The sequence below is a fragment of the Streptomyces sp. NPDC002092 genome (assembly GCF_053593775.1).
In genome coordinates, this window is record NZ_JBSFDG010000006.1 from 170,145 (window position 1) to 282,423 (window position 112,279).

Here is a 112,279-nt window from a genome sequence, read left to right on the forward strand (position 1 = left end):
ACCGGGAACGCAGGCTTCACCGGCTGGGACGGATAGGCAGGCTTCACGGGTTGCTGCGGATACGCGGGCTTCGCCGGATACGCAGGTTTCACCGGACGTTGCGGATAAGCGGGCTTCACAGGCTGCTGAGGGTAAGCAGGCTTGACCGGCTGCTGCGGGTACGCAGGCTTCACCGGGAACGCAGGCTTCACCGGCTGGGACGGATAGGCAGGCTTCACGGGTTGCTGCGGATACGCGGGCTTCGCCGGATACGCAGGTTTCACCGGCTGAGCCGGATAAGCGGGCTTCACAGGCTGCTGAGGGTAAGCAGGCTTGACCGGCTGCTGAGGGTACGCGGGCTTCGCTGGATACTCAGGCTTCACCGGGTGCTGCGGATACTCAGGCTTCACCGGCTGCTGAGGGTAAGCAGGCTTTACCGGATGATCCGGATACGAGGGCTTCACCGGATGCTGCGGATAAGCAGGCTTCTCCGGATGCTCCGGCTTCACGGGCTGAGCCGGATACGCAGGCTTCCCCGGATGTGCCGGATGGGCGGGCGGTGCCGGGGACGGCGGGTGCGGGGTGGTGAGGTCCTGGGCGTAGGCGGTTCCCGCGTTCGACAGCGCGGCAGCGCCAAGGGCGGCAGCCATGACAGCTGGCGTCAGAACGGATCGCCATCGCGGCGATTTCGTCATCTTCTCCACTCTCCTCGACTCGGTTCGGGGCTTCATGACGGCCGGTCAGTACCAAGAGCCGGATAGTGGAATGATCAGAAAATCGGAGACATGAATAACGCTCTGACGGTCATAAGCCACCGGATGGTGTAGCGCGGGAGGCCAGTTGGCCCGGCCGACGGCAAGGATTCGGCCCGGGACGGCTTCATGAGTCGGCCGGAGCGGAAGCCGATGACCGTCGCTCCACCGGGGTGCGCGCCCTGGCGGTGTACATCACCCCGCAACGGCTCCACCCCGAGGGAGCCAATCACCAAAATTGTCAGCTTTTATGCATATAGTTCCTCGAAGATGCGGGTTACGACCGCTACCTGATCCACGGTCATCACCCCTCCGCTGCGCCGCCCCCGGCCCCCCGACCGCCCACGAGCAAGGAGCACCGAAGAGTGAAGCCTCAGCGGAAAAGCAGGCCGCGCGCCCTGGCGGCAGGCTCAGCGGTTGTCTCCGGCGCCTTGCTCCTGACGGCCTGCGGCTCGAGCGGCAGCTCCGCGTCGCCCGGCGGATCGTCCACGGCTGCCGCGCCGACCACGACGGCCGCCAGCGGCGTCAAGTGCGGCAAGGCGGCCCAGGTGGCGGCCTCCGGCTCGACGGCGCAGGAGTTCGCGATGAAGTTCTGGATCAAGAACTACATGCGAGCCTGCCCCGGCACCCGGATCAGCTACGAGGGCAACGGCTCCGGCGCCGGCCAGACCGATTTCCTGGAGGGCAAAACCGCCTTCGCGGGTTCCGACTCCGCCCTGAGCGCCGCCCAGATCACGCAGTCCAAGCGCGTCTGCTCCAACGGCGGCCGGGCCGTCCACCTGCCGACGGTCGGCGGCCCGATCGCCATGGGCTACAACCTGCCAGGCGTCAGGAAGTTGGTTCTGGACGCCCCCACGCTCGCCAAGGTCTTCGACTCCCGGATCACGAAGTGGAACGATCCGGCGATCGCGAAACTCAACCCCGGCGCCAAGCTGCCGTCGACGGCGATCCGGGCGTCCCACCGCTCCGATTCCTCCGGCACGACGGACAACTTCACCTCCTATCTGAGCGCCGCCGCACCGAGCGCCTGGCCGCACGGACACGGCAAGGAGTGGAAGGCCAAGGGCGGCGATTCGGCCAAGAAGTCCTCAGGCCTCGTCGACCACGTGAAGAAAACGGTGGGTGCGATCGGCTACGTCGAGCTGTCCTACGCGATCGCCCGAGACATCCCCACGGTCTCGATCGACACCGGAGCCGGCACTCCCGTCGACGCCAGTGTCTTCACGGCGTCCAAGGCGATCTCCACTGCCAAAATCGCCGGCAGCGGTGACGACCTCGTGCTCAAGCTCGACTACGCGACCAAGACCCCGGGTGCGTATCCGATCGACATGGTCACGTACGAGATCGTCTGCGACAAGGGCAACAAGCCGGCCACGTGGCCCGCCACCAAGGCGTTCCTGACGTACATCGCCGGCGTGCAGGGCCAGCAGGACCTGAGCTTCGAGGGCTATGCGACGCTCCCGGCCGCCATCGTGAACCAGGTCCGCAGCAAGATCAACAGCCTGTCCTGACCCGCCGGGCCCGCGAGGCTTCAGCCGCCTGCGGTCACGACCTTGAGCTCGTCCAGCGATTCCCGCATGAACTGGGCCATGGTGCACTCCTCGGCCGCCTGGACCCAGCGCTCGAAGCCGATCTTGAAGACGGCGACCCCCGCCTCGGCGGTCAGGCTTGCGGCCGGCTCCGGCACGCCGCGCCTGCGCAGGGCGTCGGCGAGCGCGGCCGACAGTGAGGCGAGCTTGATCAGCTCCCGCTCCTGGAGTACCGCGTTCGCCACGATGACGGCGTGTCGCCGCCGGGCGTGTCCGTGGCGGCCGACGAACACGGTGGAGACCGCCTCAAGGCCGGCCGCGACCGCGTCGATCGCGGCCGCGGACCGGGGGGCCTCGGCGACCGCGTTCACAAACAGCTCCTGCAACGTGCTGGAGCCGTCGAACAGCACCTCGCGCTTGTCGGCGTAGTGGCGGAAGAAGGTTCGCTCGGTGAGGCCGGCCCGTTTGGCGATCTCCGCCACCGTGGTCTGTTCGTAGCCGCGCTCGCCGTAGAGCTCCAACGCCGCTTTCGCCAGGCGTTCGCGCGCGTTCGGCTCCCATCTGCTCATGAACAGATCCTACGTGATGACAGTCCCTGACATCACATGTTAGCGTCGATGACAGTCACTGACATCGACAGTTTGGGGCACTCCCATGCGCATCTTCGTGACCGGCGCGTCCGGCTGGATCGGCTCCGCGCTCGTTCCCGAACTCCTGGACGCCGGGCATCGGGTCGTCGGGCTCGCCCGCTCCGACGCCTCTGCCGCCGCCCTCACCACCGCCGGTGCGGACGTGGTCCGCGGCACCGTCGACGACCTCGACGTCCTGGCCGGCACAGCCGCCGCATCGGACGGGGTGGTCCACCTCGCCTTCAAGCACGACCTCGCCTTCACCGGCGATTTCCAGGGCGCCGCCGAGGCCGACCGACGCGCCGTCGACACCCTCGGCGAGGCGCTGGCCGGCACCGGCCGCCCCTTTGTCCTCGCCTCCGGGCTGGTCGGCCTCAAGCCGGGACAGGTGTCGAGCGAGCGGGACATGCCCGCGGTCGACGGCTCGCCGGTGTCCATACGCTCCGCGACCGCCACGGCACTGCTCGCGCTTGCCTCGCGCGGGGTGCGCTCATCCGTGGTGCGGCTGTCTCCGACCTGCCACGGGGAAGGAGACAACGGGTTCATGGCCGCTCTGGTCGCCATCGCCCGGGACAAGGGTGCCTCCGGCTACATCGGCGACGGCACCAACCGCTGGCCGGCCGTCCACCGCCTCGATGCCGCACGGCTGTTCCGCCTGGCGGTGGAGAAGGCTCCTGCGGGCGCGGTGCTGCACGGCGTCGCGGAGGAGGGCGTCCCGATCCGCGACATCGCCGAGGTGATCGGCCGTCACCTCGATGTGCCGGTGGCCTCGGTGGCCCCCGAGGCCGCGGTGGAACACTTCGCCTGGCTGGGCCGCTTCCTGGCACTCGACGGCCCGGCGTCCAGCACCCTGACCCGCGAACTCCTGGACTGGCAGCCCACCGGCCCCGGCCTCCTCGACGACCTGGACAAGGGCCACTATTTCCGTCCCCCTGCCACCACCTCCTGACCACGCGGCCGTACTGCGGCCGGCGGAGGACCGGCCTGCGCGCGCGGCGACCGGACTGACCGCCGCCGGCCGGTGGGCCGCCGGGGATACGCTCCGATGCATGCCGGATCCTGATGTGTCGTACTTCTCGGGCCGTGACGGTGTGCGCCTGGCCTACCGGGAAGTGGGCCGGGGCAGACCGCTGGTGCTGCTGCACGGCATCACCGGGGACTCGACGATGTGGCTGCGCTACGGCCATGCCGAGACGTTCGCGGCCCACGGACGCCGCGTGATCATGCCGGACTTCCGTGGGCACGGACGGAGCGCCAAGCCTCATGACGCTGCCTGCTATCCGCCCGACGTACTGGCCGAGGACGCCCTCGCGCTCCTCGACCACCTCGCACTGGACGACTACGACCTCGGAGGATATTCACTCGGGGCACGCATGGTGGTGAGGACGCTGGTGCGCGGCGCGACACCGGGTCGGGCGGTGGTCGCCGGCCAGGGGCTGCATCAGGTGCTCGGTCTCGGCGGCGGGGCGGGATCGCTTCTGCGGCGGGTCTTCGCCGGGTCGGGTTCGTTCGAGCCGGGCTCGCCTGAGGAACAGACCGACCGGTGGCTCCGGTCCGGTGGCGCGGATCCGGTGGCTCTGCTGCACGTACTGGATTCGGTCGTCCCCACGCCGATGGAGAGCTCGGCCGCATCCAGGTGCCGACGCTCGTGGTGATCGGTGCCGGTGACGAACGGGCCGCTACGGCCGACCAGTTGGCCGCGGCACTGCCGCAGGGCACCGGCGCGGTGGTGCCCGGAGACCACGGGACGGCGGCCGGTACGCCGGAACTCACCGCGGCGATCCTGGATTTCCTCGCCGATCGTTGAGCGGCGGCCCGAGGGGCACGCCGGGCAGAACGGGCCAGGAACCCATGGGCGTTCAGTTCCGGATCAGTTCCAGCGCCTGCTTGAGGTTGTGCTCGGCGATGCCCGCCATGGACGACCGGTCGGGGAAGTCGCCGTCGAGGAGCCGCAGCGGCCCCGCCGTCAGCGAGAGCCGCTGGGCCAGCAGGTAGAGCGCGAGCCGGTCCTCGTCCAGTCCGTCCGCCGCCAACGGCCCGTAGGCGTCGTGCAGGCGGATCCGTAGGAAGACGTGTTCCCACTCGACGTCGAAGTACATCGTGCCCTCGATGTCGATCATCACCGGGTTCCCGTCCGGGTCCACCAGCACATGGTCGGGGCCCAGTTCGCCGTGTACGACCGCGTACTGCGAGCGCGGCCGGACAGCCGCGGCCAGGTTCAGCAGTCGCTCCTCCAGTCGCTCGCGGGCCGCTGCGATCCGCGGGTCCCGCGACGCCGCCTCGGCGAGGTCTCGCAGGGCCCGCTCCAGTACGACACCCTCGCACGACGTCCCGTGTGACGTTCCGCCTGCTTCGACCACCGCCACCCTGCCGTAGCCGGGCGCCCGGTGATGCCGCATCGCCTCCAACGCCTCCCCGAACCGGGCCATGACCGCGGCGGCCGCGCGGGGATCGCGTGCCAGCAGTTGCTCAAGGTTCCCGCCCGGGAGGTCCTCGACGATCGCGAGGTCGGCCGGGCAGTGGGCGCCGTCGCGGTCGACCAGCCGGATCGCCGGTACGCGGACGCCGAGCGCGGCAAGCCGCGCGTGCGCGGCCTCGAACAGGTCGAGTCCGAGACCGGGCGAGAACGGGTCGGTGGGGTCGTCGTCGCCCTCGGCCGTCGGCCAGTAGTTCTCGGTGTCGTCCCACAGGTAGGCGATCGCGGTCGTCGCATCGTCCATCACCAGGCGGTACACGCCTTTTTTGCTGCCGCCCGCGATCCGCCGGGCCGCTTCCAGCCGCCGCCCGGCACCGAGCGCCTCCCGCGCCGCAGTCGCCAACTGCTCCCGCGTCGCTGCCCTGAGCTCCACGTCCCGAACCGCCCCTTCGTCGCGACAACCCGCGCACCTTACGGGAGCAGCGACGCGCAGGCGATGGGTTTGTTTCGCCGGCGGTGGCCACGGAGCTGCCCGTCACTGTCCCGGCAGACGTGCGGTCTCTCAACACCAGCCTGTGGGTTCGGTGTTCGACGAGTTCGGACCGCCCCGCGCCGCTCCCCTCCAGGCCCGCGGGGCTCCGCAACCGAGGCCCCAAGCGGTGGCATCCGGCCGCCCGGCCGAGCAAGCCGTTCGGCCTCGACAGCCCGGCGGCCGAGGACCAGACGATCGGCTCCCCGGTCCTGCAGCAGCTCTACGCCAAGGGCGACACCGAACCCGGCGTCACCTACACCAACATCGTCACCAGGACCGACGTCGTCGTCACCCCCTACACCAACCAGTTCCTCACCGCCGGGCCCGGTGCGACCGTGCACAACATCCTGCTGCAGAACGTCCGCCCGCTGGACCTGACCGGCCACCTGGGCAGCCCGTACGACCCGAATGTGTGCGAGCTGGTGCTCAACGCACTCGACCCGGTGCACGCCAGGCCGGTGCGCTGCGCCCTCATGCCGCTTCCGGTGTGATCCCGACCGGAATGGGAAAGGCCTGGGCGTCCGCTGCGAGGAAGTACTTCGCAGGTACGGGCCCAGGCCGTCGCCCACGCGCCAAGGTGGTGTCAGGCGGGTTGCGGGGCGGTCGTTGCCGGAGCGGCCGCCACCTTGCGGGTTTCGCGCATGATCAGCAGTCCGTTGACCACCATCAGTGTCGCTGTCAGGGCGTGGACGCCGAACGCGGTGGCCACGGAGCCGTGGTGGGCCAGCACGGTGGCCATGTCGCCGTATGCGGCGAGGGCTTCCACCATCAGTACCCAGCCCAGCGCCCGACGCTGACCCGTGACGAGGAGGATGCCCAGGACCAGGGCCATGACGACGTCGCGGATTCCCTTGATGACCAGGAAGCCGCCGCCGTCGCCGGACGGCCAGCTCGGCAGGCCGAAGGTCGGCGCCGTCGTCTCCGGGCTCAGGATGAACTCCCCTCCGAACCAGAGGATGAAGAGGATGAAGGCGGCGGCCAGGACGGTGTTGATCTTCTTCAGCGACATTGTTCTCCCCCTTGAGAGTCTTCGTCAGATTGGTGCGGTTCATGGAGCCTGCGGCGGGTGAGCCCGCGGGCTCAGGCGAGGGCGGCGACGAGCAGGGTGAAGGCGGCGATGAGGACGGCGACGCGGACGTAGTGGTAGCGGCTCCAGCGGTTCAGCTGCTGCTTCCAGTCGGCGGGCCGGTTGTCAGGGGTCCAGTTCTTGTTCCGGTTGTTGATCGGGACGAGCAGCAGAATCGACATGACCACGCTGAGGATCAGTAGCGCGCCGGCCGTGACGACGAGGCCCGTGCCGTGGTGGTGCCACCCGGCGACAGCCCAGATGCCGGCGAGGACGAGTGAGCCGATGTACCAGAACGGCATGACGGCGCCGAGCATCCTGCCCCCATGGGCATGGCCGAGTTGGCGGCTGTCCTCAGGGAGGGCGTCGAGGATCCGGTTGATGACGAAGGCGACGGAGAACTCCACCCCCACCAGTACGCCGACGACCACGGTGGTGAAGACCTCGAGTGCGGCGAGCATGATGACCCCTCCTAGAATCTAGCATTGCTAGCGGATGAGGCAACGCTAGTACTACTGCCGCTCGATTGTCTAGCGGTGCTAGGATTCGAATCATGTCGGTACAGGAACGCAAGCAGCGCGAACGGGCGGAGCGCGAGCGCCTCATCGTGGCGACGGCCCGCGAACTCGCAGAGCAGCAGGGCTGGGACGCCGTCACCACCCGCCGGCTCGCCGAGCGCATCGAATACAGCCAGCCCGTCCTCTACAGCCACTTCCGCGGCAAGCGCGAGATCATCGGCGCCGTCGCCCTCGAGGGCGCCGCCGAGTTGGCCGCGGCGGTGCGGGCCGCGACCTCCGCCGCGAACGGCCCGCGCGAGCGGGTCGCTGCCCTGGCCCACGCCTACCTGGACTTCGCCGAGCGCAACCCGGCGGTCTACGACGCCTTGTTCCAGCTCGACGGCGGCCTCGCGTACGCGCAGGAGGACACGCCGGAGCCGCTGAAAGACGCCTTCGCCGCCCTGCTGGAGACCCTGGGCGGGGTCGCCGGGGACGGCGTCCACCCGGGGCTGTACACCGAGACGTTCTGGGCGGCCCTGCACGGCCTTGCCACCCTGACCCGGGAGGGACGCCTGCCGCCGGGGGACACCGAGCAGCGGGTGGAACTGCTGGTGGACCGGCTCGCCATCATCTGACCCATCGTCCGGCGGGGGCCCCGCCGCTGCCTCCCTCGCGCCCTCGTCAAGGCGCGCGGTCGCCGGGTCGCGCAGTGGGCGCAGGCCCAGATCGGGCTTGGGGAGCAACTCCACGTTCGGCTTCGACCTGCACCGCCCGGCTGGGAGGCCCGCGTCAGCGGTGCCCCGGCCCGGGCCCACCCCGACCACGGCATCCGCCGACGAGAACCGTCATCGGCGTATACGAGGGATCAGCGCCGGGACTCGAGCGCGGTAGGCGTCGTAGGACGTTCCGAACTGGCCGGCCATGAGGGCGTCTTCGATCCGGACCCGGCGCAGCAGCCACGGTATGGAGACCACCATCAAGGCGATCCAGACGCCGAAGCCGCAGGCGAGCATGGAGCCGGCGATCAGGCCGAGCAGGCCGGTGTAGATGGGGTGGCGGACCAACCGGTAGGGGCCGTCGGTGCGCAACTCGTGGTGGTCCCGGACCATCGGGACGCCGGCCCACATCGTGCCCAGAACCCAGCGGGCCCACAGCAGCAGCGCGGTGGAGGCGACGGCGAGCAGAGCGCCCAGGAGGGCGAGTTCGGGCTGCCAGAACTGCAGATGGCGCCAGAAGCCACGCGAGTGACGGACCAGCGTGGTGAGGGCGAGGACGCCCGCTGTCAGCAGCAGTCGGCGAGGCAACGTGTGTCGAAGCCCGTGCGCCCAGCCGCGCAGGCCGGCCCGGCGCTTCACGCCGAAGTAGACGGCGCCCGCGATCCAGGCCACCACAAAGACCAGGATGCAGACACCGGTGAGAGCGACGAGCGCCGAGTGAAGAGAACCCATGCGTCAAGCGTGCTCCGCGCACCCAGTGGATCACCACCACCCACGGGTCGATGGAGAGCCCTCCACCCACGGGCGGAGGCGGCTGAGCCCGCATGGTCACCCCAGGGGGTCGGCCGTGTCGCGCAGGGCGGCGAGGGCGGGTGCGTAGTCGACCTCGGGCAGACACCAGAAGCCGCGGTCGGCGCGTGGCGGTCGAGTAGGGGGCCGCGCTGGCGGCCCTCAGGGTGGCGTGCTCTCCTGGGAGTGTCTGCAGGAGAGCACGCCGATGCGTCACATCCGGACTTCCGCACCCGCGTCCGCCCGGTCGCCCTCGCCGACCGGAACGGGTGGGGGCCTGCTGCCCGCGCGGGAGCTGGCGGTCGCCTGGCTTCTGGTCGTCCTGATCGCGGTGCCGGCCTGGGCGCTGACCATCGGGCAGGCCCGGGACATGGGGGTCGAGCCCGGGACGATGGGGATGGCACTGCCGCTGTTCCTGCTGCTGTGGGTGACGATGATGGCGGCCATGATGCTGCCGTCCATGGCACCGGTGGCCATCACCTGGGTGCGGGGCATCGGCCGGCAGTCCTCCGGCTGGACGCGGACCGTGCGCACCGTCGAGTTCGTCGGCGGTTATCTGCTGGTGTGGACCGTGTTCGGGCTGCTCGCCTACGGGGCCCTGGCCCTCACCGGCGCTCTGGTGGACGACCGTCCGACCGCCGGACGCTGGATCGGCGCGACGGCCTTCCTGCTGGCGGGCCTGTATCAGCTCGGGCCCCTCAAGCACGTCTGTCTGCGACACTGTCGCGATCCCCTGAGCCACCTGGTGCACTACGCCGGGTTCCGCCGGCCGGCCCGAGATCTTCGGGTGGGCGTCCATCACGGCACCTACTGCGTCGGCTGCTGCGCGGGACTGATGGTCGTCCTGATCCCGCTCGGGGTGATGAACGTGGCGGCGATGGCCGCGCTGGCCGTGGTGATCTTCGTCGAGAAACTGTGGTCCCGCGGTCCACTGCTCGCGCGGGCCATGGGTGTCGCATTCCTCGTACTGGCCGTGCTCGCGCCGTTCCAGGACTGGCTGCTTCCGGGGCTGCAGGGGTCGATGCCGTCGATGGACGGTATGTGACCGACCTGCTTCGCTGGACACTCAGAACGGCACATCAGCACATCGCAGCGAACCCATCCGCACCCGCCGGAAGCAAAGGCAGTTGCCCTGTGGAAGCGATCGGCCACGCCCTGTACATCGCCGGATCCATGACCTGGGAGGTCACCTGGGCGCTGATCCTGGGTTTCGCCTTGTCCGCCGTGGTGCAGGCGGTGGTGCGCCGGTCGACGGTCGTCCGGCTGCTGGGGGACGACCGCCCGCGCACGCTCACCCTGGCTGCCGGGCTGGGGGCGGCCTCGTCGTCCTGCTCGTACGCGGCCGTGGCCGTGGCCCGTTCGCTGTTCCGCAAGGGCGCGAACTTCACGGCGGCGATGGCGTTCGAGATCGCCTCCACCAATCTGGTGGTGGAGCTCGGCGTCATCCTCGCGCTGCTGATGGGCTGGCAGTTCACGGCCGCCGAGTTCGTCGGCGGGCCGATCATGATCGTCGTACTCGCCGTGCTGTTCCGCCTGTTCCTGCGCGAGCGGCTGCTGAACCGGGCGCGGGAGCAGGCCGAGCGCGGGATCGCGGGTTCGATGGAGGGCCATGCGGCCATGGACATGTCGGTCAGGGCGGAGGGCGGCTTCGCGCGGCGCCTGTTCTCCCGGTCCGGCTTCACGTCCGTGTCGCACATCTTCGTCATGGAGTGGGCGGCGATCCTGCGGGACCTGGTGGCGGGGCTGCTGATCGCGGGGGCGATCGCGGCCTGGGTGCCGGACGACTTCTGGCGCACGTTCTTCCTGGCGGACCATCCGCTCGCCGCCAAACTGATCGGCCCACTGGTCGGACCGCTGGTGGCCGTGGCCACGTTCGTCTGCTCGATCGGCAACGTGCCACTGGCCGTGGTGCTGTGGAAGGGCGGCATCAGCTTCGGCGGGGTGATCGCCTTCATCTACGCCGACCTGCTGATCCTCCCCATCCTGAACATCTACCGGAAGTACTACGGCGCCCGGACGGCCGTCTTCCTCCTGGGCACCTTCTTCGCGGCGATGGCCGTCGCCGGCTACGTCGTCGAGTTCGCGTTCGGCGGGCTCGGCCTGATCCCCGACCAGGCCGATGCCACGATCCCCGAGGAAGGGATCACCTGGAACTACACGACCTGGCTCAACCTCGCCTTCCTGCTGCTGGCCGCGGCCCTGCTCGTACGGTTCTGGCGCACCGGCGGCCCGGCCATGCTGCGGATGATGGGCGGCTCACCGGACACCGGAGAACACGAGCACGGGCACGAGCACGAGCACGGGCACACTCCGGGTGAGGCGTGAGAAGGGTCTGTGGGATAACCCCCATGCGCATCGACCGGCCTGCCGGATGGTCGGCGGCCGGGTCGCTCCACAAGTCTGTACGTGGTCGTTTCACCCGTACAGACAAGGGAGTTCACACATGCCGACCCGTCGCGCCGCCATGCTGTCGGCCATTGCAGCACTCGCCGTGTCCGCCGTCCCGGGCCGAGCGGCGGCCGCCGAGCCGCGCACCGCCGGGCCGGTGCAGCTGGCCTTGCCCGCACCCAGCGGGCCGTACGCCGTGGGCACGGCCTCGCTGCGCCTCGTCGACGCCTCGCGTGCCGATCCCTGGGTCGCGTCGCAGCCGTACCGGGAGCTCATGGTCGGCATCCGCTATCCGGCCCGGACCGTCGGCGGGTATCCGGCCGCCCCCCAGATGCTTCCCGGCGAGGCCGCCGGGTTCGCGGCCCTGAACAGCTTCACCGATGTGCCGGGCAGCCGGGTCGACTGGGCGGCCACCCGCACGCACGCTCACGAAGGCGCCCCGGCCGCTCGGGAGGGTGGCCCGTTCCCGGTCGTCTGCTACTCCCCCGGTGCCGGGGACCCGCGCTCCCTGGGCACCACACTCTGCGACGACCTCGCCTCCCGGGGCTACGCCGTGGTGACCCTCGATCACACCTATGACGCCGGCGCCGTCGAGTTCCCCGGCGGCCGCGTCGAACGCTCCGTCCTGCCCGCGGAGTTCGCCAAGGCGTACCCGGACCAGCAGCGCATCACCGCCCTGTTGCGGAAGACCATGGACGTACGGGTGGCCGACGCCCGCTTCCTCCTCGACGCACTGCCGAGCGCGCTGCCACAAGTCCTGTACGGCAGGCTGGACTTCGGCCGCATCGGCATGTTCGGCCAGTCGGCAGGCGGCTTCACCGCCCTGCAGACCATGCACGACGACCCGCGCATCGCAGCAGCGGCCGACCTGGACGGTGTGCTCGCGTACGTCCAGGAAGACAGCACCCCGGGCAACCTGTCCACCGTCGCCGCGGACGGCCTGGACCGCCCCTTCCTGCTCATCGGCAAGGACGGCAACGATCCCGGCACGGTGCCGTCCTGGCGGGCCCTGTGGCGCAACAGTCGCGGCTGGCACCGGGGCTTGAGCCTGCGGGGCGCGCAGCACGCCACGTACACCGACGCCGAAGTCATGATCCCGCAGATCGCCCGGGAGCTCGGCCTGCCCCGCAGGACCGTCGTCGAGAACATCGGCACCATCGCCCCGCAGCACGCGATCACCGCCCAACGGGCCTACGTCGCCGCCTTCTTCGACCGCTGGCTGCGCGGGCCGGACGACGGCGGCCTGTTCGACGGGGTGTCCGGCTGCCCTGCGGAAGCACGGTTCTTCTGAGAGCTGTGCGGCGGCTGTCAAGATCCGGGAATCGGTGGCCTGAACCTGCACAGCCCGCTACGTTGTCGCTTGCCCACAGGCGCGAAGGGACGGCGGTCGAGGGGGCCGCCGGTCCAGGACGAGGAGCGTGTCATGACCGAGCAACCGGCCGCCGACCGCGAGGCCGTGCTGGCGCGGCTGGACCTGACCACCCCGCACTCGGCACGGGTGTGGAACTACTGGCTGGGCGGCAAGGACAACTACGCCCCCGACCGCGCCATGGGCGACCAAGTCCTGGAGTACTTCCCGGAGATCGTCGACTCGGCCCGGGCCGACCGGGCGTTCCTCGGCCGTGCGGTGCGCCATCTGGTCGGCGAGGCGGGCATCCGCCAGTTCCTCGACCTGGGCACCGGCCTGCCCACCGCGGACAACACGCACGAGGTCGCCCAGCGGCTGGCCCCCGAGACGCGGATCGTCTACGTCGACAACGACCCGCTGGTCCTGGTGCATGCCCAGGCCCTGCTCACCAGCAGCTCCGAGGGCGTCACGGACTATCTGGACGGCGACGTCCACGAACCCGGCCCGATCCTCGAAGGCGCCGCCCGCACGCTGGACTTCAAGCAGCCGCTGGCGCTCATGCTGCTCGGCATCATGCAGTTCGTGAGCGACGACGAGCAGGCGTACGAGATCGTCGACCGGCTCGTCGCCGCCCTGCCCACCGGCAGCTATCTGGCGCTCGCCCATCCCACCGCCGAGGTCCACACCGAGGCCATGACGGCGGCGGTGGCCAGCTGGAACGAGCAGGGCTCGGCGCCGATGAAGCTCCGCAGCCGCGAGCAGTTGCTGCGGTTCTTCGAGGGTCTGGAACTGCTGGAGCCGGGCGTGGTGTCGTGCTCGCGCTGGCGCGCGGAGCAGCCCGAAGTCGGCGAGATCGTCGACGTGACGCAGTTCTGCGGGGTGGCGCGGAAGCCCTGAGGCAGCCCTTGAGGCCGGTTCGTCACGACCGGCCTCAAGGATGTCGTACGCCTTGCGGACGGCGTCGCGGTTCCAACGGCGCTGCTTCGCCCGGTTCTTGGCGATGCGCTGGCTCTGGGTGCGCAGATCGACGGCGTGGACAGTGCGGCCGTAGGCGGGCCGCTGCTTGCAGCGGGCGTCAGCGGTTGCCGTCTGCTTCTCCAGGGCCGCGGGTGCGTCGGGGGCCTTGGGGCCGCGCGGAAAGCCGTGCCTCCAGTTCCCCGCGCTGCCGCTCCTCGCCGATCCGGGCGTCCGTGGGCGTGGCGTGGTGGTGGCCCGCGGTACGCATGCACTCCGACCACGCTGTGTCCGCCTGCTTCCGGACGGGGTCCTTCATGCCCTGCTGGAGGCTCTCGGACTCCTGGCAGCGGGTCGATGTCGAGGTCCCGGACGCGGCCGCGCCGCCCTCACCCCGGCCGAGGTGAGGGCGGCGCGGCGTCGGTCAGCCGGCCGCGAGGAGCTCCAGCGTGTCGATCACCCGGTTGGAGAAGCCCCACTCGTTGTCGTACCAAGCGACCACCTTGATGTGACGGCCGTCGACGCGGGTGAGGGCCGAGTCGAAGATCGAGGAGGCCGGGTTGCCGGTGATGTCGGACGACACCAGCGGGTCGTCGGAGTACTCGAGGACGCCGGCCAACGGCCCCTCGGCAGCGGCACGGTAGGCGGCCAGCACGTCGTCCCTGGTGACGTCGCGGGCGACCGTGGTGTTGAGCTCGACGATCGAGCCCACCGGGACCGGGACGCGGATCGAGTCGCCCGACAGCTTGCCGTCGAGGCCGGGCAGCACGAGGCCGATGGCCTTGGCGGCGCCCGTCGTGGTGGGCACGATGTTGATGCCGGCGGCGCGGGCACGGCGGGCGTCGCGGTGCGGGCCGTCCTGGAGGTTCTGCTCCTGCGTGTAGGCGTGCACCGTGGTCATGAAGCCGTGCTCGATGCCGGCGAGTTCGTCGAGGACCGCGGCGAGCGGGGCGAGCGCGTTGGTCGTGCAGGAGGCGTTCGAGACGATGGTGTGCAGCTCGGGGTCGTACGCGTCGGTGTTGACGCCGTAGGCGAGGGTGACGTCCGCGCCGTCCGAGGGTGCGCTGACCAGGACCTTCCTCGCGCCCGCGTCGAGGTGGGCGCGGGCGGCCTTGGCCGAGGTGAAGCGGCCGGTGGACTCCAGGGCGACGTCGACGCCGAGTTCGGCCCAGGGCAGCTGTGCCGGGTCGCGTTCGGCGAGGACCTTGATTCGCCGGCCGTCGACGACGAGGGTGTCGCCGTCGACGGTCACCGGGCGGCCGAGCCGACCGGCGGTGGAGTCGTAGGCGAGGAGCCGGGCGAGGGTGGCGGGCTCGGTGAGGTCGTTGACGGCGACGATCTCGATGGTGCTGTCGCGTTCCAGCAGGGCACGCAGCACATTGCGTCCGATGCGGCCGAATCCGTTGATGGCGACGCGAGTCATGAATACCCCTTGGTGTCTCTGCGGCTCGTCTGCGTTCACCACCAGCCTCGCGTGCGGTGTCACGTGGGCGGCCGTGGCGTGAGCGCCATGGTTCGAAAGGATCGCGCCAGGAGCCGGGGCTCGGCTATTCGCCGCGGGTGAAGGTGCGCCGGTACTCGCTCGGCGTGGTCCCGAGGATGCGCTGGAAGTGCATGCGCAGATTGGCGCCGGTGCCCAGGCCCACGTCGTTCGCGATCTGCTCGACGCTGCGCTCGGAGCGTTCGAGCAGCTCACGGGCCAGGTCGATGCGAGCGCGCATGACCCACTGCATCGGCGTGTATCCGGTGTCCTCGGCGAAGCGCCGCGAGAAGGTGCGTGGTGAGACCGCGGCGTGCTGGGCGAGGGTGTCGAGGCTGAGGGGTTCGTCGAGCCGGTGCAGGGCCCACTCGCGAGTGGCGGCGAAGCGCTCGCCGAGCGGTTCGGGCACGCTGCGCGGCACGTACTGCGCCTGGCCGCCGCTGCGGTAGGGGGCCGCCACCAGGCGCCGGGCGGCGTGGTTGGAGGCGGCCACGCCGAGGTCGCCGCGCAGGATGTGCAGGCACAGGTCGATGCCGGAGGCGGCGCCGGCCGAGGTGAGGACGCTGCCCTCGTCGACGAACAGGACGTTCTCGTCGACCTGGACCAGCGGGTGCTTCTCCGCGAGGGCCCGCGTGTAGTGCCAGTGGGTGGTGGCGCGTTTGCCGTCGAGCAGACCGGTGGCGGCGAGCGCGAAGGCGCCGGTGGAGATGGCGGCGAGGCGCGCGCCCCGCTCATGGGCGGCGATCAGCGCGTCGACGACGGCCCGCGGCGGGTCCTCGCGGTCCGGGAACCGGTAGCCCGGCACGAACACGATGTCGGCCCACGCAAGCGCGTCGAGCCCGTCCGCGACGTGGTACGCCAGCCCGTCGCCGCCGGTCACCAGCCCGGGTGCCGCCCCGCACACCCGCACCTCGTACGGCATGCTCGCCCGGGTCGTGAACACCTGCGCGGGAATGCCGACATCGAGGGGCTTCGCACCTTCGAGGACCAGGACGGCGACGCGGTGGAGGCGAGGGGTGGGCACGGGATCAGGGTACGAGGGGTGTGCCGCCGTCGGCGCCCGGCGCATGGCCGGACGCCGTCACCCCTTCGAGCAGGTCACGTCAGGCCGGTGACGTGACCACCCGGCGCAGATGGCGGGCGAAGAAACGGACCCCGCTGTCGGCCTCGAACCGGGGCAGTTGCTTGTGCCTGCCCGCGTTGACGTGCAGGGTCTTCTCCGCCGAGGCGAAGGCATCGAACAGCGCCAGACCGGCCTCGCGCGGGATGTGCTCGTCGTCCCACTGCATGTCGAACTCGATCGGGACGGTGATCTGCTTCGCCTTCTCGGCCAGGACGTCGGGCCAGTGGAGGCCGAAGACCGCGGCGGTGATCCTGGGTTCGGCCGCCGCCAGCGGCACGCCGATCGCGGTGCCCATGTTCAGCCCCCAGTAGCCGACCGGACCGCCGGTGCCGATCTCCGGCAGCTCCTGGAGGGCGTCCAGGGTGGCCTGCCACTCCGGTACGGCCTGTTCGGCCAGGTGGGCGTTGTAGCGGACGACGACCGGGCCGACCGGCTCGCCCGCCGCCATCGCCCGCTGCATGACGGCGATCTCCTGCTCGTCGTACGCCGTGCGCGGCCGGTCGCCGTGACCGGGCGCGTCGATGACCGCGACATGGAAGCCAGAGCCGGCCACCAGGAGCCGCGCACGGCCAGCCATCGCCTGGTGCTTCTTGTGGTTGCCGCCGCCGTGCCCCATCAGGACCAGGGGCGCACGCTCGGTGCCGGAGACCGGCGACCAGAGGACGCCGGGGACCTCGCCCAGGGTGAAGTCGCGCTCGACCATGCCGTTCGACGACGACTGGGCGGTGAACTGCAAAGAGTGCATAGGTGTTGCCTTTCGGGAGTGCCTTGTTGTCGAGGCGCTCCCGGCGACACCTACATCGATCGCCCACCCGTGACGAAGAGGGGGAGCACCCACACAGCTACCACGTTCATGGGTCTCACCTCCTCGGCTTCTCGCGTTCTCGCGCGGTGTCACGGTGTCACGGTGTCACGACAGTACCCGCCGAAGATCACCGCGCTCAACGCATTTCCCAGCCACCGGCTGCAGGGCCCGACCGGCTCACAAACACTGTCGAATGCGCCGCTCCCCGATCGACGTGAGGGTGACGGCAACACGCCCCAGACCTCAGGAGCATCCCGCATGACCGTAACCGCGGACCTCGCCATCTCTCTCGACGGCTACATCGCCGGCACCGACGTCGCCGTGGACAACCCTGGAGGCGACGGCGCCGAGCCGCTCTTCGAGTGGATCCACAACCTGGCGAGCTGGCGGCAGCGCCAGGGCATGACCGGCGGGGAGGAGAACCGCGACTCGGAGCTGATGCGCGAGTGGTTCGATGCCACGGGAGCGGTGGTCATGGGCCGGATGATGTACGACACGGGCGAAGGGTTCTGGGGTGACAACCCGCCGTTTCGCACCCCGGTCTTCGTGCTCACCCACCGCCCCCGGCCGACCCTGGTCAAGGAGGGCGGCACCACCTTCACCTTCGTCACCGACGGCATCCATGGGGCCCTCGACCGGGCGAAGGCCGCCGCCGGCGACAGGAACGTCGACATCGCGGGCGGCGCGAGCACGGTGCAGCAGTACCTCGGAGCGGGACTCATCGAGGAACTGCAGTTGCACGTGGTGCCCGCCCTCCTCGGAGACGGGCTACGGCTCTTCGATGGGCTGGGCGCCGTGCGGCGCAACCTCGAGCAGGTCCGTGTGGTCGACACGCCCCTGGCGACCCACCTGAAGTACCGCTTCGTGCGCTGACTCACTCGCCCGGGTAGCGCACTCCGATGCTCGCGCGTACGGCGTCCAGAGTCGCCATGACCGCGAGTGTGCCGTCCAGCGGGACGTACGACGACTCGGTGAGGCCGGCGCGCAGGCAGCGGGCCACCTCCAGTGCCTCGTGGGTGTAGCCGTTGCCCAAAGAGGCCGGCAGGCGGATCTCCTCGGGCTCGTGGCCCTGGCGGTGCAGGGTGAAGCCGCCCGCGTGGAAGAAGTCGCGGGCGAACTCGATACGGCCCAGGGTGCCGTTGACCGAGGCGTGCTGTGCGGTCTCGGTGCCCAGGGAGCAGGAGAGCACCGCGACGGCTCCGCTGTCGTAGCCGAGCAGGATGCCGGTGTTGTCGTCGACTCCCCCCTGGTTCAGGTGCGCCCAGGCCGAGACGGCGTCGGGGGCGCCAAGCAGCAGATGCGCGAAGGAGACGGGGTAGACGCCGAGGTCGAGCACGGCGCCGCCGCCCTGGGCCGGGTCGTGCAGGCGGTGGGTTGCGTCGTAGGGCACGGCGATGCTGAAGTCGGCGTGCACGGAGCGGACTTCACCGATGGCACCGTCGGCGATCAACTCCCGCATCCGCAGCACGGCGGGGTTGACATAGGTCCACATCGCCTCCATCAGGAAGACGTTCCGCTTGCGGGCGATCGTCACCAGGTCCCGCGCCTGGGCCAGGTTGAGGGTGAGCGGCTTCTCGCACAGCACCGCCTTCCCGGCCTCCAGGCAGAGCGCCGCCGCCGCGCGGTGGGCCGAGTGCGGGGTGGCCACGTACACGACGTCCACCTCGGGATCCAGGGCCAGGTCCTGCCAACTGCCGTGGGCCCGGGCTATGCCGTGCCGGTCGGCGAATCTATGAGCGGCGTCGGTGCTGCGCGAGCCCACGGCGACCAGTTCGGCATCATCGGGGATCAGGCGCAGATCCTCGGCGAAGGCATGGGCGATGCCACCGGTGGCGAGGACACCCCAGCGGACGGGGCGTGTTCCGGTCATGGGCTCGGGGCCTTCCGTAGTGCGTGAGTACGTGGTTGCCGTTGTACCTCAGGAACACATGCCAAAGGCTGGGTGGGGTTCATGATCGACGTGATCATTGCCGGGGGCGGGCCGACCGGGTGGCGGCCGAGTTGCGGCTGCACGGGGTGCACGTGGTCGTGCTGGAGAGGGAGGCGGCGCCGACCGCGTATCGCCGCCCGAGTCCGCGGGCAGCTGGACACCCTGGTCGCGGCCGTGCAGCAGGGCGGTGCCGCTCCGCCTGAAGCGCGTGACGCGAAGCCGTGAGCCGGGCATCTCCTGGGCCTGGCCCGGGCGTTGAGCGGGCGAGCGGGCAACGGGGCCGAAAAGCACGGGTAATTGGCCGACCCGCGACCGCCGTCCTCTGAGGGGCCGATGTGGTCCGATCACTACCATATAAGCCCAAGACAACTATTCGACCGGCGCGTTGGATGCGGGCCGGTCGGGGTCGCCGATGCCAGGGACCGCTCCCCGGGCTGCGGTGATCTTCCTATCCAGGAGGACCTTCCGCATGTTCCGACGTATTGGCACCACGGTCGTCCGACATCCCGTCTGGACGATCGTGGCATGGCTGATCGCGGCGGTGGCGATCGTCGCCACCGCGCCGAGCCTGCCCTCGAACAGTGACGAGAGCAGCTTTCTGCCGAAGAGTTACGAGTCGATCAAAGCGGCGGATCTCCAGCAGAGGGCGTTCCCCAGCGCCTTCACCCCGTCCGCGATAGCGCTGTACCAGCGCACCGACGGCGGCACACTGACCGCCCAGGACAAGCAGGATGTCGCCCGGATCACCACCGAACTGGGCAAGAAGCACATCGACCAGGTACAGAAGGTCGTCCCCGGCCAGCCGTCCAAGGACGGCAGGTATGACCTGACCCTGGTCCAGATGGACAGCAAGAACGCCGGCCAGCCCAAACAGGCCGACGCGGCCAAGGTTTTGCGCGAGGACGTCAAGGCGCTCGCCAAGGGCACGCACCTTGACGTCAAGCTGGGCGGCTCCGCCGCGCAGGCCCTCGACCAGCAGGATTCGTCCAAGCGCGGTCAGGCCCTGATCGGCATCGGCACCTTCGTGATCATTCTGGTGACGCTGCTGATCATCTTCCGGGCGCCGATCCTGGCCGTACTCCCCCTGGTCCTGATCGGCCTGGTGTCGGCGATCGCCAACGGGCTGATCGCGTACGCCACCAAGCTGTTCGACCTGCAGGCCAACAGTTCGATCTCGTCGATCCTGATCGTCGTGCTGTTCGGCGTGGGCACGGACTACTTCCTGTTCTTGATGTTCCGCTACCGGGAACGTCTGCGCGCCGGCGACGAACCCAAGCAGGCCATGGTCAACGCGGTCGCGCGGGTCGGCGAGGCCATCGCCTCGGCGGCCGGGGCGGTCGTCATCGCCTTCCTCGCGCTGGCACTGTCAACTCTGGGCTTCCTCAAGCAGATGGGCCCGGCGCTCGCCATCGCGGTCGCCGCCACCCTGGTCGCGGGCCTGACCCTGATCCCGGCCGTGGTGTCGCTCATCGGGCCGAAGGTCTTCTGGCCCTCGAAGTCCTGGCAGCGCGAGCCGGACAACGCCCGGTTCGCCGCCCTCGGCCGGGGTGTGCAGCGCCGCCCGGCACTCACCGCGGTGGCATCCGGCCTGGTCCTGATCGCGCTGTCGCTGGGGACGCTCGGCTACAAGGCCACGTTCGACCTGGCGTCGGGCTCGATGCCCAAGACCAAGGAGTCCATGGTCGTCCAGGACGAGATGCAGAAGGCGTACTCGGCGGGCGCCGCCGCCCCCACCGACGTCTATCTGTCCAGCACCGACGGCAAGCCGCTCGACAGGGCCGGCTTCACCGCGTACGCCTCGAAGCTCGGGGCTGTGGACGGCGTGGCGAGCGCCCGGATGTCCCAGGTGAGCAAGGACGGCACGACCGCCGACTTCACCGTCACGCTCAAGTACGAGGCCTCGACGGACAAGGCGATCGACGCCGTGGGCAGGGTGCGCGACGTCGCGCACGCCGACGCTCCCGACGGCACCGAAGCACTCGTCGGCGGCATGTCCTCGATCTTCAAGGACATCAACACCGCGGTCAACCACGACTACCGGACGGTCTTCCCCGTCGCCGCCGCCCTGATCATGGTCATCCTGGGGCTGCTGCTGCGCAGCGTGGTCGCACCCTGGTATCTGATCGCCTCCGTGGGGCTGGGCTTCGGCGCCACCCTCGGCGCCACGGTGTGGATCTTCCAGGAGGGGCAAGGGCACTCCGGACTGATGTTCATGCTCCCGGTGATCATGTATCTCTTCGTGGTCGCCATCGGCACCGACTACAACATCCTGATGATCGCCCGGCTGCGCGAGGAGGCCCGGGAGGGCCGCGACCCGCGTGAGGCGGCCGGCATGGCGCTCCGGCACGCCGGGCCGACGGTGGCCGCCGCGGGCTTCATCCTGGCGGCGACCTTCGCCACGATGATGCTGGCGGGCAATGCACTGCTCACGGAGATGGGCTTCGCGGTCTCCTTCGGCATCGCGGTCGCGGCCTTCGTGATGGCGATGTTCTTCACCCCGAGCCTTACGGCGCTCATCGGCCATGCGGCGTGGTGGCCGGGCCACGGGGACAGGGCGGAGGCAGCGGCGGACGCGGACACCGGATCCAAGGGTTCCGACCCGGCCGCCGGACAGGGCCGGAACTCGGTCGCGCATGATCCTGCGGGCCGGCGCAGGTAGCGGCGTGCCGGTGTGACGGGGCACGTCTGCCGGGTCGTACGGCCCGGCAGACGCCGCATCAACTCCCGCGGCCGGGCGCCGTGCCGATCCAGCGGTGAAAGGCGTCCACGTCGACATTGCTGCCGCACACGATGGTGACCACATGGCGGCCGGCGAAGCGGTCACGGTCTTCGAGGACGGCCGCGATGCCGAGCGCGGCCGACGGTTCGACGACCAGGCCGGCGTATTCGAAAAGCATCCGCATACCGGCGACGATCGACGCCTCCCGAACCAGCACCGCGTCGTCGGCGACCAGCAGGAGGTCGTCCAGGACGGCGGGGATGGGATACCGGCCGGCGACGCCGTCGGCGATGGTGTCGGTCGAGTCGGTGGTGACGACGAGCCGACTGTGCCACGACCGTGTCATCGCCGGCGCGCCCAGCGGCTGGACGCAGATCACCTCGACCGCGGGTGCCAGGGCCTTCACCACATGCCCCACACCGGTGGCCAGTGCCCCGCCGCCAAGAGCGATCAGGACGGCGTCGAACGACGGCATCGCCTCCACCAGTTCCAGGCCGATGGTCGCCGCGCCCTCGCAGGTCTCGAGATCCAGGCTGTCCTCGAGCAGCCGGATGCCCTCGTTGCGCGCGATGGCCGCCGCCCGCTCGCGGGCCGACTCGTGGTCGCCGTCCACCAGTTCCAGCGTGGCGCCCAGGGCGCGGATGCGATCGAGCTTGGCCGCGGTCGCGAAGCGGGAGGCCACGACGGTGACGTCGAGCCCGCGGCCGCGGCCGGACCAGGCGAGGGCCTGGCCGAGGTTGCCCGCGCTGGCGCACACCACGGCGCGCGAGCGCTTGCCGGCGAGCAGACTCGCGACCACCTCGGTGCCGCGGGCCTTGAAGCTGCGGACCGGGTTCGCCGTCTCCAGCTTGATGCTCACCGCGCAGCCGAGGCCCGGCTCCAGCGCCTCGCAGCGGTACAGCGGGGTGTCGAGAAAAACTGGGTCGATCATCCGGCGGGCGGCCCTGATCCGAGCAGTGTCGAGGCGCGTCTGCTGCATGACACGGGAGGGTAGCGCCGCCGTGGTCCTCGCTCTGCGTCCGAGGAGCGCCGGGCCGGCGCCGGCACCCTCAGACCGAACGTCAAGACCCCCAGGGCGCGATGGACTTGGACGCTTGAGGCTCCGTGAGAGCGGGGGCCGCCCTTGGTGTTGGTCGGCGGGGGCGCGGTTCGGTCAGAGGGTGGCGCATTCGCCGCGTAGCCCCGTCTGCGTCAGCACCGGCCCGGAAGGCGTGCAGAGGCTCGGCGACAGCCTTGGGAAGAGATCGTCGCCGAACCCCTGATGGTGTGTGTGGAGCAATGCCCCGTGATTCAGGCTCAGTGCGCGACCACGGGCTCGCCCTCCGAAGGCGCCAGAGCCGTATTCGGTATCAGGAATGCCGCGAGCACGGCACCGACCACGAAGAAACCTGCGCCCCACGCCAGGGTCGCCGTGTAGCCCTCGACTCCGGCCTGTGCCACGGTCAGCGCGCCGGGCTTGTGCGGGGACAGGTAGTCGGTCGTGGCCGACGAGGCGACGGTGGTCAGCAGGGCCGTGCTGATCGAGCCACCCACCTGCTGGCCGGTGTTGATCAGCGCCGAGGCGACGCCCGAATCCCCGTGATGGATACCTGCGGTCGCGCCCTGGAAGGCGGTGGTCATCACTCCCCCGAGGCCGAGCCCCAGCACGATCAGCCCGGGCATGATGTGGGCGACGTAGGTGCTGTCCAGCTTCAGCTGGGTCAGCAGGGCCATACCGGATGCGGCGACCAGGAAACCTGTACTGATCACGATCCTCGGGCCGACCCTGGGCAGCAGCAGCGCGGGCGCCGTGGTCGACGCGGTGACGATGCCCGCGACCATCGGCAGGAACGCCAGACCGGTCTTGATCGGCGAGTACCCGATGCCGGCCTCCAGGTAGTAGGTCAGGAACAGGAAGATCGAAAACATCCCCATGCCTATGACGAACACCGCCAGGAACGAACCACCGCGGGTCCGGTCCAGCACGAGTCGCAGTGGCAGCAGGGGATGCGCGACCCTGGACTCCAGCCATACGAACACCGCGAGCAGCACCGCGCCGACGATCATGGAGCCGAGCGAGAGCGGGTTGGTCCAGCTGGTGGACTCGACGTGGGCGAATCCGTAGACGATGGCGAACAGCGCCGCACTCACCACGGCGGTGCCGGGAATGTCGAGCTTGGGCCGCTCGGTGACCGCGGGCTTCGCCAGCAGGAGCACCGCACCGACCAGCGCGACGGCCGCGAAGACGACGTTCACGTACATCACCCAGCGCCACGACGCCCACTCGGTGAGCATGCCGCCGAGCAGCAGCCCGACCGCGCCGCCCGCACCGGCCAACGCGCTGAAGATGCCGAACGCCTTCGGCCTCTCGGTCGGGTCGGTGAAGGTCACACTGAGCAGTGAGAGTGCCGCGGGCGCGAGCAACGCGGCGAAGAGCCCCTGGGCCACCCGTGCCGTGACGAGGATGTCGAAGTTGGTGGCCGCGCCGCCGAGGACGGAGGCGCCCGCGAAACCGACCAGGCCGGTCAGGAAGGTGGTGCGTCGGCCGAACAGGTCGCCTAGCCGGCCACCGAGCAGCAGCAGGCTGCCGAATGCCAGGGCGTAGCCCGTGATGACCCACTGCCGGCTGCCGTCGCTGAAACGGAGGTCATGTTGCGCTGCGGGCAGTGCGATGTTCACGACGGTCGCATCGACCGTGACCATGAGCTGCGCCACGCCCAGGACGACAAGCACCCACCAGCGCACGGCATGTGAGCCGCGGCGGCCCGAGTCTGTTTTCCCGAGGCAGGCGCCTCGTGGTCGAAGGTGGTAGTCATCTCTTCCAGGTGCTGTCGGCGCTGACCGACCCGGTGCGACTGAGCATCGTCGTCAAACTGGCCGACCGGGCCGACGAGGTTCCCTGCACCGAGTTCGCTCTGCCGGTGGCCAAGTCGGCGGGCACCCGTCACTTCCGTGTGCTGCGCAAGGCCGGCGTCATACGCCAGCACGACGTGGGCGTCCGCCGCATGAACAGCCTCCGCCGCGAAGACCTGGACAGTCGCTTCCCCGGCTTGATGGAGCTGCTCCTCCGAGAGGCACGCCACGCCCGCCGCGGCGGGATGAGATGAACCCGTGCCACCCCGGCCCACCGCGGCGGCATCGTCGCTCGGGAGAGTCCTCCGCATGAACACGCACGCATCGGCACCTGGAGCCCAGCCGACTGACGGATCGTCCGTCCGGATCGGCGCTCTCGTTCCGCTGACTCGGCCCGGCTGGGTCGAGGCAGGCCAACACCTGCTCGCTGGGCTCGAGTTGGCCGCCCATCACGTCAATGAGTCCGGCGGGATCGGCGGAAGACCACTCGAGCTGGTGGTCCGGGACACCGCGGCTGATCCGCACAGGGCCGCTGCTGCCGTGGACGAACTGGCCGGACTGGGCGTGATTGCCCTGGCGGGTGAGTATCACAGCGTCGTCGCTCGCGCCGCTGCCGCCAGGTCCGACGCCCTCGGTCTGCCGTACCTCTGCTCGTCAGCGGTTCTCGACGCGCTCGCCGAACAGCCGACGCACTGGGTCGCGCGCCTCTCCCCGCCTCAGTCGCGGGGCTGGCGGACGTACGCGGACTTCCTCCTCGGCGCGGGCCACAGTCGTATCGCCGTGGCGGCCCAGCCGAGCGTCTACTGGGCCACCGGGACACGCATTCTGCGCGAGTACCTCGCTGCACGCGGCGGCACCGTCATCGAGCTCCACATGAGCGCGGTCACCCCGGCGGACGTGTGCGACGAACTCGTCGAGCATCGTGCCACCGCACTCCTTCTTCTGGTCGGCCACCCGGAGCCGGCCGTGCCGCTCGTCCAGTCCGTCCGCCGTGACCGGCGCCTCGCCGGGATCATGATGGGTGCTCCGGCCGGGCAACCGGAGTTCACGGAATGGGCGACGCTGCTGGGCGACGACGGCGCCGCGATCCCGTTCCTGCGCTATCTGCCCGAGCGGCTGAGCCCTCTCGGCGCACGGGTCGAGAAGGCCCTTCGCGAACGGCTCAGCGAAGCGCCCTCCTTCGTCGCCTTCGAGGGCTACGACACGATCGCCGTCCTCACCGAAGTGCTGCGCTCGCACGGCGTGGACCGGGCACGCATCGCCGAATCCTGGCCGCGCCTCGCAGTCGAAGGCACCCGCGGGCTGATCCGGTTCTCCCGCGTGCCCGGCATCGGCGTGTGGCAATGGGCCGAGCCCCCGATCCAGGTCGTCGACCGGGATCCGGGGCAGCCAGATCGCTTTCGGATCCTTCACACCGGCTGAGGGGGCATCAAGACAGGATCTCGACGTACCCGTCGGTTCCGTGCACGCGGATCCGCTGACCGTCCCGGATCAGGCGGGTGGCCTGCTCCACGCCGACGACGGCCGGCAAACCGTACTCGCGGGCGATCACTGCGCCATGGGTCATCAGGCCGCCCACCTCCGTCACCAGGCCCGCGATGCCGACGAACAGCGGTGACCAACTGGGGTCGGTGAAGGGCGTGATCAGGATGTCGCCCGCTTCGAGCTCCGCCTGCGCCATGTCCAGGATGACGCGGGCCCTTCCCTCGACGGTCCCGACGGACACCGGCAGCCCGATCAGGGCTCCGGCCGGCACGTCGTCGCGCCGGTACGCCCCGGTGAGGGCCTCGCCGTCCGAGGTGAGGACCCGGGGCGGTGTGAGCGCCTGGTAGGACCGGAACGCGTTCTTGCGCTGCTGGATGAGCCGGTCATCCACCTGGTGCGAGCGCACGACGTCGTGGAGCTCCTGGAACGTGAGGTAGAAGATGTCCTCCCGCTCAGGGAGCACGCCTGCCTGCACGAGTCGCTCGGCCTCCGCCAGCAGGGCCTGCTTGTAGACGAAGTAGCGGCTGATGACGCCGTACTTCGGGTACTCCCGGTACCCGATGAAGGCTCGGACCTGGTCGATCATCCGCTTGGTCTCGTCGGCCTTCCGGTCCCCGTCCGGCAGGGCCCGCAAGCGTGACAACACCTCCTGTTCCTTCTGCTGCGCCTTCTGCCGCCCCTGCTCGAAACGCCGCTCGGCGGCGCCCGGTTCGAAGTTCCTGACGTTGTCGAGGATCACGGGCACCAGCGTGCTGGGGCGCTCGCGCCAACGCGGCCTCGTGATGTCGATCTCGCCGACGCAGCGCATGCCGTACCGGTCGAGGTAGGCCTCGATGGCATCGCGCGCTTCGGCACCGCCCGGGAGCTTCCCCAGTTCGTCCAGGAAGCCGTCGTCCTCGACGCCCTGCAGGAACGCCACCACCTCCGGATGCGGACGGATCACGTCGGCGACGTCGAGCAGGGCCAGACCCATCTCCGAGGTGACGTTGTCGGGGGCGGACAGCGTGAGCGTGTCGGCCGCGTTCTTCTCGCCCAGCCATTCCTCCAGCTTGTCGTTGAGCCACCACGTGGCCTCCATCCCTGCCATGATCGCCTGCATGTTCAGGGGATCACCGAGGACTCGCTTGTGCTCCTCGAAGGCCTCCAGCAGGAAGTCGAACAGCGCCGGTCCGGTCCTGGTACGGATGTCGCGCTCCAGGGCGGCGATGGACGTCCGACTGCGCTCGATCAATTCGCCGACGATGGCCGGATCGGCCTCGGCCGGGGCGGACGCACCACCGGCAGGCGGCCCGACGGGATCCGCATCGGGGAGCGACGGGACGAAGTCGCCGCGCTCCAGGACGGTTTCCAGGGCGTCCCTGATCAGTGGATCGCCTCTGCCGACAAGGTCCAGCAGGGCCGTGCGGCTCGCGGGCGCGGCCAGGCGCCGCGTGGCGTCGACGAACAGCCTCCCGCCGGCCTCGAGCATCGGTGCCATGGCCGTCAGCTGCCACACGGAGATGCCCAGGGGCTTCATGGGGTCGGTCATCATCTGCTGATGGCCGACGGACAGGTAGACGTGATTCTCCTCGTCGTCCCGCTCCGGGACGGGGAACAGCGTGGTGATCGGCCGGCTCTGAACGATCTGGAAGCCATCGTCGGCCAGGCACCATTCGATGTCCTGCGGGCGCCCGAAGTGCGCCTCGATCCGCCGCCCGAGCCGCACGAGTTGGACGACCTGCGCATCCGTGAGCGCCGGCTGCTCCTGGCGCTGCGCATCGATCGCCACTTCCTGCGTACCGCCGGCCGGCAGGGCCTGGACGGCACGCTGTTTTGCGGCGATCGTCCTCGCGACTACTTCGCCGCCTCGCACTTTGTAGACGTCCGGGTTCACCAGGCCGGAGACCAAGGCCTCGCCGAGGCCGAAGCCGGCGTCCACGGTGGCGACCTTCCGGTTGCCCGTGACCGGGTCGGCGGTGAACAGGATGCCGGCCGCATCCGCGAAGACCATCCGTTGCACCACCACGGCCATGAGGACCGTGCGGTGGTCGATGCCGTTGCGCTGACGGTAGGTCACGGCCCGCTCGGTGAACAGCGAGGCCCAGCACCGGCTGACGTGCTGCAGAACCGCCGTCGGCCCCATCACGTTGAGGTAGGTGTCCTGCTGACCGGCGAACGAGGCCGTCGGCAGGTCCTCCGCCGTCGCGCTGGACCGGACGGCGTACGCGGCTTGCTCGCCGAGTCGGCCCAGCGCACGGGTGATCGCCGCCGCGAGATCGGCCGGGACGGCGATCTCTTCGATGGTGCGGCGGATCTGCGCGCTGAGCGTGCGGATCGCCTCCCGGTCGTCCGGGTGGGTGCGCGACAGCTCATCGAGCCGGTCGTCGATCGACGGTGCCTGCGCCATGATCCGGCGGAAGGCGTGGGTCGTCACACAGAGTCCGCCCGGTACGCGGATGCCTTCGATCCGCGACAGCCCACCCAAATGTGCGCCCTTGCCGCCGACGACCGCGACCCGCGTCTCGTCGACGTCCTGCAGGTCCAGCACGTACTGCTCGGTCACTACTTGCTCCCCGTTTCCGCAGTTTGTGGCACCGGCCGACGATTCTGCACGGTGACCGGGGCCTTGCGGCAAGCCCCCCAGTGCGCTATAAGTTGAGCATGGCAAGGAGAGATCTCTCCTTGCCTTTGCTTTTTTGCACCCATCGGGCGAGGGGGGAGGATCCGTCCCCCGGTTGCGCGTGCCCAGGGTTGAAAGCCTCCCCCTTTTTGCGCACCCGCACGTGGACGCCAACAGCGAGGCCAAGCCGGCCCACGCCAGGTCGACAATGTGAGGGCGGCGCTCCAGCACAACATCGGCCTGGGCGGCGCATGCATGGTCACTCTCTACGAGAAGGCACCGTAGTCACCCGCTGGGCCGCCCCGCCTGCTCACGCAAGGCGTTCCGTACGGACCACGGCGACGCCTCCTTCGGGGACGGTGACCGAGCCGACGACCGGTTTGCCCGTGAGGAGTTCGACTCCTTTGGCGGGCACCTCGGCACCGTGACCGGCGTGGTCGATGAGGAAGAGGTAGTCGGCGGCGGGGCCGCGCCGTCGGGCCACCTCGATGCCGGCCGGTGCCGCATGCTCCGGCCGTACGCCCGCCTCCTGGCCGATGCGCTGCAGGACGGCGGCCAGGGTGCCGGGGTCCGGATGGGTGGCGAGGTACCAGGCGGTTCCGCTCCCGTAGGCGTGGCGGGTGATGGCGGGCACGCCGGCCAACGGTCCGTCGGCGTACATCGCGACGGCCTCCGCCCCGGTGAGCCGGAGGCGTTCGGTCCACAGGTCGGCGGTCGCGCCCTGGGGCACCTGGCCGGAAAGACCGACCGACTGCCCCGGCAGCAGAGGGAAGAGCTCGTCTGCGCGCGCCCCGAGGATCTCCCGGAAGGCGCCGGGGTAACCGCCAAGGCGCACATGGCAGTTCTCGTCGACCGCGCCGCTGTGGAAGCCCACGGCCAGGGCGCCGTCCCGTTCCACGAACGCGGCGAGATGGGCGGCGCCCGCGTCGTCGACCAGGTACAGGCTGGGGGCGAGGACGAGCTGGTAGCGGTCGAGGTCCGGAGTGTCGGGGCCGTATGAAGTCGACAGCCACTCCGGCCTTCCACAGCGGCGTGTACCAGTCCCTGATCAGGTCCACGAATCGCAGTTCGCCGCTGGGCTGGGAGGGCTGCTCCAGGGCCCAGCGGGCGTCCCACTCCCAGACGACGGCGACCTGGGCGGGGGTGGTGCTGCCGCGGACCTCGGCCAACGCCTGCAGGTCGGCGCCGAGTTGGACGACGTCCTGCCAGATCTGGCTGTCCGTGCCCGCGTGCGGCAGCATCGCCGAGTGCCACTGCTCGGCGCCCGCCTTCGCCGCGCGCCACTGGAAGAAGGCGATGCCGTCGGCGCCGTGGGCGACGTGAGCGAGGGCCTTGCGGCGCATCTCGCCGGGCCTCTTGGCGCGGTTCACGGGCTGCCAGTTGACGGCTCCCGCGGAGTGCTCCATCAGAAGCCAGGGACCACCGGCCATGGAACGGACCAAGTCACCGCAGAGAGCGATGTCGATCTCCGATTCCGGGTCGGTGGAACGCAGGTAGTGGTCATTGGAGACGATGTCCAGCTCGGGCGCCCAACGCCAGTAGTCCAGCGCCTCGATGCTGAAGTTGACCATGAAGTTGGTGGTGGCCGGGTTGCCGGGGGCGGTGCGGCGCAACACGTCGCGTTCGGCCGTGAACAGCGCCAGCAGTTCCTCCGAGCAGAAGCGGCGCCAGTCCAGTACGTGGGTCGGGTTGCAGATCGTCCGCATCAACTGACCACCAGAGCAGGGGACTTCGCCTCTCCGTCAGCCGGGCCCGCCGACCTCAGGTCGGCGGGCCCGGTGCGTTGCGGAAGGCGACGACCCTCAGAGCCCTGCCCAGTCAGGGTCCTCCGTCACGGCCGTACCGCAGGTTCGAGCAGCGACAATGTCCGCTGCTGCGCATCAAGGGCGACGCGGATGCCGATCGGCATCGGGAGATTCGGGCCGGCGTGTCCGAACTCGACGTTGCCCAGGACCGGGATGTCACGGTCGCCGAGGACGTCGAGGACGATCTCGGCCAGGGTCGGGTACGCGTCGTGGCCGCCGGGTGCGGCGAGCCCGTCGATCGCGTGCGGAACGCCCACGACCATGCCGGAGATCCGATCGAGAATGCCTGAGTGCCGCAGCACCTGCAGGTAGCTCCACACATACGATGCCTGGCCGCCCGCCTCCTCCCAGAACAGCACCGCGCCGTCGAACCGTTCGAGCGGCAGCGCGAAGGGCGTCGCCTGCACCAGCGCGATGCGGTTGATCACCCCGCCGATCAGCCGGCCTTCGGTGCGACCGGCTCGCCAGCACTCCCAAGACGAAGTGGCCCCCAGCGCACCGATCGCCTCGCTGCCGGTCAGCAGCGCCCAGTAGAGCCTTTCGAGTTCCGCTCGGCGTGCTGCGGGCGCGGCCTGCCAGTACCCGCCGAGTCCACGGGTGGCCACGTCGGCATGGAAGCCGACCAGACCCGTGCGCGCATGGAGCACCAGATGCAGCAGGGAGATGTCGCTGTAGCCGAGGATCGGCTTGGGGTCGGCCGTGATCGCGTCGAAGTCGATCAGGTCGAGGTAACCGAAAACCGTCTGGCCGCCGTCATGCGCGACGATCGCGCGCACCTGGGGATCACGCAGCAGACCGTTGAGCTCCTCGGCGATCTCCGCCGGTGTGGCCGCGCTCCACCAACGGTGCCGCCCTGCCTCGAGCAGCGGCGCCCGGCGCACCCGGAATCCCATCCGCCCGAGCACGGCCTCCGCCTGCTCGAGGTCGGGCTCGTAGGCGGCATGCAACGGCCCGGACAGCGCCGCGATGACGACGAGATCTCCGGGCCGCAGTGCACGAGGGCGAAGCAGTTGAGGCGATGCGGAACCAGTCACCGACGCAGTGTGCCAACACGCGCCACACCACGCTTCGCATTTTCCGACCGCCCCTCCCCCCAGGCCGGGCAGGGCCCGCCTTCAGCGGTCGAGCGGCTCGTAGTCGAACCAGTCGAAGTGGACGGCGCCGGTTGAGGCGAACATTCCGAAGACGCGGCCGGTGAAGCCGCCGGCGACCTCCGTGGACAGGTATTTGCCGTCGAGCGAGGTGAGTTCCGTGAAGGTGCCGTCCGGTTCCTCGATGCCGATCGAGACGGTGTCGGGGCCGGTGCGCGCGTCGTTCAGCGTCTCTACGGCGGTCACCTCGATGCGGAGGAGCACAGGTCCGGGCGGTACCGGCCGGGACGCCACCACTGTGCTCAACGGGCCGATGCGGGCCCGCACTTCGACCTCGCCGGACGCCGCCTCGATGTCGTAGTGGTGCTGCTCGTCGAGGCGTACGGCCAGGCCGCCGCGCCCCTCCCCCACGTCGACCAGGGTCCGCACCCGGCAGGACGGATGCTGCTGGCGCCGGCCGACGAACGTCACGTCGGTGTCGTCGAGCGAGGCTCCGCGGGCGCGCAGGGTCAGCCATCCGGGCCGTTCCTTGGTGGTGCAGTCCTCCGCCGGGCGATGGCGCAACGAGACCCAGTGCGGGGCCAGTTCGTTCAGGTCGAAGTCGTCCCGGACCGGCAGGACGGGGCCCGGCTGCAGCGGCCACGGAGGCGCCGGCGCCTCGAGGGACAGTTCACCGACGACCGGCCAGTCGTCCACCCAGGTCACCGGTGCCAGGAACGTCTCGCGGCCCAGCACATGCCAGCCCGGGGTACCGCCGCCCGGCCGTACTCCGAGGAGCACCATCCACCAGGAGCCGTCCGGTGCCTGGACCAGGTCGGCGTGGCCGGTGTTCTGGATGGGGTGGTCGGTGCCGCGGTGGGTGAGGACCGGGTTGTCCGGGCACGGCTCGAAGGGGCCGTCGGGCGTGCGGGCACGGGCGATCGAGACGCCGTGGCAGCGCTCGGTGCCGCCCTCGGCGATGAGCAGGTACCAGTAGTCGCCGATCCGGTACAGGTGCGGTGCCTCGGGGGCCTTGGCGCCGGGCATCCCGGACCAGAGTTTGCGCGCGGGCCCGAAGGTCTCCCCCGTGTACGGGTCGAGGCGGACCTGCGAGACCCCGGCGACGGTGCACCAGCAGGTGCCGTCCTCGTCCCAGGCGAGGTCCGGGTCGATGCCGTGCACCCCGGACAGCCGGATGGGATCCGACCAGGGCCCCGCCGGGTCGGTGGCCGTGACCAGCAGGTTGCCGTCGGCGCTCACATTGGTGACGATCAGCCAGAAGCGGCCGTCGTGGTGGCGCAGGGTGGGCGCGTAGATCCCGCCCGAGGAGCGCGAGTCGAGCGGCAGGCGTAGCTGGCTCGGCCGGTCCAGTGCGTTGCCGATCTGGGTCCAGTGCACCAGGTCCCGGCTGTGGAAGAGGGGTACGCCGGGGAAGTACTCGAAGCTGGAGCAGGCGAGGTAGTAGTCCTCGCCCACCCGGCAGATGCTCGGATCGGGGTGAAAACCGGGGATGACTGGGTTGTTGACGGTGGTGGTGCCCGTCTCGGGCCTGCTCGACACCCTGATCGAGTCCTTTCACTGGTTCACTGGTTCACTGGCTGCGTTCACTGGCTGCGGTTCACATGGCTGAGGTTCACATGGCTGTGTCTCGCCGGGTTGGCATGCGCCGGCTCAGCCCTTGCGGTGGAGTTGTACGACCACGATCGAGTAGGCCGGGACGGTCTGGATGCTCGCCAGGGTGCGGGCGGCGTCCACCGACACGGAGGCGGTGACCGCGGCGGAAGCGGCCTGCGCCGACGGGCCGGCGGCCGTGACGGAGCCGGCCGCGGCCGGCGAGACGGCTGCGACAAGCCCGGTCAGGCGGGTGCGGTGTCTTTGAACCAGCCTGCGCATGTGCCCTCCGGCGGGATGACGAGCGGGCGGGAGACGCGCACCACGGTCTCGAGGCTGAAAGCGCTTGGCAAGTGTCGTGGCAGAGATACGAAAGTTTCGGAGCCCTCTGGGTCCTACTTCAACGGAGCGGTGCTCCCCCGGACCGTCAGGGTCGTCGCGATCTCCAGTCCCGCCTGCGGCGCCTGCTCGCCGCGGCCGAGGGTGAGCGCCATCTCGGTCGCCGCCACCGCCATCTCGGTCAGGGGCTGGTGGACAGTGGTCAGCGGCGGATCCACCCAGGCCACCACCGGCAGGTCGTCGAAGCCGACCACGCTCAGGTCGTCCGGGATGCGCAGGCCCGCCTCGCGCGCCGCCTGGTAGACACCGAGGGCCTGGAGGTCGTTGGCGGCGAAGATCGCCGTCGGGCGTTCGGGCAGGGCCAGCAGCGTGCGCGCCGCCTCGTAGCCGTCGTCGTGGGTGAGGCCGGCATGCATGACGATCTCCGGATCGACCGGCAGGCCCGCGGCCTGCATCGCCGAGCGGTATCCGTCCAGCCGGGCGGAGCAGCACAGCTGACCCTCGGGGCCGCTGATCATCGCGATGCGCCGGTGGCCGAGTTCGGCGAGGTGGCGGGTCGCGGCGCGGCCGCCGGACCAGTTCGTGGCGCCCACGTACGGGACGTCGTCCGGCAGCTCCATGATCGGGTCGAAGACGACGAACGGGATGCCCTTCGCGGTCAGTTGCTCGCGTTCGGCCTCGGAGAGCTGCGCCACCGACAGCACGCAGTTCGGGCGCCGGGCGACCGTGTCGTCCCAGGCGGGCGCGCCGCTGTCGTGCAGGCCGAACTCGGAGACCATGACGCCGACGCGGTGGCGGCGCGCCACCCGCTCCACACCCCGGATGATCTCGACCGCCCACATGTCCTCGAGCTCGCGGAACACCAGCTCGACGACGTTGCTTCGGCCGGCTCCGGCGGGCTTGCGGTAGCCGTAGCGGTTGATCAGTTCCTCGACGCGGGCACGGGTCTCCGCGGACACCCCCGACTTACCGTTGAGCACCTTGGACACGGTCGGCACCGATACCCCCGCCGACTCGGCGATGTACGCGATCGTGACCGACTTGGGCGCGTCACGCTCCTCGTGCTCCCGAACCGCCGGTCCGTCTGCTGCGTTGTCCGCCAAGGTGGCCTTCCCGATCATCGAACCGTTCACGCCCGACGCGGGCCTGGCACGAAGGCCGGTTGAGCAGCGTCGTACAGCTGTTGCCGCGTCATTCTCGCATCGCTTACCGACGCGCCTGTAGCTCCGGACACATCTTCATGTCAATTTTCTCCGCCGCTCACTGCGAAAGTTTCCATCGAGCCCGGTTCGCATTTTCCCTCGCGGTCTGCGCCCCCTGAGGGCAGGCACTCGGCACGGACCGGCCGTGCCGAGTGCCTCCGCGAGAAGCCCCCGTCAGTGCAGGCCGCGCTCCAGCCGCTCCGCCACCAGCTTCACGAAACGGGCGGGCTCCTTGGGCTGGCCGCCCTCCGCGAGGACGGCAAGACCGTGCAACAGCTCGGCCGTCTCCACGAGTTCGGTGCGGTCCTCGCGCTCCTGGTACGCCTGGTTCAGGCCCTCCACCAGCGGATGGGCGGCGTTGAGCTCGAGGATCCGCTTGGTGGGCGGGACCTCCTGGCCCATGGCCCGGTACATGTTCTCCAGCGCCGGGGTCAGGTCGTGGGCATCGGAGACGACACAGGCCGGGGAGACGGTCAGACGCGTCGACAGGCGGACGTCCTTCACGTCCTCGGCCAGCTGCTCCTTCAGCCAGCCCAGCAGACCGGCGTAGGCCTCGGTCTGCTTCTCCCGCTCGGCCTCGGCCTGTTCGTCGCCCTGGACGTCGAGGTCGATCTCGCCCTTGGCGACGGACCGCAGCGCCTTGCCCTCGAACTCGCCCACCGCGTCGACCCAGACCTCGTCGACCGGGTCGGTGAGCAGCAGGACCTCGACGCCACGCGCCCGGAACGCCTCCATGTGCGGGGAGTTCTCCAGGCTCTGCCGGGACTCGCCGGTCATGTAGTAGATGTCGTTCTGGCCGTCCTTCATCCGCTCCACGTACTGCCGGAGGGTGGTCGCCTCGTCCTCGGAGTGCGTGCTGGCGAAGGACGCGACGGCGAGCAGGGCGTCGCGGTTGTCGGGGTCGCCGAACAGCCCCTCCTTCAGGACGGCGCCGAACTCCCGCCAGAACGCGGTGTACTTGTCGGGGTCGTTGGCCTTCATCTCCTTGACCGACGACAGGACCTTCTTGGTCAGCCGGCGCTGGATCATCCGGATGTGCCGGTCCTGCTGGAGGATCTCGCGGGAGACGTTGAGCGAGAGGTCCTGTGCGTCGACGACACCCTTGACGAAGCGGAGGTACGGCGGCAGCAGTGCCTCGCAGTCGTCCATGATCAGCACACGCTTGACGTAGAGCTGCAGACCGCGCCGGAAGTCCCGGGTGAACAGGTCGTGCGGGGCGTGCGCGGGCAGGAAGAGCAGGGCCTGGTACTCGAAGGTGCCCTCGGCCTGCAGGCGGATGGTCTCCAGGGGGTCGCGCCAGTCGTGGCTGACGTGCTTGTACAGCTCGTGGTACTCGTCGTCGGAGACCTCGTCGCGCGAGCGGGCCCACAGGGCCTTCATCGAGTTCAGCGTCTCGGCCTCGGCCGTGTCCTCGCCGTCGCCGCCCGGCTGCGGGACCAGCCGGATCGGCCAGGTGATGAAGTCCGAGTACCGCTTGACGATCTCCTTGATCTTCCAGGTGGAGGTGTAGTCGTGCAGCTGGTTCTCGGCATCGGCCGGCTTGAGGTGGAGGGTGACAGCGGTGCCCTGCGGTGCGTCGTCGACGCGCTCCAGGGTGTAGGTGCCCTCGCCGCGCGAGGACCAGCGGGTGCCGCCGGTTTCACCCGCGCGCCGGGTCACCAGGGTCATCTCGTCGGCCACCATGAAACCGGAGTAGAAGCCGACGCCGAACTGCCCGATGAGCCCCTCGGCCCCGGCGGCGTCCTGGGCCTCCTTCAGCTCCTTGAGGAAGGCGGCCGTCCCGGAGTTGGCGATGGTGCCGATGAGGTTGCCGACCTCGTCGTACGACATCCCGATGCCGTTGTCCCGCACGGTGAGCGTACGGGCGTCGGGGTCGAGCTCGATCTCGATGTGCAGGTCGGAGGTGTCGACGTCGAGGCTGTCGTCCCGCAGCGCGTCCAGACGCAGCTTGTCGAGCGCGTCGGAGGCGTTGGAGACGAGTTCCCGCAGGAAGACGTCCTTGTTCGAGTAGACCGAGTGGATCATCAGCTGGAGCAGCTGACGGGCCTCTACTTGGAACTCAAACGTTTCGGTCGGCATGGCTCGTGTGTCCTCGCAGGTCCCTAAAATGCCAGGTCAGGTGAGAGTCACTGTAAAACATGGCGGGCGGCGAGCGGGGGGACAGGTTGTCAATGACCCGCATGCCGACGGTAATTCGCCCGCGGCATCTGGCGTAGCGCACGTGTCACCGGATATGTCATGTCTCGGTCATCGTCGGCACGTCCGTGTCGTCGGCACCTCCGTGCCGGAGTGAAGGGAACCCCCCGTGCGCCTGCGCCCCCTGCGCGTCCTGTGCTGTTCCGCCGCCCTCGCCCTGTCCACGCCCGCCCTGCTGCCCGGCACGGCCTCGGCGGCGGTCCCCGCCGCTTCGGTCTACCTGCAGAACTACACCACCGGCCGCAATGCCGCCGACGCCGGTGGCACCGTCGCCGCGCACAATCCCAAGGGCAACGAGGACCACCAGCAGTGGACCCCGGTCGCGGTCGGCGGCGGCTACCAGCTGCAGAACGCCGACGAGTCGGGCACCTGCCTCGGCCGCAGCGGCACCTCCGCCGTCACCGCCGCCTGCGGCGCGGACGGCACGACCTGGACGATCACCTCCGGCGCCGACAGCACATACGCGATCACCGCCCCCGGAACCTCGCAGTACCTCACCGGCTCCGTCTCCGACGCCGGCGCCGTCCAACTCGGTTCGGCCGGCGACCTCGCCCGCTGGTATCTCACCCCGGTCAGCTATGCGACGTCGGCGATGCCCTCCGCCGACACCCGCACCCTGGACCAGGTCACGTTCCTGACCGCGCACAATGCCTTCGCCAACGGGGTCGACGGCAACTTCGCCACGTGGCCGGTCAGCTGGTTCCCCAACCAGAACTACGGCATCAGCAGGCAACTGGCCGACGGCGTACGCGGATTCATGCTCGACGACTACGCCGTCAACGGCCAGGCCGTGCTCTGCCACAACAGCTGCGACGGCGTCAGCGGCCCCGTCCCGCTCGCCACCGACCTGCAGCGCCTCGTCGACTTCCTCAAGGCCCACCCGGGCCAGTTCGCCACCGTCTTCCTGGAGGACTACGCCTCCTCCGACGTACTGAAGTCCTCCCTCGCCTCCGTCAGCGGACTCTCCGACGTGCTGTACCGGCCCGACCAGGAGGGAGTGGCCACCAAGGGCTGGCCCGCCATGGCCGACCTGGCCGCCCGCGGCAAACAGCTGCTGATCTTCAGCGACCGGACCAGGGCGAGCGACACCGCGAGCGGCTGGAGCACCCGCGACACCTTCGGGGTGATGTACCAGCGTGAGTGGACCGTGGAGAACTACTGGTCCATGGGCGGCGGAATCGGCGCCTCGGACTGGTCCTGCTACAGCCGCTGGGACACCCGCCCCCTCACCACGGACTCGTCCGCCTTCCATCCGCTGTTCGTGATGAACCACTTCCGCGACTACACCATCGGCTCGACCGCGCAGACGGACAACGGCAAACTCCTCAACCGGGCGCAGAACTTCTGCACACCAGCCGCCCGCAAGAAGCCCAACTACCTTGCGGTGGACCGCTACGACCTCGGCTCCCCGAGCCCGCTGACCACGGTGGGCAACCTCAACACGTACATCCTCGCGCCGGGACAGTGACCGCCGATCGGTTCGGGGAGAGGTGTGGAATGCTGCGGTCCTAGGCACTGTCTCCAGCAGAGAGTGCACCCTGCCGGATGGACCGCCTGGAGCGTGATGACCACCGCAAGCCGACCGTACGACAGCGCCGCCCCACTCGCGTGGTTCGAGCACGGGGCCGGCGCCTGGACCGAGTCCGTCACCGCCCGTGTCGCCTGAGCCCGACCGGACGGTCGACGCGGAACGTGTCAGGCGGGAGATCCTCGACGAGGCGGCGGGCGCCGAGCCGTACATCCTGCGCGGTGCCCACATCACCGGGGCGTTGCTGCTGGACGGGACGGAGATCCGGCGGTCCCTGCGGTTCGAGGCATGCCGCTTCGACGAGGCCGTCAGCCTGGAGGGGGCGACGACACTCGGGGTGAGCGTCGTCGACTGCACGCTGCCGGGCTTCCGGGCGCCGACTGCACGGTTCGGCGGGCGACTTGACCTGCGCCGCTCGACCATCGGCGGGGACGGACAGCACGCCCTCGAACTCGTGCACGCGGACATCGCGGGAGCGCTCCGGCTCGACGGGGCACGGCTGATCGCGCCCGGGCTGATGGCGGTGGATGCCGGTGGTCTGGTGACGCGGGGCGGCGTGTTCTGCGAGGACGGGTTCGTCGCCGAGGGCGAAGTCAGCTTCCCCGGGGCGGAGTTGTCCGGCGGGCTGTGGATGCGCGGGGCGCGGATCACGGTGGGCGCGGCGGACGCGTTCGCCTTCCAGGGCGACATGCTCAAGGCGTCGACCGTACGGCTGTCACGGGGGTTCACGACCGACGGCAGGATACGGCTGCGCAGCGTGCGGATAGCGGACCTGCTGACCTTCGACGATGCCGAACTTCTCGGCTCCGGCACGTCGTTGATGTGCGTGGGGATGCAGGCCGGGGCACTCGACCTGCGGTTCCGGTACCGGCCCGCGGGCGGCGTGAACCTGCGCACCGCGCACGCGGACCGCATCCAGGACCACCCCTCGACCTGGCCGAAGACGCTGGGCCTGGACGGGCTGACGTACGGCTGGCTCGGCGATACGGCGCCCACCCGGCGCGAGGACGTCGAGAACCGGCTGGCGTGGCTGCGCCACCAGCCCGTCTACGTTCCGCAGCCGTACGAGCAACTCGCCTCGCACTACCGCAGATGCGGGCACGAGGACGAGGCTCGGCGGGTGCTGCTCGTGCGAGAACGGTGCCGCCGGGCGACGCTGGGCCCGGCGGGCCGAGCCTGGGGCTGGCTCCTCGACTCCACGGTCGGATACGGCTACCGCCCGTGGATCGCCGGGATCTGGCTGGCCCTGCTCACGCTGGTCGGCTCGCTCGTGTTCGCCGCACACAACCCTGTGGCGAACACGAAGGACGAGGGCGCGCCGTTCAACCCGGTCGTCTACACCCTCGACCTGCTGGTGCCGATCGGCGGCCTGGGCCAACGCGACCACTGGCACTGGGCGCAGAGCGGTGTGCAGGGATTGGCGTACGCACTGATCGCGATCGGCTGGGTCCTGACGACCGCGGTCGTGGCGGGCGTGACCCGGACGCTGAGCAGGACCTAGGCCACGAGAAGGGGATCCACGTCCGCCGGGACACCATCAAATGCCGCCCTGGGGTCCAGGCCATGGATGAGCGCAATGGGCGCGGTCGACCGCGCTCATCCTCCTCGCCACCCTCACCACGGTAGCCACCCCCGCCATCCCTGCCGTACTTCAACGTGCTCGGAAGAAACGCACCGTCCAGGCTCAGAGGGTCGCCGGGTTCCTGGCGGAGTTCGTCAGGGCATCGAGCTGGGCGGCGAGTTCGGGGTGGTTCGGGGTGAGGTGGGGGCGGGTGGCGTTGAGGGGGTCGATGAGGACGGCGGGGTCGTCGTGGGCGAGGGCCGCATGGAGTTGGCTGAGGGGGTTGCGTGCCGCGGTGGGGAGGTCGCTGAGGGCGCTGATCTGGCCGGCGATGCGACGCAGGTCGGCTGCGTTGCGGCGGGCCCAGGCGGCAGTGGTGCGTTCGGCGGCGCGGCGCTCGCGGGTGGCCTGGACGCGCTGTTCGCCGGTGCTGCCCGCGGGGCCGGGCCTGCCCCGCAGATAGCGGCGCTCGGCGGCCTGGCGGCTGGAGACGCCGAGGGGGTGGGCGAGGTCGGCCCAGCTGGCACCCGCCTGGCGGGCGGTTTCGATCAGGCCGGTTTCCCATTCGGCGAGCTGCTCGCGCACCTGCCGCAGCAGCAGAAGGGAGGCCAGCGCGTTCTCCGGGGCGACGTCCTGGGTGTCTGCGGTCTCGCGGTCCTCGTGCCGGGCGGCCTGCAGGGCGTCGTCTATGGCTTGCAGAGCCGCCGCGGCGGCGAGGAACGACGTCGGCCCTGGTGCGCCGATGCTGGACGATTTCGGCTGGTCAGCCGGGTTCATGAGCACCTCCTCAGTCAGTCATCCTTTGGACGACGCCTCGCTTGTCATCCATTGGACGACATGGTACAACGGTTTCCGTGAGGCGCATTGGCAGCAACTGCCCGACCTTCTTGGAGGTGTTTTCCGATGTTGATGCGCACTGACCCCTTCCGTGAGCTGGACCGGCTGGCGCAGCAGCTGATGGGTCCGGGCACGTGGTCCCGGCCGTCCCCGATGCCGATGGACGCCTACCGCGAGGGTGACGAGTACGTGGTGGCCTTCGACCTCCCCGGCGTCAGCGCGGACGCGATCGACATCGACGTCGAACGGAACATGCTGACCGTCAAGGCCGAGCGCCGGCCCGTGACGAAGGCCGACGACGTGCAGATGGAGCTGTCGGAACGGCCGCTCGGCGTCTTCTCGCGCCAGCTCGTGCTGGCCGACACGCTGGACACCGAGCACATCCAGGCCGACTACGAGTCAGGCGTGCTCACCCTGCGCATCCCGATCGCCGAGCGCGCCAAGCCCCGCAAGATCACCATCGGCGTCGGATCCGACCGCAAGGAGATCTCCGGCTGAGCGGGACAGCCGAAGACGGAACTACGGCGGAGGACAGGTACCTGATCTCCCCCCGGGGCCTGTCCTCCGTTCCCCGAGGACCGAGGAAGGGTGGCGGCCGACGTGACTGTGCGACGCGAAGCGTTCCTCAACCATGTGAAGGAACGCGGCGAGTACGCCACCCCGCAGGAAGCCGACCGCGCGGCCCGCGTGGTGCTCGCCCTGCTGGGCGCACACCTGGTCGGCGACGTACGCGCCCGGCTGGCGGCGCGTCTGCCGGAAGACTTCGCCCTGATCCTGCTCAACCCGCTGCAGAGCGCCGAACCGCTGCCCCCGGAGCGGTTCGTGCGCGCGACCGCGGCCTGGATCGAAGGGGCCACCGAGCAGACCGCCGCCTGGGACGTCAGCGCCGTCCTGTCCACGGCCGCCGATGCCGCCGGCGACGACCTCCTCAAGGAGATCCTGCTCCAGCTCCCCGCGGGCTACGACCTGCTCTTCGGCCGCTTTCCGCCCACCTGACCACCCATCCACCGGTGACCGCGCACCGGTCGCCATGACCCCGGTGACAGAAAGGCAACCACCGCAGTGATGTCCGACCACAGCGCACCGCTCCAGCAGCCCTTTGGAAGGGCGTACGAACAGATGCTGGAAAAGGTCCGCTACGACGGCGCCTATCCCACCCGCGAGAAGGCCGAGCAAGCCGTCCGCCTCGTCCTCGCCGGGCTGGGACGCCAGTTGACCGGCGACGAACGCGTCGACCTCGCCGCCCGCCTCCCCCTCGAAGCCGCACGCATCCTCACCGCCCAGATCCCCGACACCCAGCCGCTGACCGGCTGGGCCTTCGTCAAGGACCTCGCCGCCCGCACCGGCGCCTCCCTGGCCACCACCCGCTGGGACACCGGATCCGTCTTCTCCGCCGTCGCCGCCTACGCGGGCTCCGACCTCGTCACCCGCATCCTGCGCCAGCTCCCGTCCGGCTACGCGCTGCTGTTCGGCCGCGCGGAACTCGTCCAAGCCGCATAGGCGGGCCACGCCTTTCCGGCGCCCCGGCACGCCGGTGACCGCGACACGTGCGCGGGCTGCACAGACCGCGCAGTGCGTCCGGTCACCGGCATCGTGCCGACCGCTCCGAGGATCGCAAACGGAGCGCCGTTGCCGGCAGCTCCGTCATGCGTACTCCGGCTGCCACATGGCGTCCTGAACCTGCTGGATGACGTCGTCGAGCGGGGCACGCGCCACTCCCTCCTCGGCGGCGCGGCGGGCGACCGCCACCGCCACCGTCGCCGACGAGGCCCGCAGGTTCTCCACCTGCGGTAGCAACGGGGCGCCCGGACCGGACAGCTCGGCCAGGCCCGCCACCGCCTCGGCAGCCGCCTGGAGCATGCCGTCCGTGATCCGGGAAGCCCGCGCCACGACGGCTCCGAGGCCGAGGCCCGGGTAGAGCAGGGCGTTGTTGGCCTGGCCGATGACGTACGTGGTGCCGTCGAACTCCACCGGAGCAACCGGGACTCCGGCCGCGACGAGGGCCTTGCCGTCGGTCCACCTCAGGACGTCCTCCGGCAACGCCTCGATCCTGTCAGTGGGGTTGGACAGGGGCAGCACCACCGGGCGTTCCACATGCCCGGCCATGGACCGGACGATGTCCTCGCTGAAGGCCCCGTGCACGGTCGAGGTGCCGACCAGCACGGTCGGGTGCACCCGCTCCACCACCTCCTTCAGCCCGATCGGCCGCCCGTGGCCGCCGGACCATTCCTCGTCGGGGCGGGCGTAGACCCGCTGGTAGTCGCGCAACCCGTCGGTGGACCACAACAGCAGGCCCTGCCGGTCCACGCACCAGATGCGGGCCACCGCCTCCTCGCCGTCCAGGCCGTCGCGGACCATGGCGTCGCGCAGTTGGTCGGCGATGCCCACCCCTGCGGTGCCCGCGCCGAAGACGACCACCCGCTGCTCGCGCATGGGTGTCCCGGACACGCGCGCCGCGTTCAGCACACAGGCGAGGGTGATGGCGCCGGTGCCCTGCATGTCGTCGTTGAACGTGCAGACCTTTTCGCCGTACGTCTCGAGCAGCCTGCGGCCGTTGCCGGGGCCGAAGTCCTCCCAGTGCAGCAGCGCGTGCGGGAACAGGTCGCGCACCGTGTCCACGTACGCGGCGACGAACGCGTCGTAGTCCTTCCCACGGGCCCGGCTGTGCCGGTTGCCCACGTACAGCGGGTCGTTGAGCAGGGCCTGGTTGTCGGTGCCGACGTCGAGCATGACGGGGACCGCCCGGCCCGGGTGGAGACCGGCGGCGGCCGTGTAGACGGCCAGTTTGCCGACGGAGATCTGCATGCCGCCCACGCCCCAGTCGCCGATGCCGAGGATCTGCTCGGCATCGGTGGCCACCACCAGGTCGACATCGTCCGGACCGAGGCCGAGCGCCTCGAACGCGGGCCGTACGTCCTGCGGGTGGTCGATGGACAGATACACCCCGCGAGGACGCCGGTACTCGTGGCTGTACCGCTTGATCGCCTGCCCCACCGTGGGGTCGTAGACGATGGGCAGCAGTTCCGTCAGATTCTCGGTGAGCAGACGGTGGTAGAGCACCTCGTTGCGATCGTGCAGCTGCTCCAGGCAGACGTTCTTGGCCAGGTCGTCCGGCTGGGCCTGCACCTGCTCCCAGGCCCGGCGGGCCTGTTGCTCCAGGGAGAGCACACCCGGTGGGAGCGCCCCCACCAGGCCGTGCCGCTCCCGTTCCTCCCGTGTGAAGGCGACCCCCTTGTTCCGCAGCGCGTCGGTCAGCAGGGCCCGCCCGTGCGGGCCGTCGCGGCGCGAGGACATGAGTACTCCTCCGTCGACTGCATCGTCCCCGCTCCGGGGTTCCCGTCCGGCCCGGCAGCAAACCGGCATGCTGCACCGCAGCCTGGCACGCGGGGCACGGCAGTAATTCGTTTGACCTGGACACGCCTCAACGCTGCACTGTGGCGGGGCGCCGCGGGTCGTGGTGCCGGTAGCCCGGGGAGGCAGCGGCAGCAATGGAGATCCGTTCCACGACCGACCAGGACTTCAATGTCTTCGTCGACACCATGCATGCCGCGTTCGGGCGCTTCCCGGAGACTCCGGCCGAGGGCGGCGGCGGGGTGTGGTGGGCGGCGCTCGAAATGGACCGCAATCTGATGGCCGTGACGGCGGACGGGCGGCCTGTCGGCACCGCCGGGGCGTACTCCTTCGAGCTCACGCTGCCCGGTGAGATCCTCGTCCCGGCCACCGGGGTGACCGCCGTCGGCGTCCTGCCCTCGCACCGACGCCAGGGCGTGCTCACCGCGATGATGCGGCACCAGCTCACCGAAGTGCGGGCCCGAGGGGAGTTCCTCTCCGTACTGCTGGCTTCCGAGGCAGTGATCTACCGCAGGTTCGGCTATGGCCCGGCGACCTACACGCGGCGGCTGACGGTGCCGCGCCACCGAGCCGCCCTCGCCCTCCCCCGGGCGCACGGAACAGCCGAGGCGGCCGGCCGGGACACAGGCTCGGTGGAGCTCCTGCGGCGTGCCGAGTGCGGCGAGATCGTGGAGGAGGTCTACGACCGCTACCGCCGCGCGCAGCCCGGTGCGCTGTCCAGGCCGCACCGCTGGTGGACCTCCGGCGCGGGGCAGCCCCCCATCGCTCCGGCGCCGCGCCATGTGGCCGTACACCGTGACGCCGACGGCGTCCCGGACGGGTACGCCAGCTATGCGATCGGCGAGGGCGACGCCTTGACGGTCGACGAGACCATCGCCACCGACGACGCCGCCTGCACGGCCCTGGCCCGGTTCGTGCTCGGACACGACCTGGTCCGTCAGGTGGTGTTCAAGCACATCCCGCCGGACAGTCCGCTGCGCTGGCAGCTTGCGGACTTCCGCGCCGGCGAGGCCGGCGGTGACATGGACTGGCTCTGGGTGCGGCTGCTGGACGTCCCGCGTGCGCTGAGCGCGCGTGGCTGGTTCATGGACGGCGAGCTCGTCCTCGACGTGGACGACCCGTTCCTGGGCGAGCACGGCCGTCATCTGCTGACGGTGCGGGACGGCAAGGCCGAATGCGTCCCCACGGACCGGGAGCCGGACCTGTCCCTCGACGTGAGCGACCTCGGTTCGATCTGCCTCGGCGGTACGGCCCCGAGCACGCTCGTACGAGCCGGGCACATCCGGGCCCACCGCCCGGGCGCGGCCGCCCTCGCCGACGCCCTCTTCCGCGCCGAGCGCTCGCCGCACTGCCTGCACTGGTTCTGACCGCAGTTCCGCAGTTCCGCAGTCAGTGGATGTCGTGCGTGGGGTGCAACCGGGTGGCGAGCAGGGAGCGTTCGGCCGGGTTGGCGGTGAGCTTCAGGGCCTGTTCGTGGGCCTGACGGGCCTGGTCGGTACGGCCGAGGTCACGCAGCAGGGCGGCCCGGGTGGCGTGGAAGAGGTGGTAGCGGCCCAGCGGATCAGTGAGCTCGTCGACCAGCGCGAGGGCGCTCGCCGGTCCGTCGGTGTGGCGGACGATGACGGCCCGGTTCAGCCGCACGACGGGCGACGGATCGACGGCGAGCAGCATGTCGTAGAGCGTGAGCAGTTGCGGCCAGTCGGTCGCCTGCCAGCTGGGGGCTTCGCAGTGGACGGCGGCGATGGCGGCCTCGATCTGGTAGGGGCCCGGGCGGCGCAGCGCGGCGGCCCGTTCGATCAGGGTGACGGCGCTGTGGATGCGGGCCGAGTTCCACAGAGAGCGGTCCTGCTCGGCAAGCGGCACCAATCGGCCCTGCCGGTCGAGGCGGGCAGGCCATCGGGCGGCACGCAGACGGATGAGGGCGAGCAGCCCGAGCGGTTCCGGCTCCTGTGGCAGGCACTGGACGAGCAGGCCGGCGAGCCATTCGGCGTCGTCGACCAGCTCCCGTCGTACGCCCACATCTCCGCCGGTGGTCAGGCAGCCCTCGTTGAAGACGAGGCAGACCACGCGCAGCACCTGCTCCAGCCGGGCGGCGCGTTCGGCGGGCTCCGGGCTGCGGTAGGGGATGCCGGCCTTTGCGATCTTCTGCTTGGCGCGGGTCAGGCGCTTAGCGAAGGTGGCCTCGGGCAGCAGGAAGGCCCGGGCGATCTCGGCCGTGGTCAGCCCCGCGACCGCGCGCAGGGTCAGGGCCACCTGGGCGTCGGCGTCGAGGGCCGGGTGGCAGCAGGTGAAGATCAGCCGCAGGCGGTCGTCGGGTTCCCGCTCGATTGCGGCAGGGGGCGTGGCCGGACTCGGCGTTGCGTACGCCGACCAGTGGGGGGGTCCTCTCCGGAAACCTCGGTATTCGGTATGGCGAGCGTTCTGAGCGCTTACGGGGTGCTCGGGCCTCCGTGTCGCGGCCCAGCTGCGCGCACTGCGCCGCCGCTGCTCGCGCGAAGTCACGCCGTAAGACATCGGCAGTAAACCCTTTGTGAGGGCTCGCGATCCCTCCTAGGTTGGCCCGCGTGACCTTCGAGGTGCCCTACCAGCCGCTTCCGGTCGACCAGTCGGACGTCCGCTACGCTCACGGCCCCGACTCGGCCGTCCGGCCCGGGGTGCCGGCCGGCGAGACGATCGAGTTCGACTGGAACGACAGCGCGATCTACCCGGGCACGTCCCGGAAGTTCTGGGTGCATGTGCCCGCCCGGTACCACCCCGCACAGCCGGCCTCGCTGATGGTGTTCCAGGACGGATGGTGGTACCTGGACCCCGAGGGAGAGGTCCGTGGCGCAATCGTCCTGGACAACCTCGTCCAGCGCGGCGACATCCCGGTCACCATCGGCGTGTTCGTCGACCCCGGTGTGCGCCCCGGCGCCGAGGACCCGAAGAACCGCAACACCGAGTACGACGCATTCGACGGCCGCTACGTCAGTTTCCTCCTGGACGAGATCATCCCAGAGGTCACCAAGCGCTATTCGATCGCCGAGGAACCGGACCGGTGGGGCATCTGCGGTGGCAGCAGCGGCGGTAACTGCGCCTTTACCGCGGCCTGGCTGCGCCCGGACAAATTCCGCCGGGTGATCGGGTACTTGTCCAGCTTCACACAGATGCCAGGCGGCAACCCGTATCCCGAACTCATCCCCCGCGTCCCTCGCAGACCGCTGCGCATCTTCATGCAAGCGGGCCATCGTGACCTGCGCTGGAACGAGCCTGAGGCCAACTGGCTCGCCGACAACCTGCGTGTCGCGGCCGCGCTCGCCGAAGCCGGCTACGACTTCCGCCTCGTCCTGGGGGACGGCGGCCACAGCCCCAACCACGGCGGCGTCCTGCTTCCCGACGCCCTCCGCTGGCTGTGGCGGCCGGACGAGCACAGGGGCTGCTGAGCACCGCAGACGGAAGCAGGCTCAAGCGTCCACGGAATGTCCTGCCACGTACCGGAACTGGCGGCCTCAGAGGCGCCTGGGACGGGTGCATACACGGCCTCGGCGGTCCCTCCGAACACGCTCGGCCGCAGTGCGCGGCCCCTGGGCCGACCATTCCTCGGCAGGCGGGGCCGCCTGACGATGCATCAACCGTAGCCTGCAGTTCAGTGGTCGGCCGTTGCGACCAGGTGTCGCAAAGAAGCGTGGGCGGGCGGGCCCCAGGTGGTCTTGCCGCCCGGACGGCCGTGAAGGCCGGCCTCTCCGATGAGCATGCCGCTGAGGGCTCTCAGCACGGCCCAGCCACGGGCGCGGCGCCGGGTCGCCGCGTCCGCACCCGGCTGATAGGCGTCGTAGAAGCGGCCGAGGGCGCCGTCCGGCAGCAGTATCCACGCCGCGGCAAGGTCGCAGGCGGGGTCGCCCGCGCAGAGGTCGCCGAAGTCGATCACGCCGCAGACGGTGCCGTCCTCGGTGAGGACGTTGGCCGGATGCAGATCGGCGTGAAGCCACAGCGCCGGCCCCGCCCACTCGGGCGCGGCGAGGGCGTCTCCCCACACGGCGCGTACGGCGTCCGGGTCGGGGATCAGCCCCATCTCGGTGGCCGACGCCAACTGCTGGGCGAATCCCTCGGCGCAGTCGGCCAGTGGGCCCCCACGGCCGCGGCCGACAGGTGCTCCCTCGGGCGCAGGCCGGTGAAGAGCGGTCAGGAAGGCGGCCAAGGCATCGGACGCCTCCTCACCTCGCGCGACGGGGGCGCGGTCGGCCGGAGTTCCCTGCACCCAGGTGGTGACGATCCAGGGCCGCGGAAACCGTTCAGTGGGCTCGCCGAGACGCTGCGGGACGGGCACCGGCAGGGGAAGACGCGGGGCGAGAGCGGGAAGCCAGGCATGCTCTTTCCGCAGTAGCGCATCCGCTGACGACGTCGCCCAGGGCAGCCGTACGGCGAGGTCTTCACCGAGCCGCCACAGCTGGTTGTCCCAGCCCAACGCGCCGAACCTCAAAAGGTGATCGGCCAGGTCGGGGTGCTGATCGCGCAGCAGATCCCGGACCAGCTCTGCGGTGATCTCGATCTCGGTGTGGGTCATGCCGAGCCACGGTATCCGGACGGTGACCCGCAGTTCGTGACGTTTTCCGGGAATTGGGGCCGTAGCGAATGCTTCGGCTCTGGACGGAGTCTCTGGAGGTCGCGGCGAACGCGGGCCTTGTCAGCGATGACGAGCGCGGCAGTGGTGGTGGGCCGTTCCGCTGTCGGCTTCTTCCCGGATCCGGGTCATCGTTCGGCCGCCGGGTCGTCAAGGGGTGCCGGGCAGCCCAGCCGCGGACGGCAGCCGACCAGCGCCCGCTGCGCATGTGCATCCGCGGGACATGGACCGAGGGTGTGGTTCCAGCAGGTTCCGGAGTCGAAGGTCGCCAAGAACCTGTGGCACTTCGACCTGAAGGTCGGTGGGGCCGTGACGTGCCACTGCACGTACGCACACAGCAGGAGCAGAGCGTGCACCATGCGGAGCACGCCGAATCTGCTGGTCAACCGCGAGCCTCGTCGAGCGCGGCCTCACCTGCGCCAGGGCCTGTCCGGCGGATCTTCACGGGCTGGCCGGTACGTCCGGCACGGCGGGGTCGTCGTTTCACGCCCGTCGGCCCGCCCAGCCGGGGGCAGGCCGGCGGCCCCGCGGCCCTCCAGCTCCGCCGCGTCGGGCTCCTCGAAGTGCGCCCGCCCGCCCAGGATGTCGGCCTCCGTCATCGGGAGCGTCTCCTCGGGGGCGGTGACCCGGCGATGGGCGATCCGGACGCGTTGGGTCTCATCGTCCACCGGTGGACCGTGCGGAAGCACGCGTGCTCGGCCTCCACCAGCCAGCGGATCGCGGGCCATTCGTCCTGAAACCAGCAGCCGAAGTCCACCACCACCCAGGTGCCCAGCTTGACCGACTCCATGGCGAGCCAGGTCGCCGGGCGTCAGGCGCAGCGCGCCGTGCTCCTCGACGAGTTGCCGAGCCCTCGTGCTCTTTCCCGCTCCCGGCAGGTAGCGGCGGTTACGCCTGGAGGAATGGGCCCTGTCGCCGTCGAGTCGGCCGGCGAAGCGTCAGGTCTTGCGTACGGCGCCGGTGAAGCCTGCGATGAACAAGGTGGCCGACGCCCACGCCGCCAGCTGCAGCAGCCAGCCCGTGACGGTAAGGGCCTGCCCTGCGCGGGTGCCGGTGGGGGTGCACAGGTCCTGCGCCCCCGTCTTGACCACCGGCAGACCCAGATCCACACCCACGCCGGCCCGCTCCACGACGCTGCAGGGCGTCGTGGGTGTGTTGGCGCCGGCGGTGCGCTGCAGACCACCGCCCGGCCCGCCGAGGACGATCGTCAGCGCCACCGAGCCGGCGAGTACGGCGAGCAACAGCAGCAGCGCTCGCCAGGGTTGATAACCGAAGCCGAGGGTCAGCCCGGTGAACCGGGCCCAGGCCCGGTCACGCCGCCGAAGCCCGCCGCGGTCGATCTGGTCCCGCCGCTGCGCCATGAGTATGTCCCGCACCTCGCTGTCGTGACCGGCCGCCCGGTGGACGGCGGCCAGCTGCTGGTACGGCTGAGCGGAGTAGCCGGGCGTGTGGTCACGCAACAGCTCCAGCCACCGGGACAACGCGACCGGCGCCGGCAGGTCCGCGTAGGTCAGCCCGTCGATGCCGACCAGGGCCCCCGTGGCCTGACCCGACCGGGTCACCCCGCTGGTGTCCAACCACAGCGAACCTCCGATCGACACGCCGTTCAAGGCGAGCACGGAGTGTCCGGCGCCGTTTGCCCGGCACCCGGCGCGGAGGAGCACGGCTCGGTCGACCCGCAGACCGTCGGCGTGCAGGGCCGGTCCGGACATGTTCTCCAAGCGCGCCTCGTCGCACTCCAGCAGACCGAGGTGGGCATCGACCAGCTGGACCGCGCCGGTGGCCCGGAACCCGGCTCGGAGGAAAACGGCTCGGTCGACCCGCAGACCGTCGGCGTGCAGGGCGGGACCGGAGGTGTTCTCCAGCCGCGCCCCGTCACATGCCAGCCGACCGAGATGGGCGTAGGCGAACCGGACCGCGCCCTGTTCACCGACGCCGGTGGCCCGGAGCCCGTCGCGGAGGAACACGCTGTGATCGACCCGCAGAAACTCTGCATGCAGGGCGGGACCGGACGTGTTCTCCAGCCGCGCCCCGTCGCAATCCAGCAGACCGAGGTGGGCGCCGAGGAGCCGGACCGCGCCGGACGGTGTGTCGGCGTTGGCAACCGCTCCCCGCATCGTCATCGTCGGCGCGGTGAAGCGTGTGGCGTCAACCGGTGGGTCCTGCGAACCCGCGGGGTGCCCGAAACGGGAACCGTCCAGCACGAGGCCGGGCAGCCGGCTGTCGCACAGGTTCAGCCCGTCGGGGACGAAGCAGTCGACCAGCTCGACCCGCAGATCGGTGGTGATGTTCGCAAGGTCGACGCGGCCGGTGATGCGCGCTCCGCGCAGCCGCAGTCCGTGCGGGTCCGCCTCGATGTCCCGGCGCCCGCGGACCAGGTCACGGATCAACGCCGCCGGGACGGTGTGGGCGCCGTCCCAGGACCGCATCGCGGCCTCGTCGACCGGCCCGTCACCGACCAGGTCCAGCATCTCGCCGTCGCGGACCGCATCGAGCAGGCACCGCTCCAACCAATCGGCTGTCACACGAGCATGATCGCCTGCCCCACCGCACGACGGCAAGCAGGCCGAGGCGAGGCACCGTTGAGCCCGCTGGGTCGACTTCGGGCGGCTTCTGGCGTCACGTACGCGTGGGCGAGGTCAAGGCGTTCGGCGGGACGGTTCGCGCAGGACTTTCGCGGTCACGGATGTGCCGTCGGCCCCTCCTGATCCACGCCCCATCGCGATCGACGGCCCACCTGCGTGGTGGCACGACGAAGCCGTTGGCGTCCGGCGGGCGCCGCACCGTCTTCATGGCAACTCCCGCGCCACGAACGAGTCCTGGGCATCGGCCGGAGCAACCATGACGAGCAGGACGAGGCTGCGATGGTGGCAGATCATGTGCCCCTTCCGGCCATTGATCAATTTTCCGCCGTCCCACCCGCGCGTCGCCCGGCTGACGGTCTCGGACACCTTGACGGACCGCGAGTCCACAATCACCGAGGCAGCCTGGAGCGACTTGCCCGCGGCGGGACGCCGAATCCGGCGTGCACGACGCCGCACTCGACGGCATGAGGCCCGCCGCCCTGGTATGGGCTGGTCCTCAGTGCTGCCACACATCCGGGCCGCCGCCCCGCCACTCGACCAGCCCGGATTCCCGCAGCCACGCCTCGTCGGCGTCCTCCAGACCCGTGAGCTGCAGGAACTCGACGATGTCCAGCAGTCCGTATGCCATCCCGCGGAAATGGTCGCCCACACGAACCCTCCGCCCGCCGTCCTCGGCGGGCGGGTAGATCACGATGGGCTGTGCGTCCGCCATAGGACCAGGGTGCGCTGTGTGACGGCTGCGCGCATGCGGGGCGGTCGTGGCGATCGATGGGGAGCTGCGAGCCCGGCGGCTTTCGCGGATCGCCGGTACCGAGGGCTCAGCAGTGACGCCATGCGCCGGGTGCATCGGTACGGGCCGCGATACGGCGCGGTTCGGCCACGACGACGCGCCGTAAGACGCGGCCTCCGCCCGCAAGACCCTGCCGGGCGAAGGCCCGGGGCTCGCCCTCCATACCCTGTCGCCACCACGTTTCGCCGTCTGCTTGTCACGCTCGGAGTAACACCGGCACCGCGGGACTCATCTCCCGCAAAGAGAACAGTGATTTTCCCATTCCGGCCCTGCGTCGCTGCCATATTCGGAAGCCACTTCGGAGGTGGCTGTGACGCGAGAGGCGACAACATCCCGTGCCGGGGAGACGGCTACGCGCGTTCCCGACCGTACCGCCGGGCGCATCGCCGAGCTGGAGGGCCGTCGGGTGCAGGCCGTGTCCTCGGGCGGACCGCGGCGGCGCGGGGAGTACGGTGCCCGGGCTCGGATCGAACGGCTGCTGGACGCGGGGTCCTTCACCGAGACCGGCCTGTTCGTGCGGGCGAGGCCCGCGGGGGACGGTGCCCGGCGTCCGTACGGCGACGGGGTCGTGACCGGGCACGGCACGGTCGACGGCCGTGCGGTGTGCGTGTTCGCGCAGGACTCCACGGTCTTCGGCGGCAGCATGGGCGAGGCCTTCGGTGAGAAGACCGTGGCGCTGATGGATCTCGCCCTGAGGATCGGCTGCCCGGTCGTAGGGCTCAACGACGGCGGCGGCGCCCGCATCCAGGAGGGCGTCGCCTCGCTCGCCCTCTACGCCGAGCTGGTGCGCCGCAATGTGCGGGCCTCCGGGGTGATCCCGCAGATCTCGGTCATGCTCGGGCCGTGTGCCGGCGGGGCCGCGTACTCCCCCGCCATCACCGACTTCACCGTGATGGTCGACGGCGCCTCGCACATGTTCGTGACCGGGCCCGACGTCATCGAGGCGGTCACCGGCGAGCGCACCAGCGCCGAGGACCTGGGCGGCGCCCGCACCAGCAACGCGGTCAACGGCAACGCACACTTCCTCGCCGCCGACGAGCAGGACGCCTTCGACACCGTACGGGACCTGCTGTCGTATCTGCCCGCGAACAACCTCGAGCGGCCCCCGGAGTACGCGCCGGGACAGGTGCCCGGCGGGGCCTGGCTGGACGAGGTGGTGCCGGATCGGCTGGGGCAGGCCTACGACATGCGCGACGTCCTGCGCGCGGTCGTCGACGACGGTGAACTCCTCGAAGTGCAGGAGCTGTTCGCGCCCAACATCATCTGTGCGCTGGCCCGGGTCGAGGGCCGGTCCGTCGGTGTCGTGGCCAATCAGCCGCTGCATGCCGCCGGGGTCCTCGACATCGACGCCTCCGAGAAGGCGGCGCGTTTCGTACGGTTCTGCGACGCGTTCGGCGTGCCGCTGCTGACCTTCGCCGACGTGCCGGGCTATCTCTCCGGTGTCCGCCAGGAGCAGGCCGGGATCATCCGGCGGGGTGCGAAGCTGCTGTACGCGTACGCCGAGGCGACCGTGCCGAAGGTCACCGTGGTGGTGCGCAAGGCGTACGGCGGCGGGTACGCGGTCATGGGCTCCAAGCACCTGGGCGCCGACATCAACCTCGCCTGGCCCACCGCCCGCATCGCCGTGATGGGCGCCGAGGGCGCGGTGGGCGTGCTGCACCGGCGGGAACTCGCCGCCGCCGCGGACCCCGAGGCGCTGCGGGCCCGCCTGATCGCGGCGTACGAAAGCGCTCACGGGACGCCCTATCTCGCCGCCGAGCGCGGATACGTCGACGACGTCATCGCCCCGCGCGACACCCGCGCCCATGTCTGCCGTGCGCTGCGTGCGCTGCGCGGCAAGCGGGCCCCGATGCCGGAGCGCCGGCACGGCAACATCCCGCTCTGATCGGCGAGTTCACCTTCCCCCTGCGACTGCTGTGAACCCGCAAGCCGTACCCCGCGACGTTTGGAGCCATGCCCCATGGACAGCCGCCGCCCGCTCGCGCCCGCGTTCCGGAGTCTGCCGGAGTATGTGCGGCACTGGGCCGACACCACCCCCGACCGCCGGGCGTTCACCTTCGTCGACCATCCCGCCCCCGACTCGCGTGGCGTCCACCGCACGCTGACCTGGCGGCGCCTGGAGCTGCGGGTGCGGGCGCTGGCCGCCCGGCTCGCCGAGGAGGCCGAGCCCGGCGCGCGGGTCGCGCTGCTGTGCCCGCAGGGCACGGAGTACGTCACCGCCTTCCTGGCGGCGCTCGCCGCCGGACTGGTCGCCGTACCGCTGTATCCGCCCGGCCTGCCGGGGCACGCCGACCGGCTGGCGGCCGTGTTCGCCGACGCACGTCCGGCGGTCGCCGTGACCACGAGCCGCGTCCTGGACGAGGTGCGGGAATTCTGCGACGGCTCGTCGGTGCGGATCGTCGCCGCCGACCAGGTACCCGATGCCGCCGCGGGTGACTGGCAGCCGGTCGTGCTCGATACGACGGAGATCGCCTATCTGCAGTACACCTCCGGCTCGACCCGCACCCCTGCGGGCGTGGAGATCACCCATGCCAACGTGGTCGCCAACGCCCGTCAGGCGCTGACCGCCTACGGCGCGGACGCCCACCCGGTGACCTGTGTGGGCTGGCTGCCGCTGTACCACGACATGGGGCTGGTCCTGAGTGTCGCCGCCCCGGTGGTGCGCGGTCTGCTGTCGGTGCTGATGGAGCCGGTCGCGTTCCTGCACGAGCCCGCGCGCTGGCTGCGGCTGCTCGCCGCGCATCCGCGTGCGCTGAGCGCCGCGCCCAACTTCGCGTACGACTACTGCGCCTCCGCCGTCACCGACGTACAGAAGGCGGGGCTGCGGCTGGACGGGATCGCCGCGCTGATCAACGGCAGTGAGCCCGTCCGCCCGGGTACGGTCGACCGCTTCCATGCCGCGTTCGCCGCGCAGGGGCTGTCGGCGGACGTCCACTGCCCGTCGTACGGGCTGGCCGAGGCGACGGTCTTCGTCAGCGCGGCCCGGCCCGGAGAGCCGCTGTGCCGGTTCGCGCTCGACCGGGACGCCCTTGCCTCCGGGAAGGCCCTGCCTGCGCGGCCCGAGGACTCCCGGGCGGTGCTGCTGGCGGGCTGCGGCACTCCGGCGGGTCAGCGGGCGCGCATCGTCGATCCCGCGTCCGGGGCCGTGATGTCCGAGGGTGAGGTCGGGGAGATCTGGGTGCAGGGCCCGAACGTCGGCCGCGGGTACTGGAACCAGGAGCGGCAGACCCTGCTCGTCTTCGGCGCCGGGTCGGACGCCGGGCCCGGCGGCTGGCTGCGCACGGGCGACCTGGGCACGGTGCTGGACGGGCAGTTGATCGTCACCGGCCGGCTCAAGGACCTCATCGTCGTCGACGGCCGCAATCACTATCCGCAGGACGTGGAGGCCACGGCCCAGGACGCGCATCCGGCCGTGCGGCGGGACCGGCTGGCCGCCTTCGGCGTGCCGGGCGGCGCGGGTGAGCGGGTGGTCGTGGTGGCCGAGCATGTGCGGGCCACGAGCCTCGCCGAGATCGACGTACCGGCCCTCACACGCGCCGTACGCGCCGCCGTCTCGGACCGGCACGGACTGCGGCTGGCCGAGGTGGTCCTGGTCGCGCCGGGCGTGGTGCCCCGCACGTCCAGCGGCAAGGTGTCGCGGGCGCTGACCCGTCAGCGGTACCTGGAGGGCATGTACGCGACGGAGCGTGCGCGATGAGAGCGGCCGACGCGGGCGCGATGCGCCCACTCAGCGTCTCCCGAGACCTGCCCCCTCAGCGCTCAGTGGCGGGCGTATACGCGGCGGAGCGTGCCCGATGAGGGCCGTCGACGAAGGCGCGTTGCGCCGACTCATCGCCGAACGGGTGGCCGCCTGGACCGGGGCCGTCCCGGAGGCGGTCCTGATGGACCGGCCGCTGGCCGACCTCGGTATGGCCTCGCGGGACGCGGTGGTCCTGGCCGGGGAGTTGTCCCGGCTTGTCGGGCGGGAGTTGCCGGCGACGCTGCTGTGGGAGGCGCCGACCGGCGATGCGCTGGTGGCCCGTCTGTGCGCCACCGAGGTGGAGGCCGTGGCCCAACTCGCTCCTGTCGCAGGCGACTTCGGCGAGCCCGTCGCCGTCATCGGGGTCGGCTGCCGGTTGCCCGGTGGCGTGCACGGGCCGGGCGACTACTGGCGGCTGCTGAGCGAGGGCGTCGACGCGATCCGCCGCGTGCCCGAGGACCGGTGGCGGGACTTCACCCACTTCCCGCCCGCCGACGCGCCCTCGTACGGCGGCTACCTCGACGACATCACGGGCTTCGACGCCGACTTCTTCCGGATCACTCCGCGCGAGGCCGCGGTGATGGACCCGCAGCAGCGGATCCTTCTGGAGGTCGTCCACGAGACGCTCGACCATGCCGCGGTCCCGGCCGCCTCGCTCGCCGGCAGCGACACCGGTGTCTTCGTCGGTGTCTCGGCCCCCGAGTACGGCCGGCTCACCGGCGCCGACACGGGTGCCGTCGACCCGTGGGCCCCGGCCGGAGCCGCGCTGAGCGTGACCGCGGGCCGGGTGGCGTATGTGCTGGACACCCGGGGGCCGAGCACGGCGGTCGACACCGCGTGTTCCTCCTCGCTGGTGGCCCTGCACCACGCATGCGTCAGCCTGCGCACGGGCGAGAGCGGGATGGCGATCGCCGCGGGCGTCAACGTGCTGCTCTCCCCCACCATCGGCATCGCCTTCGAGCGGGCCGGGGCGCTGGCGCCGGACGGGCGGTGCAAGCCGTTCTCCGCGGCGGCGGACGGCATCGGACGCGGCGAGGGCTGCGCGGCCGTGCTGTTGAAGCGGCTGTCCGACGCCGAACGCGACGGCGACCGCGTGCTCGCCGTCATCCGCGCCACGGCCGTCAACTCCGACGGCCGCTCCAACGGCCTCCTGGCCCCCAACCCCGTGAGCCAGCAAGCCCTGTTGGCGACCGCCTACGCACGCGCCGGACTCGACCCGGCCGGAGTCGACTACGTCGAGGCGCACGGCACCGGCACCCCGCTGGGCGACCCGATCGAGGCGGGCGCGCTCGGCGCCGTCCTGGGTGCGGGCCGTGACCCCGACCAGCCGCTGCTGCTGGGCTCGGTCAAGGGCAACCTGGGTCATCTGGAGTCGGCCGCGGGTATCGCCGGGCTGGTCAAGACGGTGCTCGCACTGCACCACGACGTCCTGCCGCCGTCGCTGCACTGCGCGCAGGGCAGTTCGTTGGGCGACGCCCCGCTGCGGGTGGTGACCGAGCCCGAGCCGTGGCCGCGCTACAGCGGTACGGCCACCGCCGGGGTCTCCGGGTTCGGCTTCGGGGGCACCAACGCCCATGCGGTGCTGGAGGAATGGCGACCCGCCGTCCTGTCATCGCCTCCCACCGAGGAACCCGCTGCCCGCCTCCATCTGCTCTCCGACGTCGACTCCGAGCGTCTGCGGGACACCGCCTCCCGGCTGGCGGGCTGGCTCCGCACCTCCGAGGCAGATGCCGCACGACCGGCCGATATCGCCCGCACGCTCGCCGGGCGGGCCGGCCGTGGGCCGGTGCGGGCTGCCGTCGTCGCCACTGATCGCGGTGAACTCGCCGACGCGCTGGGCGCATGGGCGCAGGGGCGTCCTCACGGACGGGTCCTGGCCGGCGAGGGCGATCGCGTGGGGCGCGGACCGGTGTGGGTGTTCTCCGGGTACGGCAGTCAGTGGGCCGGCATGGGGCGCCGGCTGCTGGCCGAGGAGCCCGCGTTCGTCTCCGCCGTGGAGAAGATCGACGCACAGCTCGCCCCGGAGTGCGGGTTGTCCTTGTACGACCATCTGGCCTCCGGCGAGGGCCTGGAGCTGCTGGAGGTCGCCCAGCCGGTCCTCTTCGGCCTCCAGGTAGCGCTCGCCGAGCTGTGGCGCTCGTACGGTGTGGAACCCGCCGCGGTCATCGGTCACTCCATGGGCGAGGTCGCCGCCGCGGTGTGCGCGGGCGCCCTGGACGTGCCCGACGCGGCGCGGGTCGTCGCCGTACGGGCCCGGCTGCTCGCTCGGCTGCGGGGCGGCGCCATGGCGGTCGTCGACGTCGACGACGGTGAACTCGACGCCCTGCAAAGGGACTTCCCCGGCGTCCATGTCGCCGTCCACTCCTCCCCCGGCCAGAAGGTGATCACCGGCGAGGAGGCTGCGGTGGCGCGGCTCGTGCGGCGGCTGGAGGAGGAAGGGCGGGCCGCCCGAGCCATGCGGGTGGTCGGCGCCGGGCACTCACCTCAAGTCAACGCTCTCTTACCGGAGTTGATCGACTCATTGTCCGGCATCGAGAGCAGGCGGCCGCGCGTCCCCGTCTACTCCACCGTCCTCGACGATCCCCGCGGGGACTCGGCCTTCGACGCCGACCACTGGGCCGCGAACCTTCGGCGGCCGGTGCGTCTGGACCGGGCCGTCGGGGCTGCCGCCGCCGACGGTCACACCGCCTTCGTGGAGATCTCGCCGCATCCCGTGCTCGCTCGTGCCGTCACGGACACGGCACCCGGAGCGCTCGCCCTCGGCACGTTGCACCGGGAGTCCGACGACTGTGGCGCGTTCCTGGGCCAGTTGGGCGCTCTGTATGCGGCGGGATTGCACCTGCCGTTGCCGTCGGGCCGCGTCATCGATCTGCCCGCGGCGCGCTGGCGGCATGTGCGGCACTGGTGGACGGACGGGCGGGCGGCAACGACCACCCCCGCCGCGGTGCCGGAGGAGCAGGCCGCCGCGCCGCAGGACACCTCCGTCACCGGACGTCTGTGCCATCACATCGCCGCCGTCACGGGGCACGCGCCGGGCCGTGTCACCCCCGCCACCGCCCTGGCCGACCTCGGTCTGGACTCCCTGATGGCCGTCCGTATCCGCACCGCCCTGGAGCGCGAGTTCGGCATCGAACTTCAGTTGCGCGATCTGCTCGGCACCCCCACGGTCGAGCAACTCGCCGAGCGCGTCCGGCAAACGCTCCCCGCCGGGGGCGGCTCGCCGCTGCGCACTCTGCGCGCCGGCGGCTCCCGTCCGCCCCTGTTCCTCGTCCACGCCGCCGGCGGCACCACCGACGTCTACCGGACGTTGGCGCAGCGGCTCGGAAACGACCGGCCGTTGTACGGGCTGGAGCGGATCGAAGAGGCCACCACGGTGAGCGAGAAGGCGAGCCGCTACGCCCAGGCCATCACCGCCGCCCACCCCAACGGGCCCTTGTTGCTGGGTGGTTGGTCCTTCGGCGGCTTCGTCGCGCAGGAGACCGCACGGCAGCTGACCGCCGCCGGGCGGGAGGTCGAGCTGGTCGTACTCATCGACTCCGTACGGCCCCTGCCCCGGCCCGGGCACACCCCCGAGGACCGGATCCGCGACCACTTCACGGGCTTCGCCCGGCACGTCGCCGACACCTACGGGGTCCGGCTGGAGCTGCCGTACGACGACCTGGTGGCGATGGACGACGACGTCGCGCGCATCGACATCGTGCTGCGGGCCCTGCGTGAGGCCGCCGAAGTGCCAGCCGCCGTCCTGGAGCACCAGCGCTCCTCCTATCTGGATCTGAGGATCGGGGAGGCCCACCGGCCGGGACGCTACGACGGACGCGTCGTCCTGTACCGGGCCACCGAGCGCGCTCCGCACACCGTGCGCGATGCGGCCTATGAGCGGGACGACGAGGCGCTCGGCTGGGACGAGGTGTGCCCGCGCCTGACGGTCGTACGGGTCGGTGGCCACCATCTGTCGCTCCTCGACCCGCCGCACGTCGACGAGATCGCCGCCCGGCTGCGGCGGGAGCTCGCCGAGCAGACCCGTTGAACCCGGATCCCGAGGAGCCGCCATGCCCCACCCCCGCCGCGCCACCGGAGTGTCCCGGCGCACCGTCACCAAGGCCGCGGCGAGCGCCGGTCTGGCCGCCCTGTTCGGTACCGCCGCCGGCACCGCGCGCGCCGCGACCCAGCTCGGGCCGCGCACCTTCGACGTCTCGGTGGCCTCCGCTGCCCTGGGCCGCAGCGCCCCGGTGCGGCTGATCCTGCCGTCCGGCTTCAACACCCAGCCCGGCCGGACCTACCCCGTGCTGTACCTGCTGCACGGCGCCCATGACGACTACACGTCCTGGACCCGGGAGACCGACATCGAGGCCTTCACCGAGGGCCGGGACCTGATCGTGGCGATGCCGGACGGCGGCCCCACCGGTATTCCCACCCACTGGCTCAGCGGTCCCGACTACGAGACGTTCCAGCTCACCGAGGTTCCGGCGCTGCTGAGGCGCGACTACCGGGCCTCGGGGGTGCGGGCGGTCGCCGGGGTCTCCACCGGCGGCTACGGCGCCATGGCGCATGCGGCCCGCCACCCGGGCGCGTTCGCCGCCGCGGCCTCCTACAGCGGCATCCTCGACACCATGGCGCCCGGCGTGCCCACCCTCGTGGACGCCATCGTGGTCCGCGAGAACCTGGCTCCGCTGTCCCTGTGGGGCAATCCGGTCCTCAACCTTCTGACCTGGCGCGACTTCAACCCGCGGGCCCGCGCCGCGGGCTTGCGCGGCACTCCTTTGTACGTCTCCAACGGCAGCGGCGTGGTCGGCGGAACCGGCGACTGGCTGCCCGAGGCCTTGGAGAGCGCCCTGTGGCCCTCCGCCCACAGCTTCACCGCCGCCCTCGCCCGCCTGGGCATCGCGGTCACCACGCACTTCTACGCAGGAGGAGGACACAGCTGGGCGTACTGGAAGCCGGAGTTCACAGCGTCGTGGCCGATGCTCGCCGGTGCACTCGGGCTGCCGGAGTGATGTCGGTGCCGTCGGGGCACGGAACGGAGCACAGGGGACGCCCGTCCAACACAGGACTTGTTCCTCGCCCCACGGGAAACACTCCGCGGGTGAGCCGGTTCCGGTGGAAAGGAGTGTCCGCGATGGCCGTCCCCACCCCGCGCGGCGAACCGGCCGGTCCGGCGTTCCCCTCGGTGCCGGCCGATCTCGCCGGCCTGCTGCGTGCTCAGCTGGAGGCGGTCGCCGACCAGGTCGAGGACGAGGTGCGCAGACAGGTTCCCGAGTACGCGGGCCCCGCTGACGGCATGTACGCCAGGAACCTGCGGGCCGGGGTGGTGCAGGCGCTGACCCTCTTCGTCGACCACATCGCCGACCCGCGCGGCCGCAGCGACGCGATCGCCTCGACGTACTACGAGCTCGGGCGCGGCGTGGCCCTGGAGGACCGCAGCCTGGACGCCCTGCAGTCCGCGCTGCGGATCGGGGGCATGCATGCCTGGCGGCTGATGGGCCGTACGGCCGAGGAGCTGGGGCTGGACTCGGCGGTGGTGGCGGCGCTGGGCGAGCTCGCGTTCCGGACCGTGCACGAGGTGGCCGAGGCGGCCGCGGCCGGTTATGCGGAGGGCCGGCTGCGCAGCACGGACGAGCTGGAGCGGCGGCGCAGGCGCCTGCTCGAACTGCTGCTTGGCGAGGGGCCGCTGTCGTTGGAGGCCGTGCAGGATCTCGCGCACGGCGCCCGCTGGTCGGTGCCCCGGCAGGTCGCGGTCGTCGCGCTCGCGGCCCCGGCGGACCAGCGCGAGGAGGAGTGGCCGCTGGCGGGCGCGGGGGCGCTGGTGGACATGCGGTCGCGGCCGCCGCGGATGCTGCTGCCCGATCCGGACGGTTCGGGTCGCTTCGGCGGCCGCGCGTTCACGCTCGCGCTGCGCGGGCGTCCGGCGGCGATCGGCCCGACGGTGCCGCTCACCGAGGCCGCGCAGTCGCTGCGCTGGGCCGCGCGGGCGCTGCGGCTGATGGGGCGCGGGATCCTGCCCCGGCAGGGGGTGGTGCGGTGCGCCGACCATCTCTCCACGCTGCTGCTGCACGGGGACGAGCCGCTGCTGGCACAGTTGGAGACGCGGGTACTCGCGCCGCTGGACACGGCCACCGAGGGGCAGCGGCCCCGGCTCGCGGAGACGCTGCTGGCGTGGCTGCTCAGCGGCAGCAACGTGCCCGACGTCGCCGCCCGTCTGCACATCCACCCGCAGACGGTCCGCTACCGCCTGCGCCAGCTGGAGAAGCTCTTCGGGGAGGCCCTGCACGACCCCGGCACCCGCCTGGACCTCATCCTGGCACTGCGCGCCGAGGAACTGCGGGAGCAGGAAACGCCCTCCGCGTAGACGGTTCACGAAATTCCCGCCGACTCACCTCAGCTCAAGAAACCGCAGAACTTCTGAATTCCCATACATAACAGGTCGCCAGAAACAACGAATACCTTCGGGACATCCTTTTCCGCAGGCGCTCGACGCGCCCGACCCTCAAAGGATCCCCATGCGTATTCGCTTGTGTCTCGCCGCGCTGTCGCTGATCGGCGGTGCGGCCGGAGTGGCCACCGTCTCGGCACCCCCCGCATCGGCCGCCACCTGCTCGGACATCGACGTCGTCGCGGCTCGCGGCACCTTCGAGCCGGGCACGCTCGGCGCGATAGTCGGCGACCCGGTGTATTCCGCCCTGCAGAAGAAACTGACGGGCAAGAACCTCACCAGCTACAAGGTGAATTACCCCGCGGACCTTTCCCTCACCTCCGCCGCGCAGGGCAATGCCGACCTGGTGAATCACGTCAACAGCCAGGCGGCTGCCTGCCTGAATCAGCGTTTCGTTCTCGTCGGCTATTCGCAGGGCGCGAACGTCGTCGACAACTCCATCGGCATCAGCAGCGACGGCGCGGTGGTCGGCAGCCCCATCGTCGCCACCATCCCGGCCGCGCTCGAACCGAGGGTTGCCGCGGTGCTGCTGTTCGGCAACCCCATCCGGGCCCTCGGCAAGAGCGTCACCGGCACCTACCAGAGCCGCACCATCGACTTCTGCGCCAAGGGCGATCCCATCTGTGAGAACGGCGGCACCGACGTCCTCGCGCACCTCGGCTACACCTCGGACGCCGACGCGGCAGCCACCTTCGCCGCGACCAGGATCTGAGCGGACGGCCCCGCGCAGGACGGGCCCGGAAGGATCTCCTCCCGGGCCCAACTACCGTGCGCGCAGGGCTACTTGGGATTCTTCGCGAACTGCGCGAGGTTGCTGGAGACGATCTCGGGCCGCCCGTTGTTCTGCACGGGCGCCGCGGTGAGCACGTCGAGGTGCTGGTAGCCGTCGGCGACCACCGGGTGCAGGCCGACCGGGATGCGGCCCGCCAGCAGCCCGTCACCCGCGAGCACGGTGAGCGTCGGGTTGGCGGTGAGCCCCTCGGGGTGCACGACCAGCTGCTTCACCTGCGGGGAGGTGGCCAGTTCGAGGTCGGTGACCAGCTTGGTCGGGAAGTACTGCTCGGTGAAGTCCAGGGGCTGCTGGGCCAGGCTGCGGGCCAGCTCCCCCATGTCGGTGACCTCCTTGCTCGCGTTGGTGAACGGCGTGCCGTCGGCGGACCGGTAGCCGGGGTCGTCGGCGGCGCCGACACGGTCGTAATTGCGCCATGTGTAGAGCGGGCCGTGCGGCTTCTCGGGGATGGCCTTGTACTCGACGCCGAACAGCCCCGGCTGCTGCGAACTGCCGTTGGCGGCGGGGAAGTTCTTGTCGGTGATCGGGCCGCCGTCGAAGAAGCCCACGCTGCTCTGCAGGAACGCCAGCGGTACGGAGTTGTCGTCCAGGAGGGCGCCGAGCACGGCGGCGTTGGTGAGCCGGAAGTCCTTCACCGCGGGCGAGCCGGTGAGGAAGGTGGCGGTGTCCTTGGAGAACAGGAAGCGGTTGGTGGCCTCGATGTTGGTGTCGGCGGGCAGATAGCTCGGCAGGTCGGCCTCGCCCCCCGGATCCTGTACGGCGCCCACGCCGGCGATGGCCAGCAGTGTCATCGTCTCGGGGTTGAGCAGGACCGGCGCGGACAGGGAGCGGGGCAGCACTCCGCTGTCGAGACCGGCCTGCACAGCGCCGTAACCGAGGCCGACGCCGGGCAGGTCGGTGTCGTCCGGCATGCCGCCGCTCAGGTCGCCGAGGGTGGTGGAGACGGTGGTGTCGAGGGCGAAGTAGCCGGCGCACTGGTTGTATCCGGCGTCGCTCGTGGTGGTGGGGTCGTCGTCGAAGTCGGCTGTCGCGAAGTAGCCGGTGATCACGCCGCCGAGGGAGTGTCCCCCGCACAGCACCTTCCGCTTGCGCAGCCCCTGGTCGGGCAACTCGGCGGCGAGCAGGTCGTACTGGTCCCGCACGGTCTGCTCGATGCCGAGCTTGGCCATCCAGCCCAGCCGCTCGTTGCCGACGAACCCGGCGAAGGTGCGGCCGTCGACCTGTTTGCCGCGGTAGTAGTAATCGACGGCCGTGTGCTCGTCGCCGGAGGCGATGCCGGTGCGGTCCTCCAGGCAGTTGGAACGCCGGTCCAGGGCCCAGAACTCGATGTGCCGCCCCTGCTCGGCGGCGCGCGCCACAGTGTTGCGGGCGACGCTGTCGAAGGCTCCCGCCCCCTCCAGGATGCCCGGCTGGGCGACGAGGATCCGGTCGGCGTCGGCCGACGCCCGCGGCCCGTCCGAGGAGCGGTAACGCAGATACGACAGCCAGTCGCACACGGCCGGACGGGCTCCGAAGGACGCCGGCAGCGGGATCTTCACCCGCACCACCGACTCACTCACTCCCGCGACAGCACTCGTCGACGCCACGGGCGTCTCCGTCCGCGCGCTGTCCCCCCGGGCGTTGGGGGCGGTCACGGTGATCGCCCCGCTGGTCAGCAGCACCGCCAGCGCGGTGCTGCGCAGGGCCTTCGCGGTTCTTCTTCTGCTGCGGCTCGTGTCCATGGCCGGACCGTAGGACGGCGTGGACCACGGGTTCGGGCAGTGCTCACAAAGACTCAGCGACTGGAGGCGGCTTTGTCACCGGGGGCTGAGCCACCTTGGTGACCGGGCGTCAGCGCTGACGGCCTCGCCCTCCTGGGGACGTGGGCCGGCGGCCGGCATGTCCGAGCGCCGTGACGGCGGAGACCGGTGAAGCCCGCTTCGTCGTGACAGCATCGGAGTTTCAGACGAGACCCTCGAGGAAGCCCGAGAGCACGGTGTGCAGGATCCCAGGCTGTTCCAGGTGCAGGTCGTGGCCTGTGCCGGGGATGCTCATGGCCGTCGTGGCGGGTCGCTGCCGGAGCATTTCGTCGACTTCCGCTGCGGGGACGAAGCTGGATCGGGCCAGGACGAGCAGGGTGGGGCATGAGACCCGCTTCCACTCATGCCAGTAGGAACGCCGGGCGTTCTCCGCCAGCGAGCGGACCATCACGTCCCGGTCGAAGCGAGGCCACCATCCGCCGTCGCGTTCTTCCAGTCCGGCCGCCCAGCCTGCGCCGACCGGTCCGCCGCCGAAGAACGTGGCTGCCGCTTCGCGTGAGGGAAACGGTGTCGGCCATGAATCGAGCCATCCGCCGATGTCCATCGGGCCGTTCGGGTTCGGACCGCCTGAGCCGGCCTCGACGAGCACGAGCGCGCGGACGAGTCCGGGATGCGCGGCGGCGGTGAGCATGGCGGTGTGCCCGCCCATCGACTGGCCGACCAGGACGGGCCGCTGCAGCGCCAGCTGGTCGACAACAGCGGTGACGTCAGCGACGTAGGCGGCACGGGAGACGTCCCGCGGGTGGCCGCTCGGCGGCGCCGTGCCCGCGCTGGTCGACCGCTACGACGCGATATCCGGAGCTCAACTTCCGTGCCGGCACGTCCCATTCACCCGCGTGACCGGCCAGGCCGTGCAGCAACACGATGGGCTGTCCGGGCCCGCCCCAGTCCCGGCAGACAAGCCGGACGCCGTCTTGCACCACCACGTGCTCGGACCATGTCACGCCGCCAGGTGACGGGCTGCCGGACCGCTCTGGTCCGCAACCCCCCTCCCCCCGAGGGTGTCCTCTCATCCCGCAGTCGGCTCGACGAACTGATTGGTGTCGAAGAGTTCGTTGATGTGTCCGCCGAGTTCTGACCAGTGCTGTGCGGAGAGTTCGGCGGCGGAACGGGCGTCGCCGGTGGCGCAGATCTCCACGAGCTGGTCGTGGTGCTCGATGGTGTTGCGGCCGCCCAGCAGCGTGGAGAACTTGCGGTACAGGATGCGGTGGATCTGCGGGTGCAGCTGTTCGACGATCCGGCTCAGTACGGGATTGTCGGCCGCCCCGATCGGTACGGCGTGGAAGCGGTCGTCGGCCGCGAGTGCCGCGGCGGTGTCGTTGGCAGTGACGGCCCGTTCGAATTCCCGGTTGGCCTCGCGCATGGCCTGGAGGTCCTGCTTCGTCATGACGGGCACGGCCGTCTCGACGGCGAGCCGGTCGAGGGAGCGCAGGACCGCGAGGGTCTTTTCGACGTCACGGCGGTTGAGTGTGGTGATGCGCGTATAGACGCCGGGCTTGGCCTCGACGAGACCGATGTCGGCGAGCCGGGCGAGCGCCTCGCGCACGGGAGTGCGGCTGAGGCCGAGGCGCTCGGCGAGCTCACCGTCCTTGACCTTCTCTCCGGGAGCGAGTTCGCCGCGCACGATGGAGTCGCGCAGGCGATGGAAGACCTCGTCACTGAGGAGGCGGCGGGAAACGGGGCTGTCGAGTGACATATTGCGTACAGTACATCGTCCTACCCGGCCCCTCCGCTGGCAGCGCCCGTCCTGGCCCGGCGGACGAGGGCCCGGGCCAGGATCACGGCCGGGTCGATGAACGGGACGTCCACGGCGTCCTCGGGCAGGCCCAGCGGAATCTCCGTGCAGCCGGCGATCACCGCCTGCGCGCCCTGTTCGATCAGGCGCTGTGCGGCGCGGGCCAGCAGAGCGGTCGTCGTGTCGTCGTAGGCGCCGGATTTCACCGCTCGGATGGCGGTCATGACCTCTTCGTCCTGACTGGCGTCGTCGGGCAGGAGGAGGCGGATGCCGAAGCGGTCCAGCCAGTCCTGGTACAGGCCCGCGCGGACGGTGCCGGTGGTGGCGAGCAGGCCGGCGGTGCGCAGGCGCGGTCCCATGGCACCGAGGTGCCGGGCGACTTCACCGATCATGTGGACGATGGGCAGGCCGACATGGTCGGCGATACGGGGGACGAAGGCATGCGCGGTGTTGCAGGGGATGGCGATGACCGTGGCACCGGCCTCGCGCAGCACCCGGCTGCCGGCGAGCAGCCACGGGGTGGGGTCGGGTCCCTCACCGAGCAGGGCCTGGGTGCGGTCGGGGATGGTGGGGTCGGACCAGATGACCGTGCGCAGATGGTCCTGGTCGTCGGCGCCGGGGGTGGTCGCGACGAGCTTGGCGTAGAAGTCGGCGGTGGCGGCCGGGCCCATGCCGCCGAGGATGCCGATGATCTCCGTGGTGGGGGCGCTCACTGTGCTGGTTCCTTGTGCAGGGAGGGGGCCTCGGGCTCGGCCGGGATGTGGATGGTTTCGCCACTGCCGCGTTTGGCTGCGCGCCGCTTCTCGGAGCTGTCGACGACGGTGGCGGCAAGGGAGTTGCCGATGACGTTCACGCCCGTACGGGCCATGTCGACGATGAAGTCGACGCCGAGGAGCAGGGCGATGCCTTCGGCGGGCAGGCCGATGGAGTTGCCGGCGGCGATGAGGACCACGACGGAGGCGGAGGCGACGCCCGCCATGCCCTTGGAGAGGATCACCAGCACGCCGACCATGAGCAGCAGGGCAGGCAGGGAGGTGTCGGCGCCGTAGGCGTTGGCCAAGAAGACCAGCGCGGCGGCCTGGTAGAGGACGGAGCCGTCGGTGTTGAAGGAGTAGCCGAGGGGGACGACGAAGGAGGTCGTGGAGCGGCTGACGCCGAACTCCTCCAACTTGCCCATGAGGGGGGCCAGTACGGCCTCCGAACTGCGCGTGACGAAGGCGATCCCGGCCAGCCCCGCGATGGACTTGAGCAGTTCGAGGTAGCGGATGCGGTAGATCGCGGCAATGAGCGGGAAGAGCGCGCCGATGACGATGGCCAGGCCCGCGTAGACCACCGCGATGAAGCCCAGCAGGCTGCGCAGGTTGCCGAAACCGTAGTGGGCGACGTCGTAGGAGATGAAGCCGAGCACGCCGAGCGGCGCGATGCGGATGACGTAGCCGACGACCTTGAACATCACCGCGGCGACCGACTCCAGGACGGCGGCGAAGGGCTTGGAATTCTCCCCGATCGCGGCCATGGCGATGCCGACGAGGAGAGCGAAGACGATCGCGCCGAGCAGATTGCCCTCGCCGAACGCGGCGAAGATGTTCTTCGGCACCGCGTGCAGGACCAGCTCGTGGAAGTCGATGCCCTGGCTCAGACCGTTCAGGTCCCTGGCGTCGGCGCCGTGGACGGGGGCGCCCTTGCCGATGCCTGTGGCCTTGGCCAGACCCACCGCGATCAGCAGGATGACGGTGGTGACGAGCTCGAAGTAGAGGATGGCCTTTCCGGCGATCCTGCCGACCTTCTTGACCGACTCCATGCGGGCGATGCCCAGCACGATCAGCGGGAATACCAGGGGCAGGACGACGACCTGCACCAGGTTCAGGAACACGTCTCCGAGGATCTTCATCTGCTCGCCCGCGGCCGGGGCGAGGGATCCGATCAGGGCGCCGAGACCTACGGCGATGATCGACTGGATGCCGATCGGCACGTTCAGACATCGCCGCAGGAAGCCCGAGGGCCGGGCTGGTGGAGTGTCCGCGTGGGTGGGACGGGGGTGTGCGGTGTCCATGGGCTACTCCTGCCATATGCAATATATTGCGTTCTGCGTGTTGGTCGGCAACACTGAGGCCGGACATGGTGGCCTGTCAAGGGGCCCGCAACACGAGGAGCAGCACAATGGCCGTACGCATCGAGCACGACCTGGTCGGCGACAAGGAGATTCCTGCCGACGCCTACTACGGCGTGCACACCGTGCGGGCCGTGGAGAACTTCGCGATCACCGGAGCGACCATCGCCCAGTTCCCGGACCTGATCACCGCACTGGCCGCGGTCAAGCAGGCGGCCGCCCGAGCCAACCGCGACCTGGGGCTGCTGCCGCCGGACCTCGCCGAAGCGATCATCGACGCCTGCGAGGAGATCCGTGCCGGGCACCTGCACGAGCAGTTCGTCGTCGACCCGATCCAGGGAGGAGCCGGCACGTCCACGAACATGAACGCCAACGAGGTCATCGCCAACCGGGCCCTGGAGCACCTCGGCCACCCCCGCGGGTCCTACGACATGATCCATCCGCTCGACCACGTCAACCTCGGCCAGAGCACCAACGACGTCTACCCCACCGCCGTACGGCTGGCCCTGGTCACCTCATTGCGCCGACTCGGCGATTCGCTGGGAGCACTGGCCACGGCGTTCGCCGAGAAGGCGGCGGAGTTCAGCGACGTGCTGAAGATGGGTCGTACGCAACTCCAGGACGCCGTGCCCATGACGCTGGGCCAGGAGTTCACCACGTACGCCGTCATGATCGAGGAGGATCGCCGGCGCCTGAGCGAGGCCGCCGCCCTGCTGCTGGAGGCCAACCTCGGCGGTACCGCCATCGGCACCGGAATCAACGGCCACCCCCGCTACGCCGAACTCGCCTGCGCGTATCTCGCCGAGATCAGCGGTGAACCCGTCCGGCCCGCAGGCGACTTCATCGAAGCCACCCAGGACTGCGGTGCCTTCGTCCAGCTGTCCGGCGTCCTCAAGCGCGTGGCCGTGAAGCTCTCCAAGACCTGCAACGACCTGCGCCTGATCTCCTCCGGTCCCACCGCCGGACTCGGCGAGATCAACCTGCCGCCGGTGCAGGCGGGTTCCTCGATCATGCCCGGCAAGGTCAATCCGGTGATTCCCGAAGTCGTCAACCAGGTCGCCTTCGAGGTCATCGGCAACGACCTGACCGTGACCATGGCCGCCGAGGCAGGACAGCTACAGCTCAACGCCTTCGAACCCGTCATCGCCTACAGCCTGCTGCGCTCCCTGACCCACCTGCGCGCCGCCTGCGACACGTTGGCCACCCGCTGCATCCCGGGCATCACCGCCAACCGCGCCCACCTCCATGACACGGTCCACCGCTCGGTCGGCCTGGTCACCGCACTCGCCCCGCACATCGGCTATGCCGCGAGCACCACGCTCGCCCGACGGGCCCTGGCCACCGGCCGCCTGGTCAAGGACCTCGCCGCCGAGGCCGGACTGCTCACCGCCGAGCAACTGGACGTGATCCTGCGGCCCGAGAACCTCACCGGCCACTCCGCCCTGCCATCGGTCGCCGTGCGGTGACCGACCCCGCCGGAGCAGTCACCGCACCCGTCCCCGCACGCTCAGGCCGTGCGCTGCTGGAACTGCTGGTTGAGGCCGCCGTTGCAGGCCCACTGCACCATGAACGCGCTGGCCGGCGAGGCTGGTGGCGGTGGCGTAGCGCTGCTGGTTGGGCTTCCATCCGCTGTTGGCGGAGGTGAGCATGAGAGTAGACGCCGCCCCGCGTGAAGAGCGCCGGCGCCTCGCGGTAGGTGCCGGGCCAGGGGTTGGCGACCAGGCTGCCGATGCCGGTGTGGTCGGCGGGCAGCTTGAAGATGTCGAGGTCGGCGTTCTCGTTGGCGGACGAGATCAGGTAGGCCGTGCCGGCATCGGCCTGGTAGAGGGTCGTGTCCCGGGAGGTGATGCCGAGTGGCCGGGAACAACACGCCTCCGGCGGTGTCGGTGAACTGGGTCGCGTTCGTCGCGGTGACCGAAGCGGCACCCACAGCTGACGAGGCGTTGGAAAATGTGGCGCGACGTTTGGTTTCGTTCGTCACGGTAGAGGTCGCCGAGACCTCGGTCAACGCTCCGGACGCGATCGATCCTCGACACGGCACCTGACGGAAGACCACTATTCATCCCATGACTGCCTCCGCTCTTCCCGGATTACTCTGCACAACTCCTTGAGTTGTCCGGAAACTTCTTTCCGCCTCTGGACAACAGGCTTGCCGATCACCCTTAATGCATCCGATGTCTTCCGGAGGGCACCGTTGGCCGCCCAGGTATCCGACGCTGAAGCGATCCGCACACCAACGAACAGGAGGAAACAACGGTGCCCAGAGTTCTCTCACGTCGTTCGGTACTCGCCGCAATGGCGGCGGCGACCGTGGCCACAGTCGTGGCCCGGCCGTGATGGCGACCCCCGCGTATGCCGCGGCCGCCAACCCGCTGCCGCTGCCTCCTTTGCGGATCCCGAAGACCGACATGGGCCTCGATCAGCAGCCGGATTCCAAGGTGCAGTGGCTGCAGGACGCCAAACTGGGGATGTTCATCCACTGGGGTGTCTACTCGGGCCCGGCCAAGGGCGAGTGGTGGATGCACAACGCCCCGATCACTCCGGCGAACTACCAGAAGTACCTCACCGACGCGACGAGTGAGCAGTTCACGGCGGACGCCTACGACCCCACGGCCTGGGCGCAGTTGGCGAAGGACTTCGGGGCGAAGTACGTGACCCTGACGACCCGTCACCACGACGGGTTCGCGCTGTGGCCGCTGAAGCACCCCAACGCCTGGAGTTCCGGCCAGGCGCCGCTCAGCCGCGACTTCGTCAAGGACTACGTGGCGGCGGTGCGGGCGAAGGACGGTGCCAACTACCGCTACCGGATCGAGGGTTCCACCGACAACGCCACCTGGACCACACTGGCCGACCTGACCGCCACCACCGGCACCAGCCAGGTCCAGGTCGCCCTCTTCCGCGCCCAGGCGCGCTACGTCCGGGTCACGGTCACCGGTCTGCCCTCCGCCGTGTGGGCGTCCATCCGCAGCCTGGAGGTCTACGACCGGCCGTTCACCGCGGACCTGGGCACCGTCAAGCTGGTCAACCGCAACAGTGGCAAGGTGATGGACGTCAAGGACGCCTCGACCGCCGACGGCGCCCTGGTCATCCAGTGGCCCTGGACCGGCGGCACCAACCAGCAGTGGAAACTCCTGCCCGACACCGACGGCTCCTACCGCCTGTCCAACGTCAAGAGCGGCAAGGTCCTCGACAGCCCCGGCGGCTCCGCCCAGGGCGCGAACCTCGACCAGTTGACCGACTCGGGCAGCGACAACCAGGACTGGCAGATCGTCGCGCTCTGACGGCCGGTCGCGAGGCACCACCGGCACACCGGTGGCTGCAGCGGCGAGGGGGTTCAACCGGGAATGAGGAGGAGCCCGTCGGGCTCGGCGGCTCCGTACCCACGGTGCGTGCCGTCGGCGTAGGCCGCCGCGAGGCGGTCCTGGTCGACGCTGCCGCCGCCCTCGACGAGTTCCCGGACGAGAACGAGCGCTTGGGCGGTGTCGTCACTCCAACGCCACACCGGCTCCGGAGGCACCGTCCGCGCCTCCAGGCCTGCCGGGCCATCCCGTCGGAGAATGCCGAACCATGGGTCACCGATGAGTTTCGGTGTGCCGGACGGTCCAAGTCGGTACTCAGAAACGAATGGAGAGCCCGATGGGTACGACGCGTTTGCAGGCGACGACTCACATCGCCCGTCGCATGTTCGAGCTGCTGGAGCCGATCTGCCTGGTCACCTACTGCGCCGACGAGTGCAACGAGGAGCTGGCCGCGCTCGGCCACCGCACCTACTGGGACGGCTATTTCGCCAGCCGGGCCGCGCCGCTGGGGCGCGTGGAGGCCCAAGTCGTGCACGCGGCCTTCTACAACTTCGCCGACGGAGAAGCCGCACGGCACATCCCCAGCGCCTGGGAGACGATCCCGCCCGAGGCCTCAGTCGCCGCGCGGGAGCGGGGCAGCGCGGCCTCCCTACGGCGCATCCTCGGCGGCGAGCTGACCGACTCCCCCGGCCTGGTGCGCGCCGCCGACCTGACCACCAAGGCCGCCACGAGCGCCCCCACCGAAGGCCGGGTGATGTACGCGGGGATGCGTACCCTTGCAGTGCCGAGCGACCCCGTCGCCCGCCTGTGGCATTCCGCGACCATGCTGCGCGAGCACCGCGGCGACGGACACATCGCCGCCCTCGTCGGCGCTCGCATCGGCGGCACCGAAGCGCATGTCCTCTCCGCGCTGGAACAGGGCATCCACCCCCCGGAGTCGTTCGGACGCATCCATCACCTGCCGAAACAGCGGCTGGCCGCGGTCATGGACGGCCTGCGCGAACGCGGACTCATCGACACCGAGGGCCACTTCACCGACGCCGGCCGCGAGGTCAAACAGCGCATCGAAGCCCTCACAGACGAACTCGCCGCCCCGCCCTACGAAGCCCTCTCCCCCGCCGAACTCGACGAACTGATCACCGAACTCGAACCCATCACCGCGACACTGGTGGCCGCGGGCTCGCAGTGACCCGCAGCAACCGACCCGACGAGATCTCCAACCGGTGCGCGAGCTCCCGCGCCGACACTGGGTCGTGTCCGAGCGTCGTGAACGCCTCCAGATCCAGATTCCCGGCGGCCTACGGGATCAGAACGATCTTCCCGGTGCCATGGCCGGTCATGATCTGGCGATGTGCGTCGGCGGCTTCGCGCAGCGGGTGGGTGCCCGCGATCAGGATGCGCAGACGTCCTGCCTCCGCCTCCGCGATGAGCTGCAGTCGGGCCGCGGCCCGGACCTCCGTACCCGGGTCCGCGCCGGGCGCGCCGCCGAGGAGTCTGATGCCGGCCCGGGCGCCGCGCTCGAATCCGGCGATGGTGGCGATGCGGGAGCGGTCGGCCACGAGTTCCACGGAGACGTCCACCGCCTCGTCGGTGCCCACCAGGTCGGCCGCCGCGTCGACGCCGCCCGGCGCCGCCGCCCGCACCCGGTCGGCCAGCCCGGGCCCGTAGGCGACCGGGATCGCGCCCAGGTCGCGTAGCAGGTCGTGCTTGGCCCGGCTCGCCGTTCCCAGGACGGTGGCCCCGCGCGCCGCGTGCACGGCGGTGACTCCGGCACGAGCCCGACCCCTGGTCCGCGTTCGCCCGCTTCCTGCGGGACGTGCTGTCGGCGCAGGAGCCGGGCAGTCCGCTTCTCCCTCTGATCGGTGGCCGGCTACCGGCCACCGACGACACCGTGAACGCCGCCGACCGGCTCCGGGCGGCCCTCGACGATCTGGTGGGCGACGCGCACCGGGCAGGGGTGCTGCGCACCGACTTCACCTCCGCCGACGTCCCGTTGCTGCTCGAACACCTCACCGCGCGCATCCCCGTCGCCGGCGAGCGTGCCTGCGCGCTGCACCTGCGTTACCTCGACCTGGTCCTCGCCGGGCTGCGGACCGCTCCGAGCGACGAGCCCACCGCCCTGACGGGCCCGGCACCGAGCTGGGCAGAACTCAGGACCCTGTGGAACGCACCGAAGGAGTGACCGCTGGTCAGACCCGGTCCAGGGGGCGGTGCGGACCGCTGGGGAGTTCCATTTCGATCGTGTCTCCTGGGGACACCACGCCGCTTTCCCTCACGATGCTCATGATTCCGGCTTTGCGCACGATGTTCCCCGCCTCGTCACGGCCGACGACCTGCTTGAGCAGCCCCTCCTGGAAGTTGTCGATCTGCAGGCAGGGATTGCGCAGGCCGGTGACTTCCAGGACCGCGGAGGCGCCGATGCGCAGCAATGTGCCGACCGGCAGACCGAGCAGATCGATGCCGCGCGTGGTGATGTTCTCGCCGAGTTCGCCGGGCGCCACCTTGAACCCTTCTTCACCGACGTCGGCGAAGAGCTCTTCGTGAATGAGGTGGACCTGGCGCAGATTCGGCTGGGTGGGATCCTGCGCGACGCGCGAGCGGTGCTTGACCGTCACACCGGCGTGCACGTCTCCCTCCACACCCAGCCCGGCGAGCAATCTGACGCTGTCCCGGTTGGGCTTGGTGAACGAGTAGTCCCCGTTGCTGCTGACCGCCGTCACTCTTCCGCTCATACCTCGGACCCCCTCGTCGGCAACCGTGCTCAGCCACCAGCCTAGCCAGGGGATTCAGCGCGCCGGGGCATAGACCTGGATGTGGCCCGTGGTCTCGCGCACTGCCATCCGGGGCAGCCGGGGCAGCGGACGTACCGACTTGGGGTGGGTGAGCGACTCGCCGGTCAGCGCGAAGGTGGCGCCGTGGCAGGGGCAGGCAAGGGTGTCGCGGGCCGGCGAAAGGGCCAGGCGGCAGGCCTGGTGGGTGCAGATCCCGGAGACGGCCTGGACACGGCCGGAGACCCGGCGCACAAACCCTGTGACGGTACCCAGATCGAAGGAGAGCACCGCCCCTTCGGACACGTCGGTGGAAGCCGCCACGTTCTGCCAGGTCCCGTGCGTCGGTGTGATCTCACCGGCCCCGGCGCTGGAATCACCGGCGCTGCGCCCCGCAACCGCATGATCGACGGCCGCTCCGGCGACCGTGCCGGTGGCCGCCAGCGCCGTGGCCGCCAGGAACCGCCGGCGCCCAGGGGCACGCCGGGTCGTCCTGGCTCTCCTGACACCTGCGCTGCTGCGGACCTCGGTCGGCAGGTGGAGCGCGCGGGCCCGGACGGCCGCCTCGGAGGGCTCGCCCGACGACGCTACGACGAAGTAGCGTAACGCTTCGTATCGACGTTCGAGACTCTGTGAGGCTGCGATGGGGCATCCCGACCCCTTAGTGATCGACCCGGCCGGTCGCGACATTCACGGCGAAGCCGCCCGTATCCGCGAGCGCGGACCGGTGACCTCGGTCGAACTCCCCGACGGGGTTGCGGCATGGGCCGTCAGCTCCCCCGATCTGCTCAAGCGCCTGCTGACCGACCCGCGTGTCTCCAAGGACGCGCGACGCCACTGGACCCGCTGGATCAACGGCGAAGTCGCCCCGGAATGGCCGCTGTTCACCTGGGTCGCGGTGCAGAACATGTTCACCGCGTACGGCGGCGAGCACAAACGCCTGCGGGCCCTGGTCTCCAAGGCGTTCACCGCACGCCGCACCGCCGCGCTCCAGCCTCGTGTCGAAGAGATCACCAAGAACCTGCTGGACCGGGTCGAACAGGCCGGACAGGACGGGCGGGTCGTCGATCTGCGCGAGGGGTTCTGCTACCCGTTGCCGATCCAGGTCATCAGCGAACTGTTCGGCCTGCCCGAGGACCAGGGTGCGGAGCTACGGGCCGTCGTGGACGGCGTCTTCCACACCTCCGCCACACCGGAGGAGGTAACCGACATCTACACGCGGTTCTACGCGGCGCTCGCCAAGCTCGTCGCCTCCAAGAGGGAGTCACCCGGCGACGACCTGACGTCCGCCCTCATCGCATCGCGGGACGACGAGGGCGGCGGCCGCCTCAGCGAGCAGGAACTCCTCGACACCCTGATGCTCATGGTCAGCGCGGGTCACGAAACCACGGTCAACCTCATCGACAACGCCATTCACGCACTGCTCACTCACCCCGACCAACTCGCGCTCGTCCGCAGCGGCCACGCCTCCTGGGAGGACGTGATCGAGGAGACGCTGCGCGTCGAGGCGCCGGTCGCCAGCCTGCCGCTGCGATACGCCGTGGAGGATCTGGCGATGAGCGAGTTCGGCGGACCCGAGGGAATCGTGATCGGCAAGGGTGAGGCGATCCTGGCCGCGTACGCCGCGGCCGGACGCCACCCCGGCAAGTACGGCGACGACGCGGACCGCTTCGATGTCACCCGCGTCGACAAGGAGCACTTGGCCTTCGGCTACGGCGTGCACTTCTGCCTGGGCGCCCCGCTGGGGCGGCTGGAGGCGCGGATCGCACTGCCGGCCCTCTTCGAGCGTTTCCCGGATCTGCAACTCGTGGTGCCGCAGGACGAGTTGGAGCCGGTGGATTCCTTCATCTCCAACGGTCACCGCTCCCTCCCGGTACGCCTTCGCTGAGCACCCCCCAACACGACGGACAGGTATGCGGGTCCGCGTTCCACGCCAAGTGGGCGTGGACCCGCACGTCGATCGGTGATGCGGAAGGGAGGGCGTGGCCCTAACCGACCAGGCGGCGGCGCCAGTCCAAAGGGGTGACGGTGACTGCCCGGCCGGGGTCACCGTCCCACTCGGTGCGCAGGCCGGCTGCTTCGAGGGCGACCACGACCTCGCGGCCGATGGCTGCAGTGGTCTCGGACGAGCCGTCGAAGCCGCCGTAGAGGAGCATCAGTCCGTGGCCGGCTGCGGCGGAGTCCGTGCACTGGGTGTGGAAGTAGACGAAACCACGGGCGTCGGGCCCGCCTTCGCCGCCGATCTCGGACTGGCCGCAACTGCGGCAGCAGGTGAAGTTCTCGCGGGCCGTGATCCCGGCCTCCTGCAGGGCGGTGAACGCGCGGGTGAGTCGCTCAGGGTCGGTCTCGCCCTGCCACGCAGCTTGCTCCGCGACCCGCTCCAGCCACAACCGGTCGGCCAGCACCTCGGATTGCTGCCGCGAAACCGGCCGACGGTCCTCGGTGACCAGGTACTCCTCAGCGATCTCGGCCAGTTCGGCGCGGGAGGCGTACCCGCCGACCAGCACCTCGCGGACGCGCTTCTCCAATTCCATGCGCTCGTTTTCGGCGATGTCGAGCGGCGGCACTTGGCGGGCGGGGCCCATGTCCACCAGCGACCAAGCCGGACCACCGTCCCATCCGGCCTCCTGGCGGGCCCAGCCGGTCATCGCCGCGATCACTGCTTCGGGCCCGCCGACCAGCGCCTGGAAGTGCCGGTCGGCGGCACCGTCCCGGTGTTCCAGCGTGTAGTCGCCGCCGGTCTCGTGCCAGACCTGTGCGAAGACGTCAGGCAGGTCGGGTATCCGCTGGACCACCAGGAACCGGTCACCGTCACCGCCGATTCTCCGGACCAGCCCGGCCAGCTCATCGGCGGACACACGGACGTACCGCTCCCGGTTCTCGGTCTTCACCACGATCTCGAGCATGCGCAGACTCTGGCACACCCCTCTCAGTACGGACCTCCCGGGACGCCTCCGAATCGCGCATGTCGGCGGCGGCCGCGGCGCTGTGGCGGGCCTCGGGTCAGGTCGTCGGTGCCGGGCCGGGCGGAAGGTGGACCGTCATGATCAGGTGGCAGGTCCCGCTGCCGGCGCCGCGGTAGGTGTGCGGGGTGTCGCCGTCGAACGTCGCGGTCTGGCCGGCCTCGACGGTGTGCTCGGTGCCGTCGACGACCAGGGTCAGCCGGCCTGAGGTGACGCTGACGGTCTCCACGACCCCGGCCTGGTGCGGATGGCTGGGGTAGTCCTCGCCCGGTTCCAGTCGCCAGCGCCAGACCTCGACCGGAGCGGGCCCCGAGGTCGTCAGCATGAGCCGGGCCTCGCCACCCCGCTCCCCCGTCCACAGGGGTGTCACGGCGTCGGCGGCCACGACCCGTACCCGGCCCTCGGGAGATCCCTGCATCAGGTCGGACACCGAGATGCCCAGGGTGTCGGCGAGCCGGACCAGCGTGGCCAGGTTGGGGTTGCCCTGGGCTTTCTCCAGTCCCACGAGGGCACCCTTGCTGACCTGGGCACGGCGGCTGAGTTCGTCCAGGGACAGGCCCGCGCGCATGCGTGCCGCCCGGACGTTGTGCGCGACCGTTCGCAGCGCTGCGGCTGTCTCCGCCACCGGGTCACCTTCCCTACCGCTGCCCATTCCACTGCACCGTACGGTCGATCGGTTGTGACCTTCGGTCGGTTCGCTGTACGGTGTGGTCGTTCCACTGAATGGTAAGGGATCGTACTGTGATCGCTCTGCTGCTGGCCCTGGGCAGCTCACTCGCGTACGGAACCGCCGACTTCCTCGGCGGTCTCGGCGCCCGGAAAGCCCATGTGCTGCGTACCGTGCTGGTCGCCGCCCCGGCCAGTCTCGCGGTCGAGCTGCTGTTGTGGCCGCTGCTCGGCGCCTCCTTCAGCCCCGCGGCCGTGGGCTGGGGTGCCGTCTCGGGTGTCGCTTCCGCTGCCGCGTTCGCCCTGTTGTACCGCACGCTGGCGATCGGCCCGATGAACGTGCTCTCGCCGGTGACCGCGCTGATGTCCGCCGCGCTGCCCGTCGGCGTCGGACTGCTGCAGGGTGAGCACCTGACCGCCGCCGGAGCGGTGGGCCTGCCGCTCGCCCTGGTGGCCGTGGTGCTGGTCAGCGCCGGAGACGGCGCAGGCTCGGCCCGCCCCTCCCGTACGGCACTGCTTTCGGCCCTCGGCGCGGGCGCCGCCATCGCCCTGCAGCTGGTCTTCCTGCACCAGGCGCCGTCCGACAGCGGGGTGGCCCCGCTGATCGTGGGCCGGGCCGTCTCCTCCGCCGTCACCCTGGTCGCGGCCGGGCTGATGCACCGCAGGCTGGGCCCCGAGCGGCCCGCCTACACGCTGTCGGCGACCGCCGGTGTACTGGACTCCATCGCGAACCTGCTGTTCCTGCTCGCCGCCCGCAGCGGGGACCTCACCGTCGTCGCCGTCATCACCGCCCTCTATCCGGCCGGCACCGTCCTGCTCGCCCGCGGCGTGCTCGCCGAACGCGTCCACCGCGGACAGCTCGCCGGCCTCGGCATCGCGGCCGTCGCCGTCAGCCTCCTCGCCCTGACCTGAGCAGACCCGCACAATCAAGGAGACGAGCATGCTGGTCCACCCCTGGGACGCCGGCCTCGACGAGGCCGAATGGCAGAGCTGGATCGCCGACGGCCACGACTTCGGGCAGCTCGGCGTCAACGGCCTGCCGGGCCACCCGCCCATGGCCGTCCCCACCCACTTCACCTGCGACGGACCCCGTCTCCTGGTCCACCTCGCCAAGCCCAACCCGGTCTGGAAGGCGATCGAGCACGACCCGAACGTCGTCTTCACCGTCATCGGCGACTACGCCTTCGTCCCCGGTCCCTGGCGAGCCGCGCCCGGCATCCCACCCACCGACGGCGTCCCCACCAGTTACTACGCGGCCGTCCAGTTCACCTGCCGCGCCGAGATAGTCGACGACCCCGAGGAAAAGGCAGAGCTGCTGCGCCGCCAGCTCGCGCACTTCCAGCCCGACGGCGACCATGCACCCGTGGCGGTCGGCGAGCCGCCGTACGGCCGGATGCTCTCGGGCATCCGCGGGCTGCGCCTCGAAGTCACCGACGTACGGGCCAAGTTCAAGTACGACGACCACAAGTCCGCGGAACACCGCAGCACCGTCGCCGAGCGCCTCACGGAGCGGGGCCAGGGCCTGGACGTGCCCACCGCCCGCCAGCAGCTGCGCCGCCTCGACCGCATCGGCCCCTGGAAGTCCTGACCGCCCCCGCCCGCAAGAAAAGGAAAAAACCGCCCATGCCCACCTTCCGCATCTTCCCCGCCGTCGCCGAAGCCTTCCCCGACACCCTGATCGCCCTGGTCACCGCCACCGGCCTGCGCGGCCACGAGTCCTGGCCGCACACCGCTGCGGCCGTCGAGGAACTGGAGCAACAACTGGCCGACGGCAGCTGGCAGCCCGCCGACGAGACCGACCCCCGCATCGAGGCCTGGCACACCGCCTACCGCTCCTTCGGCACCAACCCCCGCCGCATCCGCCCCAGCGTCGACGCGCTCGGCCGCCGCCTCGCGAAGAAGGGGAGCCTGCCGCGCATCAACCCCGCCGTCGACTCCTACAACGCCGTCTCCGTACGGCACGGCCTGCCCGCCGGCGCCTTCGACCTCGACCACGTCACCGGTTCCGTAGACATCCGCCACGCGGACGGCACCGAGTCCTTCACCCCGCTCGGCGAACCCGGCACCGTCGAGCACCCCAAGCCCGGCGAGATCATCTACGCCGACACCACCGGAGTCCTGACCCGCCACTGGAACCACCGCGACGCCCACCGCACCCGCGTCACCGAGGACTCCTCCCACGTCGCCTTCGTCCTCGAAACCCTCCACGCCGACCGGGACGGCACCCTCCTCAAGGCCGCGGCCGACGAACTGCAGGGCCTGCTCGCCCCGCACGCCGACCGGACCGCCGTGTCCTACCTCAGCCCGGTGCAGCCGGAGACCACCGCCTGAGCTACTTGCCGACCGGCGACATGTGGTGCTCGTCGTAGCGGTTTCCACGTACCCCGACGCGGCCGGCCAGCTTGTTCAGGTCGGCCAGTTCGCCCGCGGAGAGCGGCAGGCGCGTGGCGGCGGTGTTCGCCTCGACGCGGGCGATACGTCGGACGTCACCGGCCGCGAACGACGTCGACGGGTCCACGGCCCCGGTGAGGAACCCCTTGCCGAGCGGGCGGAAGGGCACGAACCCGATCGATCGGCACTCCCGGATCGACACGGTGCTGGTAGAACAGGTCGAGCCGCGCGACTCCGAGTCGCTTGAGAGAAGCAGCCGCAACGGCATGGATCTGCTCGGGCCGGCTGTTGAGTCCGACGGTTCGTTGGCGTAGGGGCCGTACACCTCCGCGGGGTGACCTCCGCGACTCGGCCATCCGCCTCGGCGCCATGGACTCTCCTTGCACGACGACGCATCAAGTGCTGTCGAGGATCCACGGGTGGGCGGTCGGAGCCGGACGCGGTTCACTCCACCTGTTCGCGTCCGGCGAGCCGCACCTCTTCGTTGTCCAGGGACGCCTGGAGCCGGCGCAGCACGGTGTCGTCGATCTGCTGCTCGTCACGCAGGCGGACGACGGTTGCCCGTTTGTGGGCGATGAGGGCGAGGCGCAGGCCGGTGTAGTGGCGGTTGTGGAGCAGGGCGGGATCGTCGTCGGTGCCCGCGCCCCTGGCCCGTACGGTCGCCAGGTGCGCCTCGTACTCCTGGCGCAGCCACTCCGCGACCTTCGGGTCGGCCCCCTGGTCCGCGGCGAGTCGGGGCAGTGCCCTGATGGCCTCCTCGGTCGCCCTGGTCTCGGCGAGGAGGCGCTCCTCGCCGACGGAGGTGTCGCGCGGCAGCCGGGCCCAGCGCACGACGCCCGGCAGCAGCAGTCCCTGCACCACGAGCGTCACCACGATGACGCCGGAGGTGACGAAGACGATGAACGCACGGCCGGGGAAGGGCGCACCCGAGTCGAGGGTCTCGGGAACCGAGAGGGCCACGGCGAGCGACACCGCGCCCCGGAATCCCGCGAAGCCGCTGACCACGCGCGCCCGGTGACTGATTCTCCGCAGCCGTTGCTGCGGACGCCGGCCGACCGCGCGGACCAGATAGGCGGAGGCAAACAGGAACACGAACCGGACGCATATCAGTACGACGCTGACGACTGCGACCGCGATCAGCGCGTCGGCGAGGTCGGAGCGGCTCAAGTGGCGCGGTGCGTACTGGAGTTCCACTCCGACCATGACGAAAAGAGCCCCGTTGATGATGAAGGTGGCCAGTGGCCAGAACGCCAGCGCCTGCCGTCGGTGCTCGGCACGGATGAGCCGTGGGGCCACCTGAGCCATGATCAGACCGCTGACCACGACCGCAAGAACCCCCGAGGCCTCGATCAGCTCGGCCAGGAGGTACGCCGTGAACGGTGCCAGGATCATGACGAGATTGCCCAGCAGGGGGTCGTCCAGGCGCTGCCGCAGGTTCATGTTGACCCACGCCACCGCCATCCCGACCGCGGCTCCGCCGCCGTAGGCGAGCAGGAGGAGTGCCCCGACATGCGCAAGCGTGAGGTGTTCCTCGCCGACGGTGATACCGACCGCCAGACCGTAGATGACAAGCGCGGTGCCGTCGTTGACGAGGCTCTCGGCCCGCAGCACGGTGATCTCGCGGCGCGGCAGGGCGCCGGCCAGGGCCCCGACGGCTGTGGCGTCGGTGGGAGCCACGGCCGCGCCGAGCACCCACGCCGGGCCCCACGGCAGCCCGAGCGCGAGCCCGGCGATCGCCACGGCCCCCGCGGTGAGGATCACCAGCACGGTGCTGAGCAGGACGATGCCGCGCAGGTTCGAGCGGATCTCCCTGCTCGACGTGGTCAGGCTCTCCCAGTACAGCAGCACGGGGAGGAAGAGCAACAACACGACTTCCGGCGGGAGTTGGGTCTGTCGGACGGCCGGCACGAGGCCGATCACAGCGCCCACGACGAGCAGCATGACCGGGGGCGCGACGCCGAGGCGCTGCCCCAGGACGTTGCCGACCAGCAGGGCCAGGCCCAGAAGCACGACGAGTTCGAGACCGATCACGGCGCTTGCTCCTGCGGCGCAGCGGCTGCCGGTGGCAGCTCGGCGGCGTCCTTGTCGTCGGCCTCACCCTCGACTGGCATGCCCGGGCCCGTCGGCCGTCGACGAGCCCGCGACCTCCGGGCACGCCGACAGCGGCGGCGACAATGGGACGGCGACAGGTTCGACACCTATTTTCGGGGGCTGGGATGCTGACGGGGATCGTGATCGACGCGCTGGACGTCGCGCGCATGGAGCGCTTCTGGTCGGACGCGACACGGGGGCGAACGGGCGGCCTGCGGTTGCGATTCGCGCCGACCGCGCAGCCGAAGACGGCACGCAAGAACCGGCTGCACCTCGACCTGGCCGGGGGGCCGGACTGGGAGGCCGAGGTGGCTCGCCTGCTCACCCTCGGTGCAACGCGAGTCGACATCGGCCAAGGGGACGTCCCGTGGGATGTGCTGGCCGATCCGGAGGGCAACGAGTTCTGCGTGCTGCGCCCTGGGCACCCCGGCGGGCTCGCCGACAGCGGGCTCGTCGCGATCTGCCTCGACGTCCCGGAGGAGGACCGCTACGCGCAGTGGGCCTTCTGGCAGTCCCAGGCCGACTGGCACGCGGTCGAGTCCCACGACTGGGGCGTCCGGCTGCGCCGACGGCCCACCAGCACGGTCTCGCTGGTGATGGGACCGCCTGCGGCGCCGAAGGAGGCCCGCAACAGGCTGCGGCTGGAGGTCACCCGACCCGACCGGGAACCCGGCGAGTTCCTCGACGCCGGTGGGAACGAGTTCCACGTCGCCAAGTGCCCTCCCCCTCCAGGGCCTGCCGACTGAGGTGGGTGTTCTGTCGCGGCCCGCACGCCTACCGCTCTCGGAGACGCGCGGTCACCCGTGCTGCGCGGACGCCGACGAGGCCGTGTCGGGCATCGAGGACGGGGCGACGTGCTGGTCGGAGGGTCCGGCGTGGCCGGGATGCCCGTAGAGCTGATCGACTCGCTCGTCCGGCAGGGCGCGAGCGAGCTGACGGTGGCGTGCCGCACTGCGGGCCAAGGGCTGGGTGCGCAGGATCGTGTGCTCCTTTCCCGCCAGTCGGACGCGTGGGTCAACCCGGACCTGCTCCGGCGGGCCGGCCGTCGGCGGCCCGCTCAACACCCAGGCGCGCCGGGCCCCCGTCCGTACTCCTTCTACGGCGGCGACCATGGCGGCTGCACCGACTGCCGGGAGGAGCCCGCGGCCGCCCCTCGAAGGGCAGTGCGAGCGACCTGCTCTACGCTCTCCTACGCGGCCGTGGCGCTCCTCGGCTGGTGCCCTGAAGGAATCGCTGTCAGGAGGATCGTTGGATCACGACGAGCGGGTCGACCGGCCCGGAAGCCACGGCGAACACCAAATGCAGCGTGAGTTGGACACTCTCGACCGCGCGGACCGCTTCTACGACGAACAGGTACTCGATCGGCTGAACCCGCGGATGCAGGAGTTCGTGGCCCGCCAGGAGATGTTCTTCCTCGCCACGGCGGACCGCCATGGCGAGTGCGACAACACATTCCGGGCCGGACCGCCCGGTTTCCTCGGGGTACTCGACGAGGCGACCCTGGCGTACCCGGAGTACCGCGGGAACGGAGTCATGGCCTCGCTCGGCAACATCCGGGAGAACCCGCACGTCGGCATCCTGATGATCGACTTCTCTCAGGACCGTATCGGCCTGCACGTCAACGGCCGGGCGCAGTTGGTCCCGGACGAGGCGATGCGCCGGAGGCATCCGCATCTGCCCGTTGATCCAGTGCCCGGCCGCCGACCCCAGATGTGGGTGGAGGTGGAGGTCGAGGAGGCCTACATCCACTGCTCGAAGCACATACCGCGCCTGGTCAAGGCACCACTGCGGCAGAACGCGAACGGAAACGGCGACACGGCCGCCAACGGTGAGCAGGCGTGGGGCACGGACGACGTCAAGCGCAAGGGCGGCGACTACTTCGGCGCGGCAGCCGAGTCGGGGAGGCGGCTGCCCTCCCGCTGAGGACCAGCCTGCGAGTCCGCTACGGCAACACCCCGAGCACGCGGCTCCGCAACCCGGGTGTCCTCGGGAGCGCGGACTTCGGCGCCGTGCGTTTCGTAACGCACCCGCTTCACCGGTCATCCGACCGAACCCAGGCACCGCCGCGCGCGCCATCCTCACAGCATGGCTGACACTCCCCCGCCCCCATTCCGCTTCCACAGAACGCGAGCGCGCACCCGAGCCGGCCGGCGGTGCGAGCCGCAGAACGGGCGGTCTGCGCCGACGAGGCTGTCGCCCCACCGCGGATACCCGGCATCCCGTGCGCCCTCGATGCCAAGTCCGAGGGCGGTACCGGCGCTCGCAGAAGACGCCACCCCAGGAGAAACGTGTTCCGGCGCCGGCCGGAGGTTCACGAGGACCAGAAGGCGTCCTCGGCCCTCTCGTCACCCTGGAACTCGCGGAACTCGACGGCCTTCCCAGCGACGACGCGCCAGACGTGGACCTCCGGGGAGGACCAGGACTTGCCGTGCCGCTCGGCCGACACCTCACTGAGGACCACGACCCGCTCCCCCTCGGCGAGGATCTCGTCGGCGGGGACCTTGAGGGTCCCGCCGGAAAGGTCCATGCACAGGCCGAAGAACTTCAAGACGCCGTCGGGGCCGTGGTAGTCACCGGACAGCGGGCTGTGCCCCGGGACGTGCCACGTGATGTCGGGGTCGAAGAGCTCAAGGACGGCGGGGATGTCGCCTTCGGCGAAGGCACGGTACCCCCGTTCGATCAGTTCGGCATTCGAGTTCGTCATGGCGGATCCTTCGATCGTTTCCCCCCTGGGACTGGGCACTCCTGGCTCGGCCGGTGCGAGGAGAGGAGCGCGGCGATGAGCTCCCGTCGGCTGCGGACGCCGAACCGGGCGAAGACGGCTGTCAGGTGCTCCTGGACGGTGTAGGCGGAAACGTGGAGCCGCTCCACGATCTCCCGGGTCGAGCAGCCCTCCAGCACAAGGGCGGTCACCCGGTTCTGCGCCGGGGTGAGGCCGTGCGCGGCCAGGATGAGGGATCCGATCTCGGCGGCGGGGGCAGGTTCGACGACCACGCCGATCTGCTCCCCCACAGGGCCCCGCAGCCGGGTGGCGTGCAGAGACAGCCACTGACCGTCGTTCGTCCGCAGCCGGACAGATCCGTGACGGTCCGCCGCGGCCGCCCCCGGCACGTCATCGGATGTGGCCAGGTGCGCGGCGACGGAGTACACGGGTACGGGCAGTCCCACGATCCGGGGGCCGGGCAGCCGGGCGAGCCACTGCTCAGCGTCCGGGCTGATCGAGACGAGGGCGAGCTCCTGGTCGAGCACGATCACGCCGGGGGTGCCCGGTGTTGCGGGCCCCTCTCGCCGCAGCGTCTCCTGGACGACGGTACGGCGCAGTCCCTCGGCCAGGTGCGGGGCGATCTTCCTCAGCACATCGAGGTCCTGGCCGGAGAAGCCGGCCTGCCCGTCGGCCCGATGCAGGCACAGCACGCCCCAGCAGTCGCGCCCGGCGATCAGGGCGGCCCGCAGCTCATCCCCCAGGCCCAGACCGGCCATGATCTCCCGGTAGCGGGCGCTCTCGGAGCGCTGACCGCGAGTGGCCCGGTCCAACGACGTGACCGTGTCGAGCCCTCGTGCGAGTGCGGTGAACTTGTTGACGTCTTCGCGCCCGTACTCGTTGTCCAGGAAGAGGGAACTGGCGCCGTCCAAGGGCTCCTGGGCCGCCATCGAGGTGAACAGCAGGGTCGCCGGATCGACGGACGCGAAGAAGACCGCCTCCAGAGGGAGGATGTCCGGCAAGCGGTGTAGCACCTCGATGGTGAGCTCGGGCAGGTCCAGGCCTGCGTAGCAGCGGTCGATCAGCCGCTCGACGCGTCGCTCCCGGATGCCGGTGGCCATGACGTCGACGCTACGCCGAGGTCGGCGTCGGCACGAGCCCGAGCTGGCGCAACAGTCCGAGGTCGTCCAGACGGCCCCAGCGCTCCACGATCCGGCCGCCCCGGACCCGGAAGATGTTGATCCCCTTCAGGACCACGGTGCGCCCGTCACCCACGACGCCCATCACCTCGCCCTGGTGGGTGCCGGAGGCGGTGAACTGCTCGACCACCAGCTCTCCCTCGCCGACCAGGAAACCCAGGTCGGAATGCCAGTCCGGAAACCCCTGCCGGAACAGGGCGCCGGCGGCCCGCATGCCCTCCCGGTCCGCGCCGACGCCGACCGGCGGGTCATGGTTGACGAAGTCCTCGGCGAGGTAGACGTCGACGGCCGACAGGTCACCCCTGGTGAACAGCGCGTCGATGAAAGCGGTCACGGTCTGCTTGTTCTGCTCAATGGTGTCCATACGGGAAATCGTCGGCGCACCAAGTGGGCTCCGGAACCCCAACTCTTTGGGGTATCCCGGCGCCGGCTCAGGGCGCGCGGCGCCGTCCGACCCGCGGCCGGCGCCCGGAACAGTTCCGGACCGTCCTGGTTCTGCCAGCGAGCGGGCCCGAACTTCAGGACCGCGTCCAGGACGTCGACCGCGGTCAGATCCTGGAGGCCGGGGACCGCGGCGGGTGGCATGTTCCTGCTCCTGCGCGGTCTGCTCGACCTCCGGCGTGGTGCCCACACGAGCGGCCTGCCTGGTGACGGTCGCTGACGTCGATCACCGAGATCGCCACCCCCATCATCCAGCCGCCCGGATCCTCCAGCCGCACAGGACACCGACCAGGCGTGATCGTGGTCGGGACCCGCCCGCGAGCGGCCGACGGTGTACTGGTCCAGCAGCGGCGAGGACCTCATCCGTCGTGATGCCCATCTGGCGTCTGACTGGCGCCCTGGCCGGGATGCGGGGCCAGAGGGAGGGGCAGATGATGGACGCATAGGCCGCGGCGCGATCACCATTTTGGGGGCATGGAGATGCGACATGCCGGTTCACAAGGTCCGCCCGGACATCAGCGTTCTCAATGACAGCATCGAGGTACCGGGGATCGGGCACCTCCCGGTCAACGCCTTCGTACTGCTCGCCTCGCAGCCCGTCGTCATCGACACCGGACTTGGGCTCCCCGACAGGAACTTCCTGGAGGTGCTCGGTTCCGTGCTGGATCCCGCCGATGTGCGATGGCTCTGGCTGACGCACCCCGACCGTGATCACACGGGCGGGATATTCGATCTGCTGGCCGCGGCGCCCAAGGCGCGTGTCGTGACCACGTTCCTGTCCGCCGGGTTGATGTCCTGCGAGAGGCCGCTGCCGCTCGATCGCCTGTATTTGATCAACCCAGGGCAGACCCTGAACGTCGGCGACCGCACGCTCACCGCGTTCCGGCCGCCGCTGTTCGACAACCCGGCCACGGTCGGCCTCTTCGACGACCGCTCAGGGGTCTGTTTCAGCTCCGACTGCTTCGGCGGGCCGATGCCCAGTGCCGAAGCGGCACACGCCGATGACGTCGGTGCGATCGGCGTGGAGGAATTGCGGGCCGCGCAGCTGCTGTGGGCCACGGTCGACAGCCCGTGGGTGCACAACGTAGACGTGGAGAAGTTCCTCGGCACCTTCCAGACGCTACGGGACAGGGAGCCGGAGCTCGTCCTCTCCACGCATCTGCCACCGGCTCCGGGGATCACCCCGTCGATGATCGACACGCTCGGATCGGCAGCCGGGCAACCGGGGTTCGTCGGGCCGGACCAAGCGGCACTGGAGCAGATGCTTGCAGGGTTCGAGCCCACCGGCGGCGGCCACCAGCCTGCGCCCGCCAGCCCGGGATGACTCCAGAGCCGCCTGCATCGGACCAGGACGAGGAGTGCGGACAACGGTTCCAGGTGTCCCCCCCCCCACCCGAGCCTGGAGACCATCGACAGCCCGCAGCAGAGTGGTCTTCCGGCCCCCCGCTCGGTCCCAGGACCCGGTCAGCGAACGGGTCGGCACTGTCCGATGCCCACCGCCGAGTCTGGCAACCTCGGTCACCTCTTGATCCCCAGTCACTTGGCGAACCTGACAGCGCCTTGCCTGATCCGGCGGGACCTGCCGGTGTGTTCACGAACTGCTGTGTGCCGGAATCCGCGAACCGGCCGGATTCCCATGGCCGTACATCCGGCAAAGATGGCGGCGCCCGGCCGACCAGGTTCGTTCAGGCGGGCGAGCCCGGCAGCTTCGATCGCCGGAGGGCCGGGCGGACAGGGATCCGGATGGGCCTTGCAAGCAGTTGCCGCCGCGCGAGACCCGATCCCTTGGCTCGGGCTTACGTCGCCGACCGCCGCCTTCGGTGCGGCCGACGGCTTAGGTCATGGTTCTGCTCTTGGCAGACCGCCCTACCGGAACGTCCAAACCCGCGAAACTGGCGGCATGGCGAAGAACATGGCGGTGCGTCGGCTCGATCTGGGGTACTTCATCCGGCCCGCGTCGGAGACCGGCGGACCACAGCCGCGGGTCGAACCTGTGCTCGCGTACCTGGTGCAACACGATCACGGCCTGATCCTCTTCGACACCGGCATCGGCAAAGCGGACCCCGAGACCGAAGCCCATTACCGGCCCAGACGGCGAGGCCTGCGGGATGCCCTGTCCGCGGCCGGAGTCGCTCTTGACGACATCTCACTCGTCGCGAACTGCCACCTCCACTTCGACCACTGCGGCGGCAACCCTCTCCTGGGCGGCAAGCCCGTCCTGGTCCAGGACGTGGAGTTGGCCACTGCCCGCAACGGCGACCACACCTTCGACGAACTGATCGACTTCCCCGCCGCGTCCTATGAGGAACTCTCCGGTGAGGCCGAGGTCCGGCCGGGCGTCTGGATCATTCCGACACCAGGGCACACCCCAGGGCATCAGTCGCTGGTCCTCCGGCAAGGAGACGGCACGGTGGTCCTCGCCGGCCAAGCGCACGACTTCGCTTCGCATTACGCATCAGACCAGCTGGCCCATCAAGCGGCACGTGACGGCGTGGAGCAGCCGCTTCCCGCCTACCGGCACTGGATGGAGCGACTCGACGACTTCGACCCACGACGCGTTCTCTTCGCTCACGACTGCTCGGTCTGGGAACCGTCGCAGAGCACCTTCCCAGCCAGGTCGGACTAGACGGCCACCTGGCGTCTTTCACCCACGTCCGTCGAGCCATGCGAGAGTGACCCAGGCCGAGCTGTGCAGGGTGCGCACGGTGCCGCCTGTGTTGAGCCGGCGAGCGCGACGATCGCTTCGACGACGTTGTAGGTGGTGAACAGCCCTGTCCGACCCCACGTATACGACAAGGTGAACGCACGTGACCTCCCCCACCCGGCTCCTCTACGACGAACGGCTGACCGCGCCCAGGGCCTGGTGGTTGATCGCGGTCCTGTTCGGCCGGGTGATCGGCACGCCCTACCCCCGCCTGGTCACCAGGACACCTGAACGGCTCGCGGAAGCGCTCGGGTAGGAATTGATGAGCGACTGTGTCGCCGGATGACGTGAACGGGTACGAGATGTGTGCCGGAGCGGGCCGGGCCAGCCGTGCGGGAACGTGCGCGCGGGCCGGGCTGTTCGCCCTGCTCGGCACCCTGCTCGCGGCCTTCGGGCATCATGCGATCGCCGAGGGGGCCGTTCCCTGGCGGCTGGTGGGCGTCTTGGTCGTGGCGCAGTTCGCGGCCGGCTGGCCGCTGGCCCGGCGGCGCTACACGCCCGCCGCGACCGTCCTTTGCACGCTGACTGTGCAGGGCGGGCTGCATCTCGCGCTGTCCTACGCGGACGGCGACCCACCGGCGGCGATTCCGGGGTACGCGATGCCCGCCGGGCATGGCTCGGCCGTGGTCGGTGACGGGCATGCCTGGCATCACGCCGGGGCGGCCATGACGACCGTCCATGTGGTCGCCGCGCTGGTCGTGGCCTGGCTGTTGTGCCGGGCGGATGCCCGGATCACGGCCGCGCTCGGTGCGCTGGGCGCGTTGGCCGCGGCGGCCCTGGCGGGCCTGGCCCAGATGCTGCCGTGGCCGGTCTTCGGCACCGGTCGGCCGGCGCTCGCACTGCCCGGCCGGCAGCCGGGCGCCTCGTTCGAGGTGGCGGCACCGGCCTGGGACGACGTACTGGCGCATGCGGTGGTGCGCAGGGGGCCACCGCAGCGGGAGTTCCTCCCGTCCGTAGCCCGGTCCTAGCTGTTGTGCGGGACCGGATCGTCCCGTATCTGCAAGGAGTCCCCCTGTGTCCACGCCCAACTCCCTTGACCTGGTGCCCCGTACCGGCCGCCGTGTCGCTCTCGTCGGTGCCGCCGCCCTGACGGCGACGCTCGCCCTGGCCGCACCGGCCTTCGCCCACGCGGAAGTCGAGGCGGACACCCCGCAGGCCCTGGCCGAGAACGTGACCCTCAGCTTCGTCTCCGAGGCCGAGTCGGAGTCGGCGGGCTTCACCCGGCTGCGCGTCGTGCTGCCCGCAGGCATCGCCCCAGGCGACGTCACGCTCGACGAGGCCCCGAAGGGCTGGAAGCTGAAGGCCACCGACGACGGGTACAGTGTCGCCGGCCCTGCCCTTGAGGTCGGCGTCGACGCCGAACACAAGATCAAGGTCCGTCAGCTGCCGGAGGCGAAGGAGATCGCCTTCAAGACCGTCGAGACCTACAGCGACGGCAAGATCTCCCGCTGGATCGAACTCCCCACCGGAGGTCAGGAGCCCGAACAGCCCGCGCCGGTACTGAAGTTGAAGCCAGCGGCTCCCGACGCCAAGCCGGTCAGCCCCGGTCCCGGCGCGACGGAGAGTACAGCGACCGTCCCGACCCCGTCGGCCACCGAGTCGGACGTCGCGGTCGCGGACTCCGACACCGGCGCCAAGGCCGCGGAGACGGACGACAACAGCTCGACCGGCGTCACCGTCGGCCTGGTCCTGGCCGCGGTGGCCCTTTTCGGTGCGGGCGCCTGGTGGCTGATGCAGCGGCGCAAGGCGTCGTCGCAGAGCTGACGCACACTGCAGCGATGCCGGTCCGCCCGAACGTTGCCCGGCGGACCGGCGTCGTCGCAGTAGCCGTCTTCGGGGGAGTCGTCATGGCCGCCGTACTGTTTCGTCCTCGGGTCCTCTCCGTCGCCGCATTGCTCGGGGCCTTGCTGTGCTCGACCGCCGCATGCGGTCCGGGGAGCCGCAGATCGCCGGTGAGGTGCCCACGATCGGCGAGCTGTTGAAACGGCTGGCCAAGGCCCGCAGCGACAACGCGCACACGGCCAAGGCGGAGTATGCAGCCGTCGGGCACCCCTTGCGGATCACCCTGGTCCGGGACCAGAACGCCACGTACCTCGCTGCGCCGCAGGCCGTTCGAGTGTCCGGGTGGGTGTGGTCCTGGCGTCCGGGCCAATTTTTGTTCGGCCTCGCGCAATGTGCCCTGGTCGCGCAGATGGCCGCCAAGCAGAACTGCGGGATTCGTACCGGTGTCGTACTGCTGTCGTCATCGTCCGTGGCCATGACCTGTCGGACTCGTCACAGCCTTGGTCTCTGCCCTCGGGGTAGATGCCCTGAGTGGACGGGAGGTACGTGTGACCGGACTGGCAGTTCCGCTGTGGGACGTGGACAACGGACAGGGCCTGCGTCAGCTGGCCGAACTGGGGCTCGCCCTGCTGCTGTCCAGCCTCATCGGCTGGGAACGGGCGGCCCAGCAGAAAAGCGCGGGCCTGCGCACCCACACCCTGGTCGGGATCGCCAGCGCCTTGATGATGGAGGTCTCCCAGCACGGCTTCACCAACGTGCTCGGCCTGGACAACGTGTCCTTCGATCCCTCGCGGGTGGCGGCCCAGATCGTCTCCGGTATCGGCTTCATCGGCGGCGGCCTCATCTTCGTACGACGGGACGCCGTCCGCGGTCTGACCACCGCCGCGACGATCTGGCTCACCTGCGCGGTCGGCATGGCCTGCGGAGGCGGCCTGCCCATCCTCGCCTGCGCCGTCACCGCCCTGCACTTCCTCGTCGTACGGGGCTATCCCCTGCTGGCCGACCGTCTGATACCCGGCGCGACCGCGTCGACGTTCGAACTGCGCATGACGTACCGCACGGGCACGGCCCTGCTGCCCCAACTCATGGAGGCCTGCACCCGGCGCGGCTTCCGCATCCTGGAGGTCAAGGTCGACCGCCTGCCCGGCCGAACCGATCCCGCCGCACGCGTCCTGCTCGAACTGGAGGGCACCGCCGACGCCGGCCCGCTCACCGCCGAGCTGTTCCAGAACGACGGCGTGATCGACGTCGAGATGACCGCGGCCACCGACGAATAGGTGCGAGCGCCTTCAGCGCGTATCTGCTGCTCCTACCCGCGCCCCTGGCCCGCCTCGTCCCTCACCCCGCGCGCCTACCTCATCCACATCGCCACGAAGGAGCGCGCCGACCGCTGCTGAGGGCCACCGATCAGTCGCGCCCAGGGGGTCAGCGAGCTGGAGTCTGCCGATCGTCCGGGTCCGGGTCCGGATCCGTAGACGGCCGACTCGCCTCCGTGGCCCGACGACGGCGCAGGTGGCGAACGACCACCACGGCGAGGGCCACGCCGGCTGCGGCGAGCACGTACAACTCGTAACGCTGGAGGCCGGGTACAGGGTGCCGATGTGGTCTCCGGCGAGGTCACCGAGGGTCACCCGCACCCCCACCCACAGGGCGTTGAAGAAGAGGAAGCGGCGCCAGGGCATCTCGCTGAGTCCGGCCACGATGCCATTCGCTTGACGCAGACCTCGATGAAGCGGGCAACTTGCGCCGGCGGGGGAGAACCTCAACCCTTCCGGCGACTTGCCACTACCGCAGGCAGCCCGTCCACCGTCGCCGTGAGGACACACAGCAGTCGGGCGAGTTCTCCCTGGTCGCCCACGGCGTCGAGGAGCCGGGTCTGGTCGGAGTGGACGCGACGGGCGGCGCGGTCGTGGAGGATGCGGCCGCGGGCGGTCAGGTGGAGCAGGACGCGGCGGCGGTCGTCGGGGTCGGGGCGACGGTAGACCAGGTTGCCGGCGACCATGCGGTCGACCAGCTTGGTCAGACTGGGCGCCGGCATGAGGACATGCTCGGCGATCTCGGTCATCGGATGGCCCTGCCCGTCGGCGACGGCCGCCAGTACGCGCCACTCCTCCACCGAGCAGCCCTCCTCCGCCAGCACCCCGGCCAAGCGCTGCACGAGGCGTCGCTCGGCATGGCTGAGCAGGTGGGCAAGGTCCGGCGAGGAGGATTCGGACGGCATTGCCGGTGTCCTTCCACTAGGTCTACTGTTCGGGCAGATTACGAGCCTCTGCGAGGGCGCCGGGGCCCGGACCGGGATCCGCGCGCCCAATGCCCTCACGGAGGTGATCTGTGCATCCGGTGCCGCCCAGAGGGAACGGCGACTCGAGCACGACGCTGGTCGTGGCTCTGGTCGTGCCGTTGCAAGGGCCGGCGGGGGTCTTCGGCCCGTCGTGCGAACTGGCCGCGCAACTGGCCGTGGAAGAGCTCAACGCCGCGGGTGGTGTGCTGGACCGGGAGGTCCGGCTCGTCACGGTGGACGGTGGGGGATCGCCCGAGCAGGTGGCCGCCGAGGTCGAGGCCCTGGTGTCGCTGGGCGCCGTCGACGGAGTGATGGGCTGGCACACCTCGGCGGTCCGCCAGGCACTGCTGCCGCGGATCGCGGGCCGGGTGCCGTATGTCTACACCGCCCAGTACGAGGGCGGCGAGCGCACGCCTGGCGTCTTCCTCACCGGCGAGACCGACGTCGCCCAACTGTTCCCTGCGATGCGGCTGTTGGCCGAGGCGACCGGGGCGCGACGTTGGTGCACGGTGGGCAACGACTATGTGTGGCCGCGGGTGACCTCCCGTGCCGCGCGCCGGTACGCCCGGGCCTGTGGTGGCCGGGTGCGGGACGAGGTCTTCGTGCCGCTGGGGACGCACGAGTTCGGGCCGGTGCTGCGCCGGATCGAGCGGAGCGAGGCCGACGCGGTGCTGATGCTGCTGATCGGGGACGACGCGGCACGCTTCAACCGGGCGTTCGCCGCATACGGTCTTCACCAGCGGTGCCTGCGCCTGAGCACCCATATGGACGAGAACATCCTGCTGGCCACCGGCGCCGAGGCCACCGACGGGCTCTGGGCGGCGGCCGGGTTCTTCGAGACGCTCGCGACCGCGGAGAGCCTGGACTTCAGCGCCCGTTACGCGGCCCGGTTCGGGGTGCAGGCACCCGTCGTGGGAAGCCTCGGCGAGTCGTGCTTCGAAGGGGTACGGCTGCTGGCGGCGCTGGCCGAGCGGACGCGGTCGCTGGATGTCCGGGCGATGTGTGCCGTCGCAGACACAGTGTCCTACGAAGGTCCGCGGGGCGTTCTGCGGCTGGACGGCAACCATCTCGCCCAACGGTTGTATCTGGCACGGGCGGACGCCTTCGACTTCCACATCGTCGCCCAACTCTGACCCCTCGTCCTCCAGTTGGGGCTGGTCAGCGTGCCTCTCAGGCCGCTGTCCCGCGTGGCCGTTGACAATACCCTGCCTCAGAAATAGTTTCTACGGGAAGTATCAAGCGAGGCAAGTCGCCATCCATGACGCAGGCCGCGCCGGGCACCCGCCCTCCCGCCTTCCCACCCGGAGGTGCGAGACAGGCACCGACGAATCCGCCGCCGGACCGTACGCAATCACGAAATTCGCCCTGCCCCCGCAAACAGCCGTCACCCCACCGGGCAGCTCGACAGAGAATTGCGTCCGGAATCCGCACGACACAATCACCTTCAGCCACAGACAGCAACAAAGTGACCAGCTCAGAGGGCACATCCAGACACCTTGACCATCCTTCTCCAATGGTGGATTCCCTATTTTCTACGCGCGTCACATAAAGGGCTCGTCAAAGAACTCCCTTTTAAAGAACGCGAAACGCTCAAGAAACAGAGGGACCTGACTCTTCCCTGAAAACACCCGGGGTCATCCGGGTCGTGGCCCTGCGTCCGGAAGAGGGAAGAGTCGTGACGGAGATCGTCGACAAGGAAGCGCCACCGGCGAGTGCGGGTGGACGGACGTACAACAACTGGGCGCAGAACGACACGTTGGAGGACTACTCGCTGCGTTACGCGCCGAAGTCCTTCCGGCGCTGGACGCCCTACGTGGTGGCAACCACGGCCCTCGGCGGCATCGCTTACCTCGCCGACTTCGCCATCGGCGGCTCCATCGCCATCTCCAACGGCTTCTCCAGCGCCATGGTGGCCATCCTCGCCGCGGCAGTGGTCATCTTCCTGACCGGCATCCCGATCTCGTACTACTCCGCGAAGTACTCCATCGACATGGACCTGTTGACCCGGGGCGCGGGCTTCGGCTACCTCGGGTCCACGCTCACCTCGGTCATCTACGCCAGCTTCACCTTCATCTTCTTCGCCCTCGAAGGCTCGATCATGGCGCAGGCGCTGGAGCTGGGGCTGCACATCCCGCTCGCCGTCGGCTACTTGATCTGCTCCCTCATCATCCTGCCGCTGGTCATCTACGGCATGACGGCGCTGTCCAAGATGCAGGTGTGGACGCAGCCGGTCTGGCTGGTGCTGATGGTCGCGCCGTTCGTGTCCATCGCCATCCAGGAGCCGGGCAAGTTCTCGCAGTTCACGCACTTCGCCGGCAACTCCCCCACCGGCTCCGGCATCAGCATGCTCGGCGTCGGAGCGGGCGCCGGCGTGGCCCTGTCCCTGATCGCGCAGATCGGCGAGCAGGTCGACTACCTGCGGTTCATGCCCGACAGGACGCCCGAGAACGGCAAGAAGTGGTGGGGCGCGGTACTCTCGGCCGGCCCGGGCTGGGTGGTGCTCGGCGCGGCCAAGCAGATCGGCGGGGCCTTCCTCGCCTTCTACATCGCCGGCAGTGTGGGCCTGTCCAAGGCCAACGAGCCCATCCAGCAGTATGTGCACGGCTTCAAGACCTTCGCCGCGCCCGTGGCCCTTGGCCTGGCCACGTTCTTCGTGATCCTCTCCCAGATAAAGATCAACTCGACGAACGCGTACTCGGGTTCGCTGTCCTGGTCGAACTTCTTCTCCCGGCTGACCCACCGCCACCCCGGCCGGGTCGTCTACATCTTCCTCAACGTCGGGATCGCGCTGGCCCTGATGGAGGGCGGCGTGTTCGGCTTCCTCAACACGGTGCTCGGCTTCTACTCCAACGTGGCCATCGCCTGGATCGGCGCGGTCGTCGCCGACCTCGTCATCAACAAGCCGCTGAAGCTCAGCCCCTCGTACATCGAGTTCAAGCGCGCCCACCTCTACAACTTCAACCCTGTCGGCTTCGGTTCGATGCTCATCGCCTCGGCCGTCTCCATCGCCGCGTACTTCAACGCCTTCGGCGACTACGGCAAGGCGTACTCCCCGTTCATCGCCCTGTTCCTGGCCATGGTGCTCTCGCCGCTCTTCGCGGTGCTGACCAAGGGCAAGTACTACATCGCCCGTGTCGACGACCTGGAGGAGCCGCTGCTCGGCTCCGACGGCCTGCCGTCGGCGGTCACTCTCACCTGCACCGTGTGCACCACCGACTTCGAGCGGCCCGACGTGGCCAACTGCCCCTTCCACTCCGGGGCCATCTGCTCCCTGTGCTGCAGCCTGGAGAAGGACTGCCACGACTCCTGCAAGAGCGGCGCCGGTACCGGACCAGTCGTACTCGCCATGCCCACCGTCCGATCCGCGGACTGACCCCCCACCCTCACGTCCATGTGCAATCGGCTCCGGCCCGCGTCCTTCGACTCGGGCCGGAGCCGATGTCGGGCGGCGGGTCCCCGCCCCTGCCTGGACGGCCCGGGTGAAGAACACCCACCTCAAGACGCCGATCAAGAGCGACGACGGCGACATCACCAGCACCGTCTCCGAGATCGTCTGGACCGGTGGCGGGATCGCCCCCCGGCAATTACCGGGACTTCACCGTCTCCTCGGGCAACTACCGAGCGGTACCGGTCAACTGGCGTTCAAAACCCTGCAGAGCTACTCGGACGGCAAGATCGTCCGCTGGATCGAAGAACAGCCGCGCAGCCGGCCCGAGCCGGAGAACCCCGCCCCGACGCTGAAACTGACGGCAGCGACCACTTCCGACTCCCACCCACCGGGCGCCGCCTCGACCGCCTCCGCGAAGGCCGGTGATTCCGCCGCCCGTGCCCTGGCCGTCGGCGGCTTCGTCGTCGCCGTACTGGCTCTGATCGCGGGCGGCCTGGCCCTGACCCGAGCCCGCCGCGCTCGGCAGTAACCGCACCTGGTGCAGCGGCCCAGGTCGGCCGCGACGCTGTGCGCGACGCCGAAGGCGGTGGTGAACCCGGCTGCCATCGGCAGCCCTGACCTGCCCCGGGGACCGCAGGCGGCGGTCAGACGTTGACCCCGAAGTCGGCCGCGATGCCTCGCAGGCCCGACGCGTAGCCCTGGCCGACCGCGCGGAACTTCCACTCTCCTCCGTGGCGGTACAGCTCCCCGAAGACCATTGCCGTCTCCGACGAGGCGTCCTCGGAGAGGTCGTAGCGGGCGATCTCCTGGCCGCCCGCCTGGTTCACCACGCGGATGAACGCGTTGCGCACCTGTCCGAAGCTCTGGCCGCGCGCCTCCGCTTCGTGGATGGAGACCGGGAAGACGATCCGTTCGATCTCGGCCGGTACGGCGGCGAGGTTGACCTTGATGGACTCGTCGTCGCCCTCGCCCTCACCGGTGAGGTTGTCGCCGGTGTGCTCGACCGAGCGGTCGGGGCTGGTGAGGTTGTTGTAGAAGACGAAGTGCCGGTCGGAGGCGACCTTGCCCGATGCGTCGAGCAGCAGCGCGGAGGCGTCGAGGTCGTAGTCGGCGCCCGTCGTCGTCCGTACGTCCCAGCCCAGACCGACCAGCACCGCGCTCAGGCCCGGCGCCTCCTTGCTCAGCGACACGTTGCCGCCCTTGCCCAGGCTCACTCCCACGGTTCTTCCTCCCGACTGCGGACTGATTTCACGGTCATGGGTTTCAACGCCAAAACCACCGCGACGGTTCCCATGCTTGCGCAAGCACTAAAGTATCGACGCCACAGGGTTCCCGCGCCGGGCGGGTCGACCTGGCGAAGGCGAAGGGTGCCAGATGTTCTCCGATGTGGGCCCGATGGAACTGGTCACGTTGGCGGTCCTCGCCGTCCTGCTGTTCGGACCGGACAGACTCCCGGAGATCATCCAGAACGTGGCCGGGTTCCTGCGCAAGGTGCGGGAGCTCTCCGAGAGCGCCAAGGAGGAAATCCGCTCCGAACTGGGGCCGGAGTTCAAGGACTTCGAGTTCCAGGACCTGCATCCGAAGACGTTCGTACGCAAGCACGTCCTCGACGGCGACGGGAACGGCCTTGCCGACGGCTTCGGGCTCGACGAGGTCCGCAGCGCCCTCGACCCGAGGGCGGAGCTGGCCCAGGTCGCCGAAGCGGTGCGCGAAGCGGCCGACGAGATGCCGCAGGAGGATGCGACACCGGGGACCAGTGCAGCAACACATATCGACTTGCGCAAGCCGTAAACTGACGGCCGTGGAAACGATCGGCATAACGGGATGGGAGACCGCGGTGCTCACCGGAGGGCCCGCGGACGGACTGCGGATGAAGGTCTCCGACCGGCCGCGGGTGATCCAAGTGACGTATCCGTGCCAGGTGGAAGCCGGACCGGAGGGCCTGCGCGCGGAAGGGGTGTACCTCTACCGCCGCGACTACGGCGTCACGAGCGAACCGCTGCGGTACGGCTTCGACATAGCCAGCCCCTGAGGGACGGGCTCGCGGAGGTCGGCCGTCGACGACGTCGGCGTACTCACGCCGGACGCAAGGCCGACGAGGTGACTTTTCGGCCGTCGAGAACCAGTACTCTTCCGCCTGCGTCGTACGGCAGTGTGCCGACGGCTCGACCTGTGGGGGGACCACATGAGCAGCGAGATCTACTTCAGCAACAACTACCGTGACCTGTGTGAACGCAACGGCACCGGGTCAGGCTTCCAGTTCGAGTTCTCCTGCTCCCGCTGCTACGACACCTGGCGGTCGCCCTTCGAGGCGTACGTCGGCGAGCGGGCCGCCAGCTGGCTCCAGAAAGGGGCCGACGTCGCCTGGAGCCTGCTCGGCAACACGGGCAGGGGCGTGACGTCGGCGGCCGACGGGCTTGCGGGGGCCGGTTGGGGACAAGCCCGCGACCACGCCTTCCAGCGGGCGATCAACAATGCGCAGGGGCACTTCAACCGCTGCGCTCGCTGCACCAACTACGTCTGCGGACGCTGCTGGAACGCCGCGCAGGGACTGTGCCTGCACTGCGCCCCCGACACCGCGGCCGAGGCCATGGCGGCCCAGCAGCGTGGCCTGAACGACATGGCCTCGCAGCGGTCCTACGCCGCGGGGCAGCAGGCGGGGCAGTCCTACGACCCGTCCGCGCCCCGGCAGTTGGTCTGCCCTCAGTGCCGGACCGAGACCCATGGAGCCGCCTACTGCTCCGGCTGCGGCTACCACCTCGCCCAGTCCGACCAGTGCACCTCCTGCTCAGGCGTCGTGCCGAACGGTGCGGCCTTCTGCCCGGGCTGCGGCACACGCCAGTAGCCGGCGGCCGGTTTCCACGCTCGCGTGCGGCGGCGGGCACCACCGCGCCCGCGTGCTTCACGCGTCGGAGTCGGGCTCGGCGGCGGCAGCCGCGTACGCCTGCGCCGGGGTCATCGGCACGCCGTTGATCTGCACCGTCTTGTAGGGGCTGACCTTGGCGCAGGTCTTGGCCTGGTCGGCGGTGGAGGCATGCGCGTGGGAGACCGCGGCCTGTGAGTCGGCGGGCGCGGTCGGGGACGTGCCACCGGGGTAACTGGTGCCGCTCGGCCAGTCGCTGCCGACGACCAGGGTCACGCCCGCGCCGGTGCCCTGCTGCAGGTGCGAGGAGGTCAGCCCCAGCGCCTTCGCGACCGTCTGGGCCTCGGCTCTCTGGCCCGTGCCGTAGGTCAGGGTGGTGGTGGTCGCGGCGCTCGGGGCGTTGGCCGTGGTCGTGCCGGAGCTGAAGCCCTGGTCGGTCAGGGCCGTCGCGATCGTCGAGGCGCGGCCGGTGATCGTGGTCCCGTTCGCCACCGTCACGGCGATCTGCGACGCGGGCACGGCCGAGGCGGTCGCGGTGGCCTTCGCGGTCGCGGAGGCCGCCGCGGACTTGCCGCCGGAGCCGGTGGTCAGTGACTGGTCGCCCGCGATGGTGGAGAACAGGCTCCTGGCGCCCGCGCCCACCAGCACATGGTCGCTGTTGGCCGGGTCGGGAGCGGTCTGCATGGTGGTGAACGTCATCCGCTTGGTGGGGACCTTGTCCACGTCGGCCGCGAGCGAGATGAGCTTCCTGACGCTGCCGAGGCCGTCGTCGACGGTCAGTGCCTTGGTGGCGGCGTCCGCGAGGTCGTAGACCTTGGTGGGGTCGGTGAGTGTGCCCGCGCTCTTGAAGTTGCGGATCAGCGCACTCAGGAAGATGTGCTGGGAGACGGTACGGCCGAGATCGCTGCCGTCCCCGAAGCCGTGCCGGGAGCGGACGAACTCCAGGGCCGCGACGCCCTTCAGGGTGTGGGTGCCCTTGGACAGCTTCAGGTGCGAGTAGGTGTCGTAGACGTTGTCGCTGACGCAGACGTCGACGCCGCCGGCCGCGTCGGACATCTTGACCACGCCGGAGAAGTCGAGCTCGACGAAGTGGTCGATGGGGATGCCGGTGAGCTGGTGGACGGTGGCCACCTGACACGCGGGGCCGTACTGGAGCGCGCTGTTGATCTGGCCGTAGTAGCCGGACGTGGACTGACCGGTCGCGCTGTCCCTGCAGGTCGGGACGTGGGTCATGGTGTCCCGCGGGATGCTCATCACGGTGGCGTTCGAACGGTCCGCGGAGACGTGCACCACCATCTCCACGTCCGCGTTCCCGTGGCCGGTCTGCACTCCGGTCTTCGAACAGCCGCCGCCGAGCTTGCAGTCCACCGCGCTGGTCCGGCCGTCGGAGCCCATCACCAGGATGTTGATGGGGGTACGGCCGAAGGCATCCGCCTTCTCCGTGCCGCCCTTGCCGTCGAGCGAGACACTGTTGATGTTGCCGTTCAGGTGCTGGTAGAACCACCAGCCGGCGCCTGCGGTGGCCAGGATCAGGACGGACAGGCAGATCGTGGCGATCTTCAGCACCCGCCTGCCGCGGCCCGTCAGCCGGGCCGGGCGCCGCGAGTCCGAACGACCGCGCGAGCGCGAGTCCGTCCGGCCGCGCGGCGGGCGCGAACCGTCCGGCGCGGGCCTGCGCTGCCCGGGCACCCGGCCGGTGCGACTACGCGTGGCCCGACCGCCCGGCCCGTCCCACGGGTCACTCATCTCCAACTCCCATGAACGGTCGGCCCGGCAGACGGGGCCGTCGGGGTACGGGCAGGTGAGAGGGTCTCACCTCGGTTGCACAGTTGCGCAATCTAGCAAATTCATGGTCTTTACAGCCCAGATCCTGCCGTATTCACAGGTGAGGGATCTCATGCCCGGGAAGGCGCGCCACCTTGATCCGAGCGATGATCCAAGCGGCGCCGCGCTCGGCCAGTACGGCGAGACGGTGCAATTAACCCCGCCCCGTATCGGGAAGATCGGGCGCCTGCCGCCGTCCGAGCCGGTGTCCCTCGCGGGCTAGTCGGCGGCGACCGCGCTGCCCGCCCTGGCCCAGTTGGCGTTCAGCTCGTCCAGGTAGGACTGCGCCTGGCTGCCCGGGGTCGCGCCGCGCGCGAAGGCGAGCATGTTGCCCGCGCCCGTGTTGTAGCCGAGGGCCAGCAGCTCGTTCTTGGTGTACGCGCCGCGCCAGGTGGCGGGCAGCTGGGCCGCGAGGTCGTGCAGATACCAGGCTTCGGCCTCGATCGCGAGGTCCCGGTCGTCGGGCAGCTCCTCCCACCGCCGGTCGGCGAAGTCCCGCCCCTTCTTGACCTCGTCGAAGGTGGCGCGGTGCATGTTCGCGATGCCGAAGGCGGCGTCCGGCTTGTACTTCTGCCAGGCCCGCTCGAGGGACGGGTCGTGGGGCTTGTACGACTCGTTGTAGAGGATCGCCATCAGCAACTGGGCGCTGACGCCCGTCTGTCGAGCCCGGGCGCGCACCTGGGAGGCGTAGTCAGCCGGGTCGTACGACGAGGTCGTCGTCGCCGAGGTCGAAGGAGCCGCCGTGGCCGCCGGAGTGGGGACGGATGCTCGTGCCCGGGTTTGCGCGTCGCCCTGCGAGGTCCCGGCGGCACGCACGATGACGTACAGCGCCAGGGCGAAGACCACAACGGGGAGCCACCGCCAACGCTTCGGCGTCTTCGACACGGACATGCCTCGCCCTCTCCTGCACCCCGGCCCGTTGGCCGGCACCCTTGTACAACAGGCGCATTAAGACCTGTGTGAGGCGCCGCTGTGTCCGCGCCGCAGCACGGTCCGGTTCGGCCCCGCCGTAACGGTCGCGGCGGTCTCAGACACCAGCCGCGTTCAGTCGGCGCACCGGTGCGGCGGCCTTTCGCGTACGGGCGGTCAGCTGCCCGACCATCACGCGGACCACGGTCACGACGTCGGGGTCGTCGACGTAGTAGACCTGCCGGCGGCCGTCGCGTCGGGCGCGGACGAGCCCGGCGAGCTTCAGCTTCGCCAGGTGCTGGCTGACCGCGGGCAGCGCGCCGCCGACCCGGTCGGCAAGATGCGTGACGTCGCTCTCGCCCTCGGACAGCGCCCACATGATGTGCAGCCGGGCCGACGACGCGAGCAGTCCAAAGGCCTCGGCCGCCTCCGCCAGGAGCTCGGCGGACGGATCCTCATAACCGCCGACGTTCTGCGCCACAGTCGTCTCCCGCCCCAACCTCGTCACAGCGCCCGCACACGCGCGCACCCAGTGTAGGCGTACGGCCTCGGTGTACAGGTGCTACCGGGGACCCGGCCGTCCCCATCGGAGGCCGGGCAGGCCGCAATTTGCCGGTCATTCCTCGTAGTAGTTGTTGACGATCACGTCCGGTTCGTCGTCGTCGAACGCCTCGTTCAGCAGCGCGCCGCCGACCAGACCGGCCGCACCGGCGCCGATGAGCGCTCCGGCGCCGAAGCGGCGGCCACCGCCCTGCTGCTGCTGGTGGTGGTCCGTGTACGGCTGCCCGTAGCCCTGTTGGGGATAACCCTGCGGCGCGGGCTGCGGGTAGCCCTGCTGGGGCGGCGTGTAGAACGGCGGCGGCGTGCTCTGCACGCGCTGCGCGCAGCCGCCGCACGCCTGGATCGGCCGGGGCACGCCCCACTGCGGGGACCAGGTCACGGTCGTCGTGCCGGGGCCGTGGTTGGGGTCGAAGAAGCACGTCATGGGGGAACTCCCGGTGGGTTGCGGGGTGGGGGCGAACGCCGGTGGTGGCGGGGAGACGATGGTCGGGGTGGGGGCCGCGGACGGCACGTACGCAGGAGCGCTCACCGGCGCCGAGGGGGCGGCAGCCGGGCTCGGGGGCGTGTCGCGCAGGACATTCACGCCGTAGTCGGTGGCGATGCCGGCCAGCCCGGAGGCGTAGCCCTGCCCGATCGCGCGGAACTTCCACTCGGCGCCGTGCCGGTACAACTCGCCCGCGACCAGGGCGGTTTCACTCGACAGGCCGCCGGAGGCCAGGTCGTAGCGGGCCAGTTCGGTGCCCGCGTCCCGGTCGAGGACGCGGATGTGGGCGCGGTGCACCTGTCCGAAGCTCTGGCCGCGGGAGGCGGCCTCATAGAGGGAGACGAGAAAGACGATCTTCGTGACGCGGTCCGGGACCAGGGCGAGGTCGACCTGGATCTGCTGGTCGTCCCCGCCGACCGCACTGCCGCCACCGGAGTGACGGACCGAACCGTCGGGACTGGTCAGGTTGTTGAAGAAGACGAAGTGCTGGTCGGAGAGCACCTTCCCGGACTGGTCGCACAGCAGTCCGCTGGCGTCCAGGTCGTAGCCCGTGTCCGCCTGCCAGCCCAGCCCGACCGTGACCGCAGTCAGGCCCGGGGCCTGCTTGCTCAGCGATACGTTGCCGCCCTTGGTCAGGGACACACTCATGCACGTCCTCCGCAGTTGCCGGTTCCGCTTTCCGCGGTTCTCTTGGTCAACTCGACCCTAACTCTTCCACTTGCAGGCTTGCGCAAATGTCTTGATCAGGTGACAGAACCTCAACAGCTCATCCGCAGTGACCAGCAGGGTCTCGTCAACGCGGCGCGGCTGTTCCTAGTCTTGCGCAACCAAGCAATACGCAGCATCGGGCACCCGGCGGACCCCGCCCGGCCCGACCCCGACTGGAGGACAACACCGTGGGCATCATCAGCTGGATCATCCTCGGCCTGCTCGCCGGAGCGATCGCGAAGATCCTGCTGCCCGGCCGCGACCCGGGCGGTCTGATCGGCACCACCCTCATCGGTGTCGCCGGCGCGTTCGTCGGCGGCTGGCTCTCCGCGCGCTTCCTCGACCGCCCGGTGGCGAAGAACTTCTTCGACCTCTACACCTGGGGCGCGGCCATCGGCGGCTCCCTGGTCCTGCTCATCGCCTACCGGATCCTGTTCGGCAACTCACGCGACTGACCCGCGGACCGCCATCAGGTTCGGGAGAACCGGAGCAGGCGCCCGCGCCGGCCCATGGCGGCGGCGAGCTGTTGCACCCGCCGGTTGAGCCGCGGCCGGGCGAGGCACCGGACTGCGCGAAGCTCGTTGTGTCCTACACCAAGGTGTCCGACGCGGCGTCTTCGTCGTGTGCGGACTGGGCCAGGGCGGCGTAACGTCCGCCGAGGGCGAGGAGTTCGGCGTGGGTGCCGCGTTCGACGATGCGGCCCTGGTCGAGGACGACGATCTGGTCGGCGTGGCGCACGGTCGAGAGGCGGTGCGCGATGGTGATGGTCGTGCGTCCGGCGGCCAAGCGGTCCAGCGCCTCCTGGACCGCCCGCTCGGTGCGGGTGTCCAGCGCGCTGGTGGCCTCGTCGAGCACCAGCACCCGGGGGTCGCGCAGCAGTACGCGGGCGATGGCCAGCCGCTGCTTCTCACCGCCGGAGAACCGGTACCCGTGCTCGCCCACCACCGTGTCGTAGCCCTCCGGCAGGCTCTCCACCAGGTCGTGGAGCTGCGCCGCGCGCGCCGCGGCGGCCAGTTCCCCGTCGGTGGCGCCGGGCCGGGCGGCGCGCAGGTTGTCCGCGATGCTCGCGTGGTACAGGAAGGTGTGCTGGGTGACCACGCCGACGGTGGCGGTGAGGGTGGCCAGGCTCAGCTCGCGGACATCGATGCCGTCGATGCTGACCCGGCCGGCGACGGGGTCGTACACGCGCGGCACAAGGTAGCCGAGAGTGGTCTTCCCGGCGCCTGTGGCGCCCACGACCCCCAGGTGGGTGCCGGGAGGCAGGTCCAGATCGATGTCGCGCAGCACCGTGCGCTCTCCGTAGGCGAAGCGGATGCCTTCAAGGCGGACGTGACCGAGCGGGCGGGGCAGCGGCACGGGCCGCTCGGGCTCCGGGATCTCCACCGGCAGGTCCAGGTATTCGAAGACGCGCTCGAAGAGGGAGAGTGAGCTCTGCACGGCAACTCCGGTCTGGAGCAGCTGTATCGAGGGCGCGAACAGTGACTGCTGCAGGGAGGTGAAGGCCACCAGGGTGCCGACGGAGAGCGCGGGCACGCCGTGTGACGCGGTGAGACCGGCCAGCCAGTAGATGGTGATCGGCATGGCGAACATGATCAGTTGGATCACCGACTGCCGCCACCGCCCCGCCATGCTGGAGCGGATGGTCAGATCGGTGAGGCGCTTCGACTCGAACGAGAACTCCTCGGTGAGTGCTGCCCGGCGGCCCAGCACCCGGCCGAGCAGGAAGCCGTCGACCGAGAGCGACTCCTGGACCAGCGAGGAGAGCGCGGCGAGCTGTCCCTGGCGGCGGCGGGTGATCGCCCGCCGTTCCGCACCGACCGAGCGGCTGATCCAGACGAAGACGGGCAGCATGGCCAGCGATGCGCAGCTCAGTCGCCAGTCCAGGACGAGCATCGCCACGAGCGCCGAGACCAGAGTGGTGACCGAGCCGACGGTGCTTACGGCCACGGTGGTCACGGTCTGGCTCATGCCCCCCACGTCGTTGGCGATCCGGGACTGGATCTCACCGGTGCGGGTGCGGGTGTAGAAGGCCAGGGACATGCGCTGCAGGTGGGTGTAGACGGCCCCGCGCAGGTCGTTCATCAAGCGCTGGCCGACGGTCAGCGTCAGATAGGACTGGACGACGCCCGCCGCGGAGCCGAGGGCGGCGAGGACGAGCATCCCGCCCGCCAGGGCCGTCAGGAGTCCCGTCCGCCCCTGCGGCAGGGCCACGTCCAGCAGCTCGCGGAGCATCAGCGGTGGTGCCAGCGCCAGCACCGAGGACCCGGTGACGATCAGCAGGACCACGGTGAGCCGCCCGGTGTACGGGCGGAAGAGCCCGGCGACGCGGCGCGCCGAGACGCGCGGCGCCGGCTCTCCCAGCGTTGTCCGATCCTGCATGGTCCCCCTCCTGTCTGCCGTGCGGCCGAGCCGGGGCCGCGCGGGTTGCGCGACCCCGGCCCTCACCCGTACGGCCAGGTCATTTCTTGCCGTCCCACGGGTCCCAGTCGTCGTCGTCCCCTATGTCCCCGTCGAAGTTCCCGTCGGGGTGGTCGCTGTTGCCGGGGGTCCCTCCCCCTCCGTCGTTGAACGGCCGGACGACCGTGCCCGCGTGCAGCACCCGGATGTCTTCGGGATCGAGCGATGTGGCCATGGTTTTCACCTCCTCTCACATGGTCATGACAGTGCGTCACTGTCTTGGGCGAGGGTGAGGAATCCCTCGCGGACCAGGGTCCGCACCAACACGAGGCGCCCCGGCCCGTCCAACTCACCGCGGATGTCGGCCGCGGTGAACCCCGCTCCGCCGCTCTGCGCCACGTAGCGCACCTCGGGCTCCACGTGCGCGGGCAGCTGCACGCTCTTGCCGTGGAAGTCCAGGTTGACCACCTCGCCGTCCACGACCAGCCGGAACGGCAGCCCGGCACGCCGGCGCACCTTGGTGTCGGCCTCCACCTCGGCCTGGTGCTCCAGGTCGGCCAGATGGCCGAGCAGGTCCGGCGGACTCAGCACCAGCGAACGCGCCAAAGACGCCTCCACGAGTTCTTGCGGCCGCAGCCGGTCGGCCAGCGCCGCGATCAGCCGGGCCGCGGTCTCCTGCGCCGTGCGCTGTGCCTCCTCGTCCCAGCCGAAGCCGAGGGGCAGCCCGTGGCGGAAGCGGACATCGGCGTGGGCGGCGCCGCGCATGGCCTCCTCGAACACGTCGTGCCACAGGATCGGGTGCACGCCCAGTGTCATGTGGACAGACGTCCGGTCGTTCGAGGTGCCCGCGTGCAGGGTGCCTCGCGGCAGGTAGAGCACGTCGCCGTCGCACAGGTCGAACTCCTGGAGCGGCTCCGTCGGCTCAGGCAGCGATTTGTTGTGCGGCTGGCTGCGCAATGGCAGGTCGAGCGGGGACCCGAAGAGCTGCCACCTCTTACTGCCGTGCACCTGACAGATGAAGACGTCGTGGGTGTCGTAGTGCGGCTTGAAGCCGCGGTTCCCTGCGGGCGTCACATAGATGTTGGCCTGGATGCGCGCGGTGATCTCGGTACCCAGTGCGTAGGCCAGCCGCTGCAGCGGCGCGAAACGCCGCTCGAGCGCGTTGACGACCACGGTGGAGCCCTCCCGGTAATGCTGGTAGAGGACCTCCAGACCGTGCGCGCCGCCCTCGCCCCGGCGGGAGTTGAGCTGGTTGACGGGCGTCTCCTTGCCGTCCCGTACGACCCGGAAGTCGCCGTCGCGGACATTGGAGAGCGACAGGACCCGGTCCATGTCGGCCAGAGTCAGCAACTCCGCGAAGTAACCCGGCGCACCCCGCCTGACGAGGAGCGGCTGCCGGGCCCAGTACTCCTGCCGGAAGGTCTCCTCACTCACCGGATCGATCAGCCGGGCGAGCGTGAACCCGTCCCGTACGGTGGAGGTCCCGTCCACACCGTCACCGTGCAGTGCCATCAGCCCGTCCCCCTCACTTCTCGGCAGTACCAGGACCGTAGGCGCGGCGTCCGCAGGGCAGTACCTGAGAGTTCTCAGGGTCCGTGCGCACCTCTACGCGTGGGCCGGACCGAATCTGAAGGCAAGGCGGGTTCTGCTGGCCGGACCCGACGTGCTGACGGTAGAAAAAAACCTGCGCCCGACAGCGTTCTGCCCGCCGTTACCACCTGCCCCGGCCGCCAAGGAGTCCGCAATGGGAACGTACGAGGATCTCTTCCGCTCCAGTACTGAAGACCCGGAGCGCTTCTGGCTGAGGGCCGCGGAGGGCATCGACTGGGATGTCGCTCCGCAACGCGCCCTGGACTCCTCCGGTGCACCCTTCTACCGCTGGTTTCCCGACGGGCGGCTCAATGTCTGCTTCAACGCGCTCGACCGGCATGTCGAGGCCGGCCTGGGCGATCAGCCCGCGCTCGTCTACGACTCCCCCGTGACGGGCACGCGGCGCACCTACACCTACACGCAGTTGAGGGACGAGGTGGCCGCCTTCGCCGGAGGCCTGTCGCAGCTCGGCGTGGGGTACGGCGACCGGGTGGTCATCTATATGCCGATGATCCCGGAGGCGGCCGTCGCGATGCTGGCCTGTGCCCGCATCGGTGCCATCCACTCGGTCGTCTTCGGCGGGTTCGCGCCGCCCGAACTCGCCGTCCGCATCGACGACGCCGCCCCGAAGGTGATCGTCTCCGCCTCCTGCGGCATCGAGGGCAAGCGGGTCATCCCGTACAAGCCGCTCCTTGACCGCGCGATCGAACTCGCCGGACACCGGTCGGAGAAGAGTGTGATCGTGCAACGACCGCAGGAGCGGGCCGAGTTGGGGCCGGACGACCTCGACTGGGCCGAACTGGTCGCCACCGCGACGCCTGTCGACTGTGTGCCGGTGGCCGCGACCGATCCGCTCTACATCCTCTACACGTCCGGGACGACGGGAAAACCCAAGGGGGTCGTCCGCGACTGCGGCGGCTACGCGGTGGCCCTGCACTGGTCGATGGGCGCCGTGTACGACATAGGCCGGGGCGAGACCATGTTCACCGGATCCGACGTGGGCTGGGTGGTCGGGCACTCGTACATCGTCTACGGCCCGCTGCTGGCCGGCGCCACGACCGTGCTGTACGAGGGCAAGCCGGTCGGCACTCCGGACGCGGGCCAGTTCTGGCGCGTCGCCGCCGAGTACGGCGTCAAGACCATGTTCACCGCGCCGACCGCCTTCCGGGCGATCAGGAAGGAGGACCCCAAGGGTGCCCTCGCCGCGGAGTACGACCTCTCCCGCCTGCGTTACCTCTTCCTCGCCGGCGAGCGCCTCGACCCCGAGACCTACCACTGGGCGAGCGCCCTCCTCGACATTCCGGTGATCGACCACTGGTGGCAGACGGAGACCGGCTGGCCCATCGTCGCCAACCCGGTCGGCATCGAGGCCGCCCCGGTCAAACCCGGCTCGCCCACCCGTCCGCTGCCGGGCTGGGACGTCCGCGTCCTGGACCCCTCCGGGCAGCCCGTGCCGCCCGGCGTCGACGGCGCGATCGTCGTCAAACTGCCCCTGCCGCCCGGGGCGTTGCCCACTCTCTGGAACGACGACGAGCGCTTCATCGGCTCCTATCTCTCCGCCTTCGACGGCTACTACCTCACCGGCGACAGCGGGCACACCGACGCCGACGGCTATGTCTTCGTCATGGGGCGCACCGACGATGTCATCAACGTCGCCGGCCACCGGCTGTCCACCGGCAGCATGGAAGAGGTCCTGGCCACCCATCCCGACGTCGCCGAATGCGCCGTCATCGGTGTCTCCGACCCCCTCAAGGGACAGATCCCGCGCGGCCTCGTCGTCCTGAAGGCGGGCACCCGCCGCGAACCGGCCGAGGTCGAGGCCGAACTCGTCCGGCTCGTACGCGAACACATCGGCGCCGTCGCCTCCCTCAAGGAGGTCGCCGTCGTACCGGCCCTGCCCAAGACCCGCTCCGGAAAGATCCTGCGCAAGACGATGCGCGGCATCGCCGACGGCCTGGACGAGCCCATCCCCTCCACGGTGGACGACCCGAATGTCATCGAGGACCTGCGCCCTGTGCTGCGCCGCGGCCCCGGTCACCACGTGTGAGCGACCCTCCTCCGAACGTCGTCCCTCAGCGAAAACCGCTCAACCGCCGTGGTCGTGGATCGGGTACGGGTCGGTGTGACGCCCCGGAAGCGGTAGCGCCCGTCGGGCTCCGTCAGCAGGTGCGGATCGTCGTCTTCGCCCCCCGCGGCGCTGGCCGCGCGCTGGCCGTGGTGGCCGCGGTCCGCAGCCGCTCCGCAGGCGCAAGGCGTGCCGTCGAGAGCGCCGGCGCCGGGCGGGGCGTTGCTGCGGCTGCCGGGTGCGAAAAAGTTCCCTGCTCACGGCAACCCTTTGCAAGGCCCGTGACAACAAGGAAGCAGACCCGGCCAGTTCCGAGGGCCGGGGTCCGGCTTTCCGCTCATGAACGGCATGCAAGGAGAACAGTCCTCCATGAACCACCCCACGAACGGCGGGCGCCGCGGGCGTCACCGCCGCCGCTGGACCGCCACCGGTCTGCTGCTCGGCGTGCCCGCCGTCCTCGTGCCGTATCTCCTGTACGCGCAGGAGGACTCGCAGGCCGCGACGGTCGACGGCGACGCCTACTACCGGCTGGTCTCCGTGCGCAGCGGCAAGGTGCTGGACGTCAACGGCTTCTCCACCGCTGACGGCACGCGCATCCAGCAGTGGGCCGACCAGGGCACCGCCAACCAGCAGTGGAAGCTGAAGTCCACCGGGGACGGCTACTACGAGCTGGTGAACCGCAACAGCGGCAAAGTGCTCGGCATAGCAGGCGATTCCACCGCTCAGGGGGCCGCCGCCGAGCAGCAGACCGACCGTTCCGCCGCCTCCCAGGAGTGGCAGATCAAGGAGGTGAGCGGTTCCGACGCCGTCACCCTCACCTCCCGCAGGAGCGGCCAGGTCCTGGACGTCTTCGGAGGCTCCACCGCCCAGGGCACGGCAGTCGTCCAGTATCCGAGCCGGGGCAGCACCAACCAGCAGTGGAAACTGGTGAAGACGGCCGGGACCCAGGCGGAAGGGACCGGCACCGCGCGGACCACGGCCGCGGCCGGACCGTATGAGTGGAAGAACGCCCAGGTGGTGGGCGGCGGTTATGTCACCGGGCTGGTGTTCAACCCGCGGGAGAAGGGCCTGCTGTACGCGCGCACCGACATGGGCGGCGCCTACCGCTGGGACACCGGGGCCGAGCAGTGGATCCCGCTGACCGACTGGATCGGCGAGAAGGACTGGAACCTGCTCGGTGTCGACGCGGTGGCCACCGACCCCGTCGACCCCAGGCGGCTCTACCTCTCGGCGGGCACGTACACCAACCAGTGGGCGGGCAACGGCGCGATCCTGCGCTCCACCGACCGGGGCCGCACCTTCCAGCGCACGAACCTGCCCTTCAAGGTGGGCGGCAACGAGGACGGCCGCGGGGCGGGCGAACGGCTCGTGATCGACCCCGCGCACCACGGCACCCTGCTGCTGGGCACCCGCAGGAACGGCCTGTGGCGCAGCACCGACCACGGCGTGACATGGCGGCAGGTTTCCTCGTTCCCCGTCAAGGACGGGGCGGGCAGCGGCGCCGGCATCTCCTTCGTGACGTACGGCCCGGCCGGCAGCAGGACGGTCTACGTCGGCG

General features: G+C 70.4%; 106 protein-coding genes and 5 pseudogenes (1 of these 111 running past the window's edge). 55 read left to right on the forward strand and 56 right to left on the reverse strand.

All coding sequences use genetic code 11. The annotated features are described in order from the left end of the window. Window positions 1–674: pseudogene (locus ACWCRD_RS15780) on the reverse strand (hypothetical protein); the annotation flags it as partial. 430 nt (window positions 675–1,104) lie between these two features. Beyond that, entirely contained in the window at window positions 1,105–1,332 is a 228-nt protein-coding gene (locus tag ACWCRD_RS15785) for a hypothetical protein (protein ID WP_450966377.1), read from the reverse strand. On the opposite strand from ACWCRD_RS15785, the gene pstS reads away from it, so the two are divergent. Next, window positions 1,316–2,242 (forward strand): phosphate ABC transporter substrate-binding protein PstS, encoded by a 927-nt coding sequence (pstS, locus tag ACWCRD_RS15790; RefSeq protein ID WP_450966378.1) that lies wholly within the window; start codon window positions 1,316–1,318, stop codon window positions 2,240–2,242. The two genes, ACWCRD_RS15785 and pstS, sit on opposite strands and share 17 nt — an antisense overlap. 20 nt (window positions 2,243–2,262) lie before the next feature. On the opposite strand, the gene ACWCRD_RS15795 is transcribed toward pstS, so the two are convergent. After that, complete coding sequence (locus ACWCRD_RS15795; RefSeq protein ID WP_450966379.1) at window positions 2,263–2,829, reverse strand: helix-turn-helix domain-containing protein; 567 nt, start codon at window positions 2,827–2,829, stop codon at window positions 2,263–2,265. An 85-nt stretch (window positions 2,830–2,914) separates the two neighbouring features. Here ACWCRD_RS15795 and ACWCRD_RS15800 point away from each other — a divergent pair, with 85 nt between their 5' ends. The 3 genes from ACWCRD_RS15800 to ACWCRD_RS15810 all read left to right on the forward strand — a co-directional run bounded on the left by ACWCRD_RS15800 (window position 2,915) and on the right by ACWCRD_RS15810 (window position 4,696). Further along, the gene (locus tag ACWCRD_RS15800) at window positions 2,915–3,838 is read left to right on the forward strand and encodes an SDR family oxidoreductase (protein ID WP_450966380.1); all 924 of its coding nucleotides are present in this window, start codon (window positions 2,915–2,917) and stop codon (window positions 3,836–3,838) included. Window positions 3,839–3,938: 100 nt separating this feature from the next. Next, complete coding sequence (locus ACWCRD_RS15805) at window positions 3,939–4,544, forward strand: alpha/beta fold hydrolase (protein ID WP_450966381.1); 606 nt, start codon at window positions 3,939–3,941, stop codon at window positions 4,542–4,544. After that, window positions 4,538–4,696, forward strand: a complete 159-nt coding sequence (locus ACWCRD_RS15810) for a hypothetical protein (protein ID WP_450966382.1) — start codon at window positions 4,538–4,540, stop codon at window positions 4,694–4,696. Before ACWCRD_RS15805 ends, ACWCRD_RS15810 begins: the two co-directional genes overlap by 7 nt. A gap of 52 nt (window positions 4,697–4,748) precedes the next feature. On the opposite strand, the gene ACWCRD_RS15815 is transcribed toward ACWCRD_RS15810, so the two are convergent. Then, complete coding sequence (locus ACWCRD_RS15815; RefSeq protein WP_450966631.1) at window positions 4,749–5,624, reverse strand: phosphotransferase family protein; 876 nt, start codon at window positions 5,622–5,624, stop codon at window positions 4,749–4,751. A 233-nt stretch (window positions 5,625–5,857) separates the two neighbouring features. On the opposite strand from ACWCRD_RS15815, the gene ACWCRD_RS15820 reads away from it, so the two are divergent. Then, on the forward strand, window positions 5,858–6,328 hold the full coding sequence (locus tag ACWCRD_RS15820) for a hypothetical protein (RefSeq protein WP_450966383.1): 471 nt from the start codon (window positions 5,858–5,860) through the stop codon (window positions 6,326–6,328). A gap of 92 nt (window positions 6,329–6,420) precedes the next feature. Here the strand turns inward: ACWCRD_RS15820 and ACWCRD_RS15825 are convergent, their stop codons facing one another. Beyond that, on the reverse strand, window positions 6,421–6,846 hold the full coding sequence (locus tag ACWCRD_RS15825) for a DUF4267 domain-containing protein (RefSeq protein ID WP_450966384.1): 426 nt from the start codon (window positions 6,844–6,846) through the stop codon (window positions 6,421–6,423). Window positions 6,847–6,917: 71 nt separating this feature from the next. After that, a complete protein-coding gene (locus tag ACWCRD_RS15830) occupies window positions 6,918–7,364 on the reverse strand; it encodes an anthrone oxygenase family protein (RefSeq protein ID WP_450966385.1) in 447 nt (148 codons plus the stop codon). A 92-nt stretch (window positions 7,365–7,456) separates the two neighbouring features. On the opposite strand from ACWCRD_RS15830, the gene ACWCRD_RS15835 reads away from it, so the two are divergent. Then, the gene (locus ACWCRD_RS15835) at window positions 7,457–8,035 is read left to right on the forward strand and encodes a TetR/AcrR family transcriptional regulator (protein WP_450966386.1); all 579 of its coding nucleotides are present in this window, start codon (window positions 7,457–7,459) and stop codon (window positions 8,033–8,035) included. 210 nt (window positions 8,036–8,245) lie between these two features. Here the strand turns inward: ACWCRD_RS15835 and ACWCRD_RS15840 are convergent, their stop codons facing one another. Beyond that, window positions 8,246–8,848, reverse strand: coding sequence for a methyltransferase family protein (locus ACWCRD_RS15840; RefSeq protein ID WP_450966387.1), 603 nt, complete (start codon window positions 8,846–8,848; stop codon window positions 8,246–8,248). A 265-nt stretch (window positions 8,849–9,113) separates the two neighbouring features. On the opposite strand from ACWCRD_RS15840, the gene ACWCRD_RS15845 reads away from it, so the two are divergent. The 4 genes from ACWCRD_RS15845 (at window position 9,114) to ACWCRD_RS15860 (ending at window position 13,538) form a co-directional block, all read left to right on the forward strand. Continuing rightward, window positions 9,114–9,950 carry a DUF2182 domain-containing protein gene (locus tag ACWCRD_RS15845; RefSeq protein ID WP_450966388.1) on the forward strand — a complete coding sequence of 279 codons (837 nt, stop codon included), beginning with the start codon at window positions 9,114–9,116 and terminating at the stop codon, window positions 9,948–9,950. An 89-nt stretch (window positions 9,951–10,039) separates the two neighbouring features. Beyond that, window positions 10,040–11,230 carry a permease gene (locus ACWCRD_RS15850; RefSeq protein WP_450966389.1) on the forward strand — a complete coding sequence of 397 codons (1,191 nt, stop codon included), beginning with the start codon at window positions 10,040–10,042 and terminating at the stop codon, window positions 11,228–11,230. A gap of 118 nt (window positions 11,231–11,348) precedes the next feature. Next, a complete protein-coding gene (locus tag ACWCRD_RS15855) occupies window positions 11,349–12,584 on the forward strand; it encodes an alpha/beta hydrolase family protein (RefSeq protein WP_450966390.1) in 1,236 nt (411 codons plus the stop codon). Between the two features lie 132 nt (window positions 12,585–12,716). Continuing rightward, a complete protein-coding gene (locus tag ACWCRD_RS15860; protein ID WP_450966391.1) occupies window positions 12,717–13,538 on the forward strand; it encodes an SAM-dependent methyltransferase in 822 nt (273 codons plus the stop codon). 481 nt (window positions 13,539–14,019) lie between these two features. Here the strand turns inward: ACWCRD_RS15860 and gap are convergent, their stop codons facing one another. From gap to ACWCRD_RS15875, 3 genes are all read right to left on the reverse strand, one after another. Beyond that, a complete protein-coding gene (gene gap / locus ACWCRD_RS15865) occupies window positions 14,020–15,018 on the reverse strand; it encodes a type I glyceraldehyde-3-phosphate dehydrogenase (protein WP_266951612.1) in 999 nt (332 codons plus the stop codon). 124 nt (window positions 15,019–15,142) lie between these two features. After that, complete coding sequence (locus ACWCRD_RS15870; protein WP_450966392.1) at window positions 15,143–16,099, reverse strand: GlxA family transcriptional regulator; 957 nt, start codon at window positions 16,097–16,099, stop codon at window positions 15,143–15,145. Between the two features lie 79 nt (window positions 16,100–16,178). Then, entirely contained in the window at window positions 16,179–16,943 is a 765-nt protein-coding gene (locus tag ACWCRD_RS15875; RefSeq protein ID WP_450966393.1) for a dienelactone hydrolase family protein, read from the reverse strand. A 318-nt stretch (window positions 16,944–17,261) separates the two neighbouring features. On the opposite strand from ACWCRD_RS15875, the gene ACWCRD_RS15880 reads away from it, so the two are divergent. Continuing rightward, on the forward strand, window positions 17,262–17,876 hold the full coding sequence (locus ACWCRD_RS15880; RefSeq protein ID WP_450966394.1) for a dihydrofolate reductase family protein: 615 nt from the start codon (window positions 17,262–17,264) through the stop codon (window positions 17,874–17,876). A gap of 1 nt (window position 17,877) precedes the next feature. On the opposite strand, the gene ACWCRD_RS15885 is transcribed toward ACWCRD_RS15880, so the two are convergent. After that, window positions 17,878–18,873, reverse strand: a complete 996-nt coding sequence (locus ACWCRD_RS15885) for a Gfo/Idh/MocA family protein (protein WP_450966395.1) — start codon at window positions 18,871–18,873, stop codon at window positions 17,878–17,880. An 81-nt stretch (window positions 18,874–18,954) separates the two neighbouring features. Here ACWCRD_RS15885 and ACWCRD_RS15890 point away from each other — a divergent pair. Next, window positions 18,955–19,070: pseudogene (locus tag ACWCRD_RS15890) on the forward strand (FAD-dependent monooxygenase); the annotation flags it as partial. A gap of 332 nt (window positions 19,071–19,402) precedes the next feature. Continuing rightward, on the forward strand, window positions 19,403–21,592 hold the full coding sequence (locus ACWCRD_RS15895; RefSeq protein ID WP_450966396.1) for an MMPL family transporter: 2,190 nt from the start codon (window positions 19,403–19,405) through the stop codon (window positions 21,590–21,592). A 58-nt stretch (window positions 21,593–21,650) separates the two neighbouring features. Here the strand turns inward: ACWCRD_RS15895 and ACWCRD_RS15900 are convergent, their stop codons facing one another. After that, window positions 21,651–22,631, reverse strand: coding sequence for a threonine ammonia-lyase (locus ACWCRD_RS15900; protein WP_450966397.1), 981 nt, complete (start codon window positions 22,629–22,631; stop codon window positions 21,651–21,653). 317 nt (window positions 22,632–22,948) lie between these two features. Beyond that, window positions 22,949–24,334 carry an MFS transporter gene (locus tag ACWCRD_RS15905; RefSeq protein ID WP_450966632.1) on the reverse strand — a complete coding sequence of 462 codons (1,386 nt, stop codon included), beginning with the start codon at window positions 24,332–24,334 and terminating at the stop codon, window positions 22,949–22,951. A gap of 92 nt (window positions 24,335–24,426) precedes the next feature. On the opposite strand from ACWCRD_RS15905, the gene ACWCRD_RS15910 reads away from it, so the two are divergent. Then, window positions 24,427–24,738 (forward strand): ArsR/SmtB family transcription factor, encoded by a 312-nt coding sequence (locus ACWCRD_RS15910; protein WP_450966398.1) that lies wholly within the window; start codon window positions 24,427–24,429, stop codon window positions 24,736–24,738. A 55-nt stretch (window positions 24,739–24,793) separates the two neighbouring features. Further along, complete coding sequence (locus ACWCRD_RS15915) at window positions 24,794–25,906, forward strand: ABC transporter substrate-binding protein (protein ID WP_450966399.1); 1,113 nt, start codon at window positions 24,794–24,796, stop codon at window positions 25,904–25,906. Between the two features lie 7 nt (window positions 25,907–25,913). On the opposite strand, the gene rph is transcribed toward ACWCRD_RS15915, so the two are convergent. The 7 genes and pseudogenes from rph to htpG form a co-directional block, all read right to left on the reverse strand. Continuing rightward, complete coding sequence (gene rph / locus ACWCRD_RS15920; RefSeq protein ID WP_450966633.1) at window positions 25,914–28,511, reverse strand: rifamycin-inactivating phosphotransferase; 2,598 nt, start codon at window positions 28,509–28,511, stop codon at window positions 25,914–25,916. Window positions 28,512–28,878: 367 nt separating this feature from the next. Then, window positions 28,879–30,259, reverse strand: a pseudogene (locus ACWCRD_RS15925) (beta-galactosidase); the annotation flags it as partial. Window positions 30,260–30,399: 140 nt separating this feature from the next. Further along, window positions 30,400–31,407, reverse strand: coding sequence for a S66 peptidase family protein (locus tag ACWCRD_RS15930; protein ID WP_450966400.1), 1,008 nt, complete (start codon window positions 31,405–31,407; stop codon window positions 30,400–30,402). 81 nt (window positions 31,408–31,488) lie between these two features. Further along, window positions 31,489–33,003 carry a glycoside hydrolase family 43 protein gene (locus ACWCRD_RS15935; RefSeq protein ID WP_450966401.1) on the reverse strand — a complete coding sequence of 505 codons (1,515 nt, stop codon included), beginning with the start codon at window positions 33,001–33,003 and terminating at the stop codon, window positions 31,489–31,491. 111 nt (window positions 33,004–33,114) lie between these two features. Beyond that, window positions 33,115–33,336, reverse strand: coding sequence for a hypothetical protein (locus ACWCRD_RS15940; RefSeq protein ID WP_450966402.1), 222 nt, complete (start codon window positions 33,334–33,336; stop codon window positions 33,115–33,117). Between the two features lie 113 nt (window positions 33,337–33,449). Beyond that, window positions 33,450–34,514: a LacI family DNA-binding transcriptional regulator gene (locus tag ACWCRD_RS15945; protein WP_450966403.1), complete on the reverse strand. Its 1,065-nt coding sequence runs from the start codon at window positions 34,512–34,514 to the stop codon at window positions 33,450–33,452. A gap of 255 nt (window positions 34,515–34,769) precedes the next feature. Continuing rightward, window positions 34,770–36,674: a molecular chaperone HtpG gene (gene htpG, locus ACWCRD_RS15950; RefSeq protein ID WP_450966404.1), complete on the reverse strand. Its 1,905-nt coding sequence runs from the start codon at window positions 36,672–36,674 to the stop codon at window positions 34,770–34,772. A gap of 232 nt (window positions 36,675–36,906) precedes the next feature. On the opposite strand from htpG, the gene ACWCRD_RS15955 reads away from it, so the two are divergent. Then, window positions 36,907–38,259 carry an RICIN domain-containing protein gene (locus ACWCRD_RS15955; protein WP_450966634.1) on the forward strand — a complete coding sequence of 451 codons (1,353 nt, stop codon included), beginning with the start codon at window positions 36,907–36,909 and terminating at the stop codon, window positions 38,257–38,259. A gap of 187 nt (window positions 38,260–38,446) precedes the next feature. After that, complete coding sequence (locus ACWCRD_RS15960; RefSeq protein WP_450966405.1) at window positions 38,447–39,820, forward strand: oxidoreductase; 1,374 nt, start codon at window positions 38,447–38,449, stop codon at window positions 39,818–39,820. A 183-nt stretch (window positions 39,821–40,003) separates the two neighbouring features. On the opposite strand, the gene ACWCRD_RS15965 is transcribed toward ACWCRD_RS15960, so the two are convergent. After that, the gene (locus ACWCRD_RS15965; RefSeq protein WP_450966406.1) at window positions 40,004–40,657 is read right to left on the reverse strand and encodes a type III effector protein; all 654 of its coding nucleotides are present in this window, start codon (window positions 40,655–40,657) and stop codon (window positions 40,004–40,006) included. A gap of 126 nt (window positions 40,658–40,783) precedes the next feature. On the opposite strand from ACWCRD_RS15965, the gene ACWCRD_RS15970 reads away from it, so the two are divergent. From ACWCRD_RS15970 to ACWCRD_RS15980, 3 genes are all read left to right on the forward strand, one after another. After that, on the forward strand, window positions 40,784–41,215 hold the full coding sequence (locus ACWCRD_RS15970) for an Hsp20/alpha crystallin family protein (RefSeq protein ID WP_450966407.1): 432 nt from the start codon (window positions 40,784–40,786) through the stop codon (window positions 41,213–41,215). 102 nt (window positions 41,216–41,317) lie between these two features. Continuing rightward, entirely contained in the window at window positions 41,318–41,713 is a 396-nt protein-coding gene (locus tag ACWCRD_RS15975) for a DUF2267 domain-containing protein (protein WP_450966408.1), read from the forward strand. Between the two features lie 69 nt (window positions 41,714–41,782). Beyond that, the gene (locus tag ACWCRD_RS15980; RefSeq protein ID WP_450966409.1) at window positions 41,783–42,217 is read left to right on the forward strand and encodes a DUF2267 domain-containing protein; all 435 of its coding nucleotides are present in this window, start codon (window positions 41,783–41,785) and stop codon (window positions 42,215–42,217) included. Between the two features lie 144 nt (window positions 42,218–42,361). Here ACWCRD_RS15980 and ACWCRD_RS15985 read toward each other — a convergent pair whose 3' ends face one another. Continuing rightward, window positions 42,362–44,011, reverse strand: coding sequence for an NAD-dependent malic enzyme (locus ACWCRD_RS15985; RefSeq protein WP_450966410.1), 1,650 nt, complete (start codon window positions 44,009–44,011; stop codon window positions 42,362–42,364). 194 nt (window positions 44,012–44,205) lie between these two features. Between ACWCRD_RS15985 and ACWCRD_RS15990 the strand changes: the two genes are divergently transcribed. Further along, window positions 44,206–45,435 carry a GNAT family N-acetyltransferase gene (locus ACWCRD_RS15990; RefSeq protein WP_450966411.1) on the forward strand — a complete coding sequence of 410 codons (1,230 nt, stop codon included), beginning with the start codon at window positions 44,206–44,208 and terminating at the stop codon, window positions 45,433–45,435. A gap of 22 nt (window positions 45,436–45,457) precedes the next feature. On the opposite strand, the gene ACWCRD_RS15995 is transcribed toward ACWCRD_RS15990, so the two are convergent. Continuing rightward, window positions 45,458–46,582 (reverse strand): RNA polymerase sigma factor, encoded by a 1,125-nt coding sequence (locus ACWCRD_RS15995; RefSeq protein WP_450966412.1) that lies wholly within the window; start codon window positions 46,580–46,582, stop codon window positions 45,458–45,460. A 50-nt stretch (window positions 46,583–46,632) separates the two neighbouring features. Here ACWCRD_RS15995 and ACWCRD_RS16000 point away from each other — a divergent pair, with 50 nt between their 5' ends. Continuing rightward, window positions 46,633–47,490, forward strand: a complete 858-nt coding sequence (locus ACWCRD_RS16000; protein ID WP_450966413.1) for an alpha/beta hydrolase — start codon at window positions 46,633–46,635, stop codon at window positions 47,488–47,490. 203 nt (window positions 47,491–47,693) lie between these two features. Here the strand turns inward: ACWCRD_RS16000 and ACWCRD_RS16005 are convergent, their stop codons facing one another. The 5 genes from ACWCRD_RS16005 to ACWCRD_RS16025 form a co-directional block, all read right to left on the reverse strand. After that, the gene (locus tag ACWCRD_RS16005; protein WP_450966414.1) at window positions 47,694–48,611 is read right to left on the reverse strand and encodes an aminoglycoside phosphotransferase family protein; all 918 of its coding nucleotides are present in this window, start codon (window positions 48,609–48,611) and stop codon (window positions 47,694–47,696) included. Window positions 48,612–49,078: 467 nt separating this feature from the next. After that, window positions 49,079–49,336: a hypothetical protein gene (locus ACWCRD_RS16010; RefSeq protein ID WP_450966415.1), complete on the reverse strand. Its 258-nt coding sequence runs from the start codon at window positions 49,334–49,336 to the stop codon at window positions 49,079–49,081. Window positions 49,337–49,606: 270 nt separating this feature from the next. After that, window positions 49,607–51,193: a hypothetical protein gene (locus ACWCRD_RS16015; protein ID WP_450966416.1), complete on the reverse strand. Its 1,587-nt coding sequence runs from the start codon at window positions 51,191–51,193 to the stop codon at window positions 49,607–49,609. Between the two features lie 264 nt (window positions 51,194–51,457). Continuing rightward, entirely contained in the window at window positions 51,458–51,766 is a 309-nt protein-coding gene (locus tag ACWCRD_RS16020; RefSeq protein ID WP_450966417.1) for a transposase, read from the reverse strand. Next, window positions 51,750–51,965 (reverse strand): hypothetical protein, encoded by a 216-nt coding sequence (locus ACWCRD_RS16025; protein WP_450966418.1) that lies wholly within the window; start codon window positions 51,963–51,965, stop codon window positions 51,750–51,752. Before ACWCRD_RS16025 ends, ACWCRD_RS16020 begins: the two co-directional genes overlap by 17 nt. A gap of 388 nt (window positions 51,966–52,353) precedes the next feature. Here ACWCRD_RS16025 and ACWCRD_RS16030 point away from each other — a divergent pair, with 388 nt between their 5' ends. The 6 genes from ACWCRD_RS16030 to ACWCRD_RS16055 all read left to right on the forward strand — a co-directional run bounded on the left by ACWCRD_RS16030 (window position 52,354) and on the right by ACWCRD_RS16055 (window position 62,924). Then, complete coding sequence (locus ACWCRD_RS16030) at window positions 52,354–53,928, forward strand: acyl-CoA carboxylase subunit beta (protein ID WP_450966635.1); 1,575 nt, start codon at window positions 52,354–52,356, stop codon at window positions 53,926–53,928. 75 nt (window positions 53,929–54,003) lie between these two features. Continuing rightward, window positions 54,004–55,740, forward strand: coding sequence for a fatty acyl-AMP ligase (locus tag ACWCRD_RS16035; RefSeq protein ID WP_450966419.1), 1,737 nt, complete (start codon window positions 54,004–54,006; stop codon window positions 55,738–55,740). 97 nt (window positions 55,741–55,837) lie between these two features. Beyond that, on the forward strand, window positions 55,838–59,809 hold the full coding sequence (locus tag ACWCRD_RS16040) for an acyltransferase domain-containing protein (protein WP_450966420.1): 3,972 nt from the start codon (window positions 55,838–55,840) through the stop codon (window positions 59,807–59,809). A 22-nt stretch (window positions 59,810–59,831) separates the two neighbouring features. Beyond that, entirely contained in the window at window positions 59,832–60,776 is a 945-nt protein-coding gene (locus tag ACWCRD_RS16045) for an alpha/beta hydrolase (protein ID WP_450966421.1), read from the forward strand. A gap of 122 nt (window positions 60,777–60,898) precedes the next feature. Next, window positions 60,899–62,128 (forward strand): PucR family transcriptional regulator, encoded by a 1,230-nt coding sequence (locus ACWCRD_RS16050; RefSeq protein WP_450966422.1) that lies wholly within the window; start codon window positions 60,899–60,901, stop codon window positions 62,126–62,128. Between the two features lie 151 nt (window positions 62,129–62,279). Beyond that, window positions 62,280–62,924 (forward strand): cutinase family protein, encoded by a 645-nt coding sequence (locus ACWCRD_RS16055; protein ID WP_450966423.1) that lies wholly within the window; start codon window positions 62,280–62,282, stop codon window positions 62,922–62,924. A gap of 68 nt (window positions 62,925–62,992) precedes the next feature. Here ACWCRD_RS16055 and ACWCRD_RS16060 read toward each other — a convergent pair whose 3' ends face one another. The 5 genes and pseudogenes from ACWCRD_RS16060 to ACWCRD_RS16080 all read right to left on the reverse strand — a co-directional run bounded on the left by ACWCRD_RS16060 (window position 62,993) and on the right by ACWCRD_RS16080 (window position 68,589). Beyond that, window positions 62,993–64,723, reverse strand: coding sequence for a hypothetical protein (locus ACWCRD_RS16060; protein WP_450966424.1), 1,731 nt, complete (start codon window positions 64,721–64,723; stop codon window positions 62,993–62,995). A gap of 220 nt (window positions 64,724–64,943) precedes the next feature. Beyond that, a pseudogene (locus ACWCRD_RS16065) lies at window positions 64,944–65,745 on the reverse strand (alpha/beta fold hydrolase). 65 nt (window positions 65,746–65,810) lie between these two features. Next, a complete protein-coding gene (locus tag ACWCRD_RS16070) occupies window positions 65,811–66,497 on the reverse strand; it encodes a GntR family transcriptional regulator (RefSeq protein WP_450966425.1) in 687 nt (228 codons plus the stop codon). 20 nt (window positions 66,498–66,517) lie between these two features. After that, window positions 66,518–67,249 carry an aspartate/glutamate racemase family protein gene (locus tag ACWCRD_RS16075; RefSeq protein WP_450966426.1) on the reverse strand — a complete coding sequence of 244 codons (732 nt, stop codon included), beginning with the start codon at window positions 67,247–67,249 and terminating at the stop codon, window positions 66,518–66,520. After that, window positions 67,246–68,589, reverse strand: coding sequence for a dicarboxylate/amino acid:cation symporter (locus ACWCRD_RS16080; RefSeq protein WP_450966427.1), 1,344 nt, complete (start codon window positions 68,587–68,589; stop codon window positions 67,246–67,248). Before ACWCRD_RS16080 ends, ACWCRD_RS16075 begins: the two co-directional genes overlap by 4 nt. 107 nt (window positions 68,590–68,696) lie before the next feature. On the opposite strand from ACWCRD_RS16080, the gene aspA reads away from it, so the two are divergent. Then, complete coding sequence (gene aspA / locus ACWCRD_RS16085; RefSeq protein WP_450966428.1) at window positions 68,697–70,112, forward strand: aspartate ammonia-lyase; 1,416 nt, start codon at window positions 68,697–68,699, stop codon at window positions 70,110–70,112. Window positions 70,113–70,223: 111 nt separating this feature from the next. On the opposite strand, the pseudogene ACWCRD_RS16090 reads toward aspA, so the two are convergent. After that, window positions 70,224–70,506: pseudogene (locus ACWCRD_RS16090) on the reverse strand (beta-xylosidase); the annotation flags it as partial. On the opposite strand from ACWCRD_RS16090, the gene ACWCRD_RS16095 reads away from it, so the two are divergent. Beyond that, window positions 70,500–70,691 (forward strand): hypothetical protein, encoded by a 192-nt coding sequence (locus ACWCRD_RS16095; RefSeq protein WP_450966647.1) that lies wholly within the window; start codon window positions 70,500–70,502, stop codon window positions 70,689–70,691. The pseudogene ACWCRD_RS16090 and the gene ACWCRD_RS16095 sit on opposite strands and share 7 nt — an antisense overlap. Window positions 70,692–70,982: 291 nt before the next feature. Beyond that, window positions 70,983–71,927 (forward strand): alpha-L-fucosidase, encoded by a 945-nt coding sequence (locus tag ACWCRD_RS16100; RefSeq protein ID WP_450966636.1) that lies wholly within the window; start codon window positions 70,983–70,985, stop codon window positions 71,925–71,927. A gap of 53 nt (window positions 71,928–71,980) precedes the next feature. On the opposite strand, the gene ACWCRD_RS16105 is transcribed toward ACWCRD_RS16100, so the two are convergent. Further along, complete coding sequence (locus ACWCRD_RS16105; RefSeq protein WP_450966429.1) at window positions 71,981–72,163, reverse strand: ADP-ribosylglycohydrolase family protein; 183 nt, start codon at window positions 72,161–72,163, stop codon at window positions 71,981–71,983. A gap of 119 nt (window positions 72,164–72,282) precedes the next feature. Between ACWCRD_RS16105 and ACWCRD_RS16110 the strand changes: the two genes are divergently transcribed. Beyond that, window positions 72,283–73,134: an SCO6745 family protein gene (locus tag ACWCRD_RS16110; protein WP_450966430.1), complete on the forward strand. Its 852-nt coding sequence runs from the start codon at window positions 72,283–72,285 to the stop codon at window positions 73,132–73,134. 109 nt (window positions 73,135–73,243) lie between these two features. Here the strand turns inward: ACWCRD_RS16110 and ACWCRD_RS16115 are convergent, their stop codons facing one another. Then, window positions 73,244–73,702, reverse strand: coding sequence for a zinc-binding dehydrogenase (locus ACWCRD_RS16115; RefSeq protein ID WP_450966431.1), 459 nt, complete (start codon window positions 73,700–73,702; stop codon window positions 73,244–73,246). Between the two features lie 59 nt (window positions 73,703–73,761). Between ACWCRD_RS16115 and ACWCRD_RS16120 the strand changes: the two genes are divergently transcribed. Beyond that, the gene (locus ACWCRD_RS16120) at window positions 73,762–74,127 is read left to right on the forward strand and encodes an SbtR family transcriptional regulator (protein ID WP_450966432.1); all 366 of its coding nucleotides are present in this window, start codon (window positions 73,762–73,764) and stop codon (window positions 74,125–74,127) included. 7 nt (window positions 74,128–74,134) lie between these two features. On the opposite strand, the gene ACWCRD_RS16125 is transcribed toward ACWCRD_RS16120, so the two are convergent. Both ACWCRD_RS16125 and ACWCRD_RS16130 read right to left on the reverse strand, forming a co-directional pair. Continuing rightward, complete coding sequence (locus tag ACWCRD_RS16125) at window positions 74,135–74,677, reverse strand: MOSC domain-containing protein (RefSeq protein WP_450966433.1); 543 nt, start codon at window positions 74,675–74,677, stop codon at window positions 74,135–74,137. A 54-nt stretch (window positions 74,678–74,731) separates the two neighbouring features. Then, window positions 74,732–75,037, reverse strand: coding sequence for a Rieske (2Fe-2S) protein (locus ACWCRD_RS16130; RefSeq protein ID WP_450966434.1), 306 nt, complete (start codon window positions 75,035–75,037; stop codon window positions 74,732–74,734). Between the two features lie 319 nt (window positions 75,038–75,356). Between ACWCRD_RS16130 and ACWCRD_RS16135 the strand changes: the two genes are divergently transcribed. Then, window positions 75,357–76,601 (forward strand): cytochrome P450 family protein, encoded by a 1,245-nt coding sequence (locus ACWCRD_RS16135; RefSeq protein ID WP_450966435.1) that lies wholly within the window; start codon window positions 75,357–75,359, stop codon window positions 76,599–76,601. A 100-nt stretch (window positions 76,602–76,701) separates the two neighbouring features. Here the strand turns inward: ACWCRD_RS16135 and ACWCRD_RS16140 are convergent, their stop codons facing one another. Both ACWCRD_RS16140 and ACWCRD_RS16145 read right to left on the reverse strand, forming a co-directional pair. Beyond that, window positions 76,702–77,619: a DUF6891 domain-containing protein gene (locus ACWCRD_RS16140; protein ID WP_450966436.1), complete on the reverse strand. Its 918-nt coding sequence runs from the start codon at window positions 77,617–77,619 to the stop codon at window positions 76,702–76,704. A gap of 97 nt (window positions 77,620–77,716) precedes the next feature. Further along, complete coding sequence (locus ACWCRD_RS16145) at window positions 77,717–78,301, reverse strand: helix-turn-helix domain-containing protein (RefSeq protein WP_450966437.1); 585 nt, start codon at window positions 78,299–78,301, stop codon at window positions 77,717–77,719. Window positions 78,302–78,417: 116 nt separating this feature from the next. Here ACWCRD_RS16145 and ACWCRD_RS16150 point away from each other — a divergent pair, with 116 nt between their 5' ends. From ACWCRD_RS16150 to ACWCRD_RS16160, 3 genes are read left to right on the forward strand one after another with little or no spacing between them, the layout of a single operon-like run. Continuing rightward, entirely contained in the window at window positions 78,418–79,254 is an 837-nt protein-coding gene (locus ACWCRD_RS16150) for an EamA family transporter (protein WP_450966438.1), read from the forward strand. 28 nt (window positions 79,255–79,282) lie between these two features. Beyond that, complete coding sequence (locus ACWCRD_RS16155; protein WP_450966439.1) at window positions 79,283–79,930, forward strand: FMN-binding negative transcriptional regulator; 648 nt, start codon at window positions 79,283–79,285, stop codon at window positions 79,928–79,930. Window positions 79,931–79,965: 35 nt separating this feature from the next. Next, window positions 79,966–80,673: a B3/B4 domain-containing protein gene (locus ACWCRD_RS16160; RefSeq protein ID WP_450966440.1), complete on the forward strand. Its 708-nt coding sequence runs from the start codon at window positions 79,966–79,968 to the stop codon at window positions 80,671–80,673. 1 nt (window position 80,674) lies between these two features. On the opposite strand, the gene ACWCRD_RS16165 is transcribed toward ACWCRD_RS16160, so the two are convergent. From ACWCRD_RS16165 to ACWCRD_RS16175, 3 genes are all read right to left on the reverse strand, one after another. Beyond that, a complete protein-coding gene (locus ACWCRD_RS16165) occupies window positions 80,675–80,902 on the reverse strand; it encodes a hypothetical protein (protein ID WP_450966648.1) in 228 nt (75 codons plus the stop codon). Further along, window positions 80,829–81,104, reverse strand: coding sequence for an aldo/keto reductase (locus ACWCRD_RS16170; protein ID WP_450966441.1), 276 nt, complete (start codon window positions 81,102–81,104; stop codon window positions 80,829–80,831). Before ACWCRD_RS16170 ends, ACWCRD_RS16165 begins: the two co-directional genes overlap by 74 nt. A 73-nt stretch (window positions 81,105–81,177) precedes the next feature. After that, the gene (locus ACWCRD_RS16175; protein ID WP_450966442.1) at window positions 81,178–82,764 is read right to left on the reverse strand and encodes a Na+/H+ antiporter; all 1,587 of its coding nucleotides are present in this window, start codon (window positions 82,762–82,764) and stop codon (window positions 81,178–81,180) included. A 185-nt stretch (window positions 82,765–82,949) separates the two neighbouring features. Between ACWCRD_RS16175 and ACWCRD_RS16180 the strand changes: the two genes are divergently transcribed. After that, window positions 82,950–83,570: a VOC family protein gene (locus tag ACWCRD_RS16180; protein WP_450966443.1), complete on the forward strand. Its 621-nt coding sequence runs from the start codon at window positions 82,950–82,952 to the stop codon at window positions 83,568–83,570. A gap of 51 nt (window positions 83,571–83,621) precedes the next feature. Here ACWCRD_RS16180 and ACWCRD_RS16185 read toward each other — a convergent pair whose 3' ends face one another. Continuing rightward, window positions 83,622–83,936 (reverse strand): hypothetical protein, encoded by a 315-nt coding sequence (locus ACWCRD_RS16185; protein ID WP_450966444.1) that lies wholly within the window; start codon window positions 83,934–83,936, stop codon window positions 83,622–83,624. Between the two features lie 136 nt (window positions 83,937–84,072). Here ACWCRD_RS16185 and ACWCRD_RS16190 point away from each other — a divergent pair, with 136 nt between their 5' ends. Further along, window positions 84,073–84,747: a pyridoxamine 5'-phosphate oxidase family protein gene (locus tag ACWCRD_RS16190; RefSeq protein ID WP_450966445.1), complete on the forward strand. Its 675-nt coding sequence runs from the start codon at window positions 84,073–84,075 to the stop codon at window positions 84,745–84,747. Window positions 84,748–85,135: 388 nt separating this feature from the next. Here the strand turns inward: ACWCRD_RS16190 and ACWCRD_RS16195 are convergent, their stop codons facing one another. The 3 genes from ACWCRD_RS16195 to ACWCRD_RS16205 are packed head-to-tail and all read right to left on the reverse strand — an operon-like array spanning window position 85,136 to window position 87,088. Next, entirely contained in the window at window positions 85,136–85,528 is a 393-nt protein-coding gene (locus ACWCRD_RS16195) for a nuclear transport factor 2 family protein (protein ID WP_450966446.1), read from the reverse strand. Continuing rightward, entirely contained in the window at window positions 85,525–86,646 is a 1,122-nt protein-coding gene (locus ACWCRD_RS16200; protein ID WP_450966447.1) for a LuxR C-terminal-related transcriptional regulator, read from the reverse strand. Before ACWCRD_RS16200 ends, ACWCRD_RS16195 begins: the two co-directional genes overlap by 4 nt. A 10-nt stretch (window positions 86,647–86,656) precedes the next feature. Continuing rightward, the gene (locus ACWCRD_RS16205; protein WP_450966448.1) at window positions 86,657–87,088 is read right to left on the reverse strand and encodes an ester cyclase; all 432 of its coding nucleotides are present in this window, start codon (window positions 87,086–87,088) and stop codon (window positions 86,657–86,659) included. A 564-nt stretch (window positions 87,089–87,652) separates the two neighbouring features. On the opposite strand from ACWCRD_RS16205, the gene ACWCRD_RS16210 reads away from it, so the two are divergent. The 6 genes from ACWCRD_RS16210 (at window position 87,653) to ACWCRD_RS16235 (ending at window position 92,928) form a co-directional block, all read left to right on the forward strand. Continuing rightward, a complete protein-coding gene (locus tag ACWCRD_RS16210) occupies window positions 87,653–88,489 on the forward strand; it encodes an MBL fold metallo-hydrolase (RefSeq protein WP_450966449.1) in 837 nt (278 codons plus the stop codon). A 576-nt stretch (window positions 88,490–89,065) separates the two neighbouring features. Beyond that, window positions 89,066–89,791, forward strand: coding sequence for an N-acyl homoserine lactonase family protein (locus tag ACWCRD_RS16215; RefSeq protein WP_450966450.1), 726 nt, complete (start codon window positions 89,066–89,068; stop codon window positions 89,789–89,791). 181 nt (window positions 89,792–89,972) lie between these two features. Continuing rightward, entirely contained in the window at window positions 89,973–90,125 is a 153-nt protein-coding gene (locus ACWCRD_RS16220) for a hypothetical protein (protein WP_450966451.1), read from the forward strand. A gap of 16 nt (window positions 90,126–90,141) precedes the next feature. Beyond that, window positions 90,142–90,837 (forward strand): hypothetical protein, encoded by a 696-nt coding sequence (locus ACWCRD_RS16225; protein WP_450966452.1) that lies wholly within the window; start codon window positions 90,142–90,144, stop codon window positions 90,835–90,837. A gap of 46 nt (window positions 90,838–90,883) precedes the next feature. Beyond that, window positions 90,884–91,633 (forward strand): DUF1775 domain-containing protein, encoded by a 750-nt coding sequence (locus ACWCRD_RS16230; protein ID WP_450966453.1) that lies wholly within the window; start codon window positions 90,884–90,886, stop codon window positions 91,631–91,633. Between the two features lie 566 nt (window positions 91,634–92,199). Continuing rightward, a complete protein-coding gene (locus ACWCRD_RS16235) occupies window positions 92,200–92,928 on the forward strand; it encodes an MgtC/SapB family protein (protein WP_450966454.1) in 729 nt (242 codons plus the stop codon). Window positions 92,929–93,413: 485 nt separating this feature from the next. On the opposite strand, the gene ACWCRD_RS16240 is transcribed toward ACWCRD_RS16235, so the two are convergent. Then, window positions 93,414–93,872 (reverse strand): MarR family winged helix-turn-helix transcriptional regulator, encoded by a 459-nt coding sequence (locus ACWCRD_RS16240; RefSeq protein ID WP_450966455.1) that lies wholly within the window; start codon window positions 93,870–93,872, stop codon window positions 93,414–93,416. Window positions 93,873–93,982: 110 nt separating this feature from the next. Here ACWCRD_RS16240 and ACWCRD_RS16245 point away from each other — a divergent pair, with 110 nt between their 5' ends. From ACWCRD_RS16245 to ACWCRD_RS16255, 3 genes are all read left to right on the forward strand, one after another. Further along, window positions 93,983–95,065, forward strand: coding sequence for a substrate-binding domain-containing protein (locus ACWCRD_RS16245; RefSeq protein ID WP_450966456.1), 1,083 nt, complete (start codon window positions 93,983–93,985; stop codon window positions 95,063–95,065). A gap of 542 nt (window positions 95,066–95,607) precedes the next feature. Further along, complete coding sequence (locus tag ACWCRD_RS16250; protein ID WP_450966457.1) at window positions 95,608–97,305, forward strand: purine-cytosine permease family protein; 1,698 nt, start codon at window positions 95,608–95,610, stop codon at window positions 97,303–97,305. Between the two features lie 25 nt (window positions 97,306–97,330). Continuing rightward, a complete protein-coding gene (locus tag ACWCRD_RS16255) occupies window positions 97,331–97,849 on the forward strand; it encodes a DUF1775 domain-containing protein (RefSeq protein ID WP_450966637.1) in 519 nt (172 codons plus the stop codon). Window positions 97,850–97,964: 115 nt separating this feature from the next. On the opposite strand, the gene ACWCRD_RS16260 is transcribed toward ACWCRD_RS16255, so the two are convergent. Continuing rightward, entirely contained in the window at window positions 97,965–98,540 is a 576-nt protein-coding gene (locus ACWCRD_RS16260) for a TerD family protein (RefSeq protein ID WP_450966458.1), read from the reverse strand. 154 nt (window positions 98,541–98,694) lie between these two features. Here ACWCRD_RS16260 and ACWCRD_RS16265 point away from each other — a divergent pair, with 154 nt between their 5' ends. From ACWCRD_RS16265 to ACWCRD_RS16275, 3 genes are all read left to right on the forward strand, one after another. Further along, window positions 98,695–99,111, forward strand: a complete 417-nt coding sequence (locus ACWCRD_RS16265) for a sec-independent translocase (protein WP_450966459.1) — start codon at window positions 98,695–98,697, stop codon at window positions 99,109–99,111. Window positions 99,112–99,121: 10 nt separating this feature from the next. After that, a complete protein-coding gene (locus ACWCRD_RS16270) occupies window positions 99,122–99,352 on the forward strand; it encodes a hypothetical protein (protein ID WP_450966460.1) in 231 nt (76 codons plus the stop codon). A 153-nt stretch (window positions 99,353–99,505) separates the two neighbouring features. Then, window positions 99,506–100,165, forward strand: coding sequence for a zinc ribbon domain-containing protein (locus ACWCRD_RS16275; protein ID WP_450966461.1), 660 nt, complete (start codon window positions 99,506–99,508; stop codon window positions 100,163–100,165). 57 nt (window positions 100,166–100,222) lie between these two features. Here ACWCRD_RS16275 and ACWCRD_RS16280 read toward each other — a convergent pair whose 3' ends face one another. Beyond that, window positions 100,223–101,929: an LCP family protein gene (locus ACWCRD_RS16280; RefSeq protein ID WP_450966462.1), complete on the reverse strand. Its 1,707-nt coding sequence runs from the start codon at window positions 101,927–101,929 to the stop codon at window positions 100,223–100,225. A 151-nt stretch (window positions 101,930–102,080) separates the two neighbouring features. Here ACWCRD_RS16280 and ACWCRD_RS16285 point away from each other — a divergent pair, with 151 nt between their 5' ends. Then, the gene (locus tag ACWCRD_RS16285; RefSeq protein WP_450966463.1) at window positions 102,081–102,230 is read left to right on the forward strand and encodes a hypothetical protein; all 150 of its coding nucleotides are present in this window, start codon (window positions 102,081–102,083) and stop codon (window positions 102,228–102,230) included. Here the strand turns inward: ACWCRD_RS16285 and ACWCRD_RS16290 are convergent. The 3 genes from ACWCRD_RS16290 to ACWCRD_RS16300 form a co-directional block, all read right to left on the reverse strand. Then, complete coding sequence (locus tag ACWCRD_RS16290) at window positions 102,227–102,898, reverse strand: transglycosylase SLT domain-containing protein (protein WP_450966464.1); 672 nt, start codon at window positions 102,896–102,898, stop codon at window positions 102,227–102,229. The two genes, ACWCRD_RS16285 and ACWCRD_RS16290, sit on opposite strands and share 4 nt — an antisense overlap. Window positions 102,899–103,034: 136 nt before the next feature. Next, entirely contained in the window at window positions 103,035–103,397 is a 363-nt protein-coding gene (locus ACWCRD_RS16295; protein WP_450966465.1) for an ArsR/SmtB family transcription factor, read from the reverse strand. 135 nt (window positions 103,398–103,532) lie between these two features. Beyond that, window positions 103,533–104,609: a TerD family protein gene (locus tag ACWCRD_RS16300; RefSeq protein ID WP_450966466.1), complete on the reverse strand. Its 1,077-nt coding sequence runs from the start codon at window positions 104,607–104,609 to the stop codon at window positions 103,533–103,535. Window positions 104,610–104,857: 248 nt separating this feature from the next. On the opposite strand from ACWCRD_RS16300, the gene ACWCRD_RS16305 reads away from it, so the two are divergent. After that, a complete protein-coding gene (locus ACWCRD_RS16305) occupies window positions 104,858–105,124 on the forward strand; it encodes a GlsB/YeaQ/YmgE family stress response membrane protein (RefSeq protein ID WP_450966467.1) in 267 nt (88 codons plus the stop codon). A gap of 133 nt (window positions 105,125–105,257) precedes the next feature. Here the strand turns inward: ACWCRD_RS16305 and ACWCRD_RS16310 are convergent, their stop codons facing one another. The 3 genes from ACWCRD_RS16310 to ACWCRD_RS16320 form a co-directional block, all read right to left on the reverse strand. Further along, the gene (locus ACWCRD_RS16310; RefSeq protein ID WP_450966468.1) at window positions 105,258–107,048 is read right to left on the reverse strand and encodes an ABC transporter ATP-binding protein; all 1,791 of its coding nucleotides are present in this window, start codon (window positions 107,046–107,048) and stop codon (window positions 105,258–105,260) included. A gap of 79 nt (window positions 107,049–107,127) precedes the next feature. After that, on the reverse strand, window positions 107,128–107,301 hold the full coding sequence (locus ACWCRD_RS16315) for a hypothetical protein (RefSeq protein ID WP_344400847.1): 174 nt from the start codon (window positions 107,299–107,301) through the stop codon (window positions 107,128–107,130). A gap of 23 nt (window positions 107,302–107,324) precedes the next feature. Continuing rightward, window positions 107,325–108,578, reverse strand: a complete 1,254-nt coding sequence (locus tag ACWCRD_RS16320; protein WP_450966469.1) for a cupin domain-containing protein — start codon at window positions 108,576–108,578, stop codon at window positions 107,325–107,327. 232 nt (window positions 108,579–108,810) lie between these two features. On the opposite strand from ACWCRD_RS16320, the gene ACWCRD_RS16325 reads away from it, so the two are divergent. Together ACWCRD_RS16325 and ACWCRD_RS16330 are read left to right on the forward strand one after the other, a co-directional pair. Continuing rightward, on the forward strand, window positions 108,811–110,703 hold the full coding sequence (locus ACWCRD_RS16325; protein WP_450966470.1) for a propionyl-CoA synthetase: 1,893 nt from the start codon (window positions 108,811–108,813) through the stop codon (window positions 110,701–110,703). A gap of 387 nt (window positions 110,704–111,090) precedes the next feature. Beyond that, window positions 111,091–112,279 carry the 5' portion of an RICIN domain-containing protein gene (locus tag ACWCRD_RS16330; protein WP_450966471.1) on the forward strand. The gene runs 1,466 nt beyond the window's last position, so only the first 1,189 of its 2,655 coding nucleotides appear in the window; its start codon is at window positions 111,091–111,093; its stop codon lies off the right edge, out of view.

What these genes read in the sequence shown, in the direction of transcription:
- pstS (WP_450966378.1), top strand. Translation starts at nt 1,316, where the DNA reads ATGAAGTTCTGGATCAAGAACTACATGCGAGCCTGCCCCGGCACCCGG.
- ACWCRD_RS15795 (WP_450966379.1), bottom strand. Translation starts at nt 2,829, where the DNA reads ATGAGCAGATGGGAGCCGAACGCGCGCGAACGCCTGGCGAAAGCGGCG.
- ACWCRD_RS15800 (WP_450966380.1), top strand. Translation starts at nt 2,915, where the DNA reads ATGCGCATCTTCGTGACCGGCGCGTCCGGCTGGATCGGCTCCGCGCTC.
- ACWCRD_RS15805 (WP_450966381.1), top strand. Translation starts at nt 3,939, where the DNA reads ATGCCGGATCCTGATGTGTCGTACTTCTCGGGCCGTGACGGTGTGCGC.
- ACWCRD_RS15825 (WP_450966384.1), bottom strand. Translation starts at nt 6,846, where the DNA reads ATGTCGCTGAAGAAGATCAACACCGTCCTGGCCGCCGCCTTCATCCTC.
- ACWCRD_RS15830 (WP_450966385.1), bottom strand. Translation starts at nt 7,364, where the DNA reads ATGCTCGCCGCACTCGAGGTCTTCACCACCGTGGTCGTCGGCGTACTG.
- ACWCRD_RS15835 (WP_450966386.1), top strand. Translation starts at nt 7,457, where the DNA reads ATGTCGGTACAGGAACGCAAGCAGCGCGAACGGGCGGAGCGCGAGCGC.
- ACWCRD_RS15840 (WP_450966387.1), bottom strand. Translation starts at nt 8,848, where the DNA reads ATGGGTTCTCTTCACTCGGCGCTCGTCGCTCTCACCGGTGTCTGCATC.
- ACWCRD_RS15845 (WP_450966388.1), top strand. Translation starts at nt 9,114, where the DNA reads ATGCGTCACATCCGGACTTCCGCACCCGCGTCCGCCCGGTCGCCCTCG.
- ACWCRD_RS15855 (WP_450966390.1), top strand. Translation starts at nt 11,349, where the DNA reads ATGCCGACCCGTCGCGCCGCCATGCTGTCGGCCATTGCAGCACTCGCC.
- ACWCRD_RS15860 (WP_450966391.1), top strand. Translation starts at nt 12,717, where the DNA reads ATGACCGAGCAACCGGCCGCCGACCGCGAGGCCGTGCTGGCGCGGCTG.
- gap (WP_266951612.1), bottom strand. Translation starts at nt 15,018, where the DNA reads ATGACTCGCGTCGCCATCAACGGATTCGGCCGCATCGGACGCAATGTG.
- ACWCRD_RS15875 (WP_450966393.1), bottom strand. Translation starts at nt 16,943, where the DNA reads ATGCACTCTTTGCAGTTCACCGCCCAGTCGTCGTCGAACGGCATGGTC.
- ACWCRD_RS15880 (WP_450966394.1), top strand. Translation starts at nt 17,262, where the DNA reads ATGACCGTAACCGCGGACCTCGCCATCTCTCTCGACGGCTACATCGCC.
- ACWCRD_RS15885 (WP_450966395.1), bottom strand. Translation starts at nt 18,873, where the DNA reads ATGACCGGAACACGCCCCGTCCGCTGGGGTGTCCTCGCCACCGGTGGC.
- ACWCRD_RS15895 (WP_450966396.1), top strand. Translation starts at nt 19,403, where the DNA reads ATGTTCCGACGTATTGGCACCACGGTCGTCCGACATCCCGTCTGGACG.
- ACWCRD_RS15900 (WP_450966397.1), bottom strand. Translation starts at nt 22,631, where the DNA reads ATGCAGCAGACGCGCCTCGACACTGCTCGGATCAGGGCCGCCCGCCGG.
- ACWCRD_RS15905 (WP_450966632.1), bottom strand. Translation starts at nt 24,334, where the DNA reads ATGGTCACGGTCGATGCGACCGTCGTGAACATCGCACTGCCCGCAGCG.
- ACWCRD_RS15915 (WP_450966399.1), top strand. Translation starts at nt 24,794, where the DNA reads ATGAACACGCACGCATCGGCACCTGGAGCCCAGCCGACTGACGGATCG.
- ACWCRD_RS15940 (WP_450966402.1), bottom strand. Translation starts at nt 33,336, where the DNA reads ATGCGCAGGCTGGTTCAAAGACACCGCACCCGCCTGACCGGGCTTGTC.
- ACWCRD_RS15945 (WP_450966403.1), bottom strand. Translation starts at nt 34,514, where the DNA reads ATGATCGGGAAGGCCACCTTGGCGGACAACGCAGCAGACGGACCGGCG.
- htpG (WP_450966404.1), bottom strand. Translation starts at nt 36,674, where the DNA reads ATGCCGACCGAAACGTTTGAGTTCCAAGTAGAGGCCCGTCAGCTGCTC.
- ACWCRD_RS15965 (WP_450966406.1), bottom strand. Translation starts at nt 40,657, where the DNA reads ATGAACCCGGCTGACCAGCCGAAATCGTCCAGCATCGGCGCACCAGGG.
- ACWCRD_RS15970 (WP_450966407.1), top strand. Translation starts at nt 40,784, where the DNA reads ATGTTGATGCGCACTGACCCCTTCCGTGAGCTGGACCGGCTGGCGCAG.
- ACWCRD_RS15980 (WP_450966409.1), top strand. Translation starts at nt 41,783, where the DNA reads ATGTCCGACCACAGCGCACCGCTCCAGCAGCCCTTTGGAAGGGCGTAC.
- ACWCRD_RS15985 (WP_450966410.1), bottom strand. Translation starts at nt 44,011, where the DNA reads ATGTCCTCGCGCCGCGACGGCCCGCACGGGCGGGCCCTGCTGACCGAC.
- ACWCRD_RS15990 (WP_450966411.1), top strand. Translation starts at nt 44,206, where the DNA reads ATGGAGATCCGTTCCACGACCGACCAGGACTTCAATGTCTTCGTCGAC.
- ACWCRD_RS15995 (WP_450966412.1), bottom strand. Translation starts at nt 46,582, where the DNA reads ATGTCTTACGGCGTGACTTCGCGCGAGCAGCGGCGGCGCAGTGCGCGC.
- ACWCRD_RS16005 (WP_450966414.1), bottom strand. Translation starts at nt 48,611, where the DNA reads ATGACCCACACCGAGATCGAGATCACCGCAGAGCTGGTCCGGGATCTG.
- ACWCRD_RS16020 (WP_450966417.1), bottom strand. Translation starts at nt 51,766, where the DNA reads ATGTGTGGCAGCACTGAGGACCAGCCCATACCAGGGCGGCGGGCCTCA.
- ACWCRD_RS16025 (WP_450966418.1), bottom strand. Translation starts at nt 51,965, where the DNA reads ATGGCGGACGCACAGCCCATCGTGATCTACCCGCCCGCCGAGGACGGC.
- ACWCRD_RS16035 (WP_450966419.1), top strand. Translation starts at nt 54,004, where the DNA reads ATGGACAGCCGCCGCCCGCTCGCGCCCGCGTTCCGGAGTCTGCCGGAG.
- ACWCRD_RS16040 (WP_450966420.1), top strand. Translation starts at nt 55,838, where the DNA reads ATGAGGGCCGTCGACGAAGGCGCGTTGCGCCGACTCATCGCCGAACGG.
- ACWCRD_RS16045 (WP_450966421.1), top strand. Translation starts at nt 59,832, where the DNA reads ATGCCCCACCCCCGCCGCGCCACCGGAGTGTCCCGGCGCACCGTCACC.
- ACWCRD_RS16050 (WP_450966422.1), top strand. Translation starts at nt 60,899, where the DNA reads ATGGCCGTCCCCACCCCGCGCGGCGAACCGGCCGGTCCGGCGTTCCCC.
- ACWCRD_RS16055 (WP_450966423.1), top strand. Translation starts at nt 62,280, where the DNA reads ATGCGTATTCGCTTGTGTCTCGCCGCGCTGTCGCTGATCGGCGGTGCG.
- ACWCRD_RS16060 (WP_450966424.1), bottom strand. Translation starts at nt 64,723, where the DNA reads ATGGACACGAGCCGCAGCAGAAGAAGAACCGCGAAGGCCCTGCGCAGC.
- ACWCRD_RS16070 (WP_450966425.1), bottom strand. Translation starts at nt 66,497, where the DNA reads ATGTCACTCGACAGCCCCGTTTCCCGCCGCCTCCTCAGTGACGAGGTC.
- ACWCRD_RS16080 (WP_450966427.1), bottom strand. Translation starts at nt 68,589, where the DNA reads ATGGACACCGCACACCCCCGTCCCACCCACGCGGACACTCCACCAGCC.
- aspA (WP_450966428.1), top strand. Translation starts at nt 68,697, where the DNA reads ATGGCCGTACGCATCGAGCACGACCTGGTCGGCGACAAGGAGATTCCT.
- ACWCRD_RS16100 (WP_450966636.1), top strand. Translation starts at nt 70,983, where the DNA reads ATGGCGACCCCCGCGTATGCCGCGGCCGCCAACCCGCTGCCGCTGCCT.
- ACWCRD_RS16110 (WP_450966430.1), top strand. Translation starts at nt 72,283, where the DNA reads ATGGGTACGACGCGTTTGCAGGCGACGACTCACATCGCCCGTCGCATG.
- ACWCRD_RS16125 (WP_450966433.1), bottom strand. Translation starts at nt 74,677, where the DNA reads ATGAGCGGAAGAGTGACGGCGGTCAGCAGCAACGGGGACTACTCGTTC.
- ACWCRD_RS16135 (WP_450966435.1), top strand. Translation starts at nt 75,357, where the DNA reads ATGGGGCATCCCGACCCCTTAGTGATCGACCCGGCCGGTCGCGACATT.
- ACWCRD_RS16140 (WP_450966436.1), bottom strand. Translation starts at nt 77,619, where the DNA reads ATGCTCGAGATCGTGGTGAAGACCGAGAACCGGGAGCGGTACGTCCGT.
- ACWCRD_RS16155 (WP_450966439.1), top strand. Translation starts at nt 79,283, where the DNA reads ATGCTGGTCCACCCCTGGGACGCCGGCCTCGACGAGGCCGAATGGCAG.
- ACWCRD_RS16160 (WP_450966440.1), top strand. Translation starts at nt 79,966, where the DNA reads ATGCCCACCTTCCGCATCTTCCCCGCCGTCGCCGAAGCCTTCCCCGAC.
- ACWCRD_RS16170 (WP_450966441.1), bottom strand. Translation starts at nt 81,104, where the DNA reads ATGGCGCCGAGGCGGATGGCCGAGTCGCGGAGGTCACCCCGCGGAGGT.
- ACWCRD_RS16180 (WP_450966443.1), top strand. Translation starts at nt 82,950, where the DNA reads ATGCTGACGGGGATCGTGATCGACGCGCTGGACGTCGCGCGCATGGAG.
- ACWCRD_RS16185 (WP_450966444.1), bottom strand. Translation starts at nt 83,936, where the DNA reads ATGGTCGCCGCCGTAGAAGGAGTACGGACGGGGGCCCGGCGCGCCTGG.
- ACWCRD_RS16195 (WP_450966446.1), bottom strand. Translation starts at nt 85,528, where the DNA reads ATGACGAACTCGAATGCCGAACTGATCGAACGGGGGTACCGTGCCTTC.
- ACWCRD_RS16200 (WP_450966447.1), bottom strand. Translation starts at nt 86,646, where the DNA reads ATGGCCACCGGCATCCGGGAGCGACGCGTCGAGCGGCTGATCGACCGC.
- ACWCRD_RS16205 (WP_450966448.1), bottom strand. Translation starts at nt 87,088, where the DNA reads ATGGACACCATTGAGCAGAACAAGCAGACCGTGACCGCTTTCATCGAC.
- ACWCRD_RS16210 (WP_450966449.1), top strand. Translation starts at nt 87,653, where the DNA reads ATGCCGGTTCACAAGGTCCGCCCGGACATCAGCGTTCTCAATGACAGC.
- ACWCRD_RS16215 (WP_450966450.1), top strand. Translation starts at nt 89,066, where the DNA reads ATGGCGAAGAACATGGCGGTGCGTCGGCTCGATCTGGGGTACTTCATC.
- ACWCRD_RS16240 (WP_450966455.1), bottom strand. Translation starts at nt 93,872, where the DNA reads ATGCCGTCCGAATCCTCCTCGCCGGACCTTGCCCACCTGCTCAGCCAT.
- ACWCRD_RS16265 (WP_450966459.1), top strand. Translation starts at nt 98,695, where the DNA reads ATGTTCTCCGATGTGGGCCCGATGGAACTGGTCACGTTGGCGGTCCTC.
- ACWCRD_RS16275 (WP_450966461.1), top strand. Translation starts at nt 99,506, where the DNA reads ATGAGCAGCGAGATCTACTTCAGCAACAACTACCGTGACCTGTGTGAA.
- ACWCRD_RS16280 (WP_450966462.1), bottom strand. Translation starts at nt 101,929, where the DNA reads ATGAGTGACCCGTGGGACGGGCCGGGCGGTCGGGCCACGCGTAGTCGC.
- ACWCRD_RS16285 (WP_450966463.1), top strand. Translation starts at nt 102,081, where the DNA reads ATGCCCGGGAAGGCGCGCCACCTTGATCCGAGCGATGATCCAAGCGGC.
- ACWCRD_RS16290 (WP_450966464.1), bottom strand. Translation starts at nt 102,898, where the DNA reads ATGTCCGTGTCGAAGACGCCGAAGCGTTGGCGGTGGCTCCCCGTTGTG.
- ACWCRD_RS16300 (WP_450966466.1), bottom strand. Translation starts at nt 104,609, where the DNA reads ATGAGTGTGTCCCTGACCAAGGGCGGCAACGTATCGCTGAGCAAGCAG.
- ACWCRD_RS16310 (WP_450966468.1), bottom strand. Translation starts at nt 107,048, where the DNA reads ATGCAGGATCGGACAACGCTGGGAGAGCCGGCGCCGCGCGTCTCGGCG.
- ACWCRD_RS16315 (WP_344400847.1), bottom strand. Translation starts at nt 107,301, where the DNA reads ATGGCCACATCGCTCGATCCCGAAGACATCCGGGTGCTGCACGCGGGC.
- ACWCRD_RS16320 (WP_450966469.1), bottom strand. Translation starts at nt 108,578, where the DNA reads ATGGCACTGCACGGTGACGGTGTGGACGGGACCTCCACCGTACGGGAC.
- ACWCRD_RS16325 (WP_450966470.1), top strand. Translation starts at nt 108,811, where the DNA reads ATGGGAACGTACGAGGATCTCTTCCGCTCCAGTACTGAAGACCCGGAG.